Source organism: Rhodococcus sp. NPDC057297, from assembly GCF_042667435.1.
Classification (GTDB): Bacteria; Actinomycetota; Actinomycetes; order Mycobacteriales; family Mycobacteriaceae; genus Rhodococcoides.
The window spans coordinates 171,746-255,786 of the sequence record NZ_JBHUZE010000010.1 but is presented as its reverse complement, the minus strand read 5'-3'; the positions used below and the strand labels follow the sequence as shown (position 1 = coordinate 255,786).

Genomic DNA, 84,041 nt, shown 5'->3' with positions numbered 1-84,041 from the left:
GCCTTGTGAACGAACGAACCCTTAGGTCCCATCCGCGGCGGAAAAGGCCGAGCCGCCGTCACAGCGGGAGTAGGCCTAGGCGCTAGGGCAGTCACTGATCCTCCTGAAGATGCGTCCCATCCCGATCGACAAGCGGGACGTCCTGGTGTCTTGCGCTATTCGAATCCTAGACCGTGCACTCCGAGCCTGACCAACCGGTCCTACCGTGTGTCGTATTCGGCTCCCGCACCAGCTGGGCGGCGTCGAACGACCAGCGAGACCGGCGATTCGAGGAGCGGTCGATCTTCTTCGATAGGGTATGACGGCATCCCGACTCCCGTAAGGAACACCCGAGTTGATCAAGACGTCTCCTGCGCGCACCGCTGCCCTTGCGATCGTGGTGACAGCACTGACACTCGCATCCGGATGCTCGGACACCGCATCCTCCGAGGACAACGCGTCGACCATCGTTCGGAGCACCACCAACATCGCCGGAGCGGGCGTCGTCGGCAATGACCGAGACACCGTCGGGCTGTGCCCGGCTCCTGCACCGCTGGATCCGACCGGCATCGACGGTGACACCCGCCCGGTCGGCCACAGCGAGGGCATCACGGACGTGCCGGCGGACCCGATGCGCGTCGTCGTACTGGACGCCGCGTCGCTGGACGCCACCTGTGCACTGGGTGTGTGGGAGCGCGTCGTCGGCGCAGCTCCGCTCGATCCCGACTTCCGCGGCGACGGCGATCAGGAGCTGTACCTGGGGACCGGAATTGCACAGATCCCGTCGGCCGGGGCCGTCGGTACGCCGGACATCGACGCCATTGCAGGCCTGTCCCCCGACCTGATAATCGGAGCGGATTCACTGGGACCGGACATGTACGACACACTCGGCGACATCGCCCCGACGGTCTTCACCAGCACCGACGAGGGATGGAAAGGCGCATTCCTGCAATCGGCGGCTGCACTGGGTCGGGGTGGGACCGCCTTCGAGGAACTAGCCCGCTTCACCGCGGACGCCGAGCAGGTCGGCCGGGACGTCAACGCCCAACAGACGCAGGCGTCGGTCGTGCGATTCCTTCCGGACTCCTTCTCCACCGACGCTCCCTCGACGTTCGCCAGCTCCGTTCTCGCGGAGATCGGCGTGCAACGACCTCCGACGCAGGTCGACACCGCCGCCACTGGATCGGCCGAGGACGTCGCAGCCGCCGAAGGCGACATCGTCTACGTCCGCTTCGACGGCGACGCCGGGGAGGACTACGGCACCTCGGTCATGACCGGCGAGGCGTGGGAGGGCCTGGGCTCGGTCAAGGACGGACGCATCTTCGTGGTCAACGACACCGTATGGTCGGGCAGCGGACTGATCGCCGCTCGCACGATCCTTGAGGACGTCACCAACTCCCTGAACGCGTACGTGTCCTGACATGCCGATCCCCGAATTCGTCCTCGCCCTCCGCGACAAGGTCGGCACGTCACCGCTCTGGCTGTCCGGCGTCAGCGCCGTCGTGGTCTCCGACGGCAAGATTCTCCTGACCCAGCGGCGGGACAACGGAAAATGGGCCGTTGTCTCCGGCATCCTCGAACCCGGCGAAGAACCCGGTCCGGCCGCTCTACGCGAAATCCGCGAGGAAGCCGGCATCGACGCCGAACTGATCCGCCTCACCGGCGTCGACGTCACCGAACAGATCACCTACCCCAACGGCGACGTGGCCCAATACCTGGACATCACCTTCCTCGCCCACCACACCGGCGGACACGCACACGTCGCCGACGACGAGAACCTCGCCGTCGCATGGTTCGACCCTGACGAACTTCCCGATAATCTCGCCGACACCTCGCGTCTGCGCATCCACCACGCTCTCGGCAACACAGCCGAAGCCTGGTTCCGGCGCTGAGTCGCCCCTCTCCCCCCACCACGCGCTGATCCGCCCTCCTCCACCCGGCCCTGAGTCGCCCCCATTCCCGAGCGAAAGTGATGTTCGGTCAGTCTGACTGACCGAACATCACTTTCGCTCACTTCTACTGACCAAACGCCACGTTCGGTGCGACGGCGGGCCCAGAATGTGATATCACTTTAGTATCACTACTGAGAGGGAGGCCATTGTGACTGGACCATCGACTGTTGCCGAGAAACCGACGGGTGCTCCGACGACGACGATTGCCGAACGGCCGGGATGGGATCTGCCGGGGTGGTCGATGCTCGGGGTCGGGCTCGTTCTGTTCCTGGGAGGTATCGCGGCGTTCGTACTCGGTCTCGTGTTCACCGTTGTCCCACTGGCTGTCGTCGGCGCCGTGTTGTTCGTCGTGTCGCTTCCCGTTCTTGCGGGCTTGACGTTGGTGCAGCCGAATCAGGCTCGCGTGCTTCAACTCCTGGGAAGTTCGTACAGCGGAACGCTCCGCACGCCCGGCCTGCGTTGGACGAATCCGTTGACGTACCGCAAGGCGATTTCGACGCGAATTCGCAATCACGAGACGGGACAGTCGAAGGTCAACGACGCCGACGGCAACCCCATCGAGATCTCGGCGATCGTGGTGTGGCAGGTGGCGGACACCGCACTCGCGTCGTTCCAGGTCGACGACTACGAGGAGTTCGTCGCGGTGCAGACCGAGTCGGCGGTTCGGCACATCGCCGGTAGCTACCCGTACGATGCCGAGGGTCGAATGTCGTTGCGCGAGAACGCGGACGAGATCACGGGCGCGATGAGCGAGGAAGTGCACGCACGGGTCAGATCGGCGGGCGTCGAGGTGATCGAGACGCGGATCAACCGGCTCGCCTACGCACCGGAGATCGCCCAGGCGATGCTGCGCCGTCAACAAGCAGGTGCTGTCATCGCAGCACGTCAGCAGATTGTCGAGGGCGCGGTGGGAATGGTCGAGATGGCCCTTGCAAAGCTCGAGGACAAGCACGTCGTCGAGTTGGACGAGGAACGCAAGGCCACGATGGTGTCCAACTTGCTCATCGTGCTGTGCAGTGACCGCGACACGCAGCCCGTGGTGAACACCGGATCGCTCTACCAGTAATCCGATGCCCGTCGAACGTAAGAAGCTTCTGCTCAGACTCGACCCAGCGGTGCACGACGCGCTTGCCCGCTGGGCTTCCGACGAGCTCCGGAGCACGAATGCGCAGATCGAGTTTCTGTTGCGTCGCGCTCTGACCGAGCAAGGGCGGATGCCGAAGGACGCGGAAACGATGCGGAAGCAAGGCAGGCCCCCCGGCTCGTAGCCGAGGGGCCTGCCCCGCCGAACAAGATCAGAAGTCCCAGTCCTCGTCTTCGGTGTTGACTGCCTTGCCGATGACGTACGACGACCCGGAGCCGGAGAAGAAGTCGTGGTTCTCGTCCGCGTTGGGCGAGAGTGCGGACAGGATCGCCGGGTTGACGTCGGTCTCGTCCTTGGGGAACAAGCCTTCGTATCCGAGGTTGTTGAGAGCTTTGTTGGCGTTGTAGCGCAGGAACTTCTTGACGTCCTCGGTCAGACCGATTTCGTCGTAGAGGTCCTGCGTGTACTCGACCTCGTTGTCGTACAGCTCGAACAGCAACTCGAACGTGTAGTTCTTCAGGTCCTCGCGCTCGGCTTCGGTGACCTTCTCCAGGCCCTTCTGGTACTTGTAGCCGATGTAGTAACCGTGCACGGCCTCGTCGCGGATGATCAAGCGAATGAGGTCGGCCGTGTTGGTCAGCTTGGCCCGTGAGGACCAGTACATCGGCAGGTAGAAGCCCGAGTAGAAGAGGAACGACTCGAGAAGCGTCGACGCGACCTTGCGCTTGAGCGGGTCGTCACCTTTGTAGTAGTCGAGGACGATTTCGGCTTTGCGTTGCAGGTTCGGGTTCTCCTCCGACCAGCGGAAGGCATCGTCGATGTCACGCGTCGAGCTCAGCGTCGAGAAGATCGAGCTGTAGCTCTTGGCATGGACCGACTCCATGAACGCGATGTTCGTGTAGACGGCTTCCTCGTGCGGGGTGATCGCGTCGGGGATCAGACTGACCGCTCCGACCGTGCCCTGAATTGTGTCGAGGAGCGTCAGCCCGGTGAACACCCGCATCGTCAACTGCTTCTCGACGGCATTGAGAGTCCCCCACGACGGGATGTCGTTGGAGACCGGCACCTTCTCGGGAAGCCAGAAATTACTGGTGAGCCTCTCCCAGACCTCGGCGTCCTTGTCGTCCTGGACGCGGTTCCAGTTGATTGCCGAGACGCGGTCGATGAGCTTGATCTTTGCCCCGTCCGCGGGCGAGTGCGGTGCTGCAGTCATGACGTGTCCTCTGTGGGTTGAATCGGGTGAAGATCAACGGCCTCGGCTTACAGCATGCACGAAACGCAGCCCTCGACCTCGGTGCCTTCGAGTGCCATCTGACGCAGTCGGATGTAGTAGAGCGTCTTGATGCCCTTGCGCCATGCGTAGATCTGAGCCTTGTTGATGTCACGCGTGGTGGCGGTGTCCTTGAAGAACAACGTCAACGACAAGCCCTGATCGACGTGCTGCGTTGCCGCGGCGTAGGTGTCGATGATCTTCTCGTACCCGATTTCGTAGGCATCCTGGTAGTAGTCCAGGTTGTCGTTGTCGAGGTACGGCGCCGGGTAGTAGACGCGACCGATCTTGCCTTCTTTGCGGATCTCGATCTTGGACGCGACGGGGTGGATCGAGGACGTCGAGTTGTTGATGTAGGAGATCGATCCGGTCGGCGGAACGGCCTGCAGGTTCTGGTTGTAGATGCCGTACTGCTGCACCGACGCCTTCAGCGCGGACCAGTCGGCCTGCGTGGGGATGTGCACGTCGGCGTCCGCGAACAGAGACGCCACCCGAGCGGTGCTGGGCTCCCACACCCGCTCGGTGTACTTGTCGAAGAACTCACCGGAGGCGTACTTGGATTCCGGGAACCCCTTGAAGTACGTTCCGCGGTCCTTCGCGAGCTGGTTCGACGCCTGGATAGCGTGGAACAGCACGGTGTAGAAGTAGATGTTCGTGAAGTCGACGCCTTCGGTGGAACCGTAGTGGATGCGCTCACGCGCGAGGTATCCGTGCAGGTTCATCTGGCCGAGACCGATAGCGTGAGAGTCGTTGTTGCCCTGCTCGATCGACGGCACCGAGTAGATGTGGGTCTGATCGGACACTGCGGTCAATCCACGGATAGCGACGGCGATGGTCTTGCCGAAGTCCGGTGAATCCATCGTCTTGGCGATGTTCAGCGAGCCGAGGTTGCAGGAGATGTCCTTGCCGACGTGACTGTAGGACAGATCGTCGTTGAACAGCGACGGCGTCGAGACCTGCAGGATCTCCGAGCAAAGGTTGGAGTGAGTGATCTTGCCCTTCACCGGATTCGCGCGGTTCACGGTGTCCTCGAACATGATGTACGGGTAACCGGATTCGAACTGGAGCTCGGCAAGTGTCTGGAAGAATTCGCGCGCCTTGATCTTGGTCTTGCGAATTCGCTTGTCGTCGACCATCTCGTAGTACTTCTCGGTGACGTTGATGTCCGCGAACGGAACGCCGTAGATACGCTCGACGTCGTACGGGGAGAACAAGTACATCTCTTCGTTCTTCTTCGCCAGCTCGAACGTGATGTCCGGGATGACGATTCCGAGCGACAGCGTCTTGATGCGGATCTTCTCGTCCGCGTTCTCGCGCTTGGTGTCGAGGAATTTGTAGACGTCCGGGTGGTGAGCATGCAGGTACACCGCTCCGGCACCCTGACGGGCACCGAGCTGATTGGCGTAGGAGAACGAGTCCTCGAGGAGCTTCATGATGGGGATGACGCCCGAGCTCTGGTTCTCGATCCGCTTGATCGGCGCACCCGCCTCGCGAATGTTGCTGAGCAGCAGAGCAACACCGCCGCCGCGCTTGGACAGCTGCAGGGCGGAGTTGATGGAACGACCGATGGACTCCATGTTGTCCTCGATACGCAGCAGGAAACAGGAGACGGGCTCGCCGCGCTGCTTCTTACCCGAGTTGAGGAATGTCGGGGTGGCCGGCTGGAATCGTCCGGCGATGATCTCGTCGACCAGATCCGTCGCAAGCCTTTCGTCGCCGGCCGCGAGGGTCAGAGCGACCATGCAGACGCGGTCCTCGAAGCGTTCGAGGTAACGCTTACCGTCGAACGTCTTGAGCGTGTAGGACGTGTAGTACTTGAACGCGCCGAGGAACGTCGGGAAACGGAACTTCTTCGAGTAGGCGTGGTTGATCAGGAACTTCACGAACTCACGCGAGTACTGGTCCAGCACCTCGGGCTCGTAGTAGTTCTCCTCGACGAGGTAGTCGAGCTTCTCGTCCAGATCGTGGAAGAAGACCGTGTTCTGGTTGACGTGCTGCAGAAAGTACTGGTTGGCCGCCTCGCGGTCCTTCTCGAACTGGATCTCGCCGTTGGGACCGTACAGATTCAACATCGCGTTCAACGCGTGATAATCCAGATCGCTGTCCGATCGAGCGGCGTTGACGGGTGCTACCTCGGTGATGGTCGGTGCCACGGCTTCGCTCCAGTTCCTTCTACATGTCGTTTGTTGTGTGCGCTGCGCTAGTGGACCTGCGCGGCGCGGCGGGATTCGCGCTCCCAGAAGTCCTCGAGACCCTCGCGGACTCGATGTACGTCTTCGGGAGTGCCCATCAGTTCGAATCGGTAGAGATACGGAACTGCGCACTTTTGCGAAATGACATCGCCTGCAAAGCAGAACGAATCACCGAAATTGGTATTACCGGCCGCGATGACCGCGCGGATCAGCGACCGATTGTGCTTGCGATTCAGAAATTTGATGACCTGTTTGGGGACGTAGCTGGTGTCGCGGCCTTCGAACGTCATTCCCCCGCCGTACGTGGGCACGATCAACACGTAGGGCTGGTCCACCGAGAAATCCTCGGGGTTCTTGAGCGGGATGCGACTTGCCGGAAGGGCGAGCTTCGTAACGAACCGATGCGTGTTCTCGGATGCGCTGGAGAAGTAGACGATCGGATGCGTCGACGGTGGAGCGGGAGCGAAATTCACACCTGCTCATCTCCTCCTACGTCCGGAGCACCCTGAGTTCAAGCAACGCTCGCCGTGAGTGCCTTGATGCGGTCGGGGCGGAATCCGGACCAGTGGTCTTCGCCGGCGACGACGACGGGAGCCTGGAGGTAGCCGAGCGCCATCACGTAATCACGAGCCTCGGCATCCTGCGAGATGTCGACGACGTTGTACTCGATGCCCTCTTTGTCGAGAGCGCGGTAGGTGGCATTGCACTGAACGCAGGCGGGCTTGGTGTAGACGGTGATGCTCATGATGTTCCCCTTTTCCGTACCGACCTCGGCCGACGATTCCGACGCCGAGCGGTGACCCGGGCCAGAGCAGTTTCGAGACGATTCACCGTGCTTCGAGCCCGTTTTCGGGGCTTTCGACGTTGTGTCCTCTCGACTGCTCAGACACTACACCTTGTGTCCGACATATGCCTACAACACGAGATGTTGCGAACAACATCGTTGGTATTCGCTGGTCACGGACTTGCCGTCGAGCGAAAAAAGGAATCATTGCGGCGTGTCGCGTGCGACACGCTTTCATGTCATGCGTCACACCGAAGACGTGAAACCACAGTGACCGAGTACAGCAAGCCGACACGCCGCACGCGAAGGGTGAAACGGTCCGGTTCGGACACGAGAAAGGCCCTCGAAGCCTTGTCGACTCCGAGGGCCTCGTCCGACCGCCGGTAGGCGCTGATGCGCCGTCGATCCGTCAGCGTTGGCGCGCCTTGAACCGCGGTTCCTTCTTGTTGATCACGAACACCTTGCCGTGACGACGCACGACCTGAGCGCCCGGCTTGTTCTTCAGCGATTTCAGCGAGTTTCGTACCTTCATACGAAGACTCTACATGAAAACGATTTCCGTTACTGTATCAGGCTGCGACGAGCTCGTCGGATGCCTTGACCAACTCCGCGACGACGGCGCCGATCTCGGCGGAGACCTCGGCATTCTCGCGCGGGTGGGCAGTTCCGAACTTGTCGATGGTTCCGCCGATGGTGAGCTCGACGTCCTCGAGCACCTTGCCGCCCGCGATGCCGACGGCCTTGCGGGCATCGTCGTGCGCCCACTTGGCACCGTTTCCACTCGGCGACGCACTGATGACGGCGACCGGCTTCTTCGACACCGCACCGGCGCCGTACGGACGGGACAGCCAGTCGATGGCGTTCTTCAGAACTGCAGGAATGGTGCCGTTGTATTCGGGCGTGACGAGCAGAAACGCGGTAGCCTTCTCCGCCGCGGCACGCAGTTCGAGTGCGGAACCGGGAACCTTGCCGTCGACGTCGATGTCCTCGTTGTAGAACGGCACATCGGCAAGACCGTCGTAGACCACCGCCGAGGAGCCCTCGGGGGTCAGCGACGCCGCGGTATCGGCAATCTGCTTGTTGACCGAATCCGCGCGGAGACTTCCGACGAGAACGAGAACGTGTGCATCAGACATGAGTAATTCCTTCGAGTTCGAGTATGCAGCCGGTGTTCGACCCAATTCTTACCACTCAAACGGACCGCGGTCCACTTCCATTCCCGAGCAGGTAGACTGTCCCTTGTGACCGATTTCATGCTGCCCATAGCCGGCGAGGAGACCGAGCGGTGCGACGCTGCGCGTAACCGGCGACTCCTGCTGGACGCGGCATCGGAACTGGTCGCGACGGTCGGAGCCGACGCTGTGACCATGGACGGCCTCGCTGCCAAGGCTGGTGTGGGCAAGGGCACAGTGTTCCGTCGGTTCGGGAGTCGATCCGGCCTGATGCAATCTCTGCTCGATCACACGGAGAAAGAGCTCCAGCAGTCGTTCCTCTTCGGTCCCCCGCCGCTGGGCCCGGGTGCCGACCCGATCGACAGGCTCGTCGCCTTCGGCCGCGCTCGGCTGCAACTGGTGGAGGTTCAGGGCGAGGTCATGCGCGCGGCCGAGAACTCGGCCCTGGTGCGGTACTCCGCGCCTGCTCACATGGTGAACTACACCCATGTGCTGACACTGCTGCGCAGTGCAGACGTCGGCGGCGATCTGGAACTACTGGCCTACAACCTGCTGACCCCACTCGAAGCGACACTGGTCATGCATCAGTTCCGCGATCTGGGTATGCCGATAGAACGGCTCGCCGACGGCTGGGAAGACCTGGTGCGCCGAGCCACCCGCTGACCGGCGAAAGTTCGCCCGGCGCCCCTAGAATGGCCGAATGTCACTACTACGCTCGGAACTTCGGACCCGCATCCTGCGTGAACTGGCGGTCCAGTCGTCGATCGACCCCGCGGCGGAGATCACTCGCCGTGTCGATTTTCTGAAGGCCTATCTACGCTCGACCCCCGCGAAGGGATTCGTGCTCGGCATCAGTGGTGGGCAGGACAGCACCCTCACGGGCGCGCTTTGCCAGCGTGCCGCGGCCGAACTACGCAGCGAGGGTGCCGAGGCAGAGTTCGTCGCGGTGCGTTTGCCGTACGGAGTTCAGGCCGACGAGGACGACGCGACGACGGCACTGACCTTCATCGGTCCGGACCGGACGGTCACCGTCAACATCAAGTCAGCGGCCGATGCTTCGGCCGCTGCCGCCGCCGAGGCGCTGGGCACGTCCGAGGTGCGTGACTTCGTGCGCGGCAACATCAAAGCGCGCCAACGCATGGTCGCGCAGTATGCTCTCGCCGGCCAGTTGGGCTACGTCGTCGTAGGAACCGATCACGCGGCCGAGGCGATCACCGGATTCTTCACCAAGTTCGGCGACGGCGGTGTCGACATCACCCCGCTCACCGGTCTCAGCAAGCGCCAGGGTGCGGCATTGCTACGTGAACTGCGCGCACCGGAGAGCACGTGGAAGAAAGTGCCGACAGCAGATCTGGAAGACGACCGACCCGCGCTCCCCGACGAGGAAGCACTCGGCGTCACCTACGACCAGATCGACGATTATCTCGAAGGCAAGGACGTGTCCGACGAGATCGCCGAGAGGTTGGAGCGGATGTTCCTGAACACCAGGCACAAGCGCGCCGTTCCGGTCACACCCTTCGACGACTGGTGGACCACCGAGAACTAAAGGACGCTAACCGCCGGCGAACGGCGGCAGGACATCGACCCTGTCGCCGAGCGTCGTGGCCGGATCACGGGTCAGGTCGTCGCCCACGAGAAACGCCGAGACTCGCAGCACGTCGGTAACCGAGCTTCCATGTCTCTGTTGCACAGCAGCTTTGAGAGCTGCAAGCGTACTTCCACCGGGAAGATCGAACATTTCGTGTGCGCACCCGGCAGCGTCGGCTGCGCCGGCGAAATACCTGACCTCAACCACCGATAGCTCCCATGCTTCGTGCGGGCGGTACGAAATCTGCGGCGTCGATACCGTGTCCGGCCCACTTGTTCCACATCGCGCCGCGCCACAGCCGTGCGATCTCGTCATCGGTGGCGCCGCCGCGCAGTGCGGCGCGAAGGTCGGTTTCCTCGTCGCTGAACAGGCACGACCGAACGGTGCCCTCGGCGGTCAACCGCGTGCGGTCGCAGTCCGAGCAGAACGACCTGGTGACGGACGCGATGATGCCGACGGTCGCCGATGTTCCGCCGACCGCCCATTCCTCCGCGGGAGCCGACGGGTCCGCGCGGCCGATTTCCGTCAGTTCGAACCGGGCCGACAGCACGTCGAGCAAGTGCTGCGCGTCGAGCATGTTCGCGCGCGCCCATTCCTGGTCCGCGTCCAGCGGCATCTGTTCGATGAAACGCAGTGCGACACCCTCGTCGAGGCACCACTGCAGGAGGTCCGCTGCGCCGTGCACCGTCTCCGGCATCAGGACGGCGTTGATCTTCACCGGGTTCAAACCGGCGCGCCTGGCCGCGCGAACACCTGCAAGCACCGACGGAAGCCGGTCGCGCCGAGTCAATTCCGCGAAGTGGTTCCGATCGATGGTGTCGAGCGAGACGTTCACCCGTCCGAGACCCGCTGCCACCAAGGCGTCGACGCGGTGTTCGAGACCGACGGCGTTGGTGGTCATCGCCAGCGGCACGCCCGGCGCGGACGCCGAGCAGAGCTGAAGGATCTCCGCCAGATCCGCACGCATCAACGGCTCTCCGCCGGTGAAGCGGACTTCCTCGACGCCGAGGCGCGAGGTGGCAACACCGACCACTCGGGCGATCTCGCTCGCCGTCAGCAGATCCCGAGCCGCGATCGCGGGGAGACCGGCTTCCGGCATGCAATAGGTGCACCGCAGCGAGCACTTCTCGGTGATGGACACCCTGAGGTCACGTGCGACGCGACCGAACCTGTCGACGAGGACGGGAACATCCGGCCGATCCTCGACGGTGTTCGGGCGCGCTCGGTTGATCGAAGGCATTCCGAGCCCGACCGCACCGGTGCCCACCGCATTGCCGACTGTCATGACCCTCCTTCGACTGTTCCGTGCCCGACTGTCCATCCTCCAGTATGCCGTCCGCCCGATTCTTCGTACGATCCACCGAACATTCGCGCGACGGCGCGCGCCTAGGATCGTGGAATGAGCAGGATCGTGGAATGAGCAGTGCTGGGCATGGTGGATCACCGGAGGCCGGCGGGCGTGCGCACCGTCCGAGCGGGGCGTCGGTGGAGGAACACCTTGCAGTCGTCGAGGAACTGTTGCGCCCGCTGCGCACGAGAACGCCGCTGTCGGTGTCGGTGGCCGAAGCCCTCGGCCGCGTCGTGCACGCCGACGTCGTCTCCCCCGTCGACCTCCCGTTGTTCCGCAATTCCCAGATGGACGGATACGCCGTTCTCGCATCGGACGTCTCGACGGTTCCGGTCACGCTGCGGGTCGACGGTGTCGTTGCTGCGGGTCCGTCGGAGATCGTCCGGATCGAATCGGGGTCGGCCGTCAAGATCATGACGGGCGCGCCCGTGCCCCTCGGCGCGGACGCCGTCGTCCCCGTCGAGAACACCGAGCGATCCGCCGAAGGATCAACGCCCTCCGGTGATGCCGTGACGGTCACCGTGTCGAGGCAACCGGGTGACTACATCCGTGAGCAGGGCAGCGACATCACCGCGGGCACGATCCTGGTGCGGGCCGGGCAGGTCCTCGAACCACGCCACATCGCGGTGCTCGCCGCGGTGGGCCTCGACAGCGTCACCGTACGTTCTCGACCCACGGTCGCGGTCATCACCACCGGCGAAGAATTGGTCGACGCCGGCAGCACCCTGCGTCCCGGCGAGATCTTCGACTCCAACGGGCTCACGCTGGCGGCGCACCTGCGGGCAAACGGCGCCGACGTCGTCTCCGTCCGCCGAAGCTCCGACGACCGGAGCGAGTTCGAAAAGATATTGTTCGACGCTGCCCGCGAAGCCGAACTCGTCATCACGTCCGGCGGAGTGTCGATGGGTGATTTCGAGGTCGTGAAGGATGTAGTGGGTCCTCTGGGTGGGCGTTTCGGGTCCGTGCGCATGCAGCCCGGCGGACCACAGGGCGTCGCGACCATCGAGGGAACGCCCGTGCTCGACTTTCCGGGTAATCCGGTGAGCACGGTCGTGTCCTTTCTGATTTTTGCGCGCAACATCGTTCGAGAGGCGGCAGGTCTGGACCGGATCGAGCCGCGGTCGGTCCCACTGGCGCACTCGATCACCTCGATACGCGGCAAGCGACAGATGCTCCGGGCACGCCTCGGCGACGACGGAGTCTCGTTGGTCGCCGGTCCCGGTTCGCACCTCGTCGCTGCAATGGCATGGGCCGACGTCCTCGTCGACGTGCCCGAGGACACGACGGCTCTCGAAGCCGGTGAGAAAGTTCAGGTGATCCCGCTGTGACCACGTCCGGTTTCTCCCACCTCGACTCCGAGGGTCGCGCACGCATGGTCGACGTCTCCGCCAAACAGGACACCGTTCGAATCGCCGTCGCCGCAGGCGAACTGGCCACCACGGCAGAGGTAGTCGCGTTGGTGCGCGCCGATGGCATGCCGAAAGCCGACGTGCTCGCGACCGCACGGATCGCAGGAATCTCCGGAGCGAAGAAGACGTCGGAACTCATCCCGCTCTGCCACCAACTCGCGCTGTCGAAGGTCGACATCGTGTTCGGTTTCACCGACACCACGATCACGGTGGAAGCCACCGCGAAGACCACAGGTCCGACAGGAGTGGAGATGGAGGCGCTGACGGCCGTCGCCGTGGCCGGGCTCACGTTGCACGACATGGTCAAGGCCGTCGACCCGTCGGCGACGATGAACGGTATTCGGTTGGTGCGCAAAGAAGGCGGCAAACGAGGGGCATGGTCGCGTGACGACACCGCATCCGCTGCGCCTCCGTCCCTGACCGAGAACGAATCTCCGGCGGGCCGAACAGCCGCCGTCCTGGTCGCCTCCACCGGTGGTGCGAACGGAACCCGTGAGGACACGACCGGGCCTCGCATCGCGGCGTGGCTTCTCGACAGGGGATTCACCGTGCGCGGCCCACTCGTCTACGCCGACGCGGAGATCGCGGCAGGCCTGCGCGACGCTCTCACCGACGGCCCCGCTCTCGTCGTCAGCACCGGTGGCACCGGCGTCTCCCCGACCGATGCGACCCCCGAGGCGACCAAAGCCGTTCTGGACCGCGAACTTCCGGGAATATCCGACGCCATCCGGCTTCAAGGAACGAAGGTCACGCCGCATGCCACGCTCAGCCGCGGGCTGTCCGGGGTGGCGGGCCGCTCTGTCGTCGTCAATCTCCCCGGATCACCGGGAGGCGTGAAAGACGGCCTGGCGGTGCTGGATCCGATCGTCGACCATCTACTCGCCCAGGTTGCTGGAGACGGACTCCACGCCGATTCGGAAAGTGACGTGAACACCCCATGACCGACCTGCTCGCCGCGATCTCCGCCGATCCCATCGACACATCGGCGGTGGAAAGTGCAGTCGCCGGTCCGACGCACGGTGCAGTCGTGTTGTTCTCCGGCGTCGTACGCAACCACGACGGCGGACAATCCGTGTCGGCGCTCGAGTACCAGGCCCACCCCGAGGCGGAAAGATTCCTTCGTACGTGCTGCGCGGAGGTCGCGGAAGAATCCGGCCTGCCCGTCGCAGCCGTGCATCGCGTCGGTGACCTGTCGATCGGCGACATCGCCCTCGTGGCCGCCGTCGCTTCGCCCCATCGCGCCGAGGCGTTCGCAACCTGTGCACTGCTCGTCGAACGGATCAAAGCAGAAGTGCCCATCTGGAAGCGACAGCACTTCGCGTCGGGCACGTCGGAATGGGTCGGCCTCTAACCGGACCGGACGTACCGGTGGACCGGGAGCATCGCGGACTCGTCGGCGAGGTCACCGGGCCGCCGGACGCAATCCAGTAGCCGAATCTCGGCCAGTTCCTCGTCGAGGTCGGTGCCGATCAGAACGAGCCGGGTCATTCTCGTGGTGTCGTCGCCCCACTCCGCCGGCGTCATCGTGATGTGCCGGCCGACGGTGTTCACCTCGTACCGCTCGCTGTAGCCGGGTACGTCGAAGTGAACGAACCCCTTGATGCGGTAGACGTCGCCAGCCGGGTTCTCCACCATGTCGACGAACCGTCGGGGATCGAACGGCTCGTCGCTCTCGAAGCTCGTCGTGGAGTACTTCGCATGCAAATGATGTGCATGATCGTCTTGGTCGCCATGGCTGTCGTGGTCGTGGTCGTGGTCGAGGAGAATCTCGTCGAACGACATCTGACGCGGCTGCGTGGGATCCTGCACGCGCTCGGGTACGTCGAAGAGCAGTTCGGCGTCGACGCGGCCGTGGTCGGTGGTCAGAACGGGCGTGTCGGCGACGATGCCGCGGACAAGGGATTCGATGTTCGACAGTGCGTCGGGCGACGGCACGTCCGCTTTGTTGAGCACCACCAGGTCGGCCAACTGCACGTGCTGGTCGAGTTCGGGGTGTTCGGCTCGGGTGGAGGCGAATTCGACGGCATCGACCACCCCGACGAGACCGCCGTACGACACCCGCGGATTGTCGCTTGCAAGAACCATCCGAATGAGATTTCGGGGCTCGGCGAGACCGCTGGCTTCGACGACGATCACGTCGAGCGCGGATTTGCTGCCCGCGAGGACGTCGAACATCGCGTCGAGTTCCTCCACGTCGACGGCGCAACACAGGCAACCGTTGCCCAGCGACACCATCGAGTCCACCTGTCCGGCAACCATCATCGAGTCGATGTTGATCGACCCGAAGTCGTTGACGACCACGCCGATGCGAATTCCGCGATTGTTGCGAAGAAGGTGATTGAGCAGCGTCGTCTTGCCGGAACCCAGGAAGCCCGAGACGAGGACAACGGGAATCGTTCGGTCTGCCTCGGCCACGCAGCGAGATTACTCGGTGCCGCGTTCGGTCATCGAGTCAGGATCTGACGGAGCAGACCTTGCGCGACATCGGCGACGGCCCGAACGTCCGCCTCACCGCCACCGGCGTCGACGTAGGGAGCGAGTTCGGACAGCAACCGCGACAGCGAGTTTCCCGCGGTCGAATCGGCAGCGGAAGGAACAGTCGGCAACGACGGCACCGACTCGGCATCCGTCTCGGCTGCGATCTCTTCGGGAGTGACCGAGGTGTCCGGCCCGAGCAGATAGTCGATGATCCCGGTGGACAGCGCGATCGCGTGCTTCAGTTGACCGTCGGTGGTCTCCAACGTGTCCGCATCCGACGGGTTGGATCCGTTGCCCATCTCGACGAACACCAGCGGTACACCCGTCAGCGCAGGGCCTGCGACGTCGGAGCGTTCCTGAACACCGTCGGTCACACCGGCGTAGTTGGCAGGAGTGAAACCGGCACGTTCGTAGGCGTCGCGCATCAGTGACGTTGCCTGCCGCCCACCCGCCGATTGTGCCGCGTCGGCCGCTGCATCGGGGATCGGCAAGGTGGGAACGATGAGGTGGAAACCGTGCTTGTTCTCGTCCAGGCCTGTGGACGTGGAGTCCGCATGAATGCTGACGGCCACGTCGGCCCCCGATCGCGTGGCGGCCTCCGCCCTCTCGTCGACGCAGCCGCCCCAACCGGTGTCGTCCGCCCGCGAAGTCACCACCGTCGCACCGAGGCTCTCCAGACTCGACTTCACGAGCTGAGAGACGTTCCAGTTGATCGTGTGCTCCGGCACTCCACCGAGCGACGTCATGCCCGTCGTCTGGCAGTCCTTGGTTCCGCCGCGTCCATCGTCGACCTGACGCGTGAGATCCTCCGAGTGGCCCGTCCCTTGATGACCCGGGTCCAGGAAGACCGTCTTGCCGGAGAGTTCGTTCCCGGTCGATTCGGAGGCCGGATCGGCACTCGCCGCCGCGGGAGCGATCACCGCAGCGGACAGCAGTCCGACCGACAGAAACGCGAGCACACCAGTTTTGTTCATCGACGGTTGTGGGCACACCGCGGCCTGAGCCCGGCGCACCGCTCCCCTCTCACTCCGACAGCCACCAGGCCACACGAGCCCTCGGTCGTTCCCACGGGAATCAGTGGACACTTGAGCCCCAAGTGAAGCAGCAGCATCAGGGAGACTCACGGGCGATCCGCAATTCGGAAGCAAATCGTGAGCAGGCCGTGACTCAACCGTTGCCTTTTCCTCGAAAACTTTCGCACACTTCATATTTCTTTCAGTGACACACAAAACGAGTTCGCACAAAAGCAATCATCCGTGACCGAACGTCACGTTCGCTCCGAACAGGGGCGCCGACAATTCGTCACGCATGGATTATTTGCCCAGCCGGTCGTATAGTCGCGTTGAGTGTGATGCAGACGCACCTGAACTTCATTGGAGAACTTTTCATATGGCCAAGAAAGTCTTCGTCCAACTGGTGGACGATATCGATGACAAGCCGATCGAATCCGGCGGCGAACACATAACATTCTCCGTGAACGGTGTCGGTTACGAAATAGACCTCAGCGACAAGAACGCGAAGGAATTTCACCGGAAGCTCGATTACTACATCGAGCATTCGTTGCGAGTCGGAGGAAAGCGCGCGAAGAAGTCCGGCGGATCCGATTCGGTGAACTCCAAGCGTGACGCGAATCAGACCAAGGCGATTCGGGAATGGGCGAAGTCGAACGGTTACGCGATTTCCACTCGTGGCCGAATTCCGGCGGATGTGGAGCAAGCCTTCGACGCGGCGCACTAGGAACGCCGCGATCGAGCGGAGTACCTACGCGAAAAAGGGAGAGCCACCGTGAAGGTGACTCTCCCTTTTTGTGGAGCTAAGGGGACTCGAACCCCTGACCCCCACACTGCCAGTGTGGTGCGCTACCAGCTGCGCCATAGCCCCGTACTTCGCTTCCGCGTTACCTTGCGGTTGCTCGAACGAAGTTACACCATTGTCGCTGACAGCAACAAATCAGCAGCTCAGGGCGCTTGCGGTGGAAGTGGGCACATCAGCTGATCGACTCGACCCACGATGACTCGCGCAGTGCGTCCACGAGTTCCCCGTCGACGAGAACTCCGGGCGTACCTGCGGCTCCCGCAGCGGACAATGCAGCCCGGGCGGTTTCGGCGTCGGCGGCTGAGACGTCTGCTGCGCGTCCACTCGTGATGCAGTCTGCAACCGAACTGTCCGCGCCGTTACGAGTTGCCATCTCCGCCAGTTCGGCGTTCGAATGGTCGGTCTCGCCGTTCTCTTCCGGTTGAAATTCTGCCGAGAACAATTCGGCGTGGAACGCGGAGTACACGATCGCGTCGGACGATTCGGCGACGCAGCGCGACGCTGCGACGGCCCGGCTGGAGTAGTCGCCGCTCGCGGACAACTGATCGAGTTGGGGCAGAACGACCATGTGGTAGCGAACCGTGACGGTTCCTTCGTCGATCTTCTGTGCCAGTTCCTGGCCGTGCTTCACTTCGAGCTCGCCGCAGAACGGGCACATCGGATCCTCGAAGATGTCGACGGTGCGCGGCGCACCCGGAACACCGAGTTCGACCACACCGTCGTCGGACACGATCGATTGGACCTCCGCGTTGCGGACCGAGCCGTATCCGTCGTTGCGTGGCTCGTCGCCTCCTCGCTGCCAGAGGATGGCCACCACGATCACGGCGACAACCACGACAAGTGCGACGCCCGCAAGCACGTAGGTGAAGGTGTTGGACGTCGGCTGAGGTGTGTACTTTGCCCCGGATGTTCTCTTTTGACTCACGTGCACATGATACGAAAGCCTCACGTGGCCGGGGCTGCGGCGCTCTTCCTGCCTCCCGGCTCGGGGACCGTGATCCACCATGCGGCTGCCGCGAGCAGAATCACGCCGGATGCCACGAAAGCGGTGCCGTACGACGCCCCCTCGACGATCTTGGCTGCGACCACCGGGCCGAGGATCGCACCCACGTCCGCGGACATCTGGAAGGTGGACAGCACCGGTCCGCCGCGCGCTTTGGACCCGATGACATCCGCGATGGACGCCTGCTGCGCCGGTGTCATCAGACCGGATCCGATGCCTGCGAGGACAGAGAACGCCATGAACAGCGCGATGTCGTCGGTGAGCCCGATCCCTGCGGTACCGATGCCCGCGACGACCAGGCCTGCCACGACGAACGGTTTACGCCCACGGAGGTCCGACTGACGACCTGCGGTGGTGAGCACGATCGCATTGCCGACGGCGAAGACGGCCAGCGACACCGCCGCGACCGCAGCGGAACGCTGGAGTACCTCGATGACGAAGAGTGGAATCAACGCCACCCGCACACCGAAGATCACCCAGCCTGTCGCGAAGTTCGACGCCAGTGCCGCTCGGTAGGCGGGCACCGCCCACGCTGCCCGGAGTGTGAGAACGGGGACCGCCGAGTCCGTGCTCGCCTTCTCGTTGTCGACGTCGCCGAGCGCGAAGAACACGACGGCCGCGGCGACGACGAGCGCCACCGCGTAGATCAGAAACGGCGCACGCAGACCGAGTCCGACGACTGCTCCCCCCAACAGCGGACCACCGATCGATCCGAGCAGAAAACTCGTGGCGTACAAGCCGGAAATTCGCCCACGGCTCTCGGGCGGGCTCATTCGGATCAACAATCCGAGAGCGGACACCGAGAACATCGTCGACCCGATGCCGCCGAGCCCACGGAACACGAGCAACTGCCAATAAGTCTGGGCGAACGCACATGCACCGGTGGACAGCGCGACGATCAGCAGACCCGACAGGTAGATCGGGCGCTCCCCCAGCTTCTGTACCAGCGTCCCGCTTGCCGGGGCGAACAGAAGACGCATCAGCGCGAAGGTACTGATGACGGCGGACGCCGCGAACACGCCGACTCCGAACTCCGTCGCGAACTGCGGGAGCGCAGGCGAGACTATGCCGAATCCGAGGGCGATGACGAAGCTTGCCGAGATCAACACCCAGATTTCGGACGAAACCGGCGAGCGCCCGCTTTCCTGTCGAGTACCTTCCGTCACGACTCGTTCAAGGCCTGAGACACCAATTCCTTTGCCGCTGACTGAACCTGAGCGAGGTGATCGGCTCCTCGGAACGATTCGGCGTAGATCTTGTAGACGTCCTCGGTGCCGGAGGGCCGTGCCGCGAACCACGCGTTCTCGGTGGTGACCTTCAGCCCTCCGATGGCTGCGTTGTTGCCGGGCGCCGTCGTCATGGTGGCGGTGATCTCCTCACCTGCGAGTTCGGTTGCGGTCACCTGACTGGGAGACAGCTTGCCGAGGACTGCCTTCTGCTCGCGGGTGGCCGGTGCATCGACCCGGGCGTACGACGGGTCGCCGTACTCGGCGGTGAATTCCGAATAGCGTTGAGAGGGTGTCTTTCCGGTGACTGCGGTGATCTCCGACGCGAGCAGTGCCAGGATGATTCCGTCCTTGTCGGTCGTCCAGACGCGGCCGTCGGTACGCAGGAAGGACGCCCCAGCGCTCTCCTCCCCGCCGAATCCGAGATCGCCGTCGAGCAAGCCGGGTACGAACCATTTGAAACCGACGGGGACCTCGAGCAATTGCCGACCCAGTCCGGCGACCACGCGGTCGATCATCGATGACGAGACAAGGGTTTTACCGACACGCGCGGTGGGCGACCAGCCCGAACGATGCGTGAACAAGTAGTCGATCGCCACCGCCAGATAGTGGTTGGGGTTCATCAGTCCACCGTCGGGCGTGACGATCCCGTGACGATCGGAATCTGCATCGTTGCCGGTCGCGATGTCGTACGACGTCCGAGCTGCGATCAACGACGCCATCGCGTTCGGTGAGGAGCAGTCCATTCTGATCTTGCCGTCGGTGTCGAGCGTCATGAAACGGAACGTGGAGTCGACGAGCGGATTCACCACGGTGAGGTCGAGATTGTGACGCTCGGCGATCGCGTCCCAGTAGTCGACGCTTGCGCCACCGAGCGGATCCGCACCGATCCGAACACCGGCAGCGCGAACGGCGTCGAGGTCGACGACGCTGGGCAGGTCGTCGACGTACGTGCCGAGGTAGTCGTAGCGTTCGACGGTGGTGCGCATCGCGGTGTCGAGGGACACCCGCCGCACCCCGGCGAGGTCGGCGCGCAGAAGTTCGTTGGCTCGGGCTGCGATGACCGACGTGGCGTCACTGTCGGCGGGCCCGCCGTGGGGCGGGTTGTACTTGAAGCCGCCGTCACGCGGTGGGTTGTGGGACGGGGTCACGACGATCCCGTCGGCCCGGCGCTCCGGTCCCGACGCGTTGTACCGCAGAATCGCGTGACTCACAGCGGGAGTCGGTGTGTAGCGGTCCCCCGAGTCGACCAGGACGGTGACGTCGTTGGCGGCCAGTACTTCGAGCGCCGTGGTCCAGGCGGGTTCGGACAGCGCGTGAGTGTCACGGCCGATGAACAACGGACCTGTGATCCCCTGGGCCGCGCGATATTCGACGATCGCCTGGGTCGTCGCCAGGATGTGTCGTTCGTTGAACGCCGAGTCGAGGCTGGAGCCTCGGTGTCCCGAGGTTCCGAACACGACCTGTTGCCCGGGATCCGACACGTCGGGCGTCCGCGAGTAGTAGGCGGTGATCAACTGCGCGACATCCACGAGGTCCTCGGGAAGGGCAATTGTTCCAGCTCGTTCGTGCGCCACGATGCGCCTCCTTGTTCTCACCCTGTGCCGGCGAGTTCGACTCTAATCGCTGACCGAGAACGCGGCGGGGCGCGGTTAGGAAGTGCGGGGTGATTTCGGAGGGCGAGGCAGGAAGTAACTCGTTCGACGCTGGTAGTCGGCGTATCCCGGCCGTCGTTCCATGGAGCGTTCCAGCAGTCGCGCGCCCGTCGCGAACACGAGGAAATAGGTCATCGCGACGGGCGAGAGCACCGTGACCACCCCAGGCCACGCCGACGCCGCAACGAGGAAAATGCCCCACCACACGCAGGCGTCGCCGAAGTAGTTCGGATGACGCGTCCACGACCACAGACCGCGGTCCATGATCTTGCCCTTGTTCGACGGGTCCGCCTTGAACGTTTTCAACTGCGCGTCACCGACCGCTTCGAAGGCCAGTCCGACAACCCACAGCAGTACACCGACGACCACGGTCACCGGTACGGAGGACTGCGCGACGGCGGAGACCTGGATCGGCAACGAGACGAACCAGAGCGCCGCACTCTGCGTCAGGTAGATCTTGCGGAGGGCGTACAGAGTCCGGTTTCCCGTGGCCTTGGACAGCAGCTCCTCGTACCGCGGGTCCTCACCACCGCCGACCGACCGGCGAAACACGTGCCACGCCAGGCGCAGTCCCCATACGGCGACGATGACGGTCACCAACAGTCGGCGCCATCCCTCACCGGTTCCGACCACGCCCGACACGAGTGCGATGAGGACGAAACCTCCACCCCACGTCACGTCGACGACGCTGTGCCGCCCGATTCTGCTGCCGATGAGTGCGGTGACGACCATCAGAACGGCGGTGGCCAGCAGCGAGGAGGCGGAGACGATCAGGAACTCGGACCGAAAGAACCCGTTCACGGTCTCGGGCCCACCCATACCGGTCGAACGGGGTCGAGGTCGACCCGCCCGTCGGGTTCGGGGCGCACCGACAGAATCTGGTCGACACCCATGCGGCCCTCGCGGAACGCCATACCGCCGCCGACGAGATACAGCCGCCAGACGCGTGCGACCTCCTCGCCGACCAGCTCGACGACGTCGTTCCAGCGAGCCTCGAATCGCTCGGTCCACACGTCGACCGTCCGCACGTAGTGCTCACGCATCGCGTGAACGTCGCGGACCTCGAGTCCGGCTTCCTCGATCATCGCGACGGTTCGACCGACGGGCCGCATGTACATATCCGGTGCGATGAACTGCTCGATGAACGCACCTCCGCCCGGGTTGTCGCCTTCTTTGCGAGACATCTGCTGGATCAGCACCCGCCCGCCGGGCCGCACGTTGCGGTGCAACGCAGCGGTGTACGTGGGGTAGTTCGACTCTCCCACGTGCTCGCCCATCTCGATGGACGCGACCGCGTCGAACGGACCGTCGGGGATCTCGCGGTAGTCCTGGATCCTGATCTCGACGCGGTCCTGTAGTCCTCGGTCGGCAATTCGCTTGTCGATGAACGCCTTCTGCTCACGCGAGATCGTGACGCCGACGACGTGGGCGCCGTATTCCTGCGCCGCGTGCAGACTCAACGAACCCCAACCACAGCCCACGTCGAGGAAACGCTGACCGGGAGCAGTGTCCAGGCCGATCTTGCGGCACACGAGGTCGAGCTTGTCCGTCTGTGCGTCGTCGAGGGTGTACGTCGGCGCGGTGGACGTCCAGTACCCCGACGAGTACGCCATGTGGGAATCGAGCACCAGTTCGTAGAAGTCGTTCGACAGGTCGTAGTGGTGGCTGATCGCGGCCCGGTCCCGCACCAGCGAATGCAGCCTGCCCTTGACGACCGCCTGCGACGCGGGTGGGGCGAGGGGACGACCGAACACTCCGAGTTCACGGGCCAACTTGGCGAGCTTCAGCAGCGCCGCGGGTGACGGACGAATGGCCGACAGCTTCCTCGCTCGAACTTCGCCCCACACGTGGGCGAGCGCGGCACCGAGGTCACCGTCGACGTCGAGTTCGTCCAGAACGTAGGACTGGGCCGCACCCAACTCCCCCGGGTTCCACAGCAGTCGCCGTAGAACGTTCGGCGATTTCAGGTGTACGTCGGGGGCACCGACGGTCCCCGCGACACTGCCGTCCCATGCGTGCAGGCGCACCGGCAGATTCCCTCCGACGTACGGCGCCACCAACTCCGCGATCCGCGGTGCAACTCCGGCGGTGCTCATCTGTCTCCCCTACGGTCGAGAACGATCTGCTGTACGTCGAGATACCCGGAGCGGAAGCCTGCTTCCGAGTAGCACAGATAGAAGTGCCACATTCGGTCGAATGTCCGATCGAAACCCAACTGGGCTGTCTCGGCGTGCCGGGCGGCGAACTCCTCGTCCCACCGCCGCAGAGTCCGTGCGTAGTGGTCGCCCATCGACAATCGTTCGCGCACACGAAGAGTCGTGTGATTCTCGGTCACTTCGTCGATCGCGCGCAGCGACGGCAGGAAACCGCCGGGGAAGATGTACTTGTGCACCCAGGTATAGGTGTTCCGGGTGGCCAGCATCCGGTCGTGCGGCATCGTGATCGCCTGAATCGCGACTCGGCCACCGGGCGCAAGCACTCGGTCGATGGTCCGGAAGTACTCACCCCAGTACTCGTGTCCGACGGCCTCGATCATCTCGACCGACACCACCGCGTCGTAATTGCCGTCGACCATGCGGTAATCGAGTAGATCGACCTGAACCCGTTCCGAGTATCCAGCGTCGGCGATGCGCTTGGAGGCGAGTTCCTGCTGCTCGGTGGACAACGTCACCGAGCGCACCGTCGCCCCCCGCGCCGCCGCACGGATGGCCAGTTCACCCCAGCCCGTGCCGATTTCCAGTACGCGGCTTCCTTCTTCGACGCGGGCGCGGTCGAGCAATCTGTCGATCTTGCGCCGCTGCGCTTCCGCGAGCGGTTCGCCGTCCTCACGGGTGCCTCCGGAAGCGAACAGCGCACTCGAATACGTCATGGTCTCGTCGAGGAACAACTCGAACAGGTCGTTGGACAGGTCGTAGTGTCGCGAGATGTTGGACCGAGTGTTGTCGGTCGTGTTCCGCTCCGCACGCGGAGGTTTCGGCACGTACAGGCCACGGAGACGCTGCAGCGATTTCGGAATCAACGTTGCCATCCGCGTGGCGAACACTTCGAGTACCGCAGTCAGGTCTTCTGCATCCCAGTCCCCTGCCATGTACGCCTCACCGAAACCGATGAGTCCGCTCTGGCCGACTCGCGCTGCGAAGTCGGCGGGCCGCACGATGTGCATCACCGGGGATTCGGGGCCACCCCCACCGATTACGCTGCCGTCGGCGAAACGCGCCCGCAGCGGTAGCGTTCCTACTGCGCGGCGAAACAAGAAGTCGGCGACCGGCGCCGCGATCTTTGCCTTCGTTCCTGCCGGCACGAATGCGATACCCGGCCAGTTCTGTATGTCCACGTCGGACTTCGATCGAACGACGGTTGTCATCGTGTTGCCCTTCCTACAGCGGGTGCTTTCGGACGTGGAACGATGGGTAGACCTCTCGCCCACAGCCGAATTCCTTGCCAGCGAATCTGTGCCACTACTCGCAAAGGTGCGAGCGGAACCGAGACTGCAGACGCCACCACCGACCGAGTGGTGGCAGGCGTGCGGCGGCCGGTCACGCTCGCCACGAACGGCGGTGCGCCTTCGCGTTCGAGAACGATGGAGAGCGCCAGCGTCGAGTCCGGCTCAGGCAGTTTCATCCGGTATTCGCCACTGACGTCGTTGAACGGCGAGACGTAGAACTCTTTGCGTGCTCGCGCCGCGCCCACGTCATCGGTGTGCAGAAGGTAGGCGTATCGCTCACCGTAGGTGTTGTGGACTTCCGCGACGACGCAGACGAGCCGGTCCTCCTTGTCGTGACACCAGAAGACGCTGAGCGGGTTGAACGTGTGTCCGAGCACCCGGGCGCTGGCGAGCATCGTGATGCGTCCTCCGCCGAGGTCGATGCCGTGGTCCGCCAGAAACGCGTCGATGTTCTGCCGGATGGACCTCGAGGGGTCACCGATGTGATCGCTCGCGTGGAACGTCGCGAGTGGCCGGATCCACCGAGGCAACGCGGGCAGACTGTCGAGGTCGACGAACCAGCTGTAACTGCGGTAGCGAAACTTGTTTCGTATCGGCGCCGTACGCACGTGAACGATGGTCGTCGAATAGATGGCGTCGGTGTACGTCACGTCCACTGCCCGCCCACACGTTCGGCAGCCACCCGACCCGATTCCGCGCCGTCCTCGTGGAAACCCCATCCGTGGTATGCACCCGCGAAAGCCACCGTGTCGGTGTTCAATTCCGGGAGCCTGCGTTGAGCTGCGAGCGACGCGGGCGTGTACTGCGGGTGCTCGTACGTCATCTCGTCGAGCACGGTCGACGGGTCGACGACGTGAGATCCACCGAGCGTCACCAGGAATCGCTGCGAGCCTTCCAGCCGCTGCAGTCTCGTCATGTCGTAGCTGACGAGAACGCTGTCCGGCTGCGCTCCGCATTCCGGAATGCGGTAGTTCCACGACGCCCGCGCCCGCGGCGTCGCCGGAAGCACCGCCTCGTCGGTGTGGAGTTGAGTTCGGTTGATCGAATACGGCATCGACCCGAGCACCGAATGCTCGAGTGCGGTCGGGTCGGCGAGCATCTTCAGTGCCTGATGGGGATGTACCGCGATGACCACGGCGTCGTAGCGTTCCATCACGTCGCGAGAGTCGCGGATGTCGACACCGCCGAAGTGTCGGTACACCGCGTGGACCGGTGAACTCGTGCGGATCTCGTCTATGTGCGCGGCGACGCGCTCGACGTAGCGCGCCGAGCCACCGGTCACCGTGCGCCAGACCGGAGAGCCCGTCACGCTGAGCATGCCGTGGTGTTCGAGAAAGGTGAACAGATATCGCGCCGGATAGTTCAGCGCAGTGCCCGGATCACACGACCACACCGCCGAGACGAGTGGAGCCATGAAGTGCGCGGTGAAGTAATCGGAGAAGCCCGTGCGACCGAGGAAGTCGGCAAGAGTTTCGTCGGCGACGGTACTGTCGGTCGCTCGCAACACGTCCGTCGCTGTGCGGTGGAATCGGGTGATTTCGCGGAGCATCTTCAGGTACCGAGGGCGGGCGAGAGTCCGTACCGACGGAAGAATCCCTCGGATCCCCTGACCGCCGGAGTATTCGAGGCCACACCCGTCGCACCGAATCGACATGCTCATGTCGGATTCCTGCGTGGGCACGTCCAACTCGGCGAAGAGACGCAGCAAAGTCGGATACGTCCGGTCGTTGTGGACGATGAACCCGGTGTCGACGCCGATGCCGTTCACATCGTGTGTGTCAGCATGACCACCGAGCCTGTCGTCGGCCTCGTACAGAGTCACGTGCGAGGACTTCGACAACACGTATGCCGCAGTCAAACCCGCGACACCGCTACCTACGACCGCCACACGCCGACGCGTCACGACGACACTCCGTTTTCTTCGGAGGGGACACGCGCGATGATGTCCATCGCGAATTTCGTCGTTGTCTCTACCCATGTGCGGGACTTTCGAATCATGAAGTGACCGCCGTCCATGTCCACGAACGTTGCATCTACACCCCGCCTGCGTGCGGCCTCGACTTCAGCCGACGACCTTCGCGGATCCGTCCAACTGTCGTCGCGCCCGTGGAGGACCCTCACAGGTCGGTCGGACTGGACGTTCGCCAGCTCGTCGCCGTCGGGCCACCACGGCGCGAGCGCCACGATGCCCAGGACCCCGGGATCGTGCCCGACGGCGGCTGCCGTCCGCCCGCCCATCGAGTGCCCGACAACTACCACCGGCACACCGGGGTGCTCGTCGCGAATCCGTAGCAACGCCCACCGGGCGTCACGAACGGGGCTGCGTTCGACACCGTTCCATCCGCGGAACCGGTACTGCAGTTGGTGTACTGCTACGCCATCTGCTCGGCCTGCACGCCGCAGCGCCCACGTGAACTGCCACATGCGCAGTCCCGACAGATGCCAGGGCCTACTGGGCGCGTGGCTGTCCACTTTGCCTCCGTGCAGGACGAGGACGACGGCGCGGACAGTGCCGCGCGGACTGGGGCCGGACCACAACTTCGGCGTGGCGATCTTGCTCATGATCACTATTCGACACCATCGCTGCCACGGGTTGGATTCTTGCGATGCAAGGCGATTGTGAGGTGAATTACAGGCTTCGAGCAAGAAAAAACCGGGCCGGAAAGCGTGTGCTTTCCGACCCGGTCTCGGTGGAGCTGCCGGGAATCGAACCCGGGTCCTCCGCTGTATCACCAGGGCTTCTCCGTGTGCAGTCTGCTATGCCTCTACTTGGATCTCCTGATCTCGCAAACAAGCCAGGATGACGATCCCAGCCACTGTTTGATGTTCCTCATCACTCCGTGGCCGAGTGAATCGGTAAGCCCTCTAGCTGATGCCAGTACCCGGGTCGAGGGCGAACCCGGACTGACAGACACGCAGTCGCTACTTAGGCAGCGAGTGCGTAGTCGCGCTGATTGGAATCGGCGCTTATATATTTGCGATGACGCTTACGGTGGTCTCTCGCCTGCACCGACACGCTTCCCCTGACTCAACATACAGAGTCGAAACCGTTCAGCCCCGTACGTCCCCAGCACTTTGCCGGGGCTTGTCAGTGTAACGCGTCCTCCGAACAGAATCATCCCGATATACGCAGCGCGTCGCTATGCGCGGTCGACTTCAGCCACGACGCGCTGCAACTGACGGCCTGCGACAACCTTTCGAGCAGGCAACGACCCGTACCAGAACGCGCGGCCCGCGAGGCCACGAGGAAAGAAGTCGATACGTTGCTCGAGCCGCGTTCCCCCGCCTGCAGACACCGCCGAGTACTGCATCCACGCGTTCCCGGGCAACTTGGCAGTGGAACGTAGCCTGATGTCACCGTCCGAATCACTGCGCTCGATCTGCCAGTTCTCGGCGCTGCCCGTCGCAACGGCTTTGTGCAGGCGGCTGCGAATCTCGTCGGCCCCGCTTCCGAGGTAGACGCTGCGCACGTCGGTGAAGACGGTTTCTCCCGCCCAATCGGGGTCGGACGGAAGAGGATCCGACGGGGCAGACACGGTCGACGTCCACGTCGACTCCGACTCGCCGTCGTCGATGGTGCGTAGCGCCAGCCGAACTGCATCGCGGTACGGCGTCAGACCGCCCTCCGGCCGTTCGACGACGGAGTCGATGTCGGTTTCGTGTGCCACCGCGTCGAACTGTAGGGATTCGATGAGCGGCATCGCCAGTCCCCTCGGTATCGGAGTCACCAGTCCGATCCAGTGTCCGGCCAGCCGTGGGGTGAGAACCGGCAGTACCACCATCTGTCTCTTGCGTAGGCCTGCAACGTCCGCGTAGATGTTCATCATCTCGCCGTACTCCATCACGTCCGGGCCGCCGACGTCGTAGGTCCTGCTCTCCGGAAGGTCTGCGTCCGCTGCTCCGAGTAGGTAATGCAGGATGTCGCGCACGGCGATCGGCTGAATCTTGTTGTGGACCCAGCGCGGTGTCGTCATGACCGGCAGCCGGTTGGTGAGATGACGAATCATCTCGAACGACGCCGAGCCTGCACCGATCACCACTCCGGCCTGAAGGACGAAGGTCGGCACTTCGGACTCGCACAGAATCGCGCCTACCTCGGCGCGCGATTCCAGGTGCTCGGAAAGCTCCCCAGACTGGGGGTGCAGCCCGCCGAGGTAGACGATCCGCGACACGCCGGCCTCCGCAGCGACCGCAGCGACATTCTCGGCGCTCTCACGCTCGGTTTTCTTGAAGTCACCGCCGCCGGAACCCATCGAGTGCACCAGGTAGTACACGACATCGACGTCGGCGAACGCTTTCTTCAGGGAATCGCGGTCACCGAGATCTCCTTGGGCAATCTCGACGTCGTCCGCCCACGGCACACCCTGGAGTTTGTCGGGATTGCGGGCCAGCACACGAACCGTGAATCCCGCGTCCAGAAGTCGCGGAGCGAGCCTGCCGCCGAGATAACCGGTCGCTCCGGTGACGAGGACACGGCGGGCATCGGGGCTGCTGTTGGCGTTCATCGTCTATCGATACCCCCGCGGGGGTATCTCAACCCGATCTCACCAGGCCGATCAACCTTGGACGATCGATCTTGGACGATCAACCCAGGGCGATCAGACCCACCGCGCCGAGAGCGACGACCATTCCCACCTGTTGCAGTCTGCCGACACGCTCGCCGAGCATGACCATCGCCAGGAGCACGGTCGCCGCGGGATACAGCGATGCGATGACACTGACCAAGGACAGCAACCCGCCCTGGTACGCGTAGAGCAGAGCGGCGTTCGCCACGACGTCGAGAATGCCGACGAACGCAGCGAGCTTCAGCACACTGCCGTGCGGCAGCGTGAAATGACCGGAGGCGAGCGCTACACACCACACCACCGCCGTCGCCGACGCGCGAGATGCAGCCAGCGGCCACAATCCCGATCCGTCGCCGATCTGATGGAGGCAGATGAACGCGAGCGCAAACGTGACACCCGATCCGACGGTCAACCACGCCACCGTCGGGGTGAATTTCATCTCGCGACCACCGGCTACTTCACCCGTCGTGTCGTCGGGAGACTCCTTGCTGACGAGGAGAACCGCGATCAACGCCAATGCGATACCCACGAACGCGAGCGCGCCCGGACGCTCCCCGATCGCGAACCCGGCGACGACGGGTATACCCGCCACCAGCACGGCAGTCAGAGGTGACACGACCGCCATCGGGCCCGACGCGAGCGCGAGGTAGAACCACCAGACGGCCAGGCCACCTGCCACTCCCGACGCCAAGCCCCACAGAATGGGCACCCACGAAATCTGGCCCCCGACGAACGGCGCCACGATCAGCACGATCACCAATGAGAAAGGGTAGGAGACGATCACCACTCGCAGGGCCGCCACCCGACGGGACGCGACACCCCCGACGAAATCGCTGACGCCGTATCCCACCGCAGCGACGAGTGCGAGCAGGATCGCGGTCAGCGCGAACCCCTCATCGCATGCCCCTCACCGCATACCCCCTCACCGCATGCCCCCCTCACCGCATACCCCCTCACCGCATACCTTTGATACGGCGGCCGAGTTCCCTGGTCACTTCACGCTCGGCGGTGCGACGGGCCAGGTCCTGACGCTTGTCGTAGTCCTGCTTACCCTTCGCGAGGGCAAGTTCGACCTTGACCTTGCCGTCGGAGAAGTACATCGACAACGGTACGAGGGTCAGTGACCCTTCTTTCGTCTTCCCGACGAGCCGCTCGATCTCGCGCTTGTGCAGCAACAGTTTTCGGGTGCGTCTGGGCGCATGGTTGGTCCAACTCCCCTGCGTGTACTCGGGGATGTGCAGCCCGCGCAACCAGATCTCGCCGTCGTCGACCGTCGCGAACGAGTCCGCAAGCGACGCTTTGCCTTCACGCAGGCTCTTCACCTCGGTGCCCACGAGCGCGATACCGGCCTCGTAGACGTCGAGAATCGAGTAGTGGTGGCGAGCCTTGCGGTTCGTCGCAATGGCCTTGCGGCCCTTCTCTTTCACTTCAGGGCCCTTTCTCGAGCGCTGTTCGTCCGTGCGTTCGCGCTCTTCGCGCTGTCCGCTCCAGCATAGAACCGTGTCGCAAGCACTTTTCTTCCGGATGGAATCGGCCGGATCGGGAACCTACTCGCGGACGTACAGCCGCAACGTGATGTACGCGGTGACCGCGGCCATGCCGATGCCGACGAGCGCCAGGAACGGTGAGACGAGCAAGACGTCGCTGTTGGAGATTCGGGCGAGGATGTTGGCGTCGTACACCTCGGACAGCACGTCGTCGATGAAGAGGTTCTTCGCGGTGAACAGCCCCGCAATCGCGAGACCGGACCCGATCAGTGCGGCCACCACGGCTTCGAGCAGGAACGGCAGCTGGGTGTACCACCTGGTCGCACCGACGAGTCGCATGATTCCCACCTCGGTACGCCGGGTGAAGGCTGCGATCTGAACCATGTTCGCAATCAACAGAACAGCGGCGACGGCTTGAACGATCGCGATGGCGAATGCCGCGTTGCGAACGCCGTTGAGCACGCTGAACAGTCGCTCGACGAGATCTCGCTGATTGAGCACGCTCTGCACTCCGGGCTGGCCCGCGAAGTTGTCGTTGATGACACCGAAGCGTTCTGGATCACTGAGCTTGACCTTGAACGAGGCCGGGAAGCTGTCCGGGCTGACCAGCTCCGCGAGTTCCGGTTGATCCTTGAACACGCGCTCGGTCGCATCCTTCACTGCGTCGTCGCGGTTGAGGTACTGCACCGACACCACGGACGGTGTCTGCTCGAGTTCACTGCGCAACGTCGAGCACGTGGATGCCGCGCAGTCCGGATCGGTCGCCGAGATGTCGTCGGTGAGGAAGATCTGTACTTCGACGCGGTCCAGGAAGATCTGCTGCGTCTTGCCCGCCATCTGCACGACGAGCAGTCCGCCTCCGAACAGACCGAGCGAAATGGCCGTCGTCAGAATCATGGCGATGGTCATGGTGATGTTGCGGCGAAGTCCGGTCAGGACTTCGCTGAAAATGAAACTTGCGCGCATCGGGGAATCCGGGCCCTTCGGTGGTGTCTGCAGTCGTCGATGTATGTAGTCGTCGATGTCTGTAGTCGTGGCGGCAGAAGTGCGGCGGCGTACTACCTACCGACGCCGTAGACCCCTCGGGCCTCGTCACGCACCACTCTGCCGTTGTCCAGTTCGATGACCCGCCGACGCATCGAGTCGACGATGTGGTTGTCGTGCGTTGCCATCAGCACCGTCGTTCCGGTCCTGTTGATCCGCTCGAGCAGCATCATGATGTCCTGGCTCGTGTCCGGATCGAGGTTTCCCGTCGGTTCGTCGGCCAGCAGCACCAGTGGGCGGTTCACGAAGGCCCGGGCGATGGCGACGCGCTGCTGCTCACCACCGGACAGCTCCGTGGGCAGTCGATCCGACTTACCGCCGAGCCCGACCAGATCCAGGACCTCGGGCACCGTCCGCTTGATCATCGATCGCGGCTTGCCGATGACCTCGAGCGCGAAGGCCACGTTCTCCACGACCGTCTTCTGCTGCAGAAGACGGAAGTCCTGGAACACGCACCCCATGCTCTGCCTGAGCTTCGGCACGCGCCGCGAGGACAACCGGTTCACGTGGAAGTCCGCGACGTGGATGTCGCCGGAGGTGGGTGTCTCCTCCTTCAGGAGAAGGCGCATGAACGTCGACTTCCCGGATCCCGACGGTCCGATGAGAAACACGAAGTCGCCCTTGTCCACCGACACCGAGACGTCGTCCAACGCCGGCCTGGTGGATGTCTTGTAGGACTTGGAGACATTCGAGGTGCTGATCACGGGTCGCCAGTGTAGCCCTTACCTACCGGTAACCGACTCGGCTCGACATGTGTGTTGCCTGAGGAATCCTAGGGAGATCCGGTGGCCGTCGGGGCCTGCGGAGCAGGGGGTAGCAGCGACCGCAGCTGCGGCGGCACCGTCAGTCCCGGCAGGTACGTCGGATCCTGCGTTGCCGACGTACCGGGCTGCCCTGTGGGCGATCCGGGGTCACCCGACACCTCGGGCGCGCCGGACTGCTCGTCGGCTGCGGACGGATCGACCGTGGTGGTCGGAGAAGGAGTGGACGTGTACGTCGGCTGGTACGTCTGTTGCGGCGCCTGCGTCGGGTAGCTCCCCGGGTCGACCGCCGTCGGTCCTTGAACCACTTCTCGCTGCGCGGTGACGACCTCGTCCACCTGTACGTACAGCAGTCCGGTCAGAACGAAGCAGACACCGAAGAACAACGTCGACGTCCGCACGCCACGAATGCGGTTCGGAATTCTCCAGCTTCTCCAGTTACGTGGCTGCGCGTCGGAGTCCGTGTCCGGTCGAGATTCGGTCACAGCTCCTCCTCGCGATCCCGGCGGGCGCCGTCCGGTGCGACTCCTGCGGTCGACACGTCCGGGCTGACGCTGATGCCCTCGGGCTGCAGCGCTGCTGCCACTCGAACACGTAGTTCCCGGCCGACCTGGAACTGCTTGCCGGGAAGAGTTCGAGCCACGAGCCGCACGTTGACCTGGTCGACCTCGATGGATTCGACCCCCATGACGGTCGGTTCGTCCAGCAGCAGCGGCCGCAGACGGCGGTCCTCGAACGCTGTGTGTCCCACGCGGCGGAGGATCTCGTTGACCCGGTTCAAGTCCGCGATGGACGGGATCGGCACGTCCACGACAGCGCGTGCCCAGTCCTTGGAGAGATTGATGGCCTTGACGATCTGGCCGTTGGGGACAGTGATGACTTCCCCGTCGACACTCCGAACGCGGGTCACGCGCAGCGTCACGTCCTCGACGGTGCCTTCTGCGTCCTCTGCCGAACCGTTGACGGCGATCTGCACGACATCACCGAACCCGTACTGCCGTTCGGTGATGATGAAGAACCCGGCCAGGATGTCCTGCACGACCCGCTGCGCACCGAAACCCAGTGCCGCACCGATCACCGTCGCGGGAGCGACGAGGCCACCGACGCCGAAGCCGAGCCTCCTGAGCACCTCGATGGTCACCAGGATGTAGACGAGAGTGACAGCGACCCAGGTGATCACCTGAGCGAGTGCGTGCCTATGCTTTGCTGCCTCGGACCGCACCAGGGCATCGCTGTGTTGATAGTTGGAGTCGATGCGGGAGGTGATCCGCGTACCTGTCCACGTGATGAGACGCGCGACCAGGAGTCCTCCGAGGATGTACAGCACAATTCCGAGGCCGTTGAGTTGGACCTCCGGTGTTACCGAGAACGACAGTGCTGTGTTCATCGTGTGTCTACTCGTCCCCCCGCATACGCCAACGAATTCCTGCTTCCAGGAAACCATCGATGTCACCGTCGAGCACGGTGGAGGGATTGTTGACCTCGTACTCGGTGCGCAGATCCTTGACCATCTGGTACGGATGCAGCACGTAGGAGCGCATCTGATTACCCCAGGAACTTCCGCCGTCGCCCTTGAGTGCATCCATCTCGGCGCGCTCTTCCTTGCGCTTTACCTCGAGCAGCTTGGCCTGGAGGACCCGCATCGCGGACACCTTGTTCTGCAGCTGAGACTTCTCGTTCTGACACGTCACGACGATTCCCGTGGGAATGTGCGTCAGACGGACGGCCGAGTCCGTGGTGTTGACGGACTGTCCGCCCGGGCCGCTGGACCGGTAGACGTCGACACGGATATCACCCTCGGGTATCTCGATGTGATCGGTCGTCTCGACGACCGGAAGCACCTCGACCTCGGCGAACGAGGTCTGCCGTCGACCCTGGTTGTCGAACGGGCTGATCCTCACGAGGCGGTGGGTTCCCTGCTCGACAGACAGAGTGCCGTAGGTGTACGGGGCCTTCACCGCGAAGGTCGCGCTCTTGATTCCTGCTTCTTCGGCGTAGGACGTGTCGTAGACCTCGACGCCGTATCCATGCTTCTCCGCCCAGCGGATGTACATGCGCATGAGCATCTCGGCCCAGTCCGCTGCGTCGATGCCGCCCGCACCGGAACGAATGTTGACGAGCGCGTCGCGTTGGTCGTACTCACCGGAGAGAAGCGTGCGCACCTCGGCCGCGGCGATGTCCTCGCGCAGCGATGCGCGCTCGGCGTCGGCATCGGCTGTCGCCGACGCTGCAGCGTCGCCTTCTTCTCCCTCGGCCAGCTCGTAGAGCACCGGCAGGTCGTCGAGGCGACCACGCAGTTCCTCGACGCGGCGCAGTTCGGCTTGCGCGTGCGAGAGCTGACTGGTGACCTGCTGAGCGTGTTCCTGGTCGTTCCACAGGTCCGGCGACGCAGCCTGATGTTCGAGCTCGTCGATCCGGCGACGTAGTTCCTCGACGTCGAGAACCGACTCGATCGTCGTGAGGGTGATGTCGAGTTCGTTCAGGTCCGCGGAGACGTCAGGATGCACGAGATCGAAGTTTACCGGCCGCGGCGCACTCGCCCGACCAACGCTGCCCGACGAGCAGGATTTCTACGATTTGGACGGGCCCTTCCACGGGCGTGAGCAGGCACGGCTGCGGATCGCGAGCCCTGGCCCGAACGTCGATCTCCTGTTAGTTTTCTCGGCATCGACACGAACGCATGCGACCATGCCGCGTACCCCCTGCTGTTGGTTGCGCGCCTCCACGTCGATTTCTGCAGGACCGGCACCAGTCTCTGTCGCTGATGGGTCCACCCCAACCGCAGGGCGCCCACAGTCGGCGCCATCTGCGCAGCTCCACCCCACGCAGAAACATCTGGAGGAGATTCATGACGGTCACCGACGAGTACCTGAAGAACAACGAGGCATACGCGGCACAGTTCACCGGCCCGCTCCCGCTTCCACCGTCGAAGAACGTTGCGGTGGTGGCATGCATGGACGCGCGCCTCGACGTCTACCGCATTCTCGGATTGAACGAAGGCGAGGCGCACGTCATCCGCAACGCAGGTGGCGTCGTCACCGACGACGAGATTCGATCACTCGCCATCAGCCAGCGTCTGCTCGGGACCAAGGAGATCATTCTGATTCACCACACCGACTGCGGAATGCTGACGTTCACCGACGACGAATTCAAGAACGGCATCCAGGACGAGATCGGCATCAAGCCCAACTGGGCGGCCGAAGCGTTCGCCGACCTCGACGCCGACGTGCGGCAGTCGCTCGCGCGGATCGAGCAGAGCCCGTTCGTGACCAAGCACGAATCGGTGCGCGGATTCGTCTTCGACGTCGCGACCGGGAAGCTGAACGAAGTCACGGTCTGACGTGCACAGCGCCCGGGGTGACGGTGCCACCGGCACCCCGGGCATTAGTGTTTGGAGCGTGACTTTCTCTGCCGCTGACCTGCAGCTCGCACTGTCCATCGCCGACCAGGCCGACGTCATCACGAGGGATCGTTTTCTCGCTCTCGACCTGGTGGTGGACGACAAACCCGACCTGAGTCCGGTCAGCGACGCCGACCTCGCCGTCGAGAACAAGGCGCGGTCCATCCTCCAGGACGAGCGGTCGGAGGATTCCGTCCTGGGCGAAGAGTTCGGTGGCGACGCCGTCTTCGACGGACGCCAATGGGTCATCGACCCGATCGACGGAACAAAGAATTTCGTGCGAGGTGTGCCGATCTGGGCCACGCTGATCGCGTTGCTCGAAGACGGCATTCCGGTCGTGGGCGTGATCAGCGCTCCGTTGCTGAACCGGCGCTGGTGGGCGTCGAAGGGCGGGGGCGCGTGGACGTCCTACGACGGCGGCGAACCTCGCTCCATCACAGTATCGTCGGTTCGCGAACTGGGCTCTGCCAGTTTGAGTTTCGCGAGCCTGTCCGGCTGGAAGGAGCGCGGGCTGCGAGATCGGTTCGTGGACCTGACGGACGAGGTGTGGCGGGTTCGCGGGTACGGCGACTTCTTCTCCTACTGCCTCCTCGCCGAGGGCACCCTCGACATCGCGACCGAACCCGAGGTGTCGCTGTGGGACCTGGCACCCCTGGACATCCTGGTTCGGGAAGCAGGCGGGCGCTTCTCCTCACTCGACGGCGACGCGGGCCCGCACGGCGGAAGCGCAGTGGCCACCAACGCCCTTCTGCACGACGAGGTACTGACGCGGCTCCGCCGCACGTGAGTGGAAATCTAGGCCAGGGCCAGGAGCGGAGCCTGCGGAGCGACCAGAAGACGCGACATTTCCACTCACGTGAAAGCTGCGAACAGCAATGCCAACAACGGGGTGATGCCCTGGATCACGGCCGGTCGGAGGTACTTCCGCCCGCCGGTGGCCAGCACGAATGCGGCACCGACGATGCTGAGGCACGAGAACACGACGATCGCGTCCCCGGCGTCGCCTCCCAGGAACAGGCCCACGACGATTCCCACTGCCAGAAATAGATTGTAGAAGCCCTGATTGAAGGCCATCGGCCGGACCACATCGGCGTCGGCCTGACTGGCGACTCCGAATCTGCGCCAGACGGCGGGCTTGGTCCAGGCGACGGATTCCATGAAGAAGATGACCACGTGCAGCGCGGCGGCGACGGCAGCGAAGATCGAAGCGATGACAGGCATGCTCGAATGCTTCCACAACGGGTGTGAACTGCGCGAACGGTCCACTTCTTACTCGGGAGTAGACAGCTAACTTACCCGGGAGTAAGATAGGCGGAGTCCGAGCCCGACGCCGAGAAACAGCTGGTGATCATGAACAAGCAAGACAGTGTCATCGAGACGAAGCGCAAGGCGCCTCGCGATACATCCGCAGTTGGCCTCAACCCGTTCAAGCGAGACGCCATCGGTACCGCCATGCGTGTTCTCACGGCTATCACCGGGTCCGATCTCGCGGAGAAGTACAACCTTCGCCAGACGATCGACCGCGTGACGTACGAGAGCACCAAAACTGGGTTCAAGACCCTCGGCGCTGCCAACCGCACGTTCGCGAAGGTCACCGGAGGCGACAAGCCGAAGCGACTCGAGGACGCCGCGGTCAAGAACCTCGACTACTTCGATCTGACGCCGGACGACGAGCAGCGCATGATCGTCGAGACCGTCAAGGAATTCGCCGAGGAGATCCTTCGACCCGCAGCGCACGACGCAGATGCCGCGGCGTCGTCGCCGGAGGATATCGTTCGTCGTTCCGCTGAACTCGGTATCACCTTCATCAACGTCCCGGAAGAACTCGACGGCGCGGCTACCGAGCGTGGCGCCGTCACCAACGCGTTGGTAGCGGAAGCGCTCGCGCACGGCGACCTCGGACTCGCGCTTCCCATCCTCGCACCGAGCGGTGTCGCGGTCGCATTGACGCAGTGGGGCACCGACGCACAGCAGAAGACCTACCTGCCTGCGTTCGTCGGCGAGAAGGTCCCGGGTGCGGCCGTCGTGGTCAACGAACCGCGTGCACTGTTCGACCCGTTCGCTCTGCAGACGAAGGCCGTGCGCTCCCCCAGCGGATTCAAGCTCAACGGAGTCAAGAGCGTCGTGCCTGCCGCGGGTAGCTCCGAACTGTTCGTCGTTGCCGCCGAACTCGAAGGCAGGCCTGCGTTCTTCATCGTCGAGTCCGACACCAAGGGTCTCGTCGTCGAAGCCGATCCGAGCATGGGTCTGCGTGCCGCCGGTCTCGGTCGACTCGTGCTGACCGACGTCGCGGTTCCGGAATCCGCACTGCTGGGCGATGGAGACGCAGATCAGCGCGCACTCGATTACGCCGAGGCCATCAGCCTTGCCCGGCTCGGCTGGTCCGCTCTCGCAGTCGGCACCGGTCAGGCTGTCCTCGACTACGTGATTCCGTACGTCAACGAGCGCGAGGCATTCGGCGAGCCGATCAGCAACCGCCAGGCGGTTGCGTTCATGGTCGCCAACATCGCGATCGAGCTGGACGGGCTGCGCCTGGTCACTCTTCGCGGCGCATCGCGTGCCGAACAGGGCAAGTCGTTCGCACGTGAAGCAGCGCTCGCCCGACGCCTCGCCGCCGAAAAGGGTATGCAGATCGGTTCCGACGGTGTGCAGTTGCTCGGTGGGCACGGATTCACCAAGGAACATCCGGTCGAACGCTGGTACCGCGATCTCCGCGCTGTCGGTGTCACCGAGGGCATCGTCCTCATCTGATTCGCCCCCATCCTCGTAGGCAACTCATCGGTCAAGGACTGAATTCATGATCAATCTAGAACTTCCCAAGAAGCTTCGGGCACAGGCGAATCAGGCTCATCAGGTTGCGGCCGAGATCTTCCGCCCGATCTCTCGCAAGTACGACCTCGCCGAGCACGAGTACCCCGTCGAACTCGACACCATGGCATCCATGGTGGAGGGAATGTCCGACGCTGGTACCGAGGTCGGCGGCGCCGCCGGCGGCCGAGAGAAGGACAGCGAGAGCGCTCCCAAGCCCAGCAAGACGGCCAATGCCAACGGTGGCAACATGGCTGCATTGGTCAACGTCATCGAAACCTGCTGGGGCGATGTCGGTTTGACTCTGTCCATTCCGTACCAGGGCCTCGGCAATTCCGCCATCGCGGCTGTGTCCACTGACGAGCAGCTCGAACGCTTCGGCAAGGTGTGGGCATCGATGGCAATCACCGAACCGAGTTTCGGATCCGACTCCGCTGCGGTGACGACGACTGCGGTTCTCGACGGCGACGAGTGGGTCCTCAACGGCGAGAAGATCTATGTCACCGCGGGCGAACGTTCGACGCACATCGTGGTGTGGGCGAGTGTCGACCGTTCGAAGGGCCGCGCGGCGATCAAGTCCTTCGTCGTGCCACGTGACGCCCCCGGTCTCAGTGTTGCTCGACTCGAGCACAAGCTCGGTATCAAGGCGTCGGACACTGCCGCCCTCCTGCTCGAGGACTGCCGAATCCCGAAGGACAACCTTCTCGGTTCCGCCGAGGTGAACACCGAAAAGGGATTTGCGGGCGTCATGCAGACGTTCGACAACACTCGCCCGCTCGTCGCGGGTATGGCCATCGGTGTCGCTCGCGCGGCCCTCGAAGAACTGCGCTCCATCCTCGACGAGGCAGGCGTGGAGATCTCGTACACCACTCCGGCCTACAGTCAGCATGCAGCGGCTGCCGAGTTCCTGCGTCTCGAGGCCGATTGGGAGGCGTCTCATCTGCTCGCGCTGCGGGCTGCGTGGATGGCCGACAACAAGGAGCCGAACTCGCTGCAGGCGTCGATGGCCAAAGCGAAGGCAGGCCGCTCGGCCACCGACATCACACTCAAGGCCGTCGAACTTGCAGGCAGCTACGGCTACTCGGAGCGCCTGCTGCTCGAGAAGTGGAGCCGTGACGCGAAGATTCTCGACATCTTCGAAGGAACCCAGCAGATTCAGCAGTTGATCGTCGCCCGTCGTGTTCTCGGAAAGACCTCCGCCGAACTGAAGTGATGCAGATGTGACGACGTGGCCCCGTGGACCGTGAGGTTCGCGGGGCCACGTCGTGTATCGACAGAACAATCGGGTGTCCACCGAAAAATTTCTTCGGGTCGTGTCGAAGACGGCGTTTCCCGTTCGTCGTCATCATGTACGCAGACAGAAGAGCAATTCGATGGAGGACACCATGAAGTACATGCTGCTGATCAACGCACCGAGTGCCGATTTCGACAACGGATGCACGCCGTCGGACTGGGTGCAGTACGGCAAGGAGATGCAGGACGCGGGCATATGGGTCACCGGTCACGCACTGGCCGACCTCACGACGGCGACGACCGTGCAGGTCGATTCGTCCGGAGAACGCAGCATCACCGACGGTCCGTACGCGGAGACCCGCGAGGTTCTGGGAGGCTTCGAGATCATCGATGTTCCCGACCTCGACGCTGCGTTGGATTGGGCCGCACGGTGCCCCGGTTCCAAGGGCGGGGGGACCGTCGTCGTCCGGCCTGTCGCCGAGTACTGACGGCGCCACGGCCGTGTCCGACGACGTACGTACCTCCCTCTCGGATGTGTTCCGAGAGGAGCACGGGCGACTCCTTGCGTCGATGGTGCACCGCTACGGCGACATCGACCTGGCCGAGGAAGTCACCTCGGAAGCGATCGAGGTTGCGTTGCAGCGTTGGCCGATCGACGGAGTACCCACCAAACCGGGCGCCTGGCTGTTGACGACAGCCAGGCGCCGAGCCGTCGATCGCCTCCGTCGAGACCGGACGCTCACCACGAAGCTGGCGATTCTGCAGATCGAGCAGGATCGCGCGAGCAGCGGGCAGACAACCGATGCGCTCGCCGTTGGCACCTTCGACGACGACGTGCCCGACGAACGGCTGCAGATGTTCTTCATGTGCGCGCATCCCGCGCTGAACGTCGACGACCGTCTTGCGATCACGTTGCGTTGCCTCGCGCAGCTCACGACGGCCGAGGTGGCACGGGCTTTCATGATCCCGCCGTCGACTGCGGGTCAGCGAATCTCGCGAGCCAAGAAGAAGATCCGAGAGGCGCGAGTTCCGTTTCGAATTCCCGGCCCCGACGAGCTGCCCACCAGACTGACGGTGGTGCTGCAGGTCGTGTACTCGATTTTCACCGAGGGGTACGCAGCGTCGAGCGGTGACGATCTCGTCCGGGTCGATCTCGCCGACGAGGCAATCCGGCTCGCCCGTATCCTGCAGGCCCTGCTGCCCCGCGAACGGGAGGTCACGGGGTTGCTGGCGCTCATGTTGTCGGTTCACGCACGCTCTGCCGCACGAGTGAACGGGGAGGGAACACTCGTGATGCTCGACCAGCAGGACCGGGCCCGGTGGGATCGGGACATGATCGGCGAGGGAGCCGACCTGACCGTGCAGGCTCTGACGGGCGGAGCAGCCGGCCCCTATTCGGTACAGGCCGCGATCGCGGCTCTCCACGTGGAGTCCGAGACGTGGGAGGCCACCGATTGGGCGCAGATCGTGGAACTGTACGGCGTGCTGATGTCGCTCGCCCCGTCTCCCGTCGTCGCAGTCAACAGAGCAGCCGCCATTGCGCTGCGCGACGGGCCGGCCGCTGGGCTGATGGAGCTCGACGCGTTGGCGGACGAACCTGCTCTGCAGGCCTACTCGCCGTATCACGCTGCTCGCGGCGACGTACTCAGCCGCCTCGGTGCATCGTCCGACGCAGCGATCTGTTTCGAGCGCGCGCGCACGGTTGCCGGGTCGATACCCGAGCGCGACTACCTCCGACGCCGGGCCGACGACGCTCGGGACGCCGCGGGCGCGTAACCGGGCGGCAGGCCCACGGTCGGATGTCGGAGTCCGATGCTGCCCACTCGCGGCCGGCACCGACACTCATAGACTGACGAGGACTGCAGGAATCGATATTCGATGGAAGTGAGGGCAACGATGTCCGAGTGGGCGAAGAAGATCAAGGACGAAGCCAAGGGACTCATCGCCGAGGCCGAACAGGAGCTCACGGCTCTCGAAGGGGTCGACACCGTCGACCTCACCGCGGACGAGACGGATGAATCGCCCACAGCGGGCACGGAATCGGATTCCACACGCTAGTTCCCGACCCGCAGTTCGGCTGGGATCGCTCGCGAGCGGTGCGAAGCCAGGGCGTCGACGACCATCGGATGGTCGTCGGCTTCCGGCAGGCCCGAAATCTCGATGACGCCGACGAGCGACCCCGCTACTCGCATGGGAACAGCTCCGCCTGCTGCTACGTATCGGCTGTTGTCGTACCGCGATTCCGCGTCGAAATTCCCGGATCACGGGGTCGACCAATCGAGTGGGCTGCGTGCACGAGACAGGGCCCCGACAGGGGACGCACAGCAAAGAACCCGGCATCGTGACACGATGCCGGGTTCTTGCGTTGGTAGCGGGGACAGGATTTGAACCTGCGACCTCTGGGTTATGAGCCCAGCGAGCTACCGAGCTGCTCCACCCCGCGTTGCAAGACATGAAGTTACCCGAAGGTGTCCGCCGGATGCAAATCGCGTGTACAGCCGTCGACGACGACACTTGCGCATCGTTCGACGTGCGAATTACCGGGAACAACGACCGAAACCAGTGTGCTGGACCACAGAAATCGCGTGAGACATCCCACATAACAGCTATGTAACGAACGGGACTCGAATACATTCCGAGGCCGTCCCACCTGCAGATAAACCGACCTCTGTCTCACATGGTGGACAACTGGTTCCCGGATTCTTTGTGTGACGTCACGACGATCCTCGACTACCTTCACGGTCGGCCCTACAACGCAGGGTCAGTACCGCCCCCGCCGCTGCATCGCTCTGCCCCGCGGGGAACGGTTCCCCGATACGCACGGGGGCAGAGCCGCAACACGTACGACGCCGCGCACCGAGTCCTCGCGCCGGCCCCTCGTACACGGTGCCTGGAGACGACCGCGAACGATCGTCGTCCCCTGGCTGGGTTGCGAAGGCAAGCGCGGAGAGGATTCACCCCGCATGACCAAGGAAATTCATTTCGGCAAGCGTGCACTCGGATGGGCCGCCGTCACCGGCGCCGTCGTAGCGATTCCCCTCGGCCTTTCCGTGGGCACCGCCAGCGCAGCCGAGCACAACTGGGACGGCGTCGCACAGTGCGAGAGCGGCGGCAACTGGAACATCAACACCGGAAACGGCTACTACGGCGGCCTGCAGTTCTCGCAGAGCACCTGGACCGCCAACGGCGGCACCGGATCGCCGCACACTGCCTCCAAGGCAGAGCAGATTCGCGTTGCCGAGAACACGCTGCAGAGCCAGGGTGTGGGCGCATGGCCGGTCTGCGGCCAGAACCTCACCACCGGTGCATCCACCCCGGAGCCCGAGGCGGCCCCCGCGGCACCGGCCGCACCAGCTGTCGAAGAGGCACCCGCCGCTCCCGCAGCACCGGCACTTCCGGTCGCGCCGGAGTTCCAGGCACCGGCACAGCAGGCTGTCGATCAGGCAGCTGCAACTGCCAAGCAGAGCTTCGACGCCGCGAAAGGCATCGCAGACCAGTACGGTCTGAGCGCTCAGTTCGAGCAGCTCGTGAGCACCAACCCGGTTCTCGCGTCGATCGGACGCTGAATTCGTCCGCAGGCTTGACCTGCTGACCGACGAAGGCGCCCGCATCGCTTCAGGAAGAGAAGCGATGCGGGCGCCTTCGTGTGTGCGGCCGCCAGGTCAGTGCACGGTCAGTTGGCGTTGTACGCGTCGATGGCCTGCTGAAGGGCATCGAACGCGTCCCCCAGACGACCGAGGTCGCCGCTCTGCTGCGCAGACCTGACATCGGCCAGAGCCGAGTTCAGACGCTGCACCTCCGCAGCCGACGGCTGACCGCCGGTTGCAGGCGGCGTGGTCGACGGTGCAGGCGCCGTCCCCTGCTCGGTGCCGTTCGCAGCGTCGGGCGACTCCGCCGTCGACTGCGGATCCGCGGCGTCGCCACCCGGTGCCGTGGCCGCGGTACCCGTACCCGATCCGAAGACCTGATCCAAGGCCTCGGACAGCGTTGCGGCGTACCCGACGCGGACGCCGCCTCCCGAACCCGGCTCGCGGTAGCTGACGAGAACCCTGGTCAACTGCGGGAACGTCGACGTCGATGCCGTGTTCCGTTCGGTGTACAGCGGTTCGACGTACAGAATGCCGCCGTTCGCGATGGGCAGGGTCAACAGGTTGCCGTACTGAATCGTGTTGGACTGCTGAAGAAGCGTGCGGTCCGAGGCCACGCGTGAATCCGATGTCATCGAGTTCTGCGCCTGCTGTGGACCCTGCGTCTGCGTGTTGGTCGGAAGCTGCAACACCGTGAACTTTCCGTAGTTCTCCGGATCGGAACGCACCGAAATGTAGGCGGAGAGCAGTTCACGGTTGAACCCGACCATGGCGCTGGTCAGACGGAACGAGGGTTCACCGGTCTCCGGATCACCGATCAGCACGTAGTACGGGGGCTGATTCAGGTCGGTTCCGCCGTCCACCGTCGGATCACTGGGAACCGACCAGAACGCGTTGTTGGTGAAGAACTCACTGGGATTGTCCACGTGGTACTTGGCCAGCATTTCGCGCTGGATCTTGAACAGATCCTCCGGGTAGCGGAAGTGCGATCGTAGTTCCGGCGAGATCTCCGACTCCGGCTGAACCGAATCCGGGAACACACCCATCCACGCCTTCAGCACCGGGTCGGTGTCGTCGACCTGGTAAAGCGTCACGGTGCCGTCGTAGGCGTCGACAGTGGCCTTCACCGAGTTCCTGATGTAGGACACTTCCTCGCGCGGGAGGGGCCTGCCCGTCGTGGGCTCGATGCTGTCCGCGGTCAGACCGTCCAACGACGCCCGCTGTGCGTACGGGAAGTTCTCCAAGGTGGTGTACCCGTCGACGATCCAGACGATCTTTCCGTCCACGACCGCCGGGTAGGAGTCGGTGTCGGTGGTCAGCCACGGGGCCACCTTCTGGACACGATCACGAGGATCGCGGTTGAAGATGATCTTGGAGTCGTCGCCGATGGCACCCGAGAACAGAATGTTGCGCTCGGCGTACTTCGCCGCGAAGGCAAGACGGTTGAACCAGTTCCCGACCGAGACGCCACCCGCACCGGTGTAGGTGTAGTTGGAATCGTCCGTGTCGTACTCGCGGTCACCCGTTCCCGTCGCGCCGACGATGGCGTAATCCGGGTCGGCCTGGGCGATCACCTCGCCGTAGTAGATGCGAGGCTGATCGACCGGGATGACCTGATCCTGGCCCTGTGAAGCGATGTCGCTGACGGTGTAGATCGGGTAGCCGCTGTTGCTGGTCGCACCCTCTGCCGTCGGATCCTCCACGGCCGCGTTGACGCGGTTGGCCGGCGCCGCGACGAAGCCGTTTCCGTGGGTGTAGACCGTGTGCCGGTTGATCCAGTCGGTCTGGTTACCGGTCAGGGACTCCGGCGACAGCTCACGCGCGGCGACGATGTAGTCCTGGAGTTGCCCGTCGATCTCGTAGCGATCGACGTCGAGGGTCGACGGGAAGCCGAAGAAGTTCTTCAGCTGCTGCTGCTGGGTGAACGTGCGAGACAGCACATTCGGATCCAGTAGACGGGTATTGGCGATGGTCGTGATGTCCGCGTCGCTCTCCCGCGGATTCTGCGAGCCTTCTCCCGAATACGGCTGGTACTCGACCTGGTCGTCACCGATGCCGTACGCGTCGCGCGTCGCGGCGATGTTGCGCTCGATGTACGTGCGTTCCTTCTCGGCCGCGTTCGGTCGGACCGAGAACTGCTCCATCAGCAGCGGGAAGACCGCGCCGACGAGAATCGAGGACAGTACCAGGAGCGCCGTAGCGAGAGCGGGAACACGCAGATCGCGGAGGAAGATTGCAGCGAAAAATGCTGCGGCACAGATCAGTGCGATGGCGAGCAGGATCAGCTTGGCGGGAAGTACGGCGTTGATGTCGGTGAAGCCTGCACCGGTGAAGATGGGTTCCTTGCGACCGCTGGACAGCAGCGAGTACCGATCCAGCCAGTACGCGATGGCCTTGAACAACACGAACGATCCCGCGAGCACCGCGAGCTGAATGCGCGCTGCGCGGGTCAGAGCACCCTCACGACCCGCCAGCCGGATTCCACCGAAGATGTACTGCGTGACCAGGTTTGCGAAGAATGCAATCAGCGTCGCGACGAACAACCAGTTCAAGATGAATCGGTAGAACGGCAGATCGAAAGAGTAGAAGCCGATGTCCAAATTGAACTGTGGGTCGGTGAGTCCGAATTCGCCACCGTTGAGGAACAACTGGACTGTCACCCAATTGGTCTGCGCGATCAGTCCCGAGATGATGCCGAACGCCAACGGTATTCCGATACCGAACAGGCGCAGCCGGCTCATGACCGTCGTCCGATAACGTGCAACCGGGTCGTTCGGACCGGCGACCGGAACGAACACCGGCCGGTTGCGGTACGCGAGCAGCAGCGACGCGAACACCACCGCGCCGACGAACAACCCGACCACCAGGAACAGAACGACACGCGTCAGAAGCGTGGTCGTGAAGACCTGCCGAAAGCCGACCTCCCCGAACCAAAGCCAGTTCGTGTAAGTGTCGATGAGGCGAGGGCCGACAAGCAGCAACGCTGCGAGGACCAATGCCAGAACAAGTAGAATCCGTCCGCGCCGCGACAGCGACGGTAGACCGGTTGGGGCCCTCATGCCCACGTGCCACACTCCAACTTCGGGCGATACACCTAGGTATCGCTGATGGGGTTCGACGGCGCACCGAGTGCGTCGCCTGTCCGATTTGGGAACCACTGTACGGAACGGCGGCACCGGCCGCTGACACCCCTTCGTCCTGCGCGCGCGGACCATGGGTCGGCGACGGCCGAACAGCGGAATGGGAAGATGAGCGGGTGAGCGATTTCAGCGACGACCTGTTCCGTGACGGCGTGGAACCCAACGCCGACAACGATGCCCTCGGTGCCGCTCTCGGGCGGTGCGCGCGCGAGGTCGCCGACTTCGTGGACGGCGAAGGCTGGGGTCAGGTCCCCCAGCTGTTCGCGCTGGTACCCACCGAACTCCTGGCGGCCGCGGAACCCGGACTGCTCGACGACCTCGCCGACGGTGCGTTGCTCACCCCGATCCAGCAGCACTCGCTACCCGAGGACATCACCGGCGGGTCACCTGCGCTCGACGAATTTCTGGCCACCACAACGTGGCCGGACGGTGTCGTCGGGTGCGCGCTGGTGCAGGAGATCGTCGTACTGCCTCCCACCGCGGAGTCGGCACTCGACGACGCACTGGTTCCTCTCCTCGCCGACCGCGACGCAGCGGACGACGCGGCCCGCGCCGCCGCCCACGCGCATCCCGACCGCAAGGACGGCAGGCTCATCGCAGCCGTTCTCAAGGACGGGCCGTCCTTGACTCTTCTGCAGTTGCAGCCCGACGACGACGCGGATCCGTTCGCCCCGGTGGAGCTCCTGCTCTACGAGGGCCTTGCACCCGGCATCGTCGCCGCCCTGCATGCGACATTCGACCTCGTCGAGGACGACTGACCTCGGTTCGTCAGCAGCTGGGCGCGTCTTCCCCGCGGCCGAGGGCATCGAGCGAGTCGATGGCGCCGTCGAGAGAATCGACCTTGACGAGACGAAGTCCGGCAGGAACGTTCTGCGACGCCTCGTCGCAGTTCTGCGACGGCACCAGAAACGTCGTCGCCCCGGCCTCACGCGCAGCGATCAGCTTGTACGGAATGCCGCCGATCGGCCCGACTGCTCCGGCCGAATCGATGGTGCCGGTACCGGCGACGAAATCGCCGTTGCTGAGCTCGCCGGGACTCAGCTTGTCCACGACGGCGAGGCTGAACATCAGACCGGCCGAGGGCCCGCCCACGTCGGCCAGGTTGAACGTGACCGAGAACGGAACGTCGGGCTCCTCGGTGGGCGTCACCCCGAGGTACCCGGACTCCGCGTCGTCGGGACGGGAACCGAGCACCACCGACTCGGTTCTGGTGACACCGTCCTTCTCCACGACGATGTCGATGGACTCGCCCGGTGAGCGAGCACTGACCGACTCGCGGACAGCGCTGACCGAATCGACGGGCTCACCCGCCACCGACACGAGTCGCTCACCTTCGTTCAACAGGCCCGCGGCCGGACCGTCGGGAGCCACCGAACCGACGACGAGAACGACGGGCAGTCCCAGATGGTGCAGCGCCGCGAGCTGAGCACTGTTCTCGGACTGTTCGAAATCGGCCTGATTGCCTTCCTGGACCTCTTCTTTCGTCTTGTTCGGCGGATACACCTCCTCGCGCGGAACGAGTCCTTGCCGTCCACTCGCCCAGTATCCGAGCGCTTCGAAGATGTTCAGCTGATCACGGACCGCCACCGTCGTCATGTTCAGATGCCCCGTGGTGGGATCGACATCCGTCCCGTCGATCTGCACCACGGGAACCCCGTCCGCATCACCGAGGGTGTTGTACGTCGGTCCTGGTCCGAGCGCAGCGAACGGAACCGTGACGACGGTGCCGACCACGCCGAGCACGACAACCGGTACGAGGGCGGCGACAAGAGTGGCAATCCGACGATTCACCCGACAAACATAGATCCGCCGACTGTGACGACGATGTGAGACCCCCGTCCGAACAAGTCACGGTTCATTCCGCAGGCTCACTCACGGCTCCACTCACGGCCTCCTGGTTCATTCCGCAGGCTCCACTCACGGCCTCCTGGTTCATTCCGCAGGCTCCACTCACGGCCTCCAGGTTCATTCCGCAGGCTCCACTCACGGCTCCTCTCACGGCGTTCGCCGTAAGCGTGATCACCAGCGGTGCTGTTCGCGCCCTCGCCTTGTACCGTTGGCTTATGAGCAATTTCGGTTTTCAGGGCTCCGACGAGGATCCGGACAAGAAGAAGGATCAGAGCGGTGGCGACGGCTCCGGCGGCAATCCCGGCGGTTTCGGCTTCGGCACCGAGGGTTTCGATCCTGCGGCCCTGGGGCAGATGCTCACCCAGTTCGGGCAGATGTTGAGCGGCATGGGTGCGCCCGGTGCCGGGGGCTCCGCCGCGGGCCCGGTCAATTACGACCTGGCCAAGCAGTTGGCACGCCAGCAGATCGGAGACTTCGCTCCCGTCGGCAAGGGCAAGGCCGACGCGGTTTCCGAGGCCGCTCATCTCGCGGAACTGTGGCTCGACGGCGCGACCACGCTCCCCGCTGGTGCGTCCAAGACGCTGGCGTGGACTCCGGTCGACTGGTTGGAGAACACGATCGACACCTGGAAGAGGCTGTGCGATCCGGTCGCCGAGCAGATTTCCGGAATGTGGACCGCCGGTCTGCCTGCCGAGGCGCAGCAGATGGCAGGACCGATGATGGGGATGCTCACGCAGATGGGCGGCATGGCGTTCGGCTCCCAGCTCGGCCAGGCGTTGGGGCAGCTGTCCAAGGAGGTTCTGACGTCGACCGACATCGGAATTCCCCTCGGACCGAGCGGAGTGTCCGCCCTTCTCCCCGAGTCCATCACGGCGTTCACCGAAGGTTTGGAGCAGCCCGAACGTGAGGTTCTCGTGTTCCTCGCGGCTCGCGAAGCTGCGCACCAGCGCCTCTACAGCCACGTTCCGTGGCTTCGTCAGCGCGTCTTGGCGACGGTCGAAGAGTACGCACGCGGTATCCGGATGGACTTCTCGGCCATCGAGGAAGCCGCGTCGGGCCTCGACCCGGCGTCGCTGACCGATCCGTCGAAGATCGAGGAGATACTGCAGCAGGGTGCGTTCGAGCCGCAGACGACTCCCGAACAGAAGCAGGCGCTCGAGCGACTCGAGACTCTGCTCGCCCTCGTCGAGGGTTGGGTAGAGACGGTCGTCTCCGAAGCCCTCGGGGAAAGGTTGCCCGGTGCCGTGGCACTCGCGGAGACGATTCGTCGCCGACGGGCATCCGGTGGACCGGCCGAGCAGACGTTCGCGACGCTCGTCGGTCTCGAACTTCGTCCACGCAAGGTTCGCGAAGCAGGCGATCTGTGGCGTCGACTCACCACAGCCGCAGGAATCGAGGGACGCGACGGCGTCTGGGCTCACCCGGACCTCCTGCCGGTGTCGTCCGATCTGGACGACCCGGCCGGGTTCCTCGACGGTGTCATCGGCGGAGGTTCCAGCTCCTTCGACGACCCCATAGCCCAGCTCGAAGCCATGGAAGCTCAGGAACGAGCAGCCAAGAACAAGTCGGACGAGACAGACGCCAACGACGCAGACAAGAACGACGCAGACAAGAAGGACGGGGACACCGGCAGCGCCGGCTGATCCCGGATTCACGGTCGACGAGGGGTGTGCCGAAATTTTCGGCGCAACCCTCGTTTTGTTTCGATCACGCTGGTGAGGAGTCTGCCGGCCTGTGGATAACCCGTCCTCGGCGCCGTCGCCGGGGATGCGTCGTGTGCGACTCTGCGTCCATGTCCGCCCACGAACCACCCCACCCTCCCCAGCCGGTTCCGATGCTGCGGCGGCCCAGACTCGACGTGCCGGTGTTCTCTCAACGGGACGGCACGATTCGGCTCGGGTGGAATCCGGATCGGTCGTTCGTCGTCACACCTCCGCCGGGCGTCGACTACGACGTTCTCGTCGATCTGCTGCGTCGGCTCGACGGAGTTCATTCGAGAGCGCACACGATCTGGTACGCGGGCACCGTCGGGATGTCCGCCAATGCGATGTCCACACTGCTGGCCGAGCTCGTCGAGGCAGAACTGTTGGTCGAAGGGCATTCGACGCCTCACGTTCCCGAGGGAGCAACGCGGACCGTGGTGCACGTCGTCGGACGCGGGCCGCTGGCCGACGCGGTCGTCGCGGTCCTCCCGACGTCGTCCTCGATCACGGTTCGACGTTCCACGTCTGGGGCGGGCAAGGTCGCGGGCACTGCCATCACGACCGGTGATGTCGCGGTACTCACGGACAATTTGGCCCCCGATCCGCATCTCGTGACCGAACTTGTTCGAGCCAGAACACCGCACGTGCAGGTTCGGCTGCGCGACGGCACGGGCGTGGTCGGCCCGTTCGTCATTCCAGGGAAGACGAGTTGTCTACGCTGCGCCGACCTGATCAGAGGCGGACTCGACCCACAGTGGCCGCACATCTCCGCGCAGCTTCTCGGCAGCGTCGGGCATGCGGACAAACCCACCGTCCTGGCAGCTGCGGCGGTCGTTCTCGGACAGATACACGAGTTCGTCCGCACCCGTCGACCGTCGTTGATCGACACGACCGTCGAGATCGACCTCGGTTCGCACATCATCGAACGGCGTCGGTGGACTCGTCATCCGCACTGCGATTGTGCCGTGTGACGAACGACGCGAACACAGGCGCTGTGGCCTGCAGTCTCGGCAGAATGTCGTCTCGTCCGACATGATGGAGGCGTGCCAGACATTCCACGCCGGGGTTCGGCCCGGACAGCCAAACTCGCGCGCATTCCGATCGGTATCGCCGGTCGGGCTGCAGTCGGTTTCGGAAAGAAGTTGGCCGGGGGGAACCGCCAGGAGATCGACTCCGATCTTGCCGCCAAAGCTGCCGAGCAATTGTTCGCGGTCCTCGGCGAGCTCAAGGGCGGTGCGATGAAATTCGGGCAGGCGCTGTCCGTGATGGAAGCCGCCGTGCCGGAGGAATTCGCCGAACCGTACCGGGAGGCTCTCACCAAGCTGCAGGCAGACGCACCGCCGCTCCCCGCCGCGAAGGTGCACCGCGTACTCGACAGGCAGCTGGGCACCGCCTGGCGGTCACGGTTCGCGTCGTTCGACGACACTCCGGTCGCCTCGGCGAGCATCGGGCAAGTGCACCGCGCAGTGTGGTCCGACGGCCGAGACGTCGCTGTGAAGGTGCAGTATCCAGGCGCAGACGACGCGCTCCGCGCCGATCTGAAGACGATGTCGCGGTTTGCCAACACCTTCAGTGCGATTTTCACCGGGGCCGACGTCAAGCCGGTCCTCGACGAGTTGATCGCCCGGACGGAGGACGAACTGGATTACCGGATCGAGGCGGCAAGCCAACGCAAGTTCGCGTCGACGTTCGACGGCGACAGCCGGTTCGCTGTGCCGCGGGTGGTGGCGAGTGCGCCCAAGGTTCTGGTCACCGAGTGGATGTCCGGGACCTCGTTGTCATCGATCATCGCCGGCGGTTCCGTCGAGCAGCGCAATGCTGCCGGTGAGCTTCTGGTCCTCTTCGCGTTCGCTGCGCCTGCACTAGCCGGTCTCCTGCACGCCGACCCGCATCCCGGTAACTTCATGATGCTTCCCGACGGACGGCTCGGTGTGATCGACTTCGGGGCCACTGCGCCGATGCCGGACGGTCTCCCGCCGGTGCTGGGCAGGATGGTCAGGCTGGCACGCGAAGAGAAGTTCGACGAATTGGTCGAACTCTGTACGGTCAGTGGGTTCGTGATCCCAGGTAGAACGGTGACAGCGAGGGAGATAGCCGACTATCTACGTCCGTTCACCGATCCGATCCGGACCGATTCCTTCCACTTCACCAGGTCGTGGCTGCAGAAAGCTGCCGGTACAGCAACTGAATTCGACAGTGCGCAGTTCAAGACCGCACGGGCGCTCAACATGCCTGCCGAGCAGGTCATGATCTTCAGGGTGCTGGGCGGACTCGTCGGCATCTGTGCGCAGTTGGATGCCTATGCGCCGTACATGGCCATTCTGACGGAGTGGATGCCGGGGTTCTCGGACGAGACCTGATCGGTCTCGTCCGAGAACCGGGCGGGTACGACGGCCGCCGTATCGGACTTCACGCGACCTGCTGCTTTCGCGGCCGTCCACGCGGGCGCTTCCGAGCGATGACGACTCCCTGATCGAGAATCTCACCTCCCCATACTCCCCAGGGCTCGGCACGGTCCAGTGCGGCACTCAAACACGTGCGCCGAACAGGACATTCGGCGCACAGCGCCTTTGCTCGCTCCAATTCTCCTGGTGTCTCGGCGAACCAGAGATCCGGATCGGCCACACGGCACGGCACTTCGTCACCGAGCGTCACGGCACTCAGGGTGTTCGACGATGAGGTCTCGCTGATCGGGGTCGCCTCGTCACCGAGGTGCGTGGCCGAGTATCGCTCGGCTGCAGCATGTTCGGATCGTTCGTATCGGCATGTCGTCCGGATCGTGGCGGTTGACACGTCGGTCTCCTCTACTTTTCGTGCGGCGTGTTTACGGTTGTTCGGTATCTGAGCGAACCGGTCGGGCCGAGAAGTTCGAATTCGAGGGGACTCATCGAACGAAAAAGGCCACGGTCCGCGTATGCGGGTCCGTGGCCTGAAAGGCAAGTCGAAAGCTCTACCGAGATTTCTCTCGATATCGACTTTCGACCACGGACACCACTGCCGTACGGCGACGGCGTGCTGCGGGGGACGCCTTGGCGGCGAACCACTGGGCGGCAAATGCTTCGGCCGCTGCAGCTGCTGGGACGACTGCTGCTCGTGCGCAGACTGCGTCGGCCGCGAGCTGATGCGCTCCGGCGACGCGCACTGCCCCGCCCGTCGACGCGGAAGAGAAGTGAGCGGAGTTACCGAGGACGTGCATCAGCCGTGCGTCGGTCGCGGGTGCGACAGCGCTCGTGACGATCGAATTGAAAATCTTCATGTTCTCCACCTCCTACTTCCGAATCGATTGCGGACAATGTGTGTGGCACGCGGTCTCCCGCGAGCGGTGAAAACAGACTAAACCTGTTGGTCGAAACTGCACAAGTTATTTTCTACCTGCGGTTTTACATCAGTTGGTCGATGATTCCCGCACGACGGTCAGGACGTCCTCACCGAAACGTTCCAACTTCTTCGCGCCGATCCCGGGAATGGCCACGAGACCGCGGTCGTCCTGTGGTTGCTGCTCCGCGATGGCCGTCAGCGTCGTATCGCTGAAGACAACGTAGGCAGGCACTTTCAGCTCCCGCGATTTGTCCAACCTCCATGCCTTCAATGCATCGAGCAGAGCAACGTCGACGTCCGTCGGGTGACTTTCGCAGCGACCGAGCATGGTCGCCGCCGTTCCGATCAACGGTTTGCCGCACAACCTGCACTTGGGTCCGGACTTCTTGGTCGTCGGAGTGGCGATGCGTGATGCGGGTGAATCCTCGGGAATCAATCCGTTGAGAAAACGCGACCGACGCCTGGATTTGCGACCGCCCTCGTTGCGCGCGAGCGCCCAGGACAGATGCAGATGCTCACGCGCACGAGTGACGCCGACGTACAGCAACCGCCGTTCCTCTTCGATCGCGGCGTCGTTGTTGGCACTCGGGTCGCTGCCGAGCGCATGCGAAATGGGCAGCGTGCCGTCGGCGAGTCCGACGATGAAGACAGCGTCCCACTCGAGACCCTTCGCTGCATGCAGCGACGCCAACGTCACACCCTGGACGACCGGTGGATGCCGCGCCTCGGCGCGGGCCGCCAGTTCACCGAGCAGACGATCCAGATCCAGAGCCGGATCCTGCGCCAACAATTCTTCGGTGACCTGTACCAGCCCGCCGAGCGATGCCCACTTCTCCCGCGCCTGCGCACCCGTCGGCTCCGTCGACGTCAAACCGAGCGGCGCCAGTACAGCGCGCACAAGCGACGGCAGGCCGTCGCCGTACTTGGACTCGTCCGGCAGATCCTCCCTCCCGGCGGCGCTACGAAGAGCCGAAATACCCTGCCGCACTTCAGGTCTGTTGAAGAACCCTTCGCCGCCACGGACCTGGTACGGAATCTGCAACTCCGTCAGAGCCTGCTCGTGCGCCTCCGATTGCGCGTTGATGCGGTAGAGCACCGCAATCTCCGCCGGCGCGACGCCCTTGCCGATCAACCTCTTGATTGCCCGAGCGACACCGTCGGCCTCGGCCGGCTCGTCGTCGTACTCGAAGAACTCCGGTTCTGGGCCTGCCGGCCGTTGCCCGATCAACTGCAGCCGAGTCCCGGCGATCCGCCCGCGCGCTGCACCGATCACCCGGTTGGCGAGCGACACCACCTCGGGAGTCGATCGGTAGTCACGCTCGAGACGCACGACGGTGGCGTCGGGAAAGCGTCTCGAGAAATCGAGCAGGTAACGCGGTGTCGCGCCGGTGAACGAGTAGATCGTCTGATTCGCATCACCGACGACCGTCAGGTCGTCACGCTCGCCGAGCCAGGCGTCGAGCACCCGCTGCTGCAGAGGCGTCACGTCCTGGTACTCGTCCACCACGAAGCAGCGGTACCGCTCACGGAACTCGTCGGCGACCGCAGAATGCTCTTCGAGCGCCGCGGCGGTGTGCAGCAGCAGGTCGTCGAAATCCAGCAGCATTCCGTCACCGCCGTGCGACTTCAAGTCCTCGTACCCGGCGTAGACCGACGCGACCTTCGCAGCATCCATCGGCACCTCCCGGCGCAGCCGCGCGGCCACCGCCGGGTAGTCCTCGGGCGCGATCAACGAACCCTTCGCCCACTCGATCTCACCGGCCAGATCGCGAACGGAGTCCGTCGACGTGGACACTCCTGCGCGGTGCGCAGATTGACTCACCAACGCGAACTTGCGATCCAGAAGTTGCCAGCCCGTGTCCCCGACCACCTGCGGCCAGAAGTACTTCAGCTGCCTCAGCGCGGCAGCGTGGAACGTGCGGGCCTGCACGGACGGTCCCTCACCGCCGACACCCAGTTCTCTCAGTCGGCCGCGCATCTCCCCCGCGGCCCTCGCCGTGAACGTCACTGCGAGGACTTGCCCAGCCGACACGTGACCGGCGTCGACGAGGTGTGCGATGCGCCTCGTGATAGTCCTCGTCTTGCCGGTACCCGCGCCGGCGAGAACGCAGACGGGGCCTCGTGGGGCCGCGACCGCGGCCGACTGTTCGGGATCCAACCCGGCGGTCATCGAATCCACAGACATGGTCTCCATCTTGTCAGGGGGTGCCGACACACCCGTCATCCCGCCTGCCGCCGCCCGCTCCGCCGGTGCTCACTCGACCGACGGAACAACACATTCGGCATCGGTGTTGAATCGTGTCGTGACTACCACCGAGAACGCAGTACCCAAGTCCCCCGCGGCATTGACCGTCTACTCCACGACGTGGTGCGGTTACTGCAGGCGTCTGAAGACCCAGCTCGACGAAGCCGGCATCGCGTACGCCGAGATCGACATCGAAGAGGATCCGAAATCCGCCGAGTTCGTCGGCAGCGTCAACGGCGGCAACCACGTCGTGCCGACGGTTCTCTACGCCGACGGCTCGACCGCGACCAACCCGTCACTCGCCGCGGTCAAGAGCGCACTCGGACTCTGATGCCACCCGTGGCGGGTCGGACGCGGTGACGACGCTGCACAACCTAACCGGCGGAACCCGCCCACGCTTCGAGCATGCCTCGGGCGATCGAGATCGAGCCGGGCAACAGAAGACGTGAATCGGAATCGGCGGCCCAGTCGCCGACTTCGAGAGCCGCTCGCACGTCGCTGCGCTCGAACCAGTGCGCCTCGGCGATCTCACCGTCGAGGAAGTTCAGCGGAACCTCTGGATCGGCGACGGCAGAGAATCCGATCATCACCGACCGCGGAAACGGCCACGGCTGACTGCCGAGGTACGTGATGTCGGCGACGGTGATGCCGACTTCCTCGCGGATCTCCCGCAGGACGCAGGTCTCGAGCGATTCACCCGCTTCGACGAAGCCCGCGAGGACCGAGAATCGACGCTCGGGCCACGCGGGAGCCCGGGCCAGGAGGACCTTGTCTGCTCCGTCGTGCACGAGGCAGATGACCGCGGGGTCGGTGCGGGGAAACTCCTCGTGACCGTTGGACGTGCTGACCCGCGACCACCCGGCCGCCGACGGAGTCGTCGCTGCGCCGTCGAGCGCGCTGAAGCTTGCACTCGCGTGCCAGTTCAGGATCGCGAGCGCGCTCGTCAGGATGGACAGCTGGGTCGCGTCCAGACGCTCACCGATGGTGCGTAGGTCCCCCAGCTCGCCGGTCAGTGCACCGACGCGCTGCGCCCACAGGTGACGTCCGTCGTCGATGCCCAGAAACACGGCGTCCAGCGCGGGTTCCGCACCGAGGTCCGTCGCATCGACGTACACCAGGGAGTCACCCTCGACCCGGAGCCTGCCGCGGTGATCGACCTGCAGCACCTTCGCCGTCGGCCAACCGCTACGCAGCGCGTCGGTGTCCTTTCGAAGTTCCTCGGCTCGGTCGAGTGGCGAGCGGGACAACAGCGGTGGAGAGGCGAGTTCGAATCGTGGCACCTCTAGACCCTACTGCGCCCACGCAGACGCTCGTCCGACCGCGTGGACTCGATTGTGCGCGCGTTCACTCCCCAACGCGGCGGATGTACAGCAGGCGATCCGATGCCTCGACAGCGTCGACCTCGGGCGATCCGACGCGGTACAGCTTGCCTCCGCGCACGACGCCCAACACGATGTCGGTGAGGTGCCGCGGCGATCCACCCACCTCGTCGCGCTCGACTTCGCGCTCGGCGACAGCGAATCCGGCCTCCGGCGTCAGGAGATCCTCGATCATCTCCACCACGCTCGGCGTCGAGGTAGCGATGCCGAGCAGACGTCCTGCAGTCTCCGAGGACACCACCACCGAGTCCGCACCCGACTGCCGAACCAAATGGGTGTTCTCGGCCTCTCGCACCGACGCGACGATTTTGGCCTTCGGCGCGATCTCTCGCGCGGTGAGTGTCACCAGAACTGCGGTGTCGTCGCGGTTGGTCGCGACGATGATCGCTGCGGCGTGCTGTGCGCCGGTCAATCGCAACACGTCCGACTTGGTCGCGGAACCGTGCACTGTAACGAGCCCCATGTTGGACGCGGAATCGAGGACCGTCTGGTCCGTGTCCACGACGACGATCTCCGACGCAGGAACACCGTCCCCGAGCATGGCGTCGACCGCCGTGCGGCCCTTGGTTCCGAAACCGATGACCACGGTGTGATTGCGCACGCTGCGCCTCCATCGCTGAATTTTGAATGCCTGCCGGGAACGCTCGGTCAGAACCGCGAGCGTCGTGCCGACCAACAAGATGAGGAAGAAGATTCGAAGTGGTGTGATCACCAGAATGTTGACGAGACGGGCCGACGGCGCGATGGGGGTGATGTCGCCGTATCCGGTCGTGGACAACGAGACCGTCGCGTAATACAGCGCGTCGAGGAAGGACAATTCGTTGTCTTGAGCGTCCCGATAGCCGTCGCGGTCCAGGTACACGATCACCGCGGCCAACAGCAGAGCCGCGAGTGCGATGAGGATGCGCCGATAGATCGCGCGCCACGGGCTGCTCTGCAACTCGGGAACCCGCAGAACACCCACCAACGCGAAGTCCGGCTTGTCGGTCAGCGTGTCGCCCGCACTCAAGCGGGCACGCAATCTACCAGCCACGTTTCCTTCTCTGCTCTCGTCGCACCTGCACTCGTCGCAGTCCGTTCGTTCGCCTCAACGGTCCGGCTCGCAGCCTAACCCCAAACCCGGGTTCCGCCGGTGTCGACGCGTCGACCTTCTTTCCTGCCGGTTATGGCACGGTGTAGCCATGACACAGCGCACGAGTCACGCCCCGGCCGCACGACTCGCCGTACTTCTGGGCGGCGCGGGAATCCTCCACTTCGCCACCCCCCAGTTCTTCGACATGCAGGTGCCTCGCGCTCTTCCGGGCAAGGCTCGCACGTACACGCAGGTGTCGGGGATCGCCGAGCTCGCCGTGGCCGGTGCATTGGCCGTTCCGGCGACACGGCGCCTCGGCGGCGGGCTTGCCGCAGCGCTCTTCGTCGCGGTGTTTCCCGCCAACATCGACCTGGCGCGCAGGTTCGTGAGCAACCCCAAGACCTCCCCCATGGTCAAAGCTGCTGTGCTGGCGCGTCTTCCGTTGCAGATTCCGTTGGTGACCGAAGCCTTGAAGGTGCGACGACTGGGGTGACCCTCACGATCCCCCGCTGAACTCGATGTCCTGGGTCCCGTCGATGAGGGTCGCGAGTTGCCGGGCGTCGGGCAGATCGGTCGGTGCGATGGTCCGGCCACTGCGCACGTAATGGAACGCTGCACGCACACGATCCAGAGGAACGGGCTCCGCAGTCGACGCGGACATCAGTTCGGCCCACGCGATGCGATACGCAGCGAGCTGCATGACCACCGACTTCTCCTCGCTTGCGGTCGGCTCCTTACCCGTCTTCCAGTCGATGACGGTCCATCCACCGTCCGAGTCTGCGAACACCGCGTCGATCCGGCCTCGCAGTACCGTCCCGGCAACGGACGTCTCGAACGGGACCTCGACTTCGATCGGGCTACGAAGAGACCAATCGGATTCCAGGAACGCCTGCTGCAACGTCTCGAGATCGACATCGGCGGAGGCGCCGGTGTCCGCCGAACCCGGCAGCTCGTCGAGATCCAACAACCTCGTCGCCCCGAAGCGCCGTTCGATCCAGGCGTGGAACGCCGTTCCCCGACGAGCCAGAGGGTTGGGAGGAAACGGCAACGGTCGACGAAGTCTCGACGCCAACGCGTCCGGATCCGCGGCCAGATCGACGAGCTGACTCACCGAGAGGTTGTGCGGCAACTCCACATCCACTCTGGTGTGCATGCGCTCCTCCCGTTCGGCGAGCAGAGCATCGACGTCGGCAGCCCAGTTCTCCAGATCTGCACTGCTCTCCAGATCTGCACTGTTCTCCAGATCTGCACTGCTCTCCAGATCTGCACTGTTCGCCGGATCGGAAACGTCGTCGTGGTAGGAAGGCTGCGACGTGTCCACGCTCAAGACCGCCCTCGCACCCCGCTCCACGGCGTCGCGGCGCCTTCCCAGCGGATCCCGCGGCCACAGCGCAGAATGCGGCTGGGCCGCAAGCGGATTCTCCGATCCGTCCTCGGGCGCGGGGTCCCAATGATCGACGACGCCGACAGGGCGGCCGCGATCGGAGCCGTCGTCGAGGACTGCGCGCACCTCGCTGAGGAAGTCGGACGGTCCGCGCGGTTTGCTGCTCGTCTCGTCCCAGTGGTGACCCGAGACGAACAGGACCCGTTCCGTCCTGGTGAGCGCTACGTAGAACAGGCGGCGGTCCTCGGCCAACCTGCGACGTGCCAGCGCATCCTTGTGCCGGTCGATGGCGTCGGAGAGGTCCTTACGATTGTGCACGTCGTCGAGTTCCAGAACGGGGACGCCCTCGGACATCTGGCCGCTGTCGTCGGCGACCGATCTGTCTCCGCGCAGTGTCGGCGGAAGCTCCGCCATCGCGCCGAGCCAGGTCGATGCAGCCGTCGACGACGGAAAAACACCCTTGGACACGTGAGGGACAGCGACGACCTCCCATTCGAGGCCCTTCGCCGAATGCACGGTGAGTACCTGCACTCGGTGCGGCGCCACCTCGATCTCTCCTGGTGCAAGTCCGTCCTCGACGGTCTCCGCCGCGGCGAGGAAGGCAAGGAAACCGGTGACCGTCGAGCTGGGATTGTCCGCGTAATCGGCTACGACAACCGCGAATTCGTCGAGGTGCTCGCGGCCGACCACTCCGACGGCAGACATCGGCGTACGAGCCTGGGCTTCGATTCCGATGCCCATCGACCGCTCGATGTCGGCCACGAGCTCCGTCAGAGGCTGACCGATTCGATCCCGTAGTGCATGCACCTCGGCGGCGAGCGCGGAGATCCTCGCAAATCCGCTCGCCGAGTAGCGCTCCTCCGGGCCGGGATCGGCGATGGCGTCCGCCAGTCCGGCGTCCTCCGAATGCTCACCCGGTAACGAACTTTCGAGCGCGGCATCGAGCGCCGCCACATCGTCGACTCGGCCCGATGTTCCGTGGCCGGAGCGAATTCCCAGTTCCCGCATACGCCGCGACAGAGCGCGAAGGTCGGCGGCACCGATCTGCCAGCGCGAACCGGTGAGGACACGCATGGCTGCACTTCCCGCCATCGGGTCCGCGACCAGTCGCAGCATCGCGATGACGTCGGCGACCTCCGGGACGTGCAGCAAGCCGCCCAGTCCGACCACCTCGACCGGAAGACCCCGGGCGCGAAGCGCATCGGCAATCGGTTCGGCGTCGGCGTTCCTACGCACCAACACCGCCGCCGTCGGAGGTAACCGATCCTCGGCGAGCGCCGCTCGATACTCCCCGGCGATGCTGTCCGCGACCCACTCGCGCTCGTCGAGCACCGTCGCCGACAGGGCGATCCTCACGTCACCGGGCTCCACCCCCGGCCGCGGCCGAAGCGTCGGCACCGACACACCAGTCTCAGGGTCGCTCCTGCCGGCTCCGCTCCCAGCCCCCCGGTCGCTCCCGCCGGCTCCGCTCCCAGCCCCCCGGTCGCTCCTGCCGGCTCCGCTCCCAGCCCCCTCACGAAGCGGCGTCGTGATCCGATTAGCGAGTTCGAGCGCTTCGGCAGGATTGCGCCAGCTGGTCAGCAGTTCGAGCCTGGGTGCGGGTGCGCCGCTCGACTGCGGGAAATCGGTCGCGAACCGCGGAAGATTGGCCGCCGAGGCACCTCGCCATCCGTAGATCGACTGCATCGGATCACCGACCGCGGTCAATGCGAGAGCCGCATCGGATCCTCGACCGAACAAGGAGGACAACAGGACTCGCTGTGCATGGCCTGTGTCCTGATACTCGTCGAGTAGTACCAGCCGGAACCTGCTCCGTTCGGACCTGCCCACGTCCTGGTGTTCGGCCGCGACCCGTGCCGCGAGCGACATCTGACTGCCGAAGTCGAGTGCACCCTCGCGACGCAGTGTCTCGGCGAGCCGTTCGACCAGTGGCAACAACGCAACACGTGCGTGCTGCGCATCGACGATGTCCAGCAGGGCCTTCGCCGGACCGCCCCGTTGTTTGGGACCGGGGCCGAGGGTGTGGACGAGTCGATCGAGCTCCAGGTGCGCGCCGCGGAGGGCGTCGGGCGCGACCAGATGCTCGGCGAGCTGACCCGACAGCGCAAGTACCGCCTCGGTGATCGACGTGGGGTTGCGTTCGGTGTCCAGGTCGCCGTCCCACGTGCTCACCACCCGATGCGCCAACTGCCACAGCTCGGTCTCCGACAGGAGTGTGGCCGACGGCTCGATCGGGAGCAACAGTCCATGCTCGGTCAACAGCCGCCCCGCGTACGAGTGGTACGTACTCACTTCCGGCTCACCGCTCAGAATTCGTTCTCGCAGAGCGAGACTGGGATCGAGTTCTCGAACGATGTCGGATCCGGCCAGCCGCGCGAGGCGGGCCCGGATTCGCGACGTGAGCTGCTGCGCGGCCTTTCGTGTGAACGTGAGGCCGAGCACGGCGTCGGGGTCGACGAATTCGTTGGCGACCATCCAGACGACGCGCGCAGCCATGGTCTCGGTCTTGCCCGCTCCCGCTCCCGCGACGACGAGCGTCGGCCCGAGCGGGGCCGAGATCACTGCCGCCTGTTCTGCTGTCGGCGGATGCTTCTGCCCCAGCGCCCGAGACAACTCGATCGGATCGATCCGCGCGTCGCGAACGGAACGTGCGAGTCGTGCGCCGGTTTTGGTGACCGTACTCAACTTTCGGTGACCTGCCTTCCGGTTTCCTGCGCCGGGCAACTGGACTTCACCGGGCAGTGCCTGCACCCGTCGTTCACGAATGCCTCGAAATTCGGCCCTTGCGTCGCCGACGCCGCGGCGTGAACCGTATCGCGCCACTCGGCCAACTTCTCCGGCGTCGGAGCTTCCTGGATACGCTGCGTCGCACCGTCCTGTTTGTGGGGCTTGGCGACGAAGACCAACCGTGCTCCGCCCGGCTCGCCCGCAGGCTCTCCCTCGATGGCGCCGGCCGCGGCCGCCACCTGGTAGGTGGCCAATTGATTGTGGGAGCGAGCGTCCTCCTTGGACATGACCGTCTTGGCCGTCTTGACGTCGATGATCACCGGCCGACCGTCCGGGTCGCGCTCGAGCCTGTCGATTCGTCCACGGAGCGCGACGGACGGTTCGTCGTCGGTCCGCGCCGGGAGGACACCGTCGACTGCTACCTCCACACCTGCTTCGGTGAGCTCACCTCGGGTTCCACTGAGCCATCTCTCGAAGGTGTCCAGCATCGCTCCGGTGCGATCCAACTCGTGACGCGAGAACCACTGCGAGCCGAGATCCACCGCATCCCAGGCCGTTTCGAGAGCACGTCGGACCTGCTCCGGAGGCATTTTTCCGGCAACCGCCTGAACGAGAGTGTGCACGAGAGTTCCCGTCACCGCGTGGGTGTTGGCGCCGTCGTTGCCGCCGTGTCGGTCCAGCATCCACCGCAGCGGGCACGTGGTGAGCTGCTCCACGGTGGACGGCGACAGCGGTACCGGGCCGTCACCGAGTGTCCACAGCGGAGCGTCGGTACTGGTACCCGCAACTCCGAACCACTCGCGTGGGTGTGCACCCTTCACCCCGGCGTCGGCCAGCCTGGCCAGTTGCCGCGCCGCGCGGGCGTGCTTCTGCGGGTCGTGTTCGGCGACATCGGCGTCGCACACGACTCTGCGGAGCTCGGCGACCAACATGGGCAGTGCGAGTACTCGTGCCGCAGGCTGCGGAACCTCGGGAACCTGCTCCAGCTCGTCCGCATCCTCGTTTCCTCGAAGTTCGTCGAGAAAGCGCGACCGAACCAGATCGGTGTCACCCGTCGAGGAGTCCACTGCAGTGACCAGCAGAGTCGACCGCGCTCGACTGCATGCGACCAGAAACAACCGTCTCTCGTCCGCGAGCAGAGGCGCCGTCTTGGACAACGTTCCGTCCGACGTCACGTCGTCGGCGATTCCGGACGCGAGATCGACGAGGGATTCCGTTCCCAACAGGCTGCCGCGAGCCCGAAGACCTGGCCACAAGCCCTCCTGCACACCGGCCACAGCCACGAGATCCCACTCCCGGCCCGCTGCCGAGTGTGCGCTCAGTACGGTCACGGCATCCTTGAGGACAGCACCGGCCATGCTATTCGATGTCGGAATCTGTTGTTGCGAAATGTATTCGACGAACCCGGCGAGCCGCGCCTGCGGCAGACGATCGACGTAAGCGGCTGCGCTGTCGAACAGGGCGACGACGGCATCGAGATCACGGTCCGCCTGAGCACCGGCCGATCCTCCACGAGCCGACGCCGCCGACCACCGCCGTTCGAGCCCGGAGGCCTGCCACGCAGCCCACAGCACGTCCTCGACTCCGCGTCCGCGACGTGCGACGGCGTTGGCCTTGCGCACCACACCGAGCACGCGGCGCAGCGGAGCCGCCTCCACGTCGGACAACTGGGCCATCCACCGAGAACGCTCCGTCTCGGGGTCGGCGTCGCTACCGGAGTGCCATCGAACTCCGGTGATGGCCTGCCGCAGCAACTCTGCCGAATCCCGCTCCCCGCCCGAGGCCAGCTCCACACGCCGGACACCGCGTCGGAGGCGTCGAAGTGCCACCGGATCCGCGCCGCCGACCGGACCCGACAGCAGAGCGAGCGCATCCTCACCGTCGAAGCTCGGGTCCACCAGGGCGCGCACCACGAGCAGCAAACCGACGGCGCCGTGCTGACGATGCAGCGGAAGTTCCGACGCCGGCGTCAGGATCGGGACCCCCGCCGCCTGCAAGGCTCGGCGCAGCGGCGCGATGACGCGGGGAACGGACCGTACGACCACAGCCATCGCAGACCACGGCATGCCGTCGACGAGGTGCGCGCGCCGCATCGTGTCCGCGATCAGCGCCGCTTCCTTCGCGGCCGACGGCAACACCTGCACGAGCGCTCGGGCGTCGCCGTACTGCGCGGACGCCACTGCCTCCGGGGCGCGGTGCCGACCCAGGCCGGGTAGACGGCCGCTGATCCTCGCGGTGAGAGCAGCGACTGCGGGTGCGCTGCGGAAATTTCGGTCGAGCATCACCTGTCGCTCGGACCCGGCGTCGGCGAGGTCGGCCAGAAAGGACGGATCGGCGCCGCGGAAGGTGAACACCGATTGATCCGGGTCTCCGGCGATCACCGTCGATTCCGTGCGGCTACCGATCAGCCGAACCAACTGTGCGGCTTGTGGATCCAGATGCTGCGCATCGTCGACGACAAGGTGTCTGATGCGGGCGCGCTCGGAATGCAGAAGATCCGGGTCGGTGGCGAACGCCATCAGTGCACTGCCGATCAGTTCGGCAGCGTCCAGCCCGGGGGCCGACGCGCCTGCCGCCTCGACTCCGACGGCTCCGCGCAGCAGCATCGCTTGCTCGTACCGCGCGGCGAACTTTCCGACGGCCACCCACTCCGGACGCGCTTGCTTACGACCCAGTTTCACCAGATCCTCCGGACCGATCCCGCGTTCTGCCGAACGCAGCATGAGGTCGCGTACCGCGGTGACGAACCCCGCCATGCCGAGCGCGGGACGCAATCGGTCCGGCCAGTCCTGGGCTCCGTCTTCGAGGTCACCGCGCAGCATCTCGCGGACGACGGCGTCCTGCTCGGCGCCGGTGAGCAGCCGAGGGGGCGGGTTGCCGTGAATGGCCGCCTGCAGGCGCAGCACAGCGAAAGCGTAGGAATGTACCGTCCGTACCAGAGGCTCCCGTGTTGCGCGCACGGCGTGCTCACCGGCGAACAATCCCCCGGTGATCTGCTGACGCATCGCGGTGGCCGCGCGCTTCGACTGAGTCAGCACGAGGACCGCTTCCGGATCACCGGCGACGATCCGCGACACCGCATAGTCCGCAACCAGGGAGGACTTACCGGTACCCGGGCCACCGATCACCTGCCACGGTTGCCACGCGGGTGCGCCGTCCACCGCAGCGGACACGGCGTCGGTCCGCCCGGTGAGCATGTGCGCCGCTGAACCCGTCCAGGTCCGGCGCGGTACGGCGACCTTCGGTGCCCGCACGAGGGTGGCCGCACCAGCGTGCCTACCCCCGTGCTGGGTACCGCTTCGACTGTCCGTACTCATGCACCGATTGGATCATGCGCCACCGACATGTCGTCTCAGCCTCCGACTGCGAAACGAGCAGCAGAACACCGGGTACGGCATAGTTGACCCGTGCCGAAGTTGAACTCTTACACGTACGGTCCCGCCGACGGCCCGGAGGTTCTCGCTGTTCACGGAATGACGGGCCACGGCGCTCGATGGGCGCATCTGGCCGAACGGCATCTGCCCGACGTCCGCGTCCTGGCCCCCGATCTCGTCGGCCACGGCCGGTCGCCGTGGACGCCGCCGTGGGACATCGACGCTCAGGTCGACGGCTTGAGCGAGCTGATCGACGCGCATGCGCGCGGCCCCGTGGTCGTCGTCGGTCACTCGTACGGCGGTGCGCTGGCCGTACACCTCGCGAAGTCCCACCCCGAGAAGGTGCGCGGGTTGCTGCTGCTCGATCCGGCGATCGAGCTGGACCCGTCGGATCTGCTCGAGGTGGCTGGGCTCACGGCGAAGTTCCCCGATTACACCGACGCCGAGGAAGCCAAGTCGGAGAAACTGAACGGCGCGTGGGCCGATGTCGATCCGGCTTTGCTCGATCAGGAGGTGGAGGACCACCTCGTCGACGCCGACGAGGGGCGTGTCGCCTGGCGGATCTCGACCCCGGCGATCGTCTCGTCGTGGGGTGAACTCGCCCGGCCGCTCGTGGTTCCTCCTGCCGATCTGCCGACGATTCTGGTGCAGGCGATGCGCGTGCAACCTCCGTACGTCGGAGACAAGTTCAAGGCCGCGTTGTCCGATCGACTCGGGGACAACCTGACCGTCCTCGAGTTCGACTGCGACCACATGGTGGCTCAGGCCAAGCCCGCAGAGGTCGCCGAGCTGGTGCGTCGGCTCCTGTAGATGGCAGCGATCACCGACGAGCAGGTCGAACGGGTCCGCGAACTCGTCGCGTCGATTCCCGCTGGACGCGTCAGTACCTACGGGGACATCGCTGCCGCGGCGGGCCTGTCGAGTCCGCGCATCGTGGCGTGGATCATGCGCACCGACTCCGCGGACCTGCCGTGGCATCGGGTGCTGCCGGTGAGCGGCAGACCGGCACCTCACCTCGCGACTCGCCAGTTGGAGAACCTGCGGAGCGAAGGCGTCCTCGCCGTCGACGGGCGCGTGCGCCTGGGGGAAATTCGGTTCGTGTTCGGCGCCGACTAACCTCGGAGAGCATGAACCTCGGACCGTTCGATCCTCGCCCGACTGCCAAGTACGCACTCGGTAAGGCGAGCCCCTTCGTCGCGGCAGCCGGACTGGTCATCGACGAGATCTCCGGAACTCGGGTGGTCGGCCACATCGAGCTGTCGGAGGACCATCACACTCCGTGGGGCGTCGTGCACGGTGGGGTCTACACCGCGGCAGTCGAATCCGCTGCGAGCATCGGCGCGAGCGAAGCGGTGAAGGATCGAGGCGAGTTCGCCGTCGGTGTGCACAACGGTACCGATTTCCTTCGCGCCAGCAAGGGCGGCAGGGTGGACGTCGTCGCAGAACCGCTGCAGCAAGGCCGAATTCAGCAACTGTGGCTGGTCACGATCACCGCCACGGACAGCGGAAAGGCCATCGCCCGGGGGCAGGTTCGGCTGCAGAACGTGCCGCTCCCGACATGAGAATCACCGGTGTCGATGCGGTCATCCTTGCGGGAGGCGCCGCACGCAGGATGCACGGCGTCGACAAACCAGGCCTGACTGTCGGCCGAATCAGTATGGTGCAGAGGATGATCGACGCGGTCGTGGTGGCAGGCACCATCGTTGTCGTCGGACCGCATCGACCGGAGTTGGCGCCACACATTGTGCAAACCCGCGAGAATCCCGCCGGGTCCGGGCCGGTCGCGGCGATCGCAGCGGGGTTGGACGCCCTCCGCGATCGCAGCGCCGGTACCGGTGACTCGAAAGCACTTCTGGTACTGGCCGCGGACCTCCCGTTCGTCGACGCCGCGGCGATCGATCGCCTCGTGGCGGAGTCGTCCGCCGCGGCCGCCACGTTCGCGGCGGACGGCGACGGACGCACGCAGTACCTCTTCGGTGTCTGGAACACCGCAGCGCTCAGGCGCAGCATCGACGATCTCCCGGACACGCGGGATGTGCCGATGCGTGCGTTGATTCCGCAGGATCACCGCGTGATCCACATCGACGGCGTCGACGACTGCGACACTCCCGAGCATCTGAGTCTGGCGCGGCGACACCTCGCCGAGTACTTGCCGGCTCAACCCGTACCGACCGTCGACGAGGCACGCGACACGATCCGAAACCGGCTGCGCCCCATTCCGACCCGACGTACGGCCACCCGTGACGCTCTCGGTGCGACCTCGAGCGAGCCCGTGATCGCGGCGGCCCCTCTGCCGCCGGTCGACATCTCGGCGATGGACGGATACGCGGTGTGCGGGACGGGGCCGTGGACGATTCGCAGCGAGATCGCGTTCGCAGGCACATCGGGCCACCGGCCGCTGGGGCGCGGGGAAGCCATGCGCATCGCCACCGGCGCCCACGTTCCCGCGGGAGCGGACTCGGTGGTACGAGACGAAGACGTGCGAGTGTCCGAAGACGACTTGGATCGAGCCGAGGGTGCACCCGTGCGCGACGACACTCGGCGTGCGGGCGAAGATTGGATCGCCGGAACGGTACTGGCCCCGGCGGGGACCGAAGTCGGGGCCGCCCTCGTGTCCGTCGCCCTCGGCGCCGAGATCGAGGACATCGCAGTACGCGGACCGGTCCGAGCACGAATAATTCTCAGCGGGAACGAGATTCAGGGATCCGGCGTGCTGCAACCAGGGCAGACCCGCGACACCATCGGGCCGGTCTTGCCGAACTATCTGGCTGCGTGCGGGATCTCCACGACCGACTCGGAACACCTCGACGATTCGCCCACGGCGTTCGACGATCTCCTCGCCGACCCCACCGACGCCGATCTCGTCGTCGTCGTCGGTGCGACCGGAGGCGGAGCCGCCGATTCTCTGCGCAGCGCGCTCGTCGACGCGGACGCGGACATCGTGGTGCACCGCACGCGCGTCCGTCCGGGCGGTTCGCAGATCACAGCGGTGCTACCGGACGGCACTGTGGTGCTCGGACTGCCCGGTAATCCGTTCGCGGCCGTCGCGACGGTCATGGTGACTGGACCCGCCGTCGTCGACGCTCTCACCGCGCGAACTCCCCGGCCTCCGCTGCTGGGATACGTGAGCGGGACCGACAAGGCGTCGACGACGCGCATCGTGCCCGTTGTGCGGGACGGCGCTCGCTGGCGCGTCTCCCCCGGTATCAGGACCGCCCATCTGCGCACTCTGATCGACAGCGACGCCGTGGCGTTGATCCCGCCGCAGCACGAACCCGACGTACCCGTCGAACTGGTGCTCCTGCCTCGGTGAATTACCGCACGGACCCGCGCGAGTAGTCGTTCGACCGCGCCGCAAGCTCGGCGGAGCCGCTACGGAATCGGTCGACGACGAGGTCCACGATGCCCTGATGCACTCCGAGAGGGTCGGCCACGCCGTCGCTCCCGGCGTCGGACAACCGGTCGTGAAAAAGCCCCCTTGCCAACAGATACGACGCCACGAACACCCGCTGGTGGCCGTGCGACCGTAGTGTCGCCACGGCGTCGGGAACGGTGGGGGCGGCGGTTGCGACATAGCCGATTCGGACCGGCACGTCGGTCAGTTCAGCCACCATCAGTGCAGCGCGGCGATGTTCGGCGAGGGCGCGCCGATCCGACGACCCGGCCGCAGCGAACACGATGGCATCACCCGGTCGCCAGCCCGCCGCGAGCAGTCGGTCCACCATCACTCGGGCGAACACCCGGTCCGGTCCGAGTGCCGGCGTCACCGTCGTGCACGGATGCTCGCTCGCGGCGACCTCACGCGGAACGTCGGTGTGCACGTGATACCCGGACGCCAGAAACGCCGGGACCACCACAGCGGGACCCTCCAGCTCGCGCAGTACCTCGGCCGGGGACGGCCCGAGCACGTCGACGAACGCCACCCGGGTCGGTCCGACCTCGACGCCGACGGCCTCGGCCAGTGTCGCGATCATCTCGACGCCGCGTGGATTGCGAGTTCCATGTGCCACCAACACCAGCGAAGGTGTTGCGGCAGAGCGAATGTCGTTCATGTCAGTACTTGCTTCCTTCCTGGTATGCAGCTACACCGACACTCTCGGCCGCGACACCAGTGTCGGATGGTGCATCGGGGAGTGTGTCGACCGGATCGATCGCGAGGCGATAGCCCCGCTTGACCACTGTCTGAATCACTTTCGGGGCACCGAGAGAGGATCTCAATCTCGTCATGGCCGTCTCGACGGCATGGGTGTCGTCGCCTCCTCCGGGGAGTGCGCCGAGCAGATCGTCCCTGGAGACGACGCGACCCGGCTTGGCAGCCAACGTCTTCAGGATCGCCATGCCCGCCGGAGACACCGCCCGAACCACACCGTCGACGACGACGCATCGGCTCCGCACACTCAGCGAGTGACCGCCTGCGTTCATCGGAGCGGCACGTCTCGGTAGTTCCTCGGCGATGTGCCGCGCGAGCGATCCCAGCCGGGCCCGCGTCGGTTGCGTCGTCGGCACGTCCGATTGTTCCAACGGCGCCGCGGTGACCGGTCCGACGCACACGGCGAGAACGCGCGTCCGCAAAGAATGCAACAACGCGTCCAGAACACCGTTCTCGTCCGCCCGCATCAACAGCGACACCACCGCCGGAGCGCTCGTGAAACTGATCGCGTCGAGATCCCCGAGGACGACGGCCTCGATCATCCGGTCCATCGGTGAGCTGTCGTCGGGAGCCGTCCACCGGTACACCGGAACCGGCACGACCTCGGCGCCGGCATTGCGCAACGCTTCGCAGAAATCCGGCACCGGCTCCCATTCGGTCGTGGCACCGTGCAGCTGAACCGCGATCCGTGTGCCCTCGACGCCCTCGGCGAGCAGGTGTTCGAGCACCTCCGCCGAGGATTCGGACGCCGGGCTCCACTCTTCTCGCAAGTCGGCGGCTCGAATGGCGCCCTTCGCCTTGGGCCCGCGAGCAAGAACTCTCGACGCCGCGAGGGCCTCGTTCAACGCTTCCGCTCGGCCCCACCCCTCCGCGGCCTCGATCCATCCTCGAAAACCGATACCCGTGGTGGCGACGGTTATCTCGGGAGGGTCGGCGATGATCTCTTCGGTCACGCGTTCCAGCTCGGCGTCGTCGGCCAGCGGAATGATTCGGATTGCGGGTGCATGCATGACCGTTGCACCTCGTCGTTGCAGCAGTGTCTCGAACTCGTCGGCCCGGCGTGACGCGGTGATCCCGACGGCGAATCCGGCCAGAGGCTCCCCCGAGATCGGTGTCGCAGCGCACGACTCCGTTCCCGCCTCGGCTGCACTCGTCACGTCGATTCGCCCCGAACGTAGATGACGCCGCCGTCCGTCCTGGTCTCGAAGGAACCGAGGCCGACGCTCTCGTCGTCGAGGCACCGTCCGTCGACCAGCGAGAAAACCTGCTTGAGCAGCGGCGACGCGACGGTCGCCTCCCCGGCCCGATCGCCGACGAGTCCTCTGGACATGACGGCCGCCCGACCGAACGGGTCGACGTTACCGACGGCGAAGGTCTCGCCCGTCTCGAGCAGGAACAGGGCCACCTGTGTGCCTCCACGCAACAGCACGGCTACTCCCCTGCCGGGTACCAGGGAATCGACGGTGCACGCCGGTGTCCACTCACGGGTCGCTGGAATGCTGCTCGCGGCCGGCGTGGTGGTGTTGAGCGAATCGATGACAGTCATGGTGTCGGACCTCCTGATGCAATTGCACTGTGCCGATGTTTCTTCGTCGTTAAGGGCCGATTACCCGGGTGTGCACATGCGTGCAGACCCGGGAACCGGCCCGCGTGAGGTGCTCAGGCGCCGATCTTCGGCATGCCCATCAACACCGGCACCTTGCGCCGGCCGGTGTCGTCGAACGAGATGGTCGGGTCCGACTCCGCGGGAGCGTTGACGAACGACACGAACCGGCCGAGTTTCTCCTCGTCTTCGAGTACGCCTGCCCATTCGTCCTTGTAGCCCGCGACGTGGCGCTCCATGTCGGCCTCCAACTCGGCCCCGATGCCCAGGCTGTCCTCGCACACGACGGCCTTCAGATGATCGAGACCACCGTCGAGAGAATCGAGCCACGGCGCAGTGCGCTGGAGTCGGTCTGCGGTCCGCACGTAGAACATGAGGTATCTGTCGATGTAGCTGACCAGAGTCGCATCGTCGAGGTTCGACGCCAGCAGCTGAGCGTGCTTCGGGGACTGTCCACCGTTGCCGCCGACGTACAGGTTCCAGCCGTGTTCGGTCGCGATGACGCCGACGTCCTTCCCGCGGGCCTCGGCGCACTCGCGTGCGCAACCGGACACTCCGAACTTGATCTTGTGCGGGGACCGCAGTCCGCGGTAACGGTTTTCGAGGTCGACGGCCATTCCCACCGAATCCTGTACACCGTATCGGCACCAGCTCGACCCGACGCAGCTCTTCACCGTCCGCAGCGATTTTCCGTACGCCTGGCCGGATTCCATGCCTGCGTCGACCAGGCGTTTCCAGATGGCGGGCAACTGCTCGACGCGTGCACCGAACAGATCGATGCGCTGGCCACCGGTGACCTTGGTGTAGAGCCCGAAGTCCCGGGCGACCTCACCGATGACGATGAGTTGCTCCGGGGTGCACTCGCCGCCCGGCATACGCGGTACGACCGAGTAGGTTCCGTTCTTCTGGATGTTCGCCAGGAAGTGATCGTTGGTGTCCTGCAGGGACGCCTGTTCGCCGTCGAGAATGTGGTCCGAGGAGGTGGACGCCAGAATCGACGCGACGACAGGTTTGCAGATATCGCATCCACTTCCCGTCCCGTACTTGGCGATCAGCGACGAGAACGTGCGCGTGTTCGTCGCACGGACGATCTCGAACAGTTCCGCGCGGGACTGGCCGAAGTGCTCGCACAGTGCCTTCGACATCACGACACCGGACGCCGCCAACAGCTGCTTGATGGACGGCAGGCAGCCTCCGCACGTGGTACCGGCGGTGGTGCAGCTCTTGACCGAGGCGACATCGCACGCGCCGTCCGCGATCGCGCCGCAGATCGCACCTTTGGTGACACCGTTGCACGAGCAGATCTCCGCGTCGTCCGGCAGTGCACCGATGCCTACCTGTTCGGCGGCCGGTGAGATCAACGAGCCTGGATCGCCCGGCAATTCACGACCGACGAGCGGACGCAGTAGCGAGTAGGCGGTGGCATCGCCGACGAGAATTCCACCGAGCAACGTCTTCGCATCGTCGGAGACGACAAGTTTGGCGTACGTCCCCTTCGGTGCGTCGCTGAAGACGACCTCGAGTGCACCCGGTGTTGCGGCCATGGCGTCACCGAAACTGGCGACATCCACGCCCATCAATTTGAGTTTGGTGGACATGTCCGCACCCGGGAACTCGGCAGCGCCGCCGAGCAACCTGTCCGCGACGACCTCGGCCGTCGAGTACCCCGGGGCGACCAGTCCGTAGCAGCGACCGTCGACGGCGGCGCACTCACCGATGGCGAACACTGCCGAATCGGATGTGCGGCACCCGGTGTCGACAAGGATGCCGCCACGTTCCCCGACGTCGAGGCCGCTCTCCCGTGCCAGACGATCCTGTGGGCGCACGCCCGCGGAGAAGACCAGCAGGGCTGCGTCGATGGTGCTGCCGTCGGACAGTTCGACCGTCAGCCCGGCGCTGTCGTTCTCGGTGATGGACGACGTCCCGACGCCGGTGTGCACGTTCAGCCCCAGATCGGTCACCAGCCGCGCCAGGAGCGCGCCGCCGCCTTCGTCGACCTGCAGCGGCATCAACCGCGGCGCGAACTCGATGACGTGCGGAGTCATTCCGAGCTTCTTCAGCGCGTTGGCTGCCTCCAGCCCCAGGAGGCCACCGCCGACGACCACGCCGACCGCGCCCGGTCCCGCAGCCTCGGCGCGGGCGCGGATGCGATCCAGATCGTCCAGGGTGCGGTAGACGAAGCAAGTGTCCAGGTCGTGTCCGGTGATGGGGGGCACGAACGGGTAGGAGCCCGTCGCGAACACCAGTGCGTCGTAACCGATCACCTCACCGGTCGACGTCGCAACCGTCCTACCTTCGCGGTCGACGCTGTCCGCGCGGACACCGAGCCGCATGTCCACCGCCGTGTCGTCCGGGTAGTCGTTGCCGGCGAGCGCGAGCTCCTTGTGATCCCAGGCCCCGACGTACGACGACAGGCCGACGCGGTCGTAGGCAGGCAGTGCCTCCTCGCAGAGAACGGTGACTTTCCATTCCGCTGCCTCGTCGCGAGACCGCAATGCCTCGACGAAGCGATGTCCGACCATGCCGTGACCGATGACCACCGCGTTCTTCGTCGCGTTCTTCATCAGGGGTTCCTTCCGAGAATTACTGCAGAGCATTGAAAGACTTTGGGGCGTCAGACTTCCACCGAGGACTGAGTTGCCTCGTCGGCGATCACGCGCGGTTTGCGCAGGTAGACGGCGTACGTCACCGCGCAGCACAGTACGTAGAAGGCAAGGATCACCCAGAAGGCCGTGGTCGCGGACTTCGCCTCACCGGAGTACGACGCACGCAGAACCAGGTTGATGCCGACGCCGCCCAATGCGCCGATGGCGCCTGCGATTCCGATGAGCGCTCCGGACATCCGGCGGGACCAGTGCTGCTGTTCCTCGGTCGACATGCCCTGCAGCTCGGTTGATTTGGCGGCGAAAATCGCCGGAATCATCTTGTAGACCGAGCCGTTGCCGAGACCGGACAGCAGGAACAGCAGAATGAATCCGACGACGAACAGCGCCATCATCGTGCCGCTGGCGGCCCCCGCGGTGTTGTCGTCCCAGGTGCTTGCGGCCACCAGAATGCCGGTGGCGAACACCATCGACACGAAGGTGTACAGCGTGATCTTGCCGCCACCGATCTTGTCTGCGAGCTTGCCGCCGAACGGGCGGGAGATGGATCCGAGAAGTGGTCCGAGGAAAGCGATCTGAGCTGCGTGGAGCGACGCCTGCGCCTGCTGGGCGGCCGTCGCCGGTGCACCGTCGGTCAATCCCGCGAGAAAGTTGATCTGCAACACCTGGCCGAACGCGAAGCTGAAACCGATGAACGAACCGAAGGTGCCGATGTAGAGGAACGCGATCCACCACGAGTCCGAGAACCTGAGGACATCGATCATGGAGCGTCCGTTGGTCTTCTGGTTGTCGAGGTTGTCCATGAACAGTGCGGCGCCGACGGCTGCGATCGCGATGAAGACGAGGTAGACGGCGCAGACGATCTCCGGTGCCGTGTTGCCGATCGTCGCGATCACGAGCAGACCGATCAGCTGAATCACGGGAACGCCGATGTTGCCGCCGCCTGCGTTCAGGCCGAGCGCCCAGCCCTTCTCACGCTGCGGGTAGAACGCATTGATGTTGGTCATCGACGACGCGAAGTTGCCGCCGCCGAGGCCCGCGAACGCCGCGACGACGATGTAGGTCGTGTACGACGCCGGGTTCAGCATGAAGTACATGGTCAGAACCGTCGGGACCAGAAGAACGAGAGCGCTGAAGATCGTCCAGTTCCGACCGCCGAACTTCGCTGTCGCGAAGGTGTACGGGATACGAAGCACAGCGCCGACGAGCGTGGGGACGGCGACGAGGAAGAATTTTCCTGCGGCGTCGATTCCGTACACCGACACAGGCATGAACAGCACCATGACCGACCAGATCGACCAGATGGAGAAGCCGACGTGCTCCGCGACGACGGACCAGATCAGATTCCGCTTCGCGATCGCCTTTCCACCGGCCTCCCAGGCGGCGACGTCCTCGGAGTTCCAGTGGCTGATGCGGTGCTTGATCGACACCGGCACCGTCCCCGGAGGGGGTGTCGACGGTGCGGGTGTCGAATCGGGCGCCGCATCGGCTTGTGGTGCCTCGGGAATGCTGGTCACGTGGGCCTCCTGATCGCGTGGGAGACCCAAAGATAGAAAAGCCATGTTGCGCGGGCGCTGCGCGCGGTGACCCCTTGATTAACTTGGTCTCACGAACACGCAAAGCCCGCCGTGAGATCACCGAGTGTCGTCGAGCCCGCGTCTCACCACGTATCTTCGAGCATGCGGGGCTTACAGCACAGATATCCCGCGACCAGCTGAATCGCGACGCATCCGGTGAGAACCAGGATGGGGATGCCCCAGCCCCCGGAGAGCGTGTGCAGGAAGCCGAAGGACAGCGGACCCGTCGCCGAGACCACGTAGCCCAATCCCTGCGTGAACCCGGACAGGCCGGATGATCCTGCCGGAGTGCGTGTCCGAAGGTTGATGAGTGTCAACGACATCGGGAACGTCATCGTGCCGAGCCCGACGAGGCAGACCCACACCACTGTTCCACTGGTCGGGGTGAAATGCAGGCCGGCGAATCCCACCAGGTAGAAGACGGCGGCGGCGACGACGAGGCCGTACGGGTTGCGCAGCCGAGCGCAGAGCGACGGCGCGGCCAGTGACGCGATCAGCCCCATTCCACCGAACGCGGCCACCGACGCCCCTGCTGCGGCCTCCCCGATGCCTGCGTCGGTGAGCACGGTCGGCAGCCACGTCAGCATCGCGTAGGTGATGAACGACGTCATCGCGAACATGCCGACCATCCCCCAGGCCAGCGACGACCGCCAGATACGACCCTGCGGTTTCTCGTGCACAGCGGACGTGCCGCCCTCGCCGGTCGTGTCCGCGACATCGTGGCCGCGACGCGACATCACCACGCCCAGCCAGGGCACAGCAGCGGCCAGGCCGACGAGCGCCCAGATTCCGATGGACAGTCGCCACCCGTGCGCGTCGGCGACCGGCACCGCCAGCAACGGCGGGACCATGGTGCTGACCTGCAGTGCGCAGATGTACATGGTGCTGACGATGGCGAGTCGGTCGGAGAAGTACCGCTTCACCAGAGGCGGAATGACGACGTTGCCGATTCCCATTCCGGCGAGAGCCACTGCGGACAGAAGAATGAGCGACGCGGTCCCCGGAGCGAAGGCCCGGGTGGCCATGCCGACCGTCGTCAACGCCATCGCGAGAAGAGCGGTGCGTTCCATACCGGTTCGCTTGACCAGGACGGGCGTCAGCAGTCCGAAGACGGCGAACATCGCCGGGGGAAGCATGCCGATGAGTCCCACGACGGACGACCCGAACTGCAGGTCGGTTCCGATACGGCCGAACAGCGGGCTGATGGACGTCACTGCCGCGCGGAGCGTCAACGCGGAGACGATGATCGCGGCGAATACCAGGACGCGTCCGCGCAGAAGGTTCTGCGCCTCGGCGCCTGCCCCGGTCTCTGTCATTGCGGTAGTACTCACGGCAGAAATCATAGGATGACCGGATCACCAGACGCAAAGAAGTTAAACTGACCGCCGAACGACAAGCCGACAACATCGAACGACGACGGGGAGAGCACGGGTGCAGCAGGTTCAACGGTCCAGCCTGATCTCGCAGGTGACAGCGCAACTGCGGGCCGAGATCGTGGCCGAACGCTGGCCCGTCGGCACCCGAATCCCCACCGAAGCCGAGCTCTGTGAACTGACCGGCACCGGCCGCAACACCGTCCGCGAGGCAGTGCAGGCCCTCGTGCACGCAGGAATGGTCGAACGCCGTCAAGGGTCGGGCACATTCGTACTGGCGACCTCGGACCTGGGCGGAACGCTCGGCAAGTACTTCGCCGACGCACAGGATCGCGACGTCACCGAGCTGCGACGCACCCTCGAAGTGACCGCGGCGATGCTGGCGGCCGAACGCCGCGACGACGCCGACGTCGCCGCGTTGACCGCGGCACTCGCCGACAGGCACTCGGCGTGGGCGCACGACGGCACCGACACCGCGATCGCGGTCGATGCCAGGTTCCACCGCGCCATCGTCGCGGCCAGCCACAATGCCATCTACCTCGAGTTCTACGACTCGCTGATGCCGATCATCGTCCAGACGATGCACCACCACGTCGCGGACCACGACAACGGATACGACGACGAGCACTCGGCACTGGTCGACGCCATCGTCCGCGGCGACGCCGAAGGCGCTCGCACGGCATCACTGAGGTTCTTCGACGAACTCGAGACGCCGGAACACTGACTCCCGAGCCCGCGGCGCTCAGAGCAGCAGCCTGACCAGGTCCGCGGTGCGCGCGAGACCGGGGAATGCCTCCGGGGTCGAACGCGGGTGGAGCGCATGAACGGAAAAGCGAAAGATCAACGCGCGCAACAACATCTGCGGCCACTCGGGAAGATCTTCCCACCGACCGATCAACGCGTCGTCGGCTCCGCCCCACGAGATCGCGTCGACGACCGTCACCGCGGCCGCCCAGGAGGCCGGCCTCCAATACGGCGCGATGTCGGTGATGCCCGGCGCCTCGCTTCCGTCGAACAACACGGTCCCGAACAGGTCACCGTGCACCAACTGATCACCGACACCCACCGGCTTGCGGAGGCTAGCAAGCTGCTTGATCAATTCCAGGCTCTGCTTGCCGTCGGCCGAGGTGACCTCAGGCGCCCCGGCCGCACGCGCCACACGCAACGGCGTCGCCTCCCACGCCGCACGGTCCGCGGCGGTGAACACGTCCGCATCGGACCACGGCGCGACGGGCGGCTGCACCAGAAAGCGCGGGCGTTCCAGACCGGCAGTCGCGGCATGCAGCCGCACCGACAGGGAGACGACCTCGTCGTGCCGCGGTTCCGGCGAGCCGACGATGAACGTGTCCGCGCGCCAACTACTGACGACGTAGCGGCCGTCCGTCGACCGCACCGGACGCGCCAGACGGAGACCGTCCACGGCCAAGGTCTCGCGCACCTTCGCGGACCACGCGGCTCGCGCGTGGTCGGCGACCGGCGAGAGCACGACGTCGCCGAGCCTCCAGCCACCGTCCCAATCCGCACCGAGCGGCACGGGAGGTACGTCACGCAGCCCGAATGTGGAGATCACGTGCTGAGGGGGTTCCAGTGAGCTCACGTCCGTCACGCTACCGTGGGCCACCTCCGACGGTGAGGAAGGCGCGCTAGTACACCGGAAGAGACGGATCCACCTGACGAGCCCACGCGACGATGCCACCGTGCAGGTGAACAGCGTCGGCGAAACCGGCCTTCTTCAGCACCGCCAAGACCTCCGCCGACCGAATTCCGGTTTTGCAGTGCAGAACGATTCGGCGATTCTGCGGAAGCTCCGCCATCGCCTCACCGGACAGGAATCGCCCCTTCGGAACGAGCGTCGCGCCGTCGATCCTGACGATGTCCCACTCCACCGGCTCACGCACGTCGATCAATGCGATCTCGTCGGGCCCCTTCAACAATGCCGCGAGTTCCGCGGGGGTGATCGACGACGATTCGGCGGCATCGGCTGCCTCGTCGGTGACCACACCGCAGAATTCGTCGTAGTCGATCAGCTCGGTGACCGGACGCCGATCCGGGTCCCGCTGGACGTTCAGGGTTCGGTAGCTCATCGACAACGCGTCGTAGATCATGAGCCGCCCCAGCAAGGTCTCACCGATCCCGGTGATCAGTTTGATCGCCTCGGTGACCATGATGGAACCGACGGACGCGCACAGCACACCGAGCACACCGCCTTCGGCGCACGACGGCACCAGTCCCGGTGGCGGCGCCTCCGGGTAGAGGTCGCGGTAGTTCAGCCCGAGACCACCGGGGGCGTCCTCCCAGAACACCGAGACCTGGCCCTGGAACCGGTAGATCGACCCCCACACGTACGGCTTGCCCGCCAGGATCGCAGCGTCGTTGACCAGATATCGCGTCGCGAAATTGTCGGTACCGTCCAGAATCAGGTCGTACTGCCGGAACAAGTCGACCGCGTTGCTGTTATCCAGCCGCATCCGATGCAGCCGCACGTCGACGCCGTCGTTCAGCTCGAGGACGGACTCACGCGCACTGACGGCCTTGGGCCGCCCCACGTCGGACGCCCCGTGAATGACCTGACGCTGAAGGTTGGACAGTTCGACGTCGTCGAACTCCACGATGCCCAGCGTGCCCACCCCGGCTGCGGCCAGGTACAGCAGTGCGGGCGAGCCGAGGCCTCCGGCGCCGATGACGAGCACACGTGCGGCGCGAAGACGTCGCTGACCGACAGTTCCGACGTCGGGAATGATCAGGTGGCGGCTGTAGCGGGCGACCTCGTCGTAGGACAACGGGCCCGACGGTTCCACCAGGGGCGGCAACACGCTCATCGACTTGCTTTCTCCTCGCGGGCACCGCCGACCGTGACCTGGTGACACGGCAGCGGACTTCAGGCCACGCTACTCGCCGAAATCAGCCTCGCGGATACGGCCACGGATTGAATCGACACGTCTTTCCGTCCATCGGAACCACGCCCTCCGGATCGAGCCGCGCGATGTCGTCGTTGGCGGTTCCGAACGTCTGCTGCATCATCACCGGCGCCAGACCACCGTCGGTTTCGCACGGCTGATGCTGCTGGTACCCGATGGCGTGCCCGACCTCGTGATTGATCTGATACTGCCGGTAGGAACCGATGTCACCCTGGAACGCGATGGCCCCTCGAACCCAGCGCGGCTCGTTGAGGACGACCCGGCCGATACCGGGGTTGTAGCACGACACTTCCAGCTGAATGTCGTACCCGCACGCCTGCCGAATGCTCATCTGAGACGTCAGCGAGATCCGAAAGTCCGGTTCACCTTGGTCGATCCGTCGGAACGCGAAGCGTTGATCGTTGGTCCAGCTCTTCGGGTTGCCCAGCGTCTGATCGACGAGTCGGCCGAACGACTCCTCGCCGCCGAAACCGGCCGTGTCGACACCGTCCTCGACCTCGACCGTGTAGGTGAACACCCGTTCGCTCCCCTGGCCCACCTGACCGGTCGCGCCCTGCACGACATGCCAAGTCCCCGCACCCTGGACCGTGAACGAACCACCGTCGGGCAGCTCACCGGAGGGAATCGAATCCGCGAAGTTGCCGTCCGCAGCAGGCGGAACACCGATCACACCCGTCGAATCTCCACTCGGACTGAGGGCACCGAAACCCGGGTCCGCCGGCTGATCGATGCCCGACGATGCCGTCGTCGTCGGCTCGCCGGTACGAACCGCATCGAACACCACCAAAGACGTCACCACGAGCAGAATCGGAACCGCATAGGCACGCCACCCGTACACCGACGTGAACTTGCCGAGCTTGGACTGCTTCTTCGCCTTCCGAGGCGGCCGCGGCGCACGTGTGCGAGCCGAGTCGTCGCGCGCCGTCGGATCCCATTGAGCCCGCAGTGGTTGGTGAGAACCCCGGCCGCCGACACCGCGGGAGAAGTCCCCGTCCCGGCCCCGATCCTCGACGGGGTGACGCCGCTCGACGCGCCGAGACGCAGAGTCCGGCCGCTGATCGTCGTACTCGTCGTCGGCCCACGCCCTCCCGCTGCGTCGCGGCCCACCTCGGTCACTCACCTCGCCAGAATCTCACAGTCACCGGCATCCGCCGTTCGCCGCGCCGATGTTTGTACTTCAGAACAATCTTCGCACCGCTGATATGCACGCGAAACGAGGTGGGAGCGCCGTTTCGCTGGTATCCATCACTGCGACTGGCGCACCACCGTCCCGACGATGCGGCGTGCTGCGAGTATCGTTGCTGAACGACCTGCGCTACGGACACCCCTTCGGCGCGGTGACGATGCGGATGGGAACTTCTTACATGACAGAACTGGCGGATCGAATGTCCTCGGACCGTTCCACCTCACCGGCGAGCCGACGCAGTGCGCGGTTGCCTCGCGACGCGCGCCGTGCGCAACTTCTCGCGGCTGCAAGCGAAGTGTTCGTCAGTCGCGGATATCACGCGTCGGGAATGGACGAGATCGCCGAGTGTGCCGGCGTCAGCAAGCCGGTGCTCTACCAGCACTTCCCCGGCAAGCTCGAGCTCTACCTCGCCGTACTGCAGAGCTACGTCGACACCCTGATAGCCGGCGTGCGCCAGGCCCTGCGATCGACGACCGACAACCGCAAGCGCGTCCGAGCAGCCGTACTTGCGTTCTACGACTTCGTCGACACCGACACCCAGGGATTCAGGCTCGTGTTCGAGTCCGATCTGATGGGCGACCCGCAGGTCAACGCCCGGGTGGAGCAGGCGACCGAAGCGTGCGTCGACGCGGTGTTCGATCTCGTTGCACACGATTCCGGCCTCGACCCTTACCGCGCCCGCGTGCTCGCCGTCGGACTCGTCGGAGCAAGTCAGTTCACGGCACGCTACTGGCTGGAAGCGGACCGCCCGATCTCCAAGGAAGACGCCGTCGACACCACCGTGTCGCTCGCCTGGGGCGGCCTGTCTCACGTGCCGCTGCAAGCTCCGTAGTCCACACGATCGAACGACGAAGGGCCGCGCACATGTGCGCGGCCCTTCGTCGTAGGACTGGCTCAGGCCGTGGCGAAGCCGACCTTGCGGGCGTCGGCCGGACCGATCTCCACGTACGCGACTCGTGCCGACTGGACGAGGTACTTACGTCCCTTCTCGTCCACCAGCGACAGCACGTCCTTCTTGCCGGCGAGTGCCTCGGCGACGAGCGCCTCGACCTCCTCGGGCGACTGGGCGCTGTTCACGACGAGCTCGCGAGAGCTTTCCGACACACCGATCTTGACCTCCACGGCCAACCTCCGAACTCAGTAGAGAAAACTTCAGCTGCTTCGACCAGGCTAGTGCAGCCACGCGGCGACGGTGACGTCCGACGGTGTGCTGTCAGCGAACATCGTGGTCTCAGACCAGCCCGAGCACCCGCATGCGCTCCGCGTGCTGCTCCTGCATCCGATCGAACAGAGCGGCGACACCGTTGAGATCACCCGATGCCGTGATCACCAGATCGGTCAGACTCTCGCGTTGAGCAAGCACGTACTGCGCCTGCGTGATCGCCTCGCCGAGCAGCCTGCGCCCCCACAACATCAACCGCGCCTTGTCCTGAGAACTGGCGGACACCCGGGTGGACACCTCGTGCACGACGAACTCCGAGTGACCCGTCTCGGCAAGCACCTCTCGTACCGTCGCCGCGACGGCCGGATCGAGAGTGTGCGCGATCTCGCGGTAGAAATCAGCGGCCAACCCGTCACCCACATAAGCCTTGACCAGCACTTCGAGCCACGTCGACGGGTTGGTCGACGCGTGGTAATCGTCCAATGCACGCACGAAAGGATCCATCGCGGAGTACACGTCGAGACCGCGATCCGACAACGCGGACACGAGGGTCTCGAAGTGGTTCATTTCTGCCGCCGCCATACTCGCCAACGCAACCCTCCCCTGCATCGACGGGGCCGATCGCGCGTCCTCGGCCAGGCGGTAGAACGCCGAGATCTCCCCGTACGCGAGCACTGCGTACAGCTCGGACACTCCCGGATGATCGAACGGAATCCGCGGCTCCGCATCGGACGTTTCCATGGCATCGGGAAGGGCATCCGTGGCATCGGGAAGGGCTTCCGTGGTCCCGGGAAGGGCTCCCGTGGTGGTCGGTAGAGCGTCGGCGGCGAACGATTCAGGCGAGTGGGCTCCCATGAGAATCGATCGTAGTCGCGCCCGACGCACGTGCGCGCTGTCACCGAAACGCGGAGCCTCTCACGTCCCGCAAAGCTCGGAATACGGGTTTTGGACGGTCGGCAAGCTACCATGGTGCACGGATCGACGCCCGGACCGATGACACGGACCGATTTTCCACGCGTCGAACCACACCGACAATGTGTGCGCACCTGATCCGGGTCGCTACGACTGCTTCGCCGCCTGTCGAGTACCACTACGTTCCACCGACACGGCTGAGGCTCGAGGCGAAATCACAGACCAGGATCGAGGGCATCGACTTCGGCCGGCAATAGGCCTGTGCCCTTCCTTGTGCGTACGTGTGAACACGAGGAAGGCCAGACCCCTGAGCAAGATCGTTATCGACCAAGAATCCGACACCGGCGACACCACCTTGTCCGCCCAGCTCGACGACACACACGTACCCCCGACCTTCGCGGAACTCGGCGTTCGCGAGGACATCGTCAAGTCATTGACCGCCATCGGCATCGAGCGGACCTTCGCCATCCAGGAGTTGACGCTCCCCCTCGCCCTCGCCGGCGACGACCTCATCGGTCAGGCCAGGACCGGAATGGGCAAGACGTACGGCTTCGGCGTACCGCTCCTGCACCGCATAGCCACGACCGACTCCGGCACCGCGGCACTCGACGGCACACCCCGCGCGCTCGTCATCGTCCCCACCCGCGAACTGTGTGTTCAGGTGACCTCGGATCTGACCAATGCGTCGAAGTTCCTGAAGTCCGGCGGCAAGTCCGTCGAGATCCTGTCCATCTACGGCGGGCGTCCCTACGAGGCCCAGATAGCACAGCTGCAGAAGGGCGTCGACGTCGTCGTCGGCACCCCCGGTCGTCTCCTCGATCTCGCCAAACAGGGCCACCTCATCCTCGGCAAGATCGGCGTCCTCGTTCTCGACGAGGCCGACGAGATGCTCGACCTCGGATTCCTCCCCGACATCGAGCGCATCCTCGGCATGGTGCCCAGCGGTCCCTCGGCCGGAGGCTCCACGCGTGGTCGTCGCCAGACGATGCTGTTCTCGGCCACCATGCCCGGACCGATCATCACGCTCGCACGCACGTTCCTGACGCAGCCCACGCACATCCGCGCCGAGGAAGCAGAGTCCT

79 protein-coding genes, 2 tRNA genes, 1 other RNA gene and 1 pseudogene (1 of these 83 cut by a window edge) are annotated in these 84,041 nt (G+C 64.8%); 31 read left to right on the top strand and 52 right to left on the bottom strand.

What is annotated here, in order from left to right; translation table 11 throughout:
- Nucleotides 1–334: 334 nt before the first annotated feature.
- The 4 genes from ACFULT_RS24430 (at nt 335) to ACFULT_RS24415 (ending at nt 3,199) form a co-directional block, all read left to right on the top strand.
- Nucleotides 335–1,399 (top strand): ABC transporter substrate-binding protein, encoded by a 1,065-nt coding sequence (locus ACFULT_RS24430; protein WP_378482769.1) that lies wholly within the window; start codon nt 335–337, stop codon nt 1,397–1,399.
- Between the two features lies 1 nt (nt 1,400).
- Nucleotides 1,401–1,871 carry an NUDIX domain-containing protein gene (locus ACFULT_RS24425; protein ID WP_037110392.1) on the top strand — a complete coding sequence of 157 codons (471 nt, stop codon included), beginning with the start codon at nt 1,401–1,403 and terminating at the stop codon, nt 1,869–1,871.
- Nucleotides 1,872–2,079: 208 nt separating this feature from the next.
- Nucleotides 2,080–2,997, top strand: coding sequence for an SPFH domain-containing protein (locus ACFULT_RS24420; RefSeq protein WP_378482768.1), 918 nt, complete (start codon nt 2,080–2,082; stop codon nt 2,995–2,997).
- Between the two features lie 4 nt (nt 2,998–3,001).
- Nucleotides 3,002–3,199 (top strand): hypothetical protein, encoded by a 198-nt coding sequence (locus tag ACFULT_RS24415; RefSeq protein ID WP_020112062.1) that lies wholly within the window; start codon nt 3,002–3,004, stop codon nt 3,197–3,199.
- 27 nt (nt 3,200–3,226) lie between these two features.
- Here ACFULT_RS24415 and nrdF read toward each other — a convergent pair whose 3' ends face one another.
- From nrdF to ACFULT_RS24385, 6 genes are all read right to left on the bottom strand, one after another.
- Entirely contained in the window at nt 3,227–4,228 is a 1,002-nt protein-coding gene (gene nrdF, locus ACFULT_RS24410) for a class 1b ribonucleoside-diphosphate reductase subunit beta (protein WP_037110394.1), read from the bottom strand.
- Between the two features lie 47 nt (nt 4,229–4,275).
- Nucleotides 4,276–6,438 (bottom strand): class 1b ribonucleoside-diphosphate reductase subunit alpha, encoded by a 2,163-nt coding sequence (nrdE, locus tag ACFULT_RS24405; protein WP_037110396.1) that lies wholly within the window; start codon nt 6,436–6,438, stop codon nt 4,276–4,278.
- Between the two features lie 47 nt (nt 6,439–6,485).
- Nucleotides 6,486–6,950 carry a class Ib ribonucleoside-diphosphate reductase assembly flavoprotein NrdI gene (gene nrdI / locus ACFULT_RS24400; protein ID WP_020112063.1) on the bottom strand — a complete coding sequence of 155 codons (465 nt, stop codon included), beginning with the start codon at nt 6,948–6,950 and terminating at the stop codon, nt 6,486–6,488.
- Nucleotides 6,951–6,988: 38 nt separating this feature from the next.
- Entirely contained in the window at nt 6,989–7,222 is a 234-nt protein-coding gene (gene nrdH / locus ACFULT_RS24395) for a glutaredoxin-like protein NrdH (protein WP_019668009.1), read from the bottom strand.
- A 448-nt stretch (nt 7,223–7,670) separates the two neighbouring features.
- On the bottom strand, nt 7,671–7,793 hold the full coding sequence (ykgO, locus tag ACFULT_RS24390) for a type B 50S ribosomal protein L36 (protein ID WP_019668008.1): 123 nt from the start codon (nt 7,791–7,793) through the stop codon (nt 7,671–7,673).
- Nucleotides 7,794–7,830: 37 nt separating this feature from the next.
- A complete protein-coding gene (locus ACFULT_RS24385) occupies nt 7,831–8,397 on the bottom strand; it encodes an NAD(P)H-dependent oxidoreductase (RefSeq protein ID WP_037110399.1) in 567 nt (188 codons plus the stop codon).
- Nucleotides 8,398–8,502: 105 nt separating this feature from the next.
- On the opposite strand from ACFULT_RS24385, the gene ACFULT_RS24380 reads away from it, so the two are divergent.
- On the top strand, nt 8,503–9,096 hold the full coding sequence (locus tag ACFULT_RS24380) for a TetR/AcrR family transcriptional regulator (RefSeq protein WP_037110401.1): 594 nt from the start codon (nt 8,503–8,505) through the stop codon (nt 9,094–9,096).
- A gap of 37 nt (nt 9,097–9,133) precedes the next feature.
- Nucleotides 9,134–9,979: an ammonia-dependent NAD(+) synthetase gene (nadE, locus tag ACFULT_RS24375; RefSeq protein WP_037110403.1), complete on the top strand. Its 846-nt coding sequence runs from the start codon at nt 9,134–9,136 to the stop codon at nt 9,977–9,979.
- A 6-nt stretch (nt 9,980–9,985) separates the two neighbouring features.
- Here nadE and ACFULT_RS24370 read toward each other — a convergent pair whose 3' ends face one another.
- Both ACFULT_RS24370 and moaA read right to left on the bottom strand, forming a co-directional pair.
- A complete protein-coding gene (locus ACFULT_RS24370) occupies nt 9,986–10,228 on the bottom strand; it encodes a MoaD/ThiS family protein (RefSeq protein ID WP_037110404.1) in 243 nt (80 codons plus the stop codon).
- Nucleotides 10,221–11,306 carry a GTP 3',8-cyclase MoaA gene (gene moaA, locus ACFULT_RS24365; RefSeq protein ID WP_037110406.1) on the bottom strand — a complete coding sequence of 362 codons (1,086 nt, stop codon included), beginning with the start codon at nt 11,304–11,306 and terminating at the stop codon, nt 10,221–10,223. Before moaA ends, ACFULT_RS24370 begins: the two co-directional genes overlap by 8 nt.
- A 44-nt stretch (nt 11,307–11,350) precedes the next feature.
- Between moaA and glp the strand changes: the two genes are divergently transcribed.
- From glp to ACFULT_RS24350, 3 genes are read left to right on the top strand one after another with little or no spacing between them, the layout of a single operon-like run.
- Nucleotides 11,351–12,697, top strand: coding sequence for a gephyrin-like molybdotransferase Glp (gene glp, locus ACFULT_RS24360; RefSeq protein WP_378482767.1), 1,347 nt, complete (start codon nt 11,351–11,353; stop codon nt 12,695–12,697).
- A 44-nt stretch (nt 12,698–12,741) separates the two neighbouring features.
- The gene (moaCB, locus tag ACFULT_RS24355) at nt 12,742–13,719 is read left to right on the top strand and encodes a bifunctional molybdenum cofactor biosynthesis protein MoaC/MoaB (protein ID WP_378482776.1); all 978 of its coding nucleotides are present in this window, start codon (nt 12,742–12,744) and stop codon (nt 13,717–13,719) included.
- Nucleotides 13,716–14,129 (top strand): molybdenum cofactor biosynthesis protein MoaE, encoded by a 414-nt coding sequence (locus tag ACFULT_RS24350; RefSeq protein WP_019668000.1) that lies wholly within the window; start codon nt 13,716–13,718, stop codon nt 14,127–14,129. The genes moaCB and ACFULT_RS24350 overlap by 4 nt, the downstream gene beginning before the upstream one ends.
- Here the strand turns inward: ACFULT_RS24350 and ACFULT_RS24345 are convergent.
- Nucleotides 14,126–15,193 (bottom strand): CobW family GTP-binding protein, encoded by a 1,068-nt coding sequence (locus tag ACFULT_RS24345; protein ID WP_378482766.1) that lies wholly within the window; start codon nt 15,191–15,193, stop codon nt 14,126–14,128. The genes ACFULT_RS24350 and ACFULT_RS24345 overlap by 4 nt on opposite strands.
- A gap of 29 nt (nt 15,194–15,222) precedes the next feature.
- The gene (locus tag ACFULT_RS24340; protein ID WP_378482765.1) at nt 15,223–16,230 is read right to left on the bottom strand and encodes an N-acetylmuramoyl-L-alanine amidase; all 1,008 of its coding nucleotides are present in this window, start codon (nt 16,228–16,230) and stop codon (nt 15,223–15,225) included.
- A gap of 415 nt (nt 16,231–16,645) precedes the next feature.
- On the opposite strand from ACFULT_RS24340, the gene ACFULT_RS24335 reads away from it, so the two are divergent.
- Nucleotides 16,646–16,993 carry an Lsr2 family protein gene (locus ACFULT_RS24335; protein ID WP_037110414.1) on the top strand — a complete coding sequence of 116 codons (348 nt, stop codon included), beginning with the start codon at nt 16,646–16,648 and terminating at the stop codon, nt 16,991–16,993.
- A 71-nt stretch (nt 16,994–17,064) separates the two neighbouring features.
- Here ACFULT_RS24335 and ACFULT_RS24330 read toward each other — a convergent pair.
- From ACFULT_RS24330 to prfB, 19 genes are all read right to left on the bottom strand, one after another.
- Nucleotides 17,065–17,137: transfer RNA gene (locus tag ACFULT_RS24330), tRNA-Ala, on the bottom strand.
- Nucleotides 17,138–17,243: 106 nt separating this feature from the next.
- The gene (locus tag ACFULT_RS24325; RefSeq protein WP_378482764.1) at nt 17,244–17,996 is read right to left on the bottom strand and encodes a DsbA family protein; all 753 of its coding nucleotides are present in this window, start codon (nt 17,994–17,996) and stop codon (nt 17,244–17,246) included.
- 20 nt (nt 17,997–18,016) lie between these two features.
- On the bottom strand, nt 18,017–19,240 hold the full coding sequence (locus ACFULT_RS24320; protein WP_094719019.1) for an MFS transporter: 1,224 nt from the start codon (nt 19,238–19,240) through the stop codon (nt 18,017–18,019).
- The gene (gene pgm / locus ACFULT_RS24315; protein WP_378482763.1) at nt 19,237–20,877 is read right to left on the bottom strand and encodes a phosphoglucomutase (alpha-D-glucose-1,6-bisphosphate-dependent); all 1,641 of its coding nucleotides are present in this window, start codon (nt 20,875–20,877) and stop codon (nt 19,237–19,239) included. The genes ACFULT_RS24320 and pgm overlap by 4 nt, the downstream gene beginning before the upstream one ends.
- 75 nt (nt 20,878–20,952) lie before the next feature.
- On the bottom strand, nt 20,953–21,756 hold the full coding sequence (locus ACFULT_RS24310; protein WP_378482762.1) for a DUF1295 domain-containing protein: 804 nt from the start codon (nt 21,754–21,756) through the stop codon (nt 20,953–20,955).
- The gene (locus tag ACFULT_RS24305) at nt 21,753–23,051 is read right to left on the bottom strand and encodes a cyclopropane-fatty-acyl-phospholipid synthase family protein (RefSeq protein WP_094719021.1); all 1,299 of its coding nucleotides are present in this window, start codon (nt 23,049–23,051) and stop codon (nt 21,753–21,755) included. The genes ACFULT_RS24310 and ACFULT_RS24305 overlap by 4 nt, the downstream gene beginning before the upstream one ends.
- Nucleotides 23,048–24,319, bottom strand: coding sequence for a cyclopropane-fatty-acyl-phospholipid synthase family protein (locus ACFULT_RS24300; RefSeq protein WP_037111060.1), 1,272 nt, complete (start codon nt 24,317–24,319; stop codon nt 23,048–23,050). Before ACFULT_RS24300 ends, ACFULT_RS24305 begins: the two co-directional genes overlap by 4 nt.
- Complete coding sequence (locus ACFULT_RS24295; protein ID WP_378482761.1) at nt 24,316–25,056, bottom strand: DUF1365 domain-containing protein; 741 nt, start codon at nt 25,054–25,056, stop codon at nt 24,316–24,318. The genes ACFULT_RS24300 and ACFULT_RS24295 overlap by 4 nt, the downstream gene beginning before the upstream one ends.
- Nucleotides 25,047–26,288, bottom strand: coding sequence for an NAD(P)/FAD-dependent oxidoreductase (locus ACFULT_RS24290; RefSeq protein WP_378482775.1), 1,242 nt, complete (start codon nt 26,286–26,288; stop codon nt 25,047–25,049). Before ACFULT_RS24290 ends, ACFULT_RS24295 begins: the two co-directional genes overlap by 10 nt.
- A gap of 11 nt (nt 26,289–26,299) precedes the next feature.
- Complete coding sequence (locus ACFULT_RS24285; protein WP_378482760.1) at nt 26,300–26,962, bottom strand: alpha/beta fold hydrolase; 663 nt, start codon at nt 26,960–26,962, stop codon at nt 26,300–26,302.
- A gap of 126 nt (nt 26,963–27,088) precedes the next feature.
- Nucleotides 27,089–27,459, bottom strand: a transfer-messenger RNA (tmRNA) gene (gene ssrA / locus ACFULT_RS24280).
- An 81-nt stretch (nt 27,460–27,540) separates the two neighbouring features.
- A complete protein-coding gene (locus ACFULT_RS24275) occupies nt 27,541–28,905 on the bottom strand; it encodes an NAD(P)H-binding protein (protein ID WP_378482759.1) in 1,365 nt (454 codons plus the stop codon).
- A gap of 79 nt (nt 28,906–28,984) precedes the next feature.
- The gene (locus ACFULT_RS24270) at nt 28,985–29,836 is read right to left on the bottom strand and encodes a DMT family transporter (RefSeq protein WP_080733014.1); all 852 of its coding nucleotides are present in this window, start codon (nt 29,834–29,836) and stop codon (nt 28,985–28,987) included.
- 82 nt (nt 29,837–29,918) lie between these two features.
- Nucleotides 29,919–30,392, bottom strand: coding sequence for an SsrA-binding protein SmpB (gene smpB, locus ACFULT_RS24265; RefSeq protein WP_019666033.1), 474 nt, complete (start codon nt 30,390–30,392; stop codon nt 29,919–29,921).
- 120 nt (nt 30,393–30,512) lie between these two features.
- Entirely contained in the window at nt 30,513–31,418 is a 906-nt protein-coding gene (gene ftsX / locus ACFULT_RS24260; RefSeq protein ID WP_037111067.1) for a permease-like cell division protein FtsX, read from the bottom strand.
- Nucleotides 31,419–31,510: 92 nt separating this feature from the next.
- The gene (gene ftsE, locus ACFULT_RS24255) at nt 31,511–32,200 is read right to left on the bottom strand and encodes a cell division ATP-binding protein FtsE (RefSeq protein ID WP_378482758.1); all 690 of its coding nucleotides are present in this window, start codon (nt 32,198–32,200) and stop codon (nt 31,511–31,513) included.
- A 68-nt stretch (nt 32,201–32,268) separates the two neighbouring features.
- Nucleotides 32,269–32,742: a hypothetical protein gene (locus tag ACFULT_RS24250; protein WP_378482757.1), complete on the bottom strand. Its 474-nt coding sequence runs from the start codon at nt 32,740–32,742 to the stop codon at nt 32,269–32,271.
- A complete protein-coding gene (locus tag ACFULT_RS24245; protein ID WP_019666037.1) occupies nt 32,739–33,644 on the bottom strand; it encodes a mechanosensitive ion channel family protein in 906 nt (301 codons plus the stop codon). Before ACFULT_RS24245 ends, ACFULT_RS24250 begins: the two co-directional genes overlap by 4 nt.
- Before the next feature lie 7 nt (nt 33,645–33,651).
- On the bottom strand, nt 33,652–34,764 hold the full coding sequence (gene prfB, locus ACFULT_RS24240) for a peptide chain release factor 2 (protein ID WP_019666038.1): 1,113 nt from the start codon (nt 34,762–34,764) through the stop codon (nt 33,652–33,654).
- A 341-nt stretch (nt 34,765–35,105) separates the two neighbouring features.
- On the opposite strand from prfB, the gene ACFULT_RS24235 reads away from it, so the two are divergent.
- A complete protein-coding gene (locus ACFULT_RS24235; RefSeq protein ID WP_037111072.1) occupies nt 35,106–35,597 on the top strand; it encodes a carbonic anhydrase in 492 nt (163 codons plus the stop codon).
- Between the two features lie 58 nt (nt 35,598–35,655).
- Nucleotides 35,656–36,444, top strand: a complete 789-nt coding sequence (locus ACFULT_RS24230) for an inositol monophosphatase family protein (protein WP_378482756.1) — start codon at nt 35,656–35,658, stop codon at nt 36,442–36,444.
- Between the two features lie 65 nt (nt 36,445–36,509).
- On the opposite strand, the gene ACFULT_RS24225 is transcribed toward ACFULT_RS24230, so the two are convergent.
- Nucleotides 36,510–36,878, bottom strand: a complete 369-nt coding sequence (locus ACFULT_RS24225; RefSeq protein WP_378482755.1) for a DUF1304 domain-containing protein — start codon at nt 36,876–36,878, stop codon at nt 36,510–36,512.
- 123 nt (nt 36,879–37,001) lie between these two features.
- Between ACFULT_RS24225 and ACFULT_RS24220 the strand changes: the two genes are divergently transcribed.
- The 5 genes from ACFULT_RS24220 (at nt 37,002) to ACFULT_RS24200 (ending at nt 41,756) form a co-directional block, all read left to right on the top strand.
- Nucleotides 37,002–38,408 carry an acyl-CoA dehydrogenase family protein gene (locus ACFULT_RS24220; RefSeq protein WP_378482754.1) on the top strand — a complete coding sequence of 469 codons (1,407 nt, stop codon included), beginning with the start codon at nt 37,002–37,004 and terminating at the stop codon, nt 38,406–38,408.
- A gap of 46 nt (nt 38,409–38,454) precedes the next feature.
- Nucleotides 38,455–39,678, top strand: a complete 1,224-nt coding sequence (locus tag ACFULT_RS24215; protein WP_019666043.1) for an acyl-CoA dehydrogenase family protein — start codon at nt 38,455–38,457, stop codon at nt 39,676–39,678.
- Between the two features lie 172 nt (nt 39,679–39,850).
- Nucleotides 39,851–40,186, top strand: a complete 336-nt coding sequence (locus ACFULT_RS24210) for a YciI family protein (RefSeq protein ID WP_378482753.1) — start codon at nt 39,851–39,853, stop codon at nt 40,184–40,186.
- Nucleotides 40,187–40,199: 13 nt separating this feature from the next.
- Entirely contained in the window at nt 40,200–41,474 is a 1,275-nt protein-coding gene (locus ACFULT_RS24205; RefSeq protein WP_037111075.1) for an RNA polymerase sigma factor, read from the top strand.
- Nucleotides 41,475–41,576: 102 nt separating this feature from the next.
- Nucleotides 41,577–41,756: a hypothetical protein gene (locus tag ACFULT_RS24200; RefSeq protein ID WP_141216776.1), complete on the top strand. Its 180-nt coding sequence runs from the start codon at nt 41,577–41,579 to the stop codon at nt 41,754–41,756.
- Here the strand turns inward: ACFULT_RS24200 and ACFULT_RS24195 are convergent.
- A pseudogene (locus tag ACFULT_RS24195) lies at nt 41,753–41,929 on the bottom strand (heme-binding protein); the annotation flags it as partial. The gene ACFULT_RS24200 and the pseudogene ACFULT_RS24195 sit on opposite strands and share 4 nt — an antisense overlap.
- Nucleotides 41,930–42,064: 135 nt before the next feature.
- Nucleotides 42,065–42,141 (bottom strand) — tRNA-Met (locus ACFULT_RS24190).
- Nucleotides 42,142–42,661: 520 nt separating this feature from the next.
- Between ACFULT_RS24190 and ACFULT_RS24185 the strand changes: the two genes are divergently transcribed.
- Entirely contained in the window at nt 42,662–43,264 is a 603-nt protein-coding gene (locus ACFULT_RS24185) for a transglycosylase family protein (protein ID WP_094719028.1), read from the top strand.
- A 107-nt stretch (nt 43,265–43,371) separates the two neighbouring features.
- Here ACFULT_RS24185 and ACFULT_RS24180 read toward each other — a convergent pair whose 3' ends face one another.
- Entirely contained in the window at nt 43,372–46,350 is a 2,979-nt protein-coding gene (locus tag ACFULT_RS24180) for a UPF0182 family protein (protein ID WP_170945115.1), read from the bottom strand.
- A gap of 227 nt (nt 46,351–46,577) precedes the next feature.
- Here ACFULT_RS24180 and ACFULT_RS24175 point away from each other — a divergent pair, with 227 nt between their 5' ends.
- Nucleotides 46,578–47,183, top strand: a complete 606-nt coding sequence (locus ACFULT_RS24175) for a PPA1309 family protein (protein ID WP_170945123.1) — start codon at nt 46,578–46,580, stop codon at nt 47,181–47,183.
- 10 nt (nt 47,184–47,193) lie between these two features.
- On the opposite strand, the gene ACFULT_RS24170 is transcribed toward ACFULT_RS24175, so the two are convergent.
- Nucleotides 47,194–48,216, bottom strand: a complete 1,023-nt coding sequence (locus ACFULT_RS24170) for a PDZ domain-containing protein (protein ID WP_378482752.1) — start codon at nt 48,214–48,216, stop codon at nt 47,194–47,196.
- Nucleotides 48,217–48,488: 272 nt separating this feature from the next.
- Between ACFULT_RS24170 and ACFULT_RS24165 the strand changes: the two genes are divergently transcribed.
- The 3 genes from ACFULT_RS24165 to ACFULT_RS24155 all read left to right on the top strand — a co-directional run bounded on the left by ACFULT_RS24165 (nt 48,489) and on the right by ACFULT_RS24155 (nt 52,336).
- Nucleotides 48,489–49,916 carry a zinc-dependent metalloprotease gene (locus ACFULT_RS24165; protein WP_378482751.1) on the top strand — a complete coding sequence of 476 codons (1,428 nt, stop codon included), beginning with the start codon at nt 48,489–48,491 and terminating at the stop codon, nt 49,914–49,916.
- A gap of 149 nt (nt 49,917–50,065) precedes the next feature.
- Nucleotides 50,066–50,947 (top strand): hypothetical protein, encoded by an 882-nt coding sequence (locus tag ACFULT_RS24160; protein WP_080733016.1) that lies wholly within the window; start codon nt 50,066–50,068, stop codon nt 50,945–50,947.
- Between the two features lie 72 nt (nt 50,948–51,019).
- Nucleotides 51,020–52,336, top strand: coding sequence for an ABC1 kinase family protein (locus ACFULT_RS24155; RefSeq protein WP_378482750.1), 1,317 nt, complete (start codon nt 51,020–51,022; stop codon nt 52,334–52,336).
- Nucleotides 52,337–52,385: 49 nt separating this feature from the next.
- Here ACFULT_RS24155 and ACFULT_RS24150 read toward each other — a convergent pair whose 3' ends face one another.
- The 3 genes from ACFULT_RS24150 to ACFULT_RS24140 all read right to left on the bottom strand — a co-directional run bounded on the left by ACFULT_RS24150 (nt 52,386) and on the right by ACFULT_RS24140 (nt 55,488).
- The gene (locus ACFULT_RS24150; RefSeq protein WP_303396206.1) at nt 52,386–52,667 is read right to left on the bottom strand and encodes a WhiB family transcriptional regulator; all 282 of its coding nucleotides are present in this window, start codon (nt 52,665–52,667) and stop codon (nt 52,386–52,388) included.
- A 259-nt stretch (nt 52,668–52,926) separates the two neighbouring features.
- Complete coding sequence (locus tag ACFULT_RS24145) at nt 52,927–53,232, bottom strand: hypothetical protein (protein WP_255122636.1); 306 nt, start codon at nt 53,230–53,232, stop codon at nt 52,927–52,929.
- Between the two features lie 129 nt (nt 53,233–53,361).
- Nucleotides 53,362–55,488 carry an ATP-dependent DNA helicase UvrD2 gene (locus ACFULT_RS24140; protein ID WP_033190582.1) on the bottom strand — a complete coding sequence of 709 codons (2,127 nt, stop codon included), beginning with the start codon at nt 55,486–55,488 and terminating at the stop codon, nt 53,362–53,364.
- A 109-nt stretch (nt 55,489–55,597) separates the two neighbouring features.
- Here ACFULT_RS24140 and ACFULT_RS24135 point away from each other — a divergent pair, with 109 nt between their 5' ends.
- Nucleotides 55,598–55,870 carry a mycoredoxin gene (locus ACFULT_RS24135; RefSeq protein ID WP_378482749.1) on the top strand — a complete coding sequence of 91 codons (273 nt, stop codon included), beginning with the start codon at nt 55,598–55,600 and terminating at the stop codon, nt 55,868–55,870.
- Nucleotides 55,871–55,913: 43 nt separating this feature from the next.
- Here the strand turns inward: ACFULT_RS24135 and nudC are convergent, their stop codons facing one another.
- Both nudC and ACFULT_RS24125 read right to left on the bottom strand, forming a co-directional pair.
- Nucleotides 55,914–56,819 carry an NAD(+) diphosphatase gene (gene nudC, locus ACFULT_RS24130; RefSeq protein ID WP_378482748.1) on the bottom strand — a complete coding sequence of 302 codons (906 nt, stop codon included), beginning with the start codon at nt 56,817–56,819 and terminating at the stop codon, nt 55,914–55,916.
- A 64-nt stretch (nt 56,820–56,883) separates the two neighbouring features.
- Entirely contained in the window at nt 56,884–57,951 is a 1,068-nt protein-coding gene (locus ACFULT_RS24125; protein WP_026347941.1) for a TrkA family potassium uptake protein, read from the bottom strand.
- 148 nt (nt 57,952–58,099) lie between these two features.
- On the opposite strand from ACFULT_RS24125, the gene ACFULT_RS24120 reads away from it, so the two are divergent.
- A complete protein-coding gene (locus tag ACFULT_RS24120) occupies nt 58,100–58,483 on the top strand; it encodes a membrane protein (RefSeq protein ID WP_037111091.1) in 384 nt (127 codons plus the stop codon).
- 3 nt (nt 58,484–58,486) lie between these two features.
- Here ACFULT_RS24120 and ACFULT_RS24115 read toward each other — a convergent pair whose 3' ends face one another.
- Nucleotides 58,487–62,059 carry an ATP-dependent helicase gene (locus ACFULT_RS24115; protein WP_378482747.1) on the bottom strand — a complete coding sequence of 1,191 codons (3,573 nt, stop codon included), beginning with the start codon at nt 62,057–62,059 and terminating at the stop codon, nt 58,487–58,489.
- Complete coding sequence (locus ACFULT_RS24110) at nt 62,056–65,418, bottom strand: ATP-dependent helicase (protein WP_378482746.1); 3,363 nt, start codon at nt 65,416–65,418, stop codon at nt 62,056–62,058. The genes ACFULT_RS24115 and ACFULT_RS24110 overlap by 4 nt, the downstream gene beginning before the upstream one ends.
- 90 nt (nt 65,419–65,508) lie before the next feature.
- Here ACFULT_RS24110 and ACFULT_RS24105 point away from each other — a divergent pair, with 90 nt between their 5' ends.
- From ACFULT_RS24105 to ACFULT_RS24090, 4 genes are read left to right on the top strand one after another with little or no spacing between them, the layout of a single operon-like run.
- Entirely contained in the window at nt 65,509–66,285 is a 777-nt protein-coding gene (locus ACFULT_RS24105) for an alpha/beta fold hydrolase (RefSeq protein ID WP_378482745.1), read from the top strand.
- Nucleotides 66,286–66,591, top strand: coding sequence for an MGMT family protein (locus ACFULT_RS24100; RefSeq protein ID WP_037111096.1), 306 nt, complete (start codon nt 66,286–66,288; stop codon nt 66,589–66,591). It abuts the gene before it with no gap.
- Between the two features lie 11 nt (nt 66,592–66,602).
- Complete coding sequence (locus tag ACFULT_RS24095) at nt 66,603–67,037, top strand: PaaI family thioesterase (protein WP_094719038.1); 435 nt, start codon at nt 66,603–66,605, stop codon at nt 67,035–67,037.
- Complete coding sequence (locus ACFULT_RS24090) at nt 67,034–68,788, top strand: NTP transferase domain-containing protein (protein WP_378482744.1); 1,755 nt, start codon at nt 67,034–67,036, stop codon at nt 68,786–68,788. The genes ACFULT_RS24095 and ACFULT_RS24090 overlap by 4 nt, the downstream gene beginning before the upstream one ends.
- 1 nt (nt 68,789) lies before the next feature.
- Here ACFULT_RS24090 and ACFULT_RS24085 read toward each other — a convergent pair whose 3' ends face one another.
- From ACFULT_RS24085 to ACFULT_RS24060, 6 genes are all read right to left on the bottom strand, one after another.
- Entirely contained in the window at nt 68,790–69,527 is a 738-nt protein-coding gene (locus ACFULT_RS24085; RefSeq protein ID WP_378482743.1) for a sirohydrochlorin chelatase, read from the bottom strand.
- A 1-nt stretch (nt 69,528) separates the two neighbouring features.
- Entirely contained in the window at nt 69,529–70,782 is a 1,254-nt protein-coding gene (locus ACFULT_RS24080) for a uroporphyrinogen-III synthase (protein ID WP_378482742.1), read from the bottom strand.
- On the bottom strand, nt 70,779–71,171 hold the full coding sequence (gene nirD / locus ACFULT_RS24075; RefSeq protein WP_037111104.1) for a nitrite reductase small subunit NirD: 393 nt from the start codon (nt 71,169–71,171) through the stop codon (nt 70,779–70,781). The genes ACFULT_RS24080 and nirD overlap by 4 nt, the downstream gene beginning before the upstream one ends.
- 113 nt (nt 71,172–71,284) lie before the next feature.
- Nucleotides 71,285–73,792, bottom strand: a complete 2,508-nt coding sequence (gene nirB / locus ACFULT_RS24070; protein ID WP_378482741.1) for a nitrite reductase large subunit NirB — start codon at nt 73,790–73,792, stop codon at nt 71,285–71,287.
- Between the two features lie 50 nt (nt 73,793–73,842).
- A complete protein-coding gene (locus ACFULT_RS24065; protein WP_378482774.1) occupies nt 73,843–75,267 on the bottom strand; it encodes a nitrate/nitrite transporter in 1,425 nt (474 codons plus the stop codon).
- Nucleotides 75,268–75,491: 224 nt separating this feature from the next.
- Nucleotides 75,492–76,739, bottom strand: coding sequence for an MFS transporter (locus tag ACFULT_RS24060; protein ID WP_378482740.1), 1,248 nt, complete (start codon nt 76,737–76,739; stop codon nt 75,492–75,494).
- Between the two features lie 100 nt (nt 76,740–76,839).
- Between ACFULT_RS24060 and ACFULT_RS24055 the strand changes: the two genes are divergently transcribed.
- Nucleotides 76,840–77,505 carry a FadR/GntR family transcriptional regulator gene (locus tag ACFULT_RS24055; RefSeq protein ID WP_037111110.1) on the top strand — a complete coding sequence of 222 codons (666 nt, stop codon included), beginning with the start codon at nt 76,840–76,842 and terminating at the stop codon, nt 77,503–77,505.
- Between the two features lie 18 nt (nt 77,506–77,523).
- On the opposite strand, the gene ACFULT_RS24050 is transcribed toward ACFULT_RS24055, so the two are convergent.
- From ACFULT_RS24050 to ACFULT_RS24040, 3 genes are all read right to left on the bottom strand, one after another.
- On the bottom strand, nt 77,524–78,378 hold the full coding sequence (locus ACFULT_RS24050) for a TIGR02569 family protein (RefSeq protein ID WP_037111516.1): 855 nt from the start codon (nt 78,376–78,378) through the stop codon (nt 77,524–77,526).
- 46 nt (nt 78,379–78,424) lie between these two features.
- On the bottom strand, nt 78,425–79,600 hold the full coding sequence (gene moeZ, locus ACFULT_RS24045; protein ID WP_037111112.1) for an adenylyltransferase/sulfurtransferase MoeZ: 1,176 nt from the start codon (nt 79,598–79,600) through the stop codon (nt 78,425–78,427).
- A gap of 82 nt (nt 79,601–79,682) precedes the next feature.
- On the bottom strand, nt 79,683–80,819 hold the full coding sequence (locus tag ACFULT_RS24040; RefSeq protein WP_378482739.1) for a DUF3152 domain-containing protein: 1,137 nt from the start codon (nt 80,817–80,819) through the stop codon (nt 79,683–79,685).
- A gap of 244 nt (nt 80,820–81,063) precedes the next feature.
- Here ACFULT_RS24040 and ACFULT_RS24035 point away from each other — a divergent pair, with 244 nt between their 5' ends.
- A complete protein-coding gene (locus ACFULT_RS24035) occupies nt 81,064–81,717 on the top strand; it encodes a TetR/AcrR family transcriptional regulator (RefSeq protein WP_378482773.1) in 654 nt (217 codons plus the stop codon).
- 62 nt (nt 81,718–81,779) lie between these two features.
- Here ACFULT_RS24035 and ACFULT_RS24030 read toward each other — a convergent pair whose 3' ends face one another.
- Both ACFULT_RS24030 and ACFULT_RS24025 read right to left on the bottom strand, forming a co-directional pair.
- Nucleotides 81,780–82,007 (bottom strand): DUF3107 domain-containing protein, encoded by a 228-nt coding sequence (locus ACFULT_RS24030; RefSeq protein ID WP_170945117.1) that lies wholly within the window; start codon nt 82,005–82,007, stop codon nt 81,780–81,782.
- Between the two features lie 109 nt (nt 82,008–82,116).
- Nucleotides 82,117–82,788, bottom strand: coding sequence for a ferritin-like fold-containing protein (locus tag ACFULT_RS24025; protein ID WP_378482772.1), 672 nt, complete (start codon nt 82,786–82,788; stop codon nt 82,117–82,119).
- A 454-nt stretch (nt 82,789–83,242) separates the two neighbouring features.
- Here ACFULT_RS24025 and ACFULT_RS24020 point away from each other — a divergent pair, with 454 nt between their 5' ends.
- On the top strand, nt 83,243–84,041 hold the start of the coding sequence (locus ACFULT_RS24020) for a DEAD/DEAH box helicase (RefSeq protein WP_378482738.1). The gene runs 929 nt beyond the window's last position; the window shows 799 of its 1,728 coding nt (coding positions 1–799); it begins with the start codon at nt 83,243–83,245; its stop codon lies beyond the right edge, outside the window.

What these genes read in the sequence shown, in the direction of transcription:
- ACFULT_RS24425 (WP_037110392.1), top strand. Translation starts at nt 1,401, where the DNA reads ATGCCGATCCCCGAATTCGTCCTCGCCCTCCGCGACAAGGTCGGCACG.
- ACFULT_RS24415 (WP_020112062.1), top strand. Translation starts at nt 3,002, where the DNA reads ATGCCCGTCGAACGTAAGAAGCTTCTGCTCAGACTCGACCCAGCGGTG.
- nrdF (WP_037110394.1), bottom strand. Translation starts at nt 4,228, where the DNA reads ATGACTGCAGCACCGCACTCGCCCGCGGACGGGGCAAAGATCAAGCTC.
- nrdH (WP_019668009.1), bottom strand. Translation starts at nt 7,222, where the DNA reads ATGAGCATCACCGTCTACACCAAGCCCGCCTGCGTTCAGTGCAATGCC.
- ykgO (WP_019668008.1), bottom strand. Translation starts at nt 7,793, where the DNA reads ATGAAGGTACGAAACTCGCTGAAATCGCTGAAGAACAAGCCGGGCGCT.
- ACFULT_RS24385 (WP_037110399.1), bottom strand. Translation starts at nt 8,397, where the DNA reads ATGTCTGATGCACACGTTCTCGTTCTCGTCGGAAGTCTCCGCGCGGAT.
- nadE (WP_037110403.1), top strand. Translation starts at nt 9,134, where the DNA reads ATGTCACTACTACGCTCGGAACTTCGGACCCGCATCCTGCGTGAACTG.
- moaA (WP_037110406.1), bottom strand. Translation starts at nt 11,306, where the DNA reads ATGACAGTCGGCAATGCGGTGGGCACCGGTGCGGTCGGGCTCGGAATG.
- glp (WP_378482767.1), top strand. Translation starts at nt 11,351, where the DNA reads ATGCCGTCCGCCCGATTCTTCGTACGATCCACCGAACATTCGCGCGAC.
- moaCB (WP_378482776.1), top strand. Translation starts at nt 12,742, where the DNA reads ATGGTCGACGTCTCCGCCAAACAGGACACCGTTCGAATCGCCGTCGCC.
- ACFULT_RS24350 (WP_019668000.1), top strand. Translation starts at nt 13,716, where the DNA reads ATGACCGACCTGCTCGCCGCGATCTCCGCCGATCCCATCGACACATCG.
- ACFULT_RS24340 (WP_378482765.1), bottom strand. Translation starts at nt 16,230, where the DNA reads ATGAACAAAACTGGTGTGCTCGCGTTTCTGTCGGTCGGACTGCTGTCC.
- ACFULT_RS24335 (WP_037110414.1), top strand. Translation starts at nt 16,646, where the DNA reads ATGGCCAAGAAAGTCTTCGTCCAACTGGTGGACGATATCGATGACAAG.
- ACFULT_RS24305 (WP_094719021.1), bottom strand. Translation starts at nt 23,051, where the DNA reads ATGAGCACCGCCGGAGTTGCACCGCGGATCGCGGAGTTGGTGGCGCCG.
- ACFULT_RS24300 (WP_037111060.1), bottom strand. Translation starts at nt 24,319, where the DNA reads ATGACAACCGTCGTTCGATCGAAGTCCGACGTGGACATACAGAACTGG.
- ACFULT_RS24285 (WP_378482760.1), bottom strand. Translation starts at nt 26,962, where the DNA reads ATGAGCAAGATCGCCACGCCGAAGTTGTGGTCCGGCCCCAGTCCGCGC.
- ACFULT_RS24275 (WP_378482759.1), bottom strand. Translation starts at nt 28,905, where the DNA reads ATGAACGCCAACAGCAGCCCCGATGCCCGCCGTGTCCTCGTCACCGGA.
- ftsX (WP_037111067.1), bottom strand. Translation starts at nt 31,418, where the DNA reads ATGCGCGCAAGTTTCATTTTCAGCGAAGTCCTGACCGGACTTCGCCGC.
- ACFULT_RS24245 (WP_019666037.1), bottom strand. Translation starts at nt 33,644, where the DNA reads ATGAACACAGCACTGTCGTTCTCGGTAACACCGGAGGTCCAACTCAAC.
- ACFULT_RS24235 (WP_037111072.1), top strand. Translation starts at nt 35,106, where the DNA reads ATGACGGTCACCGACGAGTACCTGAAGAACAACGAGGCATACGCGGCA.
- ACFULT_RS24225 (WP_378482755.1), bottom strand. Translation starts at nt 36,878, where the DNA reads ATGCCTGTCATCGCTTCGATCTTCGCTGCCGTCGCCGCCGCGCTGCAC.
- ACFULT_RS24215 (WP_019666043.1), top strand. Translation starts at nt 38,455, where the DNA reads ATGATCAATCTAGAACTTCCCAAGAAGCTTCGGGCACAGGCGAATCAG.
- ACFULT_RS24210 (WP_378482753.1), top strand. Translation starts at nt 39,851, where the DNA reads ATGAAGTACATGCTGCTGATCAACGCACCGAGTGCCGATTTCGACAAC.
- ACFULT_RS24200 (WP_141216776.1), top strand. Translation starts at nt 41,577, where the DNA reads ATGGAAGTGAGGGCAACGATGTCCGAGTGGGCGAAGAAGATCAAGGAC.
- ACFULT_RS24185 (WP_094719028.1), top strand. Translation starts at nt 42,662, where the DNA reads ATGACCAAGGAAATTCATTTCGGCAAGCGTGCACTCGGATGGGCCGCC.
- ACFULT_RS24165 (WP_378482751.1), top strand. Translation starts at nt 48,489, where the DNA reads ATGAGCAATTTCGGTTTTCAGGGCTCCGACGAGGATCCGGACAAGAAG.
- ACFULT_RS24160 (WP_080733016.1), top strand. Translation starts at nt 50,066, where the DNA reads ATGTCCGCCCACGAACCACCCCACCCTCCCCAGCCGGTTCCGATGCTG.
- ACFULT_RS24145 (WP_255122636.1), bottom strand. Translation starts at nt 53,232, where the DNA reads ATGAAGATTTTCAATTCGATCGTCACGAGCGCTGTCGCACCCGCGACC.
- ACFULT_RS24140 (WP_033190582.1), bottom strand. Translation starts at nt 55,488, where the DNA reads ATGGAGACCATGTCTGTGGATTCGATGACCGCCGGGTTGGATCCCGAA.
- ACFULT_RS24120 (WP_037111091.1), top strand. Translation starts at nt 58,100, where the DNA reads ATGACACAGCGCACGAGTCACGCCCCGGCCGCACGACTCGCCGTACTT.
- ACFULT_RS24110 (WP_378482746.1), bottom strand. Translation starts at nt 65,418, where the DNA reads ATGAGTACGGACAGTCGAAGCGGTACCCAGCACGGGGGTAGGCACGCT.
- ACFULT_RS24100 (WP_037111096.1), top strand. Translation starts at nt 66,286, where the DNA reads ATGGCAGCGATCACCGACGAGCAGGTCGAACGGGTCCGCGAACTCGTC.
- ACFULT_RS24095 (WP_094719038.1), top strand. Translation starts at nt 66,603, where the DNA reads ATGAACCTCGGACCGTTCGATCCTCGCCCGACTGCCAAGTACGCACTC.
- ACFULT_RS24090 (WP_378482744.1), top strand. Translation starts at nt 67,034, where the DNA reads ATGAGAATCACCGGTGTCGATGCGGTCATCCTTGCGGGAGGCGCCGCA.
- ACFULT_RS24085 (WP_378482743.1), bottom strand. Translation starts at nt 69,527, where the DNA reads ATGAACGACATTCGCTCTGCCGCAACACCTTCGCTGGTGTTGGTGGCA.
- nirD (WP_037111104.1), bottom strand. Translation starts at nt 71,171, where the DNA reads ATGACTGTCATCGATTCGCTCAACACCACCACGCCGGCCGCGAGCAGC.
- nirB (WP_378482741.1), bottom strand. Translation starts at nt 73,792, where the DNA reads ATGAAGAACGCGACGAAGAACGCGGTGGTCATCGGTCACGGCATGGTC.
- moeZ (WP_037111112.1), bottom strand. Translation starts at nt 79,600, where the DNA reads ATGAGCGTGTTGCCGCCCCTGGTGGAACCGTCGGGCCCGTTGTCCTAC.
- ACFULT_RS24035 (WP_378482773.1), top strand. Translation starts at nt 81,064, where the DNA reads ATGACAGAACTGGCGGATCGAATGTCCTCGGACCGTTCCACCTCACCG.
- ACFULT_RS24025 (WP_378482772.1), bottom strand. Translation starts at nt 82,788, where the DNA reads ATGGAAACGTCCGATGCGGAGCCGCGGATTCCGTTCGATCATCCGGGA.